The organism is Mycobacterium venezuelense, assembly GCF_054919535.1.
Genome location: NZ_JBONDW010000001.1, coordinates 1 through 115343, shown reverse-complemented (window position 1 = coordinate 115343; position 115343 = coordinate 1). Strand labels below are relative to the sequence as shown.

93 protein-coding genes, 1 tRNA gene and 4 pseudogenes (1 of these 98 running past the window's edge) are annotated in these 115343 nt (G+C 64.9%); 54 read left to right on the top strand and 44 right to left on the bottom strand.

The annotated features are described in order from the left end of the window. The 3 genes in view from ACRCUN_RS00490 to ACRCUN_RS00480 are tightly spaced (at most 39 nt apart) and all read right to left on the bottom strand, a layout consistent with a single transcriptional unit that may run on beyond the window. Positions 1-1469: the 5' portion of an aconitate hydratase gene (locus ACRCUN_RS00490; RefSeq protein WP_462139703.1), read on the bottom strand. The gene continues 478 nt to the left of window position 1, outside the view; 1469 of the gene's 1947 nt are visible here — the first part of the coding sequence; it begins with the start codon at positions 1467-1469; the stop codon falls past the left edge of the window. A gap of 39 nt (positions 1470-1508) precedes the next feature. Next, the gene (locus tag ACRCUN_RS00485) at positions 1509-2333 is read right to left on the bottom strand and encodes an alpha/beta fold hydrolase (RefSeq protein ID WP_462139702.1); all 825 of its coding nucleotides are present in this window, start codon (positions 2331-2333) and stop codon (positions 1509-1511) included. A gap of 23 nt (positions 2334-2356) precedes the next feature. Further along, the gene (locus ACRCUN_RS00480) at positions 2357-3181 is read right to left on the bottom strand and encodes an SDR family oxidoreductase (protein ID WP_462139701.1); all 825 of its coding nucleotides are present in this window, start codon (positions 3179-3181) and stop codon (positions 2357-2359) included. 70 nt (positions 3182-3251) lie between these two features. Here ACRCUN_RS00480 and ACRCUN_RS00475 point away from each other — a divergent pair, with 70 nt between their 5' ends. After that, the gene (locus ACRCUN_RS00475) at positions 3252-3941 is read left to right on the top strand and encodes a demethylmenaquinone methyltransferase (RefSeq protein WP_462139700.1); all 690 of its coding nucleotides are present in this window, start codon (positions 3252-3254) and stop codon (positions 3939-3941) included. Between the two features lie 68 nt (positions 3942-4009). On the opposite strand, the gene ACRCUN_RS00470 is transcribed toward ACRCUN_RS00475, so the two are convergent. The 11 genes from ACRCUN_RS00470 to ACRCUN_RS00420 all read right to left on the bottom strand — a co-directional run bounded on the left by ACRCUN_RS00470 (position 4010) and on the right by ACRCUN_RS00420 (position 14832). Beyond that, complete coding sequence (locus ACRCUN_RS00470; protein WP_462140096.1) at positions 4010-4690, bottom strand: oxygenase MpaB family protein; 681 nt, start codon at positions 4688-4690, stop codon at positions 4010-4012. Positions 4691-4725: 35 nt separating this feature from the next. Further along, a complete protein-coding gene (locus ACRCUN_RS00465; protein WP_462139699.1) occupies positions 4726-5631 on the bottom strand; it encodes an oxygenase MpaB family protein in 906 nt (301 codons plus the stop codon). Between the two features lie 15 nt (positions 5632-5646). Further along, entirely contained in the window at positions 5647-6258 is a 612-nt protein-coding gene (locus ACRCUN_RS00460) for an Rv1363c family protein (RefSeq protein ID WP_462139698.1), read from the bottom strand. Then, positions 6255-7478 carry an MlaD family protein gene (locus tag ACRCUN_RS00455; RefSeq protein ID WP_462139697.1) on the bottom strand — a complete coding sequence of 408 codons (1224 nt, stop codon included), beginning with the start codon at positions 7476-7478 and terminating at the stop codon, positions 6255-6257. The genes ACRCUN_RS00460 and ACRCUN_RS00455 overlap by 4 nt, the downstream gene beginning before the upstream one ends. After that, the gene (locus tag ACRCUN_RS00450) at positions 7475-8533 is read right to left on the bottom strand and encodes an MCE family protein (protein ID WP_462139696.1); all 1059 of its coding nucleotides are present in this window, start codon (positions 8531-8533) and stop codon (positions 7475-7477) included. The genes ACRCUN_RS00455 and ACRCUN_RS00450 overlap by 4 nt, the downstream gene beginning before the upstream one ends. A gap of 5 nt (positions 8534-8538) precedes the next feature. Beyond that, complete coding sequence (locus ACRCUN_RS00445) at positions 8539-9642, bottom strand: MCE family protein (protein WP_462139695.1); 1104 nt, start codon at positions 9640-9642, stop codon at positions 8539-8541. Further along, on the bottom strand, positions 9639-10694 hold the full coding sequence (locus tag ACRCUN_RS00440; RefSeq protein WP_462139694.1) for an MCE family protein: 1056 nt from the start codon (positions 10692-10694) through the stop codon (positions 9639-9641). The genes ACRCUN_RS00445 and ACRCUN_RS00440 overlap by 4 nt, the downstream gene beginning before the upstream one ends. Continuing rightward, positions 10694-11740, bottom strand: a complete 1047-nt coding sequence (locus tag ACRCUN_RS00435; RefSeq protein ID WP_462139693.1) for an MCE family protein — start codon at positions 11738-11740, stop codon at positions 10694-10696. The genes ACRCUN_RS00440 and ACRCUN_RS00435 overlap by 1 nt, the downstream gene beginning before the upstream one ends. 61 nt (positions 11741-11801) lie before the next feature. Further along, a complete protein-coding gene (locus ACRCUN_RS00430) occupies positions 11802-13166 on the bottom strand; it encodes an MCE family protein (RefSeq protein WP_462139692.1) in 1365 nt (454 codons plus the stop codon). After that, entirely contained in the window at positions 13166-14023 is an 858-nt protein-coding gene (locus ACRCUN_RS00425; RefSeq protein ID WP_462139691.1) for an MlaE family ABC transporter permease, read from the bottom strand. Before ACRCUN_RS00425 ends, ACRCUN_RS00430 begins: the two co-directional genes overlap by 1 nt. Continuing rightward, a complete protein-coding gene (locus ACRCUN_RS00420) occupies positions 14020-14832 on the bottom strand; it encodes an MlaE family ABC transporter permease (protein WP_462139690.1) in 813 nt (270 codons plus the stop codon). Before ACRCUN_RS00420 ends, ACRCUN_RS00425 begins: the two co-directional genes overlap by 4 nt. 265 nt (positions 14833-15097) lie before the next feature. On the opposite strand from ACRCUN_RS00420, the gene ACRCUN_RS00415 reads away from it, so the two are divergent. Continuing rightward, positions 15098-16330, top strand: coding sequence for a TetR/AcrR family transcriptional regulator (locus ACRCUN_RS00415; RefSeq protein WP_462139689.1), 1233 nt, complete (start codon positions 15098-15100; stop codon positions 16328-16330). A gap of 81 nt (positions 16331-16411) precedes the next feature. After that, on the top strand, positions 16412-17404 hold the full coding sequence (locus tag ACRCUN_RS00410; protein ID WP_462139688.1) for a CobW family GTP-binding protein: 993 nt from the start codon (positions 16412-16414) through the stop codon (positions 17402-17404). Here the strand turns inward: ACRCUN_RS00410 and ACRCUN_RS00405 are convergent. Together ACRCUN_RS00405 and ACRCUN_RS00400 are read right to left on the bottom strand one after the other, a co-directional pair. Beyond that, entirely contained in the window at positions 17392-17589 is a 198-nt protein-coding gene (locus tag ACRCUN_RS00405) for an RNA polymerase sigma factor sigma-70 region 4 domain-containing protein (RefSeq protein WP_462139687.1), read from the bottom strand. The two genes, ACRCUN_RS00410 and ACRCUN_RS00405, sit on opposite strands and share 13 nt — an antisense overlap. A 123-nt stretch (positions 17590-17712) precedes the next feature. Continuing rightward, on the bottom strand, positions 17713-19626 hold the full coding sequence (locus ACRCUN_RS00400) for a DUF1214 domain-containing protein (RefSeq protein WP_462139686.1): 1914 nt from the start codon (positions 19624-19626) through the stop codon (positions 17713-17715). A gap of 61 nt (positions 19627-19687) precedes the next feature. Here ACRCUN_RS00400 and ACRCUN_RS00395 point away from each other — a divergent pair, with 61 nt between their 5' ends. Continuing rightward, positions 19688-20173, top strand: a complete 486-nt coding sequence (locus tag ACRCUN_RS00395; RefSeq protein WP_462139685.1) for a TspO/MBR family protein — start codon at positions 19688-19690, stop codon at positions 20171-20173. Positions 20174-20194: 21 nt separating this feature from the next. Here ACRCUN_RS00395 and menJ read toward each other — a convergent pair whose 3' ends face one another. Next, positions 20195-21424, bottom strand: a complete 1230-nt coding sequence (gene menJ / locus ACRCUN_RS00390) for a menaquinone reductase MenJ (protein ID WP_462140095.1) — start codon at positions 21422-21424, stop codon at positions 20195-20197. Between the two features lie 12 nt (positions 21425-21436). Between menJ and grcC1 the strand changes: the two genes are divergently transcribed. The 3 genes from grcC1 to ACRCUN_RS00375 all read left to right on the top strand — a co-directional run bounded on the left by grcC1 (position 21437) and on the right by ACRCUN_RS00375 (position 24241). Continuing rightward, positions 21437-22444 carry a nonaprenyl/(2E,6E)-farnesyl/geranylgeranyl diphosphat synthase gene (grcC1, locus tag ACRCUN_RS00385; RefSeq protein ID WP_462139684.1) on the top strand — a complete coding sequence of 336 codons (1008 nt, stop codon included), beginning with the start codon at positions 21437-21439 and terminating at the stop codon, positions 22442-22444. A gap of 73 nt (positions 22445-22517) precedes the next feature. Next, entirely contained in the window at positions 22518-23387 is an 870-nt protein-coding gene (htpX, locus tag ACRCUN_RS00380) for a zinc metalloprotease HtpX (RefSeq protein ID WP_462139683.1), read from the top strand. A gap of 203 nt (positions 23388-23590) precedes the next feature. After that, positions 23591-24241, top strand: coding sequence for a DUF1326 domain-containing protein (locus ACRCUN_RS00375; RefSeq protein WP_462139682.1), 651 nt, complete (start codon positions 23591-23593; stop codon positions 24239-24241). Positions 24242-24347: 106 nt separating this feature from the next. Here the strand turns inward: ACRCUN_RS00375 and ACRCUN_RS00370 are convergent, their stop codons facing one another. Continuing rightward, on the bottom strand, positions 24348-26522 hold the full coding sequence (locus ACRCUN_RS00370; RefSeq protein ID WP_462139681.1) for a SulP family inorganic anion transporter: 2175 nt from the start codon (positions 26520-26522) through the stop codon (positions 24348-24350). Positions 26523-27002: 480 nt separating this feature from the next. Between ACRCUN_RS00370 and ACRCUN_RS00365 the strand changes: the two genes are divergently transcribed. From ACRCUN_RS00365 to ACRCUN_RS00350, 4 genes are all read left to right on the top strand, one after another. Then, positions 27003-27785 (top strand): response regulator transcription factor, encoded by a 783-nt coding sequence (locus tag ACRCUN_RS00365; RefSeq protein WP_462139680.1) that lies wholly within the window; start codon positions 27003-27005, stop codon positions 27783-27785. Then, complete coding sequence (locus ACRCUN_RS00360) at positions 27782-29275, top strand: sensor histidine kinase (protein WP_462139679.1); 1494 nt, start codon at positions 27782-27784, stop codon at positions 29273-29275. The genes ACRCUN_RS00365 and ACRCUN_RS00360 overlap by 4 nt, the downstream gene beginning before the upstream one ends. Before the next feature lie 129 nt (positions 29276-29404). Further along, positions 29405-29704 carry a hypothetical protein gene (locus ACRCUN_RS00355; protein WP_462139678.1) on the top strand — a complete coding sequence of 100 codons (300 nt, stop codon included), beginning with the start codon at positions 29405-29407 and terminating at the stop codon, positions 29702-29704. Between the two features lie 113 nt (positions 29705-29817). Then, complete coding sequence (locus ACRCUN_RS00350; protein WP_275082218.1) at positions 29818-30288, top strand: hypothetical protein; 471 nt, start codon at positions 29818-29820, stop codon at positions 30286-30288. Position 30289: 1 nt separating this feature from the next. Here the strand turns inward: ACRCUN_RS00350 and ACRCUN_RS00345 are convergent, their stop codons facing one another. Together ACRCUN_RS00345 and ACRCUN_RS00340 are read right to left on the bottom strand one after the other, a co-directional pair. Beyond that, complete coding sequence (locus tag ACRCUN_RS00345; protein ID WP_462139677.1) at positions 30290-31723, bottom strand: APC family permease; 1434 nt, start codon at positions 31721-31723, stop codon at positions 30290-30292. Between the two features lie 18 nt (positions 31724-31741). Continuing rightward, positions 31742-32887, bottom strand: a complete 1146-nt coding sequence (locus ACRCUN_RS00340) for a Zn-dependent alcohol dehydrogenase (RefSeq protein ID WP_462139676.1) — start codon at positions 32885-32887, stop codon at positions 31742-31744. A gap of 117 nt (positions 32888-33004) precedes the next feature. Here ACRCUN_RS00340 and ACRCUN_RS00335 point away from each other — a divergent pair, with 117 nt between their 5' ends. Further along, positions 33005-33598, top strand: a complete 594-nt coding sequence (locus ACRCUN_RS00335; RefSeq protein WP_234791052.1) for a helix-turn-helix domain-containing protein — start codon at positions 33005-33007, stop codon at positions 33596-33598. A 3-nt stretch (positions 33599-33601) separates the two neighbouring features. On the opposite strand, the gene ACRCUN_RS00330 is transcribed toward ACRCUN_RS00335, so the two are convergent. Continuing rightward, positions 33602-34627, bottom strand: coding sequence for an NAD(P)H-dependent glycerol-3-phosphate dehydrogenase (locus tag ACRCUN_RS00330; RefSeq protein ID WP_067859015.1), 1026 nt, complete (start codon positions 34625-34627; stop codon positions 33602-33604). Between the two features lie 54 nt (positions 34628-34681). Beyond that, complete coding sequence (locus ACRCUN_RS00325) at positions 34682-35893, bottom strand: MFS transporter (protein WP_462139675.1); 1212 nt, start codon at positions 35891-35893, stop codon at positions 34682-34684. Between the two features lie 99 nt (positions 35894-35992). Between ACRCUN_RS00325 and ACRCUN_RS00320 the strand changes: the two genes are divergently transcribed. The 13 genes and pseudogenes from ACRCUN_RS00320 to ACRCUN_RS00260 form a co-directional block, all read left to right on the top strand. After that, positions 35993-36328, top strand: coding sequence for an ArsR/SmtB family transcription factor (locus ACRCUN_RS00320; protein WP_462139674.1), 336 nt, complete (start codon positions 35993-35995; stop codon positions 36326-36328). Positions 36329-36740: 412 nt separating this feature from the next. Beyond that, positions 36741-37610: an MlaE family ABC transporter permease gene (locus ACRCUN_RS00315; protein WP_462139673.1), complete on the top strand. Its 870-nt coding sequence runs from the start codon at positions 36741-36743 to the stop codon at positions 37608-37610. Position 37611: 1 nt separating this feature from the next. Further along, positions 37612-38469, top strand: coding sequence for an ABC transporter permease (locus ACRCUN_RS00310; RefSeq protein ID WP_462139672.1), 858 nt, complete (start codon positions 37612-37614; stop codon positions 38467-38469). 9 nt (positions 38470-38478) lie between these two features. Beyond that, complete coding sequence (locus tag ACRCUN_RS00305; RefSeq protein WP_462139671.1) at positions 38479-40071, top strand: MlaD family protein; 1593 nt, start codon at positions 38479-38481, stop codon at positions 40069-40071. Further along, complete coding sequence (locus tag ACRCUN_RS00300) at positions 40068-41123, top strand: MCE family protein (protein WP_462139670.1); 1056 nt, start codon at positions 40068-40070, stop codon at positions 41121-41123. The genes ACRCUN_RS00305 and ACRCUN_RS00300 overlap by 4 nt, the downstream gene beginning before the upstream one ends. Then, entirely contained in the window at positions 41116-42162 is a 1047-nt protein-coding gene (locus tag ACRCUN_RS00295; RefSeq protein ID WP_462139669.1) for an MCE family protein, read from the top strand. The genes ACRCUN_RS00300 and ACRCUN_RS00295 overlap by 8 nt, the downstream gene beginning before the upstream one ends. After that, a complete protein-coding gene (locus tag ACRCUN_RS00290; protein ID WP_462139668.1) occupies positions 42159-43277 on the top strand; it encodes an MCE family protein in 1119 nt (372 codons plus the stop codon). The genes ACRCUN_RS00295 and ACRCUN_RS00290 overlap by 4 nt, the downstream gene beginning before the upstream one ends. A gap of 14 nt (positions 43278-43291) precedes the next feature. Further along, positions 43292-44557, top strand: coding sequence for an MCE family protein (locus ACRCUN_RS00285; protein WP_462139667.1), 1266 nt, complete (start codon positions 43292-43294; stop codon positions 44555-44557). After that, a complete protein-coding gene (locus tag ACRCUN_RS00280; RefSeq protein WP_462139666.1) occupies positions 44554-45804 on the top strand; it encodes an MlaD family protein in 1251 nt (416 codons plus the stop codon). The genes ACRCUN_RS00285 and ACRCUN_RS00280 overlap by 4 nt, the downstream gene beginning before the upstream one ends. A gap of 8 nt (positions 45805-45812) precedes the next feature. Beyond that, complete coding sequence (locus ACRCUN_RS00275; protein WP_462139665.1) at positions 45813-46496, top strand: Rv1363c family protein; 684 nt, start codon at positions 45813-45815, stop codon at positions 46494-46496. Between the two features lie 2 nt (positions 46497-46498). Beyond that, positions 46499-47293, top strand: coding sequence for a mannan-binding protein (locus tag ACRCUN_RS00270; RefSeq protein ID WP_462139664.1), 795 nt, complete (start codon positions 46499-46501; stop codon positions 47291-47293). A gap of 157 nt (positions 47294-47450) precedes the next feature. Then, a complete protein-coding gene (locus tag ACRCUN_RS00265) occupies positions 47451-47783 on the top strand; it encodes a type II toxin-antitoxin system Phd/YefM family antitoxin (RefSeq protein WP_462140125.1) in 333 nt (110 codons plus the stop codon). Position 47784: 1 nt separating this feature from the next. Continuing rightward, positions 47785-48045, top strand: a pseudogene (locus ACRCUN_RS00260) (hypothetical protein); the annotation flags it as partial. Between the two features lie 105 nt (positions 48046-48150). Here the strand turns inward: ACRCUN_RS00260 and ACRCUN_RS00255 are convergent. Next, positions 48151-48642, bottom strand: a complete 492-nt coding sequence (locus ACRCUN_RS00255) for a YajQ family cyclic di-GMP-binding protein (RefSeq protein ID WP_462139663.1) — start codon at positions 48640-48642, stop codon at positions 48151-48153. A gap of 109 nt (positions 48643-48751) precedes the next feature. Here ACRCUN_RS00255 and ACRCUN_RS00250 point away from each other — a divergent pair. The 4 genes from ACRCUN_RS00250 to ACRCUN_RS00235 all read left to right on the top strand — a co-directional run bounded on the left by ACRCUN_RS00250 (position 48752) and on the right by ACRCUN_RS00235 (position 55256). Continuing rightward, positions 48752-48834 (top strand) — tRNA-Tyr (locus ACRCUN_RS00250). A gap of 112 nt (positions 48835-48946) precedes the next feature. Continuing rightward, complete coding sequence (locus tag ACRCUN_RS00245) at positions 48947-51163, top strand: 6-phosphofructokinase (protein ID WP_462139662.1); 2217 nt, start codon at positions 48947-48949, stop codon at positions 51161-51163. Positions 51164-51232: 69 nt separating this feature from the next. Beyond that, a complete protein-coding gene (locus ACRCUN_RS00240) occupies positions 51233-53944 on the top strand; it encodes a cation-translocating P-type ATPase (protein ID WP_462140094.1) in 2712 nt (903 codons plus the stop codon). 13 nt (positions 53945-53957) lie between these two features. Next, on the top strand, positions 53958-55256 hold the full coding sequence (locus ACRCUN_RS00235; protein WP_462139661.1) for an acyltransferase family protein: 1299 nt from the start codon (positions 53958-53960) through the stop codon (positions 55254-55256). On the opposite strand, the gene ACRCUN_RS00230 is transcribed toward ACRCUN_RS00235, so the two are convergent. The 3 genes from ACRCUN_RS00230 to ACRCUN_RS00220 all read right to left on the bottom strand — a co-directional run bounded on the left by ACRCUN_RS00230 (position 55244) and on the right by ACRCUN_RS00220 (position 59231). Beyond that, positions 55244-56338: an acyltransferase family protein gene (locus ACRCUN_RS00230; protein WP_462139660.1), complete on the bottom strand. Its 1095-nt coding sequence runs from the start codon at positions 56336-56338 to the stop codon at positions 55244-55246. The two genes, ACRCUN_RS00235 and ACRCUN_RS00230, sit on opposite strands and share 13 nt — an antisense overlap. A 71-nt stretch (positions 56339-56409) precedes the next feature. Beyond that, entirely contained in the window at positions 56410-57372 is a 963-nt protein-coding gene (locus ACRCUN_RS00225) for an L-lactate dehydrogenase (RefSeq protein ID WP_462139659.1), read from the bottom strand. Positions 57373-57437: 65 nt separating this feature from the next. After that, positions 57438-59231: an SLC13 family permease gene (locus tag ACRCUN_RS00220; RefSeq protein ID WP_462139658.1), complete on the bottom strand. Its 1794-nt coding sequence runs from the start codon at positions 59229-59231 to the stop codon at positions 57438-57440. 163 nt (positions 59232-59394) lie between these two features. Here ACRCUN_RS00220 and ACRCUN_RS00215 point away from each other — a divergent pair, with 163 nt between their 5' ends. Next, positions 59395-61737 carry a glycoside hydrolase family 65 protein gene (locus ACRCUN_RS00215; RefSeq protein WP_462139657.1) on the top strand — a complete coding sequence of 781 codons (2343 nt, stop codon included), beginning with the start codon at positions 59395-59397 and terminating at the stop codon, positions 61735-61737. A gap of 31 nt (positions 61738-61768) precedes the next feature. On the opposite strand, the pseudogene ACRCUN_RS00210 reads toward ACRCUN_RS00215, so the two are convergent. Continuing rightward, positions 61769-61888: pseudogene (locus ACRCUN_RS00210) on the bottom strand (hypothetical protein); the annotation flags it as partial. A gap of 289 nt (positions 61889-62177) precedes the next feature. Here ACRCUN_RS00210 and ACRCUN_RS00205 point away from each other — a divergent pair. Together ACRCUN_RS00205 and ACRCUN_RS00200 are read left to right on the top strand one after the other, a co-directional pair. Continuing rightward, a complete protein-coding gene (locus tag ACRCUN_RS00205; RefSeq protein WP_462139656.1) occupies positions 62178-62345 on the top strand; it encodes a hypothetical protein in 168 nt (55 codons plus the stop codon). A gap of 245 nt (positions 62346-62590) precedes the next feature. Next, positions 62591-63403: a cutinase family protein gene (locus tag ACRCUN_RS00200; RefSeq protein ID WP_462139655.1), complete on the top strand. Its 813-nt coding sequence runs from the start codon at positions 62591-62593 to the stop codon at positions 63401-63403. A gap of 21 nt (positions 63404-63424) precedes the next feature. Here the strand turns inward: ACRCUN_RS00200 and ACRCUN_RS00195 are convergent, their stop codons facing one another. Next, complete coding sequence (locus ACRCUN_RS00195) at positions 63425-65191, bottom strand: DUF7159 family protein (protein WP_462139654.1); 1767 nt, start codon at positions 65189-65191, stop codon at positions 63425-63427. A gap of 145 nt (positions 65192-65336) precedes the next feature. Between ACRCUN_RS00195 and ACRCUN_RS00190 the strand changes: the two genes are divergently transcribed. After that, positions 65337-66992, top strand: coding sequence for a DUF7937 domain-containing protein (locus tag ACRCUN_RS00190; protein WP_462139653.1), 1656 nt, complete (start codon positions 65337-65339; stop codon positions 66990-66992). Positions 66993-67119: 127 nt separating this feature from the next. Beyond that, positions 67120-67947, top strand: a pseudogene (locus ACRCUN_RS00185) (serine/threonine-protein kinase); the annotation flags it as partial. A gap of 1046 nt (positions 67948-68993) precedes the next feature. Here the strand turns inward: ACRCUN_RS00185 and ACRCUN_RS00180 are convergent. After that, positions 68994-69218 carry a hypothetical protein gene (locus ACRCUN_RS00180; protein ID WP_462140124.1) on the bottom strand — a complete coding sequence of 75 codons (225 nt, stop codon included), beginning with the start codon at positions 69216-69218 and terminating at the stop codon, positions 68994-68996. 479 nt (positions 69219-69697) lie between these two features. Here ACRCUN_RS00180 and ACRCUN_RS00175 point away from each other — a divergent pair, with 479 nt between their 5' ends. Then, entirely contained in the window at positions 69698-71392 is a 1695-nt protein-coding gene (locus ACRCUN_RS00175; protein WP_462139652.1) for a TROVE domain-containing protein, read from the top strand. A 51-nt stretch (positions 71393-71443) separates the two neighbouring features. Here ACRCUN_RS00175 and ACRCUN_RS00170 read toward each other — a convergent pair whose 3' ends face one another. Genes ACRCUN_RS00170 through ACRCUN_RS00160 form a run of 3 tightly spaced genes read right to left on the bottom strand, consistent with a single transcriptional unit; the run spans position 71444 to position 73601 of the window. Further along, positions 71444-71977 (bottom strand): Rv0361 family membrane protein, encoded by a 534-nt coding sequence (locus ACRCUN_RS00170; protein ID WP_462139651.1) that lies wholly within the window; start codon positions 71975-71977, stop codon positions 71444-71446. Positions 71978-71987: 10 nt separating this feature from the next. Next, positions 71988-72695 (bottom strand): hypothetical protein, encoded by a 708-nt coding sequence (locus ACRCUN_RS00165; RefSeq protein WP_462139650.1) that lies wholly within the window; start codon positions 72693-72695, stop codon positions 71988-71990. Between the two features lie 24 nt (positions 72696-72719). Next, positions 72720-73601: a hypothetical protein gene (locus ACRCUN_RS00160; protein WP_462139649.1), complete on the bottom strand. Its 882-nt coding sequence runs from the start codon at positions 73599-73601 to the stop codon at positions 72720-72722. 212 nt (positions 73602-73813) lie between these two features. Here ACRCUN_RS00160 and ACRCUN_RS00155 point away from each other — a divergent pair, with 212 nt between their 5' ends. Next, a complete protein-coding gene (locus tag ACRCUN_RS00155; RefSeq protein WP_462139648.1) occupies positions 73814-75016 on the top strand; it encodes a DUF7159 family protein in 1203 nt (400 codons plus the stop codon). 94 nt (positions 75017-75110) lie between these two features. Here ACRCUN_RS00155 and ACRCUN_RS00150 read toward each other — a convergent pair whose 3' ends face one another. Next, positions 75111-77072, bottom strand: a complete 1962-nt coding sequence (locus tag ACRCUN_RS00150) for an SNF2-related protein (protein ID WP_462139647.1) — start codon at positions 77070-77072, stop codon at positions 75111-75113. An 80-nt stretch (positions 77073-77152) separates the two neighbouring features. Then, positions 77153-77791 carry a TetR/AcrR family transcriptional regulator gene (locus ACRCUN_RS00145; RefSeq protein WP_462139646.1) on the bottom strand — a complete coding sequence of 213 codons (639 nt, stop codon included), beginning with the start codon at positions 77789-77791 and terminating at the stop codon, positions 77153-77155. A gap of 71 nt (positions 77792-77862) precedes the next feature. On the opposite strand from ACRCUN_RS00145, the gene ACRCUN_RS00140 reads away from it, so the two are divergent. Both ACRCUN_RS00140 and ACRCUN_RS00135 read left to right on the top strand, forming a co-directional pair. After that, positions 77863-78303, top strand: a complete 441-nt coding sequence (locus tag ACRCUN_RS00140; RefSeq protein WP_462139645.1) for a nitroreductase/quinone reductase family protein — start codon at positions 77863-77865, stop codon at positions 78301-78303. Then, positions 78300-78734 (top strand): DUF4345 domain-containing protein, encoded by a 435-nt coding sequence (locus tag ACRCUN_RS00135; RefSeq protein WP_462139644.1) that lies wholly within the window; start codon positions 78300-78302, stop codon positions 78732-78734. Before ACRCUN_RS00140 ends, ACRCUN_RS00135 begins: the two co-directional genes overlap by 4 nt. On the opposite strand, the gene ACRCUN_RS00130 is transcribed toward ACRCUN_RS00135, so the two are convergent. Then, positions 78675-81050, bottom strand: a complete 2376-nt coding sequence (locus tag ACRCUN_RS00130) for a lysylphosphatidylglycerol synthase transmembrane domain-containing protein (protein ID WP_462139643.1) — start codon at positions 81048-81050, stop codon at positions 78675-78677. The two genes, ACRCUN_RS00135 and ACRCUN_RS00130, sit on opposite strands and share 60 nt — an antisense overlap. Before the next feature lie 247 nt (positions 81051-81297). On the opposite strand from ACRCUN_RS00130, the gene stpK7 reads away from it, so the two are divergent. Further along, the gene (stpK7, locus tag ACRCUN_RS00125) at positions 81298-83097 is read left to right on the top strand and encodes a serine/threonine protein kinase StpK7 (RefSeq protein ID WP_462139642.1); all 1800 of its coding nucleotides are present in this window, start codon (positions 81298-81300) and stop codon (positions 83095-83097) included. Here stpK7 and ACRCUN_RS00120 read toward each other — a convergent pair whose 3' ends face one another. Further along, positions 83098-83766 carry a sensor domain-containing protein gene (locus tag ACRCUN_RS00120; RefSeq protein WP_462139641.1) on the bottom strand — a complete coding sequence of 223 codons (669 nt, stop codon included), beginning with the start codon at positions 83764-83766 and terminating at the stop codon, positions 83098-83100. A 215-nt stretch (positions 83767-83981) separates the two neighbouring features. Here ACRCUN_RS00120 and ACRCUN_RS00115 point away from each other — a divergent pair, with 215 nt between their 5' ends. Continuing rightward, positions 83982-84188 (top strand): hypothetical protein, encoded by a 207-nt coding sequence (locus ACRCUN_RS00115; RefSeq protein WP_462139640.1) that lies wholly within the window; start codon positions 83982-83984, stop codon positions 84186-84188. Between the two features lie 157 nt (positions 84189-84345). Here the strand turns inward: ACRCUN_RS00115 and ACRCUN_RS00110 are convergent, their stop codons facing one another. Beyond that, the gene (locus tag ACRCUN_RS00110) at positions 84346-85191 is read right to left on the bottom strand and encodes an NYN domain-containing protein (protein WP_462139639.1); all 846 of its coding nucleotides are present in this window, start codon (positions 85189-85191) and stop codon (positions 84346-84348) included. A gap of 119 nt (positions 85192-85310) precedes the next feature. Here ACRCUN_RS00110 and ACRCUN_RS00105 point away from each other — a divergent pair, with 119 nt between their 5' ends. After that, positions 85311-86435: a fatty acid desaturase family protein gene (locus ACRCUN_RS00105; RefSeq protein WP_462139638.1), complete on the top strand. Its 1125-nt coding sequence runs from the start codon at positions 85311-85313 to the stop codon at positions 86433-86435. Here the strand turns inward: ACRCUN_RS00105 and ACRCUN_RS00100 are convergent. After that, positions 86353-86778, bottom strand: a complete 426-nt coding sequence (locus tag ACRCUN_RS00100; RefSeq protein ID WP_462139637.1) for a DUF6194 family protein — start codon at positions 86776-86778, stop codon at positions 86353-86355. The genes ACRCUN_RS00105 and ACRCUN_RS00100 overlap by 83 nt on opposite strands. A 62-nt stretch (positions 86779-86840) precedes the next feature. Between ACRCUN_RS00100 and ACRCUN_RS00095 the strand changes: the two genes are divergently transcribed. After that, positions 86841-87578 carry a MerR family transcriptional regulator gene (locus ACRCUN_RS00095; protein ID WP_462139636.1) on the top strand — a complete coding sequence of 246 codons (738 nt, stop codon included), beginning with the start codon at positions 86841-86843 and terminating at the stop codon, positions 87576-87578. Between the two features lie 57 nt (positions 87579-87635). Then, a complete protein-coding gene (locus ACRCUN_RS00090; RefSeq protein ID WP_462139635.1) occupies positions 87636-88886 on the top strand; it encodes a KasA/KasB family beta-ketoacyl-ACP synthase in 1251 nt (416 codons plus the stop codon). Here the strand turns inward: ACRCUN_RS00090 and ACRCUN_RS00085 are convergent. The 3 genes from ACRCUN_RS00085 to ACRCUN_RS00075 all read right to left on the bottom strand — a co-directional run bounded on the left by ACRCUN_RS00085 (position 88880) and on the right by ACRCUN_RS00075 (position 91688). Beyond that, on the bottom strand, positions 88880-89764 hold the full coding sequence (locus tag ACRCUN_RS00085; protein ID WP_462139634.1) for a cyclopropane mycolic acid synthase family methyltransferase: 885 nt from the start codon (positions 89762-89764) through the stop codon (positions 88880-88882). The genes ACRCUN_RS00090 and ACRCUN_RS00085 overlap by 7 nt on opposite strands. Positions 89765-89785: 21 nt before the next feature. Then, entirely contained in the window at positions 89786-90667 is an 882-nt protein-coding gene (locus ACRCUN_RS00080) for a cyclopropane mycolic acid synthase family methyltransferase (RefSeq protein ID WP_462140093.1), read from the bottom strand. A gap of 220 nt (positions 90668-90887) precedes the next feature. Continuing rightward, positions 90888-91688, bottom strand: a complete 801-nt coding sequence (locus ACRCUN_RS00075) for a HEAT repeat domain-containing protein (protein WP_462139633.1) — start codon at positions 91686-91688, stop codon at positions 90888-90890. A gap of 270 nt (positions 91689-91958) precedes the next feature. Here ACRCUN_RS00075 and ACRCUN_RS00070 point away from each other — a divergent pair, with 270 nt between their 5' ends. Continuing rightward, positions 91959-93464: an alkaline phosphatase D family protein gene (locus tag ACRCUN_RS00070; protein ID WP_462139632.1), complete on the top strand. Its 1506-nt coding sequence runs from the start codon at positions 91959-91961 to the stop codon at positions 93462-93464. A 55-nt stretch (positions 93465-93519) separates the two neighbouring features. Then, the gene (locus ACRCUN_RS00065) at positions 93520-94536 is read left to right on the top strand and encodes a PQQ-dependent sugar dehydrogenase (RefSeq protein ID WP_462140092.1); all 1017 of its coding nucleotides are present in this window, start codon (positions 93520-93522) and stop codon (positions 94534-94536) included. A gap of 11 nt (positions 94537-94547) precedes the next feature. On the opposite strand, the gene ACRCUN_RS00060 is transcribed toward ACRCUN_RS00065, so the two are convergent. From ACRCUN_RS00060 to ACRCUN_RS00050, 3 genes are all read right to left on the bottom strand, one after another. Beyond that, the gene (locus ACRCUN_RS00060; RefSeq protein WP_462139631.1) at positions 94548-94910 is read right to left on the bottom strand and encodes a DUF6086 family protein; all 363 of its coding nucleotides are present in this window, start codon (positions 94908-94910) and stop codon (positions 94548-94550) included. Beyond that, positions 94904-95440 carry a hypothetical protein gene (locus ACRCUN_RS00055; protein WP_462139630.1) on the bottom strand — a complete coding sequence of 179 codons (537 nt, stop codon included), beginning with the start codon at positions 95438-95440 and terminating at the stop codon, positions 94904-94906. Before ACRCUN_RS00055 ends, ACRCUN_RS00060 begins: the two co-directional genes overlap by 7 nt. 662 nt (positions 95441-96102) lie before the next feature. Then, positions 96103-96531, bottom strand: a complete 429-nt coding sequence (locus tag ACRCUN_RS00050) for an Ltp family lipoprotein (RefSeq protein WP_462139629.1) — start codon at positions 96529-96531, stop codon at positions 96103-96105. A gap of 117 nt (positions 96532-96648) precedes the next feature. Here ACRCUN_RS00050 and ACRCUN_RS00045 point away from each other — a divergent pair. From ACRCUN_RS00045 to ACRCUN_RS00005, 9 genes and pseudogenes are all read left to right on the top strand, one after another. Then, positions 96649-97136 (top strand): annotated as a pseudogene (locus ACRCUN_RS00045) (Mut7-C RNAse domain-containing protein); the annotation flags it as partial. Positions 97137-97268: 132 nt separating this feature from the next. After that, entirely contained in the window at positions 97269-97583 is a 315-nt protein-coding gene (locus ACRCUN_RS00040) for a hypothetical protein (protein ID WP_462139628.1), read from the top strand. Between the two features lie 1112 nt (positions 97584-98695). Continuing rightward, positions 98696-103870: a PDDEXK-like endonuclease domain-containing protein gene (locus tag ACRCUN_RS00035; RefSeq protein WP_462139627.1), complete on the top strand. Its 5175-nt coding sequence runs from the start codon at positions 98696-98698 to the stop codon at positions 103868-103870. A gap of 260 nt (positions 103871-104130) precedes the next feature. After that, positions 104131-107196, top strand: coding sequence for a BPTD_3080 family restriction endonuclease (locus ACRCUN_RS00030; RefSeq protein ID WP_462139626.1), 3066 nt, complete (start codon positions 104131-104133; stop codon positions 107194-107196). Then, a complete protein-coding gene (locus tag ACRCUN_RS00025; protein WP_462139625.1) occupies positions 107186-109891 on the top strand; it encodes a site-specific DNA-methyltransferase in 2706 nt (901 codons plus the stop codon). Before ACRCUN_RS00030 ends, ACRCUN_RS00025 begins: the two co-directional genes overlap by 11 nt. A gap of 3 nt (positions 109892-109894) precedes the next feature. Further along, positions 109895-111043, top strand: coding sequence for a YaaC family protein (locus ACRCUN_RS00020; protein WP_462139624.1), 1149 nt, complete (start codon positions 109895-109897; stop codon positions 111041-111043). Between the two features lie 6 nt (positions 111044-111049). After that, positions 111050-113854, top strand: a complete 2805-nt coding sequence (locus ACRCUN_RS00015; RefSeq protein WP_462139623.1) for an ATP-dependent helicase — start codon at positions 111050-111052, stop codon at positions 113852-113854. Positions 113855-114360: 506 nt separating this feature from the next. Continuing rightward, a complete protein-coding gene (locus ACRCUN_RS00010) occupies positions 114361-115116 on the top strand; it encodes a DUF8548 family protein (protein WP_462139622.1) in 756 nt (251 codons plus the stop codon). Next, positions 115113-115343 (top strand): DUF6361 family protein (locus tag ACRCUN_RS00005; RefSeq protein ID WP_462139621.1); only part of this gene is annotated, 231 nt, incomplete at its 3' end. The genes ACRCUN_RS00010 and ACRCUN_RS00005, both read left to right, overlap by 4 nt.

Here is a 115343-nt window from a genome sequence, read left to right as displayed (position 1 = left end):
GAGATCTCGTCCGTCGAGATGTTGTCGCCCACCTTGAGCAGAACGGGCGCCTCGATGTCGTCGGGCAGTGGGGTGAGATCGGGCAGGCTGGAGATGTTGGGGCCCTTGACCACTTCGACCTCGCGGGCCTGCTCGGGTTCGGGCGGGGCGACCAGCATGGCGGTGTTGACGCTGTGATGGGACGGCAGATTCAGTGTGGGGTAGGGGATGCCTTCGTCACGCGCCCATTGCCGCGGATCGGTGATGACGCCCGTGATCGCCGAAGCCGCAGCGGTTTCCGGCGAACATAGCCACACGGAATCCTCTTTGGTTCCCGACCGGCCGGGGAAGTTGCGCGGCATCGTTCGTAACGAGTTGCGTCCCGTCGCCGGGGCCTGGCCCATGCCGATGCAACCCATGCATCCGGCTTGGTGAATCCGCGCGCCGTTGATCACCAACTCGGTCGTCGCACCCATCTGCGTGAGATCGGTGAGGATCTCGCGCGAGGTCGGGTTCACGTCGAAGCTGACTTCGGACGCGGTCTGATGGCCGCGCACCATCGCGGCCGCGATCGCGAAGTCGCGCAACCCTGGATTGGCACTGGAACCGATGACCACCTGCGACACGGGCTCGCCGGCCACCTCGGACACCGGCACGACGTTGCCCGGCGACGACGGCTTGGCGATCAGCGGTTCGAGTTGCGACAGGTCGATGACCTCGTCGATGTCGTAGTCGGCACCGCCGTCGGCGAGCAGCTCGGTCCAGTCGTCGCCGCGGTCCTCGGCGGCGAGGAACTCACGCACCGCCTCGTCGCTCGGGAACACCGTTGTGGTGGCGCCGAGTTCGGCGCCCATGTTCGCGATGACGTGGCGGTCCATGGCCGACAGCCCGGCGAGCCCCGGCCCGTAGTACTCCAGGATCCGGTTGACGCCGCCCTTGACGTCGTGGCGTCGCAACATTTCGAGGATGACGTCTTTGGCCGAACACCATTCCGGCAGTCGCCCTTCCAGCCGGACGCCCCACACCTCGGGCATCCGCAGGTGCAGCGGCTCGCCGGCGATGGCCAAGGCCACTTCCAGCCCGCCGACGCCGATCGCGAGCATGCCAAGCGATCCGGCTGCCGGGGTGTGGGAGTCCGAACCCACCATGGTCTTGCCCGGCACGCCGAATCGCTGCATATGCGTCGGATGCGAAACCCCGTTGCCCGGCTTGGAGAACCACAGGCCGAAGTGCTGCGCGGCGGTGCGCAGATACTCGTGGTCCTCGGCATTCTTCTCATCGGTCTGCAACAAGTTGTGGTCGACGTACTGCACACTCACGTCGGTGCGCGCCCGGTCCAGGCCGAGCGCCTCCAGTTCCTGCATCACCAGCGTGCCGGTCGCGTCCTGCGTCAGCGTCTGATCGATGTGGATCGCGATCTCTTCACCGGGAGTCATCGTCCCGGTGACCAGATGGGAACCGATCAACTTCTGTGTGACGCTCTGCGGCATCTACACAGCGTTCCCCGCCACCGGCGGGCCGAAACCGCGTCAGGAGCGCAGCCACTCCAGGAGGTCGGCGTTGATGACGTCGGCCTGCGTGGTGGGCATACCGTGCGGGAAGCCCGAATACGTCTTGAGTGTCGAGTTCGGCAGTAGCTTCGCCGACAGTGGTCCCGAGTCCGCGTACGGCACAATCTGGTCGTCATCGCCGTGCATCACCAACGACGGAATCGTGATCTTCTTGAGGTCCTCGGTGAAGTCGGTCTGCGAGAACGCCACGATGCCGTCGTAGTGAGCCTTCGCGCCGCCCATCATCCCCTGGCGCCACCAGTTTTGGATGATCGCCTCCGACGGTTCGACGCCGTCGCGGTTGAATCCGTAGAACGGGCCGGACGGCAGGTTCCGGTAGAACTCGGAGCGGTTGGCCGCCAGTTGCGCCTGCAGATCGTCGAACACCGACTTCGGCAGGCCACCCGGATTGCTGTCGGTCTGGACCATCAACGGGGGCACCGAGCTGATGAGGACCGCGTGGGCGGCGCGGTCCAAGCCGTGGCGGGCCAGGTAGCGCACGAGCTCGCCGCCGCCGGTGGAGTGCCCGACGTGGATGACGTCGTGCAGGTCGAGGTGATCGATCACCGCGGCGAGGTCGTCGGCGTAGTGATCCATGTCGTGACCTTCGGCCACCTGCTCCGAACGGCCGTGGCCGCGCCGGTCGTGGGCGACGACGCGGTAGCCGTGATGCAGGAAGAACAGCATCTGGGTGTCCCAGTCGTCAGCCGACAACGGCCAGCCGTGACTGAACACGATGGGCTGGCCCGAACCCCAATCCTTGAAGAAGATCTCGACGTCGTCAGAGGTGGTGATCGTGGGCATGTGGCCAACCTACGCCGCCCGGCCTACCCCTGCGCCTCAATCGAAACCGGTTGCCATTCCTCCCAGGTCTTCAGCCGGCTCTCGTAATCGGCCTTGGCGAGCTGCAGTGGCAGTTCGCCGAAGAACACCCGCAGCGGCGGATTCGCGGCGTCGACGATCTTGAGCACCGCGGCAGCCGATGCTTTCGGATCACCGGACTTCGCCGTGCGCTGGGCCCTGGCCCGCTGCGCGGCCTCGCGGGCCTCGTCGTACGCCTGCAGTGGCGTGGCGTGCTTGGCCGACGATCCGGCCCAGTCGGTGTCGAACCCGCCCGGCTCGATCAGCGTCACGTGGATACCGAACGGCGCGACCTCCTGGGCCAGCGATTGCGAGAACCCCTCAAGCGCCCACTTCGACGCGTGGTACATGCCCACGAGCGGGAATGCGGTGATCCCACCGATCGACGACACCTGGATGATGTGCCCGCTGCCCTGCGCGCGCAGATACGGCAGCGCGGCCTGGGTGATCCACAATGCACCGAACACGTTCGTCTCGATCTGGTCGCGGGCCTCGGCCTCCGACAACTCCTCGATGAAGCCGAATTGGCCGTAGCCGGCGTTGTTGACCACGACGTCCAGGCGGCCGAAGTGGTCGTGGGCCTGCTTGACCGCGGCGAAGTCGGCTTCGCGGTCGTTCACGTCGAGCCGCAGTGCAAGCAGCGTGTCGCCGTACTTGTCGGCCAGGTCAGCGAGGGTGGACGTGTCGCGCGCGGTCGCGGCGACCTTGTCGCCCCGTTCGAGGGCCGCGAGCGCCCACTCCCGGCCGAAGCCGCGTGACGCACCAGTGATGAACCAGACTTTTGCACTCATGTCGGGCTACAGCGGGCCGGCGGCTGTCCCCATTCCCGGATTACGGAAGTTCACAGGTAGCGTCGGCGACGTGAGTCGAGCCAGCCTGGAGAAGAACCCCCACGAAGTCGCGTCGATGTTCGACGCCGTGGCGCGGCGCTACGACCTGACCAACACCGTGCTCTCGCTCGGACAGGACCGGTTCTGGCGCCGCGAGACCCGCTCGGCGCTGCGTATCGGGCCTGGTGACAAGGTGCTCGACCTCGCGGCAGGCACGGCCGTTTCGACCGTCGAACTCGCGACGTCGGGGGCGTGGTGCGTGGCCGCGGACTTCTCGGTCGGCATGCTGGCCGCGGGGGCAGGCCGGCCCGTGCCCAAGGTGGGTGCCGACGCGACACGCCTGCCGTTCGCCGACGGGGTGTTCGATGCCGTCACCATCAGCTTCGGGTTGCGCAACGTGGTCGACCACGTGGCGGGCCTGCGGGAGATGGCCCGCGTGACGCGGCCCGGTGGGCGCCTGGTGGTGTGTGAGTTCTCCACGCCGACCAATCGGATGTTCGCGACGCTCTACAAGGAGTACCTGATGCAGGCGCTGCCGCGGATGGCGAGCGCGGTCTCGAGCAACCCCGACGCCTACGTGTATCTCGCCGAGTCGATCCGCGCCTGGCCGACGCAGACCGAACTCGCGCGCCAGATCGGCGATGCCGGGTGGTCTCAGGTCCGCTGGCGCAACTTGACGGGTGGCATCGTCGCGCTGCATGCGGCGACGAAACCGTCGTAATTGCCGGCGCCAGGGGCGGTGTGTCCTCGCCGAACCCCGGCCCGCGTGTGAAGCGCCATGGCGACAAATCAGCCGCGCGTATGCCTTGTGACGCGGGTAAGGCCAACGAACATCCGCAGTGCCCGCCGGTCCGCCGGCGATGCCGCCACGCCCGTCAACTCCAGGGCCCGGGGATGCTGCATCGCACGGATCGCGCGGGTGGGCACGATGCGTACCCACCAATCGGTGGGCCGGAAGATCTGCTCGCGAAACAGTTCGAAATGCTCGCCCGCCGACAGCTGGCTGTGGCACTGCTCTTCGAAATACGCGCGGAAGTCGGGCCAGTTCGCCGGCATCGGCCGCGTCGAGATCCCGTAACGCCGGTACCACGCGCAGCACTGCTGGTAGAGCTCCTCGTGTTCGGTCGCGTCCAGCGGCCGTACGAACGTGTTGATCATCGTGACAAGGGTTTCCACGTACGTCGCGTGCTGGAAGTGGAACACGTCGGGGTTGAGCGCGTGGTACTTGCGGCCGGCGTGATCGCGGCCCTTGACGTGTTCGTGCGCGAACCGGATGTGTGGCCGCATGTCGGTATCGACGTAGGCGATCCTGATCGCCTGGGACACGGTTCGCTTCTTGTGCAACCAGATTCGCTCGTGCATCAGCGCATGTTCGGCGATGCCCGCCGCGATCGTCGGGTGCAGCAGTTGCAGGCACACCGCACGGGGAAGCATGAACAGATAGCGGCGGTCATCGAGGTAGCGCCACAGCAGCGTGTCGGGGCCGAGCCCGTCCGCGGGCCGGCTCAGATGATCGCCTTCTTGCGCCGGATGCGCCTGCGCAGGTCCTTCATCAGCACCGCGTAGTTGCCGTTGCGCAACGACTTCGGGATGAACCGGTTGACGAACGACACGAACAGGAACAGGTGCTCGAATCTCCTGCGGTCGGTGTCGGTCCATTCGAGTTCCATGACGTCGCGGAACACCGGCGCCAGGAATCCGATCGTCAGGAACCGCAGCAGCGGGGCGAGCATCTTGCGCATCGGCCAGTTGATCATCCGCAGCTCCACCAGCACCATGAGATAGTCGCGGACGAACGGGGTCATCTGGACGCGTTCGCAGGCAGTGTTCCAGTAGGCGTCGAAGTCGGCGCGGGTGGCCGGCCATTGCTCCTCCAGGACCTGCAGCGTTGTGCCGATCGGCATCGCGCTCTGGTAGAACGTCTCGGCCTGCTCGTCGGTCATCTTCCCGTACAGCAGCTGGTGAGTGTCCTCATAGAAGATGAACAGGCATGCCGCCACCCATAATTGGAGCTCGCGGTTGAACGCGTTGTACCGCACGGGGCTGTCCTCAGTGGAGCGCACCTGCCGGTGTGCGGTGTTCACCGCCTCGCGAAACGCCGCGCGTTCCTCGTCGGTGCCGAGAATCGCGACGGCCAGGTATTGCGCGGTGGTGCGCAGTCTCTTCCACGGGTGGTGTACGAGACTGCCGGATTCGACGCGGCTTTCGGCAACCCCATAGCCGACCTCCGGCCAGCTCATCTGCATGATGACGTTGGCCGCGGCGCCTGCGGCCGACCAGAAGTCCAACGCGTCGGTCAGGTCGACCTTCTTGTTCTTGTTCCACCGCGGCACCTGCTGCGTGATGGTGATCCTGGTCTCGGCGGTGGTCAACCGTGGCGGCGCGGCCAGGTCGACGTATGTCATTGGCATGGCGGTCCTTTCGAGTCAGACGGTTTGCACGTCGTTGACGATCCAGCGGTCGCCACTGCGCAGGAGGCTGACCACCATCCGGTACTTCTGCTCACTGCCCTGCGGCGCAGTGACATTCGTGACGTGCTGATCGACGAACGCGACGACGGTTGCGGTGTCCCCGTCGAGGCGGTCGACCACGACGTGATCGGCTGTCGCCGTCGCGACGCCCTTGCTGGTGACCACGATGTCGCGCAGCGCCTTGACCATCTCGTCGTACTTGCTGGCGAACTCCGGTGTGGAGTTCGCGACGATGTACTCGCGATTCGCGTCGAGCTTCTGATAGTCGAAACCTGCCATCGCGACGAGGTAGTCGTGCGAGGTGGCCACGGCCGCGGCGCGTAGCGCCTCGGTCTGGCGGTGGTGATACTCACCGACCGACAGCACAACAAGCGTTGCCACGCCGGCCACCGCGACCAGGCCGACGACCGCTGCGATGAGCCGGCGGGGGATTCGGCGCCGCGGAGCGTCCTCGTCATCGGGCGTTTCGGATACCGGATCACCTTCCAGCACTTCGTCTTCGGGCACGGGCCGCTCCAAGGTCAGTACCGCGTCACTGCGGACGTCGTCGTCATCGGGATTGTTCACTGGGGGCCGCCTTTCAGAATGCTGCGCCACTTGTAGACGAGTTGGGCGAGGGTGGGGATCTTCACCGGGTCGTTGACCACCTCGGGGCCGATCGGGTAACCGGGGGTCTGCGAGTTCTGCAGGCCGAGGTCGTTGGGCCGCGGGGCGTTGATCGCGCCCCGCATGAGCATGTCGGGCCCGGGCGGGCAATACATCACCAGATTGGGTGCGGAGGGGCTCACATCGCCAATGGCGCGTCGGTCCACGTCGTAGTTGCATACCGGTCCCTGTGTCGCGATCAACGAGAAGTCGGCGCGAGTCTGTCCCGTCGCGTCCTTCTTGACGATTGAGGTCAGGTCCTGCAGTCCCTTCGGGATCGCCGACAGACCCGCCTGCAGCGACTCGCTACGGTCCCCGATGATGGGAGTGACGGTCGCCAGGTTGGCCAGCGTGGCACCGAACGTGCCCTGGTAGGTGTCGAGGACACGTTGCAGCGAAGCCAACTGCGCCGGTGAGCGATCGGCCAGGTACAGGAAAACCGGCCCGCTGCCGTCGAGTTGGGTTGCCAGCCGTGAGCTGGCGGCCATGCCGCGCACGAACGTGTCGCTCTGCCCGGCCATCGTGGTGACCAGTTCGGCGGTGCCGTCGATCAGCTGCTGCAGCTGTCCGGCCTGGTTCCTGACCCGCCGCGAGATGTCGGCTCCGTTGTCGATGAGGGTGGCCATGCTGGGCCCCAAGCCCTCGAACGCATTCGACAATTCCGTGCCGACCTGCTGGACCGCTTGAGCATCAATACCTTTGACGAGCTGTGCGGTGTCTTGCATGATGCGGTCCATCTGCACCGGCTGCCGGTCGGCGGGCGCGGCGATCCGGTCACCAGAGCTCAGGTACGGCCCGGCGTCGGTCTGCGGCAGAATGTCCACGCTCTGAATTCCGGCTGCGGTGCCCATGCCGACGGTGAGGATGCTGTCGCGTGGTATGCGGGTATCGGGGTCGATGGACAGGCGCACGAGCGCGGTGCCGTCCGGGTCCAACCACACGTCGTCGACCGTGCCGACCTGCACGCCGCGGACGGTGACGCTGGTTCCCGGCGTCAGGCCAAGGGCGTCGGTCATCGTCGCGGTCAGCGTCATCGGTGTCCGGAACCCCTGTGGGCCCGCCACGAAACGGATGCCGAACGGCACCACGATCGCCGCGATCACGGCGAAGATCGCCAGCTGGACCAGCACGAGCCGTTTCAATTCAGGCCTCCCGACAGGAATCCGTCGAGTGCCACCTCGCCGGTGATGGGCGTGCCGTTGACGATCAGCCCGCCCGTCAGGAGCTTGTCGATCGTTCCGGGGATGTCCAGGGCGCCATCGAACATCAGGTAGTCGCCTTTGACCGACTGGCCGAACTTGTCCATGAAGGAGTTCATGGTGGACAGCGTTGCGCCAAGCCGGTCGTTGAACGTCCCCAGCATGCTCACGACCGTGCCGGCGTCGGTCACCATGGCGTTCAGGTCGGCGGAGGACAGGACGTTGTTGGCGGTGGCGGCCAGCGCGGTGGTCGAGGCGAACAGCGTCTCAAGCTTGGCGCGCTGCACGTCGAGCATCGCCACCACTTTCGGTACCGCATCGAGATAGCCGGTGACCGAGTGTTGTTCGCGATCGAACTGGTCGGTGATGTTGGCGGCCAGACTGATCGCCTGGTCGAACTCACCTTGGTGTTCAGCGGCTTTCGCGGTCAACAGCGACATCGAGTCGATGAGCCCGCGCACCTTGTCGGCGCGCCCGCCGAACGCCTTGTCGAGTTCGGCGACGATCGTGGCCAACTGGTCGACTCCGCTGCGGCTCAGTAGGGCGCCGAATGTCGCGAGCGCGCTTTCGATCTGCGGTCCCAACTCGGTCTGGCTGGGCGGGATCACATCGCCGTCCCGCAGCGCCCGTTGCGGGGGGTGTGCGGGCGCGGTGAGCCGGACGAACGGATTACCCAGTGCCGAAGGGAGTTCGACGCTGGCCATGGTATTCGCGCTCAAGCCGCTCGCATCTCGCAGGCTCAGGTGCACCGACGCGCCGGAGGCGGCCAGCGTCATCCCGCTGACCCGGCCGACGACTTTCTGGCCGTTGCGCACATCGGCACCGATCGTGATGCCGTCGGCGGTGGGCAGCACCACGGTGACGTCCATCGTGTCCCCTGGCGCCGAGCGGCCGACCGGAAGATCCTGAATCCCGATGTCGCTCAACGCCCATACCGATACAGCTGCGATCGCGACCGCGGCGCACGCGGTGGTGCCTCTCAGTGTTGGTCTGCGCATGGACGCTACCTCGGGTACTTCGGGTTCGGGGGCGGGGTGTTGCCGGTGACGGCCGTGACGATGCCGAGTGGATCGGAGCGGCTGATCGGGTACGAGATCGGATTGGTGATGCCTGCCCCAACGCACATCGGCAGCATGTGCCGGTCACAGAAGTTCTGTGCCGCGGCGAACTGGGTCAGCACGGTCGACACGTTGAGCCGGATTCGTCCGCGCCGGTCGGGGCCGATGGTGTTGGACAGGTTCTGCATCATCAACGGCACCAGGTCCATGAACTCCGCGAGTTGCGGCTGCTTGGCGGTCAACACGTCGCCGACGGCATTGAGGTTGGCGGCGATCGTGCCGAGGTCGTCGCCGTGCTCGGCCACGAACGTATCCACCTGGTCGAGAACGACTTTCAGGTCGGCCATCGGCTGGGTGATGTCGACATTCGCGTCAGCCCAGCTTCCGCCGACCTGGCCGAGCTCGGTGACCATCTGGTTGAGCGACACCTGACGCTGATTGAACGCGGCCATCAGGGTCGTGAGGTCGTCGACCACGGCGCCGATGTCTTCGGCGCGGGCCCCGAGCACCCCGGTGGCCGAACTGAGATTGCGGATCGCCTCGTTGAACTGCCTTCCCTGATCGCGCCACTGCTCAGCGCCACGGGACAGCACGTGGCCGATGTCGCCCTGCTCGGGCCCGATCGCCGATGTGAGCGTGCTGATGCTGCCAAGCATGCTGTCGAAGGTGATGGGTGCGTGGCTGTGCTCGACGGGTATGACGTGCCCGTCGGCCAGCGTGGGTCCCGATCCGTTGTAGGCCGGGCCGAGTTCGACGCTGCGGTCGCTGATGAGCGCCGGGCTCAGTACGTACGCGTCGACTTCGGCAGGCAGCGTCACATCGTCGGGGAGTGTCATGGTGACGCGGACGGTGGTGCCCTGCGGCTTGACGTCGGTGACCCGCCCCACCGGTACGCCGAGCACAGTGACCTTGCTGCCGGCGTAGATGCCGTTGATGTAGCCGAAGTCGGCGTGCACCGTGCGCGCCCGGTCGGTGCGGCCGAACACGTACCAGCCGGCCGCCCCGATGCACAGGGCGACGATCAATCCTGCCGCGATGTTGCGTCTCACCGGCACTCCCGCTGAACGTTCAAGAAACACAACAAGTTGTCCGGCATCACCACTGACGGCGAGTTGACGTCGGCCCAGGTGCCGTTGCCGGTGGCGTTGGTCACCGCGCGGATCGCCGGCGGCATTTGCACGAGTGTCTGATCGATTTTGTCGGCGTTGGCTTTCAACGTGTTCGTGATCGCGGTGAGGCTCGTGATCAGTGCGCTGAAGTCCTCCTGCTTGGCGGTGTAGACGGCGGCGAGCTGATGCACGATCGCGCTGAGATTGTTGACGATGTCGGTCAGCGCCTGTCTGCGCGCGGCCAGCGCCGCAACGATGTACTGCGCGTTGGCCGCCGTGTCGGCCAACGAGTCGGTCTGCTGGATCAACATCTCCGACAACGAGCGCGAAATCCGCAGCATCTCGTCGACCTTGTCTCCGTTCTCGGCGAATGCCGAAGTGGCAGCGCTGATTCCGGTCAGAGTCTGGCCGAGCTCGGCGTTGTTACCAGGCATCGATTCGGTCAGCGTGCTCATCATCTCGGCCAGCGGCTGCTGCTCGACGCCCGCTGCGGAGTCGGCGGCCTTACGACCGACCTCGTCGAGACTGTAGGGCACCGTCGTGCGGGCCAGGGGGATGACATTCGAGTCCTGGCCGTTGATGCTCCCGGCCGGCATCACGTCCAGGAATCGCTTGCCCAGTACCGTGCGCAGGCGCACCGTCACGGTGGTGCGGTTGCCGAGTGGCTGCGCCTTGTCCAACCGGAATGCCACCCGAACGTGGTTTCCGGCCAAGGCCACCTGCTCGACCCGCCCGGCGGGGACCCCCGCGACATACACCGGGTCGCCGCTGGTCAGTCCGCTCGCATTGGCCATTTCTGCGATGTAGGAATCGGTTCGGACGTGATAGACGAAGCGCGGGACGCCGATCGAGATGAGCATGATCGCAACGAGCGTGACGGTCCCGATCAGGCCGAGAGCCAACGGTATCGACGGGTTGTGCTTGCGTTGATCCTTGACGAACAAGAAGATCACCGCGCCGACGAACAGGTCGATCAGTTTGACGAGGAACATTACAGACACACCTCGGAATGCCGGTTACCGAAGATGTTGGCTTCATGCCTGGCGATCTTGATGGTGAAGTTACACAGGTACAGGCTCACGAAACCGCCGTAGCTCGATGCGCGGTTGATGGCGTCACCGAATTGCGGGAGCTTGCCGACGAGCTCGCTGAACTCGTCGCTGTTGGGTTCCCAGGTCTGCAGCATGGCCTTGAGGTTTGTGATGGTGTCGCCGTAGGACGTCGTGGACTGGTTGACCGTGTTGGCCAGGGTCGCGAGCACGGCATTGCCCTGATCGATGAGCGTCCCGAGCTGCCCGTCGCCGGCGACCACCGCCGCACTGAGCCGGTTGAGGCCGGTCAGCATCTCTTCCATCTGCGGTTGGCGGGTGTGCATCGTGCGCATCAACGTCGACATGTTGTCGATGAGCCGCGCGAAGATGTCGGAGTTGTTGCTCAATGCCGCTGTCATCGCCGCGATTTGGGTCAACAACGTGGTCAGGGTCTGTGCCTGCCCACTGAACGTTTCGACGAAGCCACGCGTCAAGGTGTTCACCTGCTCGGGTGCCAGCGCGTCGAACAAAGGCTTGAACCCGTTGAGCAGTGCGGTCAGATCGACCGCCGGGGAAGTCTGCGCCAACGGGATGACGCTCCCGGCAGCCAGATGGGCCGGTGGGTCGTCGGTCGATACGGACATGATGCCGCCGCCAGGATCGGACAGTGCCACGTAGCGCGCACCCAGCATGTCGCCGTACCGCACCGCGGCCCGCACATCACTGGTCAACGTGTAGTCGGATTTCACCTCGATACCCACGTCGGCTCGGCTCGTGCCGTCAGCGTTCGCGGCGAAGCGGATGGAATCCACCCGCCCGATCCGGATGCCGTTCATGGTCACCGGATTTCCGACGTTGAGCCCTTCGACACTGGTGAACTCGGCGACATACGTCACCGTGCTGCCGCGCACGGGCACCGACAGCGTGTTTGCGACGAGCACCGCGCTGGCCACACCGGCCGTGCAGAACGCGCCGAGCTTGGCCCAAGCCCACGACCTCTTCCTCATGCGACGGCCTCGCAGACTCCGCCGCCGCATTCCCTGCCCATGATTCGCTCGCAAGCTTCGCTCATGCGATCCGCACCTCCGTACCACGCACCAGCGGCCCGAGCATCACCACGGTGGCGATGTTGGGCGCCGCGGTGGGCGCGCCCTGCGGCGGCACCAACTCGTCCTGCAGGACTGCAAGCGCATGCGCTTCCCCCTCGGCGTCGACGATCGCCGAGGCGGGCGCGGCTGCCGTCGGGATCGGTGCTGATGCGGGCAGTCCCGGACCGGGCGGCAGCGACGTGTGGGTCGGCAGGTGGGGTGCCGGCGCAGTGAAGGGCTCCACCGGCAAGTCGGCGGCAGGCAGTGCCAGCACGTCCGCGGGTGGGCTCGAAACCACGCCCGACGGTGCGGATTCCGCGCATCGGGAGCCTGACATCGTGCCGTAGACCGGACAATCGGCCGTGGAGTACGGCATCGGCCCCGCGAATGTGGCTACCGCGGTGATGTTGAACTTGCCGGTCGCGAACACCTGGCCGCCCGCCTCCCCGAAAGCCTGGGCCCCGGCCAGCGTGTCGACGAGGCCGAGTGGCTGTGCGGCCGTCGTCGCCAAGATCTTGCCCGCCGCGTCGACCACGGTGATCAAGTGCTCGCGGTGGTCGGACAGGAACGACGTGAGCACCGACCCGAGGCGCGCGAAACCATCCATCGCCGAGGCGAACTGCTGCTGATCGTTGACCATGCGGTTCGACACGGATGTCGCGGCCGACAACGTCGAGATGATGTCGGGCGTGGCGGTGTTCAGTGCGGCCATCACATCGCGGAACTGTGGTGTGGCGTCCAGAAATCGGGTGAGCGACGGTGTCAGCACCTGGGTTGCCGCGCTCAGATCGTCGATGGTCGAGCCGATTTCATCGCCGCGGTGGTTCAGGGACTGGCTGATCGCGGTCAGCGCGACCTGCATTCGTTCCGGCTTGATCTGGGAAAACAGCTCGACGATCTTGGTGAAGACGTCGTAGAGGGCCATGGCATCGGGGCTTTTGTCGACCGAAATCGTGTCGCCGCGTTCCAGACCGGCCGTCGACCGCTCGCCCTCGGAGTCGACGAGCTGCAGATAGATGTCACCGAAGAACGTGCGGGGAACGATCCGGGCCACGACCGACGACGGGATGATCGGCAGCGCGTCGGGTTGGATGGCCAGGCGCACCCGCGACATCTCGGTGCCCGATTCGATGTCGGCGATGCGGCCGACGTTGACCCCGTGATACCGAACGGGTGACTGGCTCGTGATCAAACCGGCCGATACCGGCACGCCGACGAAGATGTCGGCAGTTCGTTCGAGATTGCCCGAGGCACGTGCCACCAGCACCGCTGCGATCGCCACGGCGACAACGACGGCGGCCGCACCGCGTACCGCGAGCCAGCCGCGGGCGGTCTCGCCCCGCATCAGATGCCCATTCCGGGGATCTCGGGGACCAGACCCCACAACGCGAATGTCAGCAGCACGTCGAGGATTCCGACCGCGAGGATCGCGGTGCGCAGCGCCCGGCCTGCCGCCTGGCCGACTCCCGCCGGTCCGCCCGACGCGAAATAGCCGTAGGTGCAGTGCACGAGCGCCACGACGATCGCGAACACGATCGCCTTGATGCCGGAGTACAGCAGATCGCTCGGACCAAGGGCGAGGTGGAAGAAGTAGTCGTAGGTGCCCGGTGAGGCGCCGTTGAAGAACACCACAACGGTGCGGGTCGACAGGTAGCTGGCTAGCAAGCCGATCATGTAGATCGGGATGACACATACGACCGAGGCCAGCACCCGGGTGCCGACCAGATAAGGCACCGACCGCAACGCCATCGCGTCCAGTGCGTCGATCTCGTCGGAGATCCGCATCGCGCCGATCTGGGCGGTGAAACCCGTTCCGACCTTGGCCGCCAAGGCGATTGCCACCACAACCGGCGCGAGTTCGCGCGTGTTGGCGATCGCGGCCAGCATGCCTGACAACGTGTTCATGCCGACCAGGTCGAGGCCGCGCTGTGTCTCGACGCCGAGCATCATCGCCGCTGCCAGCGACATGGCGAACACGATGCCGATGGTTCCGCCGCCGGACAGCAGGGAACTGCTACCGAACGTGACCTCACCGATCTGGTTCAGCGTGTGCTTGCGGTAGCGCACCAGGGCATACGGCAAGGAGGTCAGCACCTTGACGTAAAAGCTCACGTGTTGGCCTACGACGGTGAGTGCGTGGTAGCCGGCAGTCGCGGGTGCCGAGATACGGTGCAGCGCAGCGCTTGTGGTGACGCTCGTCATCGATAGCTACCCACGGCCGGTACGACGACGGTGTAGAGCGCCGACATCGTGGTGTTGAGGATGAACACCAGGGCGAAAGCCAACACCACGGCCTCGTTGACCGAGTTCGCGACGCCGCCGGGACCGCCCTTGGTGTGCAGACCCTTGAAGGTGGCCACCAGTGTCGCGGTCAGGCCGAAGACGGCCGACTTGATGAGTGCCATAACGAAATCCGAAACCTGACCGTACTGGCTGAAGGTCGCCAGGAAGGTACCGGCCGGCAGCTCCTGCACGCTGATGTGGTACAGGTAGCAGGCCATCACGCCGCCGAACGTCACGATCGAGCAGAGCGCCAGAGCCACGATCACGGCCGCGACCAAGCGTGGCGCGACCAGGCGTTCGATCACGTCGAGGCCCATGACCTCCATCGCGTCGATCTCTTCCCGGATCGTGCGGGAACCCAGATCTGTGCAGATCGCGGAGCCGGCAACACCCGCCATCATCAAGGCGCACACCAGCGCAGCGGCCTGGCCCACGATGATGAACGCCACCACCGCGCCGGAATACCCGCCTGCGCCGATGCGGCCGGCCAGCTCGCCGACGGACACCGCGATGAACACCCCGATCGGCATCATGAGCAGCAGCGCGGGCCCGGTGCACACGCGACCGATGAAAAGGGTCTGCGCGACAACCTCATCCAGCACCAGGCGCCGACGCGCCACAGCCGTGAATACGCTCACGATGGCCTGCACTGCGAAGCCCAGGATGTAGCCGCCCTGGACCATGACATCGCGCACCGGCCCTTTGGCCGCCGGCAACTCGTACGTCATCGCACCCTTTCAGCCCATGGGGGTGCCCGACGTACTCAGTCGCTCGGCACGTGTACCCCCGGTCGCGTATGTGGAGCATGTCACAACCAGTTACGCCGACGCAAGAATTATGTGAATGACCATTCTGCGCCTATTCTGCTCTTGGGTCGGGCATCGGCATGCCGCTTCATCGCGGTAATAATGCCCGAAAACAGGGATGATCTGATATGCAAGCATGTGAGCTCGAGAACTATAAGCTAGTCCCGATTCTGCTTGGAGGGGTGTGGTGACCCAGGCGCGCGCCCGTCGTCCGAAAGACCGCAAGGAGCACATCGCCCGCGCGGCGGCGGACGCCTTCAGCGCCCTGGGGTACCACGGCGTGAGCATGGGCCTCATCGCCGCGCGCGTCGGCATATCCGCGGCCGCACTCTACCGCCATGCGCCGAGCAAGTACGACCTGTTCCGGACCGCGGTGTTGGGCCTGGGCCAGCAGCTCGTGGATGCGACCGCGTTCGTCGACGAGGAACCCTCCGACGCCGACCCGGCCGTCCAGCGGGATGCGCTTGTTGCCGCATTGATCGACACCGCGATCGCGAATCGCCGGAGCGGAGCGCTGTATCGCTGGGAGGGTCGCTATCTGCGCGGCGCGGACCAGTCGCGGCTCATGGATCAGATGAAAGTGGTGAACAGGCGGCTTCATGGGCCGTTGACCCGGCTGCGGCCCGAGTTGACTTCACGCGAACGCTGGACTGTTTCGTCGGCGACGCTCAGTGTGATCGGCAGTATCGCCGATCATCACGCCCAGCTGTCGGTCGGCGAAATGCGCGGTGTGCTCGCCGGTTTGGCGTCTGTCGTGCAGACTGCACCGCTGCCGCTCGCGCCGTCGGACGAGCCCGACGTGGTTGTGCAGACTCCGGCGGCCGGGGTGGGCAAATACGAAGCGCTGCTACGCGAATCGATGGTGCTGTTCAACGGACGCGGATATCGCGAAACCAGTATGGAGGACATCGCCGCGGCAGTCGGGATGCCGACGTCCGGAATCTACCGGTACTTTCCGGGCAAGGCAGACATCCTGGCGGCGATATTTCGCCGGGCCGCCGACCGGGTGTCCAGCGACTTGTCCAATACGCTGGGGGCGCACGCTGATTCGCAGGACGCGCTGATCGGGCTCGTCGGCGCCTATGTAAGCCGGTCGTTCGACAACCCGGAACTCGGCTACCTGTACTACACCGAGTGGGCGAATCTGCCGCCGGCCGATCAAGCCACCTTGCGTGCCATTCAGCGTTCCACCGTCGAGTCCTGGGCGGAGTTGGTCGTGGCAGTGCGGCCGGACTATCAGCTCGCCCACGCACGCTTCGCCGTCCACGCCGCACTCGCGCTCGCAGTCGACCTCGGCAGGCTCGTGGCCTACGACAACAGCGAGCACTCCCGCGCCTGTGTGTGCCGGATGATGGAGGTCACCCTGTTCGGCCGAGTTCCGGTTCGCCCGGTCTCGCAACACGCGGTGCGAACAGGCTGAATACCCGGGCGGTGGTGGGGGCGACCGGCCGGCCTGAACCCGCTTACTGAAAACAATTCCCAACAACTCTACGATGGCCGAGTGAAATCGGTACCTGTGTTGGCGATCGCGGGCTACCTCGGCGCCGGCAAGACGACGCTGCTCAACCACTTGTTGCGCAACAGCCGGGGCGTGCGGATCGGCGCTCTGGTGAACGACTTCGGCGCCGTCAACATCGACGCCATGCTCGTGGCCGGCCAGGTCGACGCGATGGCGGCGCTCTCCAACGGCTGCATCTGCTGTGCGGTGGAGGCCGAGGAGGCCGGTGAGATGCTCGGCAAGCTCGCCGCGGTCAAGCCGCGTCTGGATCTCATTGTCGTCGAAGCCAGCGGCCTGGCCGAGCCCGCCGCGCTCGCGCGCACGATCGCCACCGCCGATGACAAGCGCTATCACTACGCCGGGCTCGTGCTGGTGGTCGACGCCGTGGAATCCGCGCGAGCCGATCTGGGACACAGCGTGCGTGTCGCCGATCTCGTCGTACTCAACAAGGCCGACCAGGTGAGCACCGACGACCTCGCGGCCGTCCGGTCGAAAGTGGCCACGATAAGCCCGCGCGTGCCCGTAGTGCCGACCGAATTCGGCCGGCTGGACCCCGCCCTGTTGATCGACCCTTCTGAACGGCAACCGAAGGGAGGGCAGCTGAGTCTTGACGAAATGCTTTGGGAGGAACACGAACACGATGAACATGAGCATGCGGCATTTCAGAGCGTCGAGTTCATCTCGGATGCTCCGCTCGATCCACGCCGGTTCATGGCGTTCCTGCAGAACCGTCCCGCGGGTCTCTACCGGGCGAAAGGCTTCATCGACTTCGGCGACGCCGGATCGGGCCGCAAGTTCGTCATGCAGCTCGTCGGCTCGTCATTGCGCTTCGAAAAGCAGCGTTGGGGTAACGGCCGGCCGCACCGCACGGCGCTCGTACTCATCGGCACGGGCATGTCCGCCGATGCCATTCGCGACGCGCTACGCGAATGTATCAGTGTCCCAGGCGAAACCGACGATCGGGGAATTCTCGGAGTACTGCGTTACGTCGAGTGATCGCGAGCCCTGAATCGACTGTGCAGCGTCTGCTTTGACACGCCGAGAACTTGGCCGATCTCGCCCCAGGAAAGGCCCGCCTCGCGACCGGCGAGTACGGCGTTGTCGTACTGGTCCTGGGCTCGTAGAAACTCGGGCAACTCCGGATCGGTGGCCCACCAAGGAACCGGATTGTCTGTCCCCATGGCGTCTTCTTTCTCGAGCCGTCACATTTTTTGACGGTTTGTTCGGGAGTATGCCGTGGGAGAGGGACAACTCCTTGCGGCGGCAGCTCAGTCGGTCTGGCCTGCGTATTACACCCAGCCGTATTACACCCACCGCGTATCGAAGCCGGCCCGACGCTCCGCAAGCTGCTGCTCGCGCTCCTCGGGCGTCACGAACTCCACGTTCGGCAGGTCGTCGAGCTCGTCATGTGACACCACTTGCTGGCTGACGATCCGAGGCGCGTTGTCCGGGTCGCCGCCGAGATTCTGGAATCGAATGGAGATCAGACCCTGATTCAGGCCACCCGTCGAAACCCAGTTCGCTGCACCGGGATCGGTCGGAGAGATCACGACGGTGTAGGTGCCGTCCGGGTTCGCCGTCATCTGCTCGTTGTTGAGGCTGGCCGGCTGGTCCCAGTAGTTGCCGGTGATGGTCCAGTCGTTGTAGGTCGGGACGACGAAGTAGCCTGCGTCGCCCGGATCGATCGTCAGCACGAGGGCTTCGTGGTCGTCGAGCTGGAACTGGCCGTTGCTCTGCTTCTGATTCGCCAGGAACTCCGCGTTGCTGGCCGGCTCACTCATCACGTTGGGATCGCCGGCCGTCGCCAACTCCATGTACTTGGCCTGCTCGTTGACGCCCCGAACGATCAATATCAGCGCCGTCACTGTGCCACGCACCGCAGGCGGCATATTCGGCAGCGGTGGGACGGCCGACACCAGTGACGTCAACACCGGGCTTCGGTTCACCACCGAGCCGAGGAATGTGAACCCGCCCAGCTGCGCGAACAGGCTGTCGGGCGGACCGCCGACGCGTTCGATCTCCAGGCCCATCGGCTTCTCGGCGTTCCAGTCGCCCAACGTGTTTCGGGACGCGATGATTGTGGAGCCGGGGGTGAGCTGGAGGTGGTTCGGCCGGCCGTCGGCCGGCTCGGCGCTCACCGTGATCTCGAAGGTGCCGTCGTCGTTGATCTCGAACTCGTCGTCAACGGTCAGGAGTTGCGACGTCGTCCCGGCGGTGCCCTCCAGCACGCTGAAGCTCGTATCGGCAGGCATGTCGTCGCGGAAGTCCCCGTCGCCGTCGACGTCGTAGAACTGCCCCCTGATCACATACTCCGACGATGCGCTCACTCCGGTGAAGCGGTAAATGGTGTCGGGATTGTCGTACAGGATGCGGGTGCCGCCCGAACTCTGCCCGTTCCACGTGTGGGGTGGTGCTACCTGCGTGACGAACTTCGGATTCATCGGGTTGAGCAATTGCTGCTGAAACGCTGCGGCCAAGGCGAATTCGTCGACGGCGTTGTCCAGCGCGGCGAGGTTGTCGGCGTCGGGGCCGCCGGGGAATTGCTGATGGCCGGCGATCAGGAACCCGGCTTTCAGAACGACTTTCATGAGCCGCACCGGCAGGGTCTTCACGGTCTGTGCGGCGATCTGTTCGGCTTCCAACTGCTCCGGCGTCTTGAGCGGGCTGTCCTCGGTGGACACCGACACAGTCTGCGCCGCGACAGACGTTGTCGGAGCGGTCTTCACGGTGTTGGCGGTGGCGGCGTCATGGCCGATCTCGCGGCGTACGATCGCCGCCTTGATCCACTCGGCCGGTGTCGGTGGCGGCTCGACCGGATCCCGGTTTACCTCGGCCGAGGGATTCAGCGCAGACAGCGCTCTCGAAACCGGCCGCTCGGTGCGCCGGGGCTTGCGTGACGGACGGTCTGCAGATTCCGAATCGCTTGCCGACGACGTCTTTTCGTCGTCGGACGCCGCGTCCGTCGAGCTTTGCTTCGCGGAGCGCTTGATGGCTTCTCGGATGGAGTTCTTCTTCGGCTTTGCCGGCTTTGCCTTTTCGGCCGGGTTGACCGATGGCCCAGCCGATGTCTCCGACGACTCCGACGCGGTCGATTCCCCGGTATCGGCAGACGCGATACCCGGACTGTTGGCGACCGCGATCCCGATGCCCAGCGCGACGGCCAACCCGCCGACGCGGCCGATGAACTGACTGCCGGGGCGATACCGGTTCGGATTCACGAATTGACACGTTAGGCCGCGCACGGGTGTGCCGGGCGCGAATTCGGGTAACAAGTACTTCATGCGACCGAACACCCTCGTGAAGACCGCGTCCGCAGCACTGGCCACCGCGCTGGTCGGTGGACTGGCGAGCCGCCCAGCGGAGTCGTCGTGGTACGCGGCATTGCGCAAGCCGTCGTTTCAGCCGCCCCGGCAGGCGTTCCCGATCGTCTGGCCGATTCTCTACACCGACATCGCGGCGGTATCGGCCTCGACGCTGGACACCCTGCGCGCCGAGAACCGGAGTGACCAAGCGCGGGCGTACAAGGCCGCCCTTGGCGCCAATCTCGTCATGAACGCGGGCTGGTCGTGGATCTTCTTCTCGCAGCGACGGTTGGGCACGGCGGCGGTGGCCGCGGCAGCGCTCACGGTCAGCAGTGCCGACCTCACGCGCCGGGCGGTCCAGGCGCAAGGCCCGCGGGCGGCGGTACTTGCCCCGTATCCGCTGTGGTGTGCGTTCGCGACCGCGCTCTCGGCACGGATCTGGATGCTCAACCGCGGCCGGTAGCGCCTTCGCCTGTCGGCATCATCAGCTGAACGGCTTGCGCTGATCCAGCCGACGCGATGCGAGGCCGGCGGCCCGCCACACCCGGGCGATCGCGTCGGCGTCTTCGTCGGTGACCAGATTGCCCATCACCCGCACGGCGATCCGCATCAGCGCCGTCGACCGCATGGCCACCGGCCCGGTCAACGGCAGGAACCGCGGCAGCGTGAGGAGAAGTGCCAACCGCCGGGCCACCGAGAAACCGCGCGCGTAGTGCTCGGTCAGCAGGGCGGGCCAGGCTTGAGACAGATCGCCGGAACCCAGAAGCTCGGCGGCAAGCCGGCCGGTCTCCAGCCCGTAGTCGATGCCCTCGCCGTTGAGCGGGTTCACGCATGCCGCCGCATCGCCGATGAGCATCCAGTTCGGGCCGGCGACTCCGGACACCGCGCCGCCCATCGGCAGCAGTGCCGACAGCCCCGCCCGCGGCTCACCGGTGAAACCCCACTCCTCGCGGCGCAGGCCGGCGTAGTAGGACATCAAGGGTCGAAGCGCCGCGTCGGCCGGCCGCTTCGACGTGGCCAGCGCCCCGACGCCGATGTTCACCTCACCGTTGCCGAGCGGGAAGATCCAGCCGTAGCCGGGCAGGACCTTGCCCTCGGGGGAGCGCAATTCGAGGTGCGACGTGATCCACGGTTCGTTGGCGCGCGGGGTGGCGATGTAGCCGCGGATGGCCACGCCGTAGACGGTTTCCTTGTGCCACGTCCGGCCGAGCACACGGCCGAGGGTCGAGCGTGCCCCGTCGGCCACGATCAGTTCGGTGCAACGCACTGCGCGGCCGTCGTCGAGCAATACGGTGTCCACGCGACCTTGTGAATCATGATCTACATCAACGGCTTTGACACCCAATAGCATCTTGGCGCCGTCGTCGGCGGCAACCGAGCGGATTCGGTCGTCGAGTTCGGTGCGCGGTACCGCGCTGCCGGTCGACGGGAACGACGGGCCGGGCCACGGCACTTCGACGTCGGCGCCGAAGCCCGACATCCGCAGACCCCGGTGCCGGATGCGGGTGTCGAGCCACGGCCCCATCCCGAGCCGTTCGAGCTCGGCGACCGCGCGCGGGGTCAGGCCGTCACCGCAGGCCTTGTCGCGGGGGAACTGCGCGCCGTCGATTACAAGCACGTCGCGGCCGGCGCGCGCCGCCCACGCGGCGGCTGCCGAACCTGCTGGTCCGGCTCCTACGACGACCACATCCGCATTGGTGCTCACGCTTCCCAGTATGTTGGCAGGGTGAGGACACCAGCGACCGTGGTGGCAGGCGTTGACTTCGGCGATGCGGCATTTGCCGCCGATGTCCGCGACGGTGTTGCCCGGATCGAAGACATGATGTCGGAAGAACTGGGCAAAGCCGACGAGTTGATGGCAGAAGCCGTCCAGCATCTGTTCCAGGCCGGTGGCAAACGGTTCCGCCCGCTGTTCACGGTGCTGTCCGCCCAGCTGGGGCCGCAGCCCGATGCGTGGCAGGTCACCGTGGCCGGCTCGGTGATCGAGCTGGTGCATCTCGCGACGCTCTACCACGACGACGTGATGGACGAGGCGCAGGTGCGCCGCGGCGCACCGAGCGCCAACGCCCGGTGGGGCAACAACATCGCGATCCTCGCCGGTGACTATCTGTTCGCGACGGCGTCGCGGCTCGTGTCGCGCCTCGGACCGGACGCCGTGCGTGTGATTGCTGACACATTCGCACAGTTGGTCACCGGCCAGATGCGGGAGACCCGGGGCGCCGCCGACCACGTCGACTCGATCGACCACTACCTCAAGGTGGTCTACGAGAAGACGGCCTGCCTGATCGCGGCGTCGGGCCGCTTCGGTGCGACGTTCTCGGGCGCCGACGACGAGCAGATCGAGCGGCTCAGCCGGCTCGGCGGGATCGTCGGCACCGCCTTCCAGATCTCCGACGACATCATCGACATCGACAGCGACCCCGACGAGTCCGGCAAGGTTCCCGGCACTGACCTGCGGGAAGGCGTGCACACGCTGCCCGTGCTTTACGCGCTTCGGGAAACCGGGCCGGAGGCCGACCGGCTGCGTGAACTGTTGGCAGGACCGGTTGAGCGCGACGAGGATGTCGCCGAGGCGCTGAGCCTGTTGCGCGGCTCGCCGGGCATGGCGCGGGCCAAGGAGACCGTCGCCTCCTACGCGGCGCAGGCCCGCGAAGAACTGGCCAACCTGCCCGACGGCCCGGGCCGTCATGCACTTGCCTCCCTCGTGGACTACACGGTCAATCGGCACGGCTGACGCGGAACCCAGGAGGGGTTGCTGAGCGTTGAATCGGCGTCAACTTTCCTAGTTTGTGAAGCGAGGAACTCCGATGACCTGGAATCCGCACGCGAACAGGCTCAAGACATTCCTGCTGCTGGTGGGCATGTCGGCGCTGATTGTGTTCATCGGTGCGCTGTTCCAGAGCCGCGCGATCCTTGGCCTGGCGGTGCTGTTCGCCGTCGGCATGAACGTCTACGTCTACTTCAACAGCGACAAGCTGGCGCTCCGCGCCATGCATGCTCAGCCCATCACCGAGGTGCAGGCGCCCGAGATCTACCGCATCGTCCGCGAGTTGGCCACGACCGCGCATCAGCCGATGCCGCGGCTCTACATCTCCGACACCGCCAACCCGAACGCGTTCGCGACGGGCCGCAATCCGCGCAACGCCGCGGTGTGCTGTACGACCGGCATCCTGCAACTCCTCAATGAGCGCGAACTGCGTGCGGTGTTGGGCCATGAGCTTTCCCACGTCTACAACCGCGACATCCTCATTTCGTGCGTGGCAGGCGCGATGGCGTCGGTCATCACCGCCCTCGCCAACATCGCGATGTTCGCGAGCATGTTCGGCGGCAACCGCGAGGGCGGCAATCCTCTTGCGATGCTGCTGGTTTCGTTCCTCGGCCCGATCGCGGCCACGGTCGTCAAGCTCGCGGTGTCGCGGTCACGTGAGTACCAGGCCGACCAGTCCGGCGCCGAGCTCACCGGCGACCCCTTGGCGCTCGCGTCGGCGCTGCGCAAGATCTCCGGTGGGGTCGAGGCCGCGCCGTTGCCGCCGCAGCCCCAGCTTGCCGACCAGGCGCACCTGATGATCGCGAGCCCGTTCCGGGCCGGCGAGCGCATCGGCAAGCTGTTCTCGACCCACCCGCCGATCGCCGACCGCATCCGCCGGCTCGAGGACATGGCGGGCCGCGGCCTCTAACCCCGCTTCTTTCGCACCGCGAGCGTGCGCGTCTGCTGCCCGACACTCCGTGTTCGGGCAGCATTCCGCGCACGCTCGTCGTCGTTGAGCGTCGCTCGCTGACGGATAGATACCCCCTAGGGGTACTTGCGCGCTGCGTTCTGCCGATGTAGCGTCAGCTCCGTTGGATACCCCCCAGGGGTATAGTTCGAGAGGAGCGAGTGATGACGGTGACGACCACGACGGACTGGTCTCTGCGGGGCGAATGGTTCGATGTGTGCAGCTGCAAGTTGCCTTGCCCGTGCAGCTTTGCCCAGGAGCCCACGCATGGCGATTGCCTGTTCACGCTCGTCTGGAAGATCCACGAGGGCCACTACGGTGCAACGGATCTCAGCCATCTCGGCGTGGTCGCGCTCGGCGAGTTCAAGGGCAACATGTGGGTCGGCGACCCGGACGCCACGATGTCGCTGATGTTCTACATCGACGACAAGGCCGATGCCGACCAGCGCCACGCCCTCGAGCAGATTTTCACCGGGTACGAGGGTGGCTGGCCCGGCGAATTCGGCAGTCTCATCGGTGAATTACGGGGTATCGAGTACGCCCCGATCACGTTCGATGCGGCTGAGGATCTGGCGTATTGGCGGGCCGAGATCCCCGGCAAGGTCGACGTTCGTGTCGAGGCGCTGACCGGGCCGACCGCTGATCCGAACAAGCGGGTGACGACGGTCAACGCGCCGGGCGCGGAGGTGGGCCCGGGTCAGGTGGCGACGTGGGGCGTGGTCAAGAAGGACGAGGCTGTCGGTTTCGACTTCTCGCATGAATACCGCGGCGGGTCGAGCAAGCATTTCCCGTTCGACTGGCGGCCGCAGTCCTGACGGCACTGCGCGAGCGTGCGCGGACTGCTGCCCTGACACGGAGTGTCGGGCAGCAGACGCGCACGCTCGCGGTGCATAGGGTGCAAAGGGGTGCAAAGGGGACCGGCTACGCGGCGTCGGCGAGGGTTTCGACGAAGGTCGGGGTCACCCGCAGCACGCCCGCACTGGGGATGTCGTAGAACAGCCCGATCACGTTGACGCCACGGGCCAGCGGATGCTCGCGCAGGGTCTGCACCTGGACCGCGATGTTGACCATCGACAGCTGATCCACCAACCCGAACCCGGCCGCCGCGGCTGAGCGGGCCACCGGATGCCGCCCGTCGTCGAAGGCCTCCAGCGTCGGATTGCCTTCGGACAGCCAGGCTTTCAAATACTCGTCACTAGCACCGCGAGGTTGCATGTTGCCCAACAGCGCGTTCATCGCACCGCAGCTGGAGTGCCCGCACACCACGATCGAGCTCACGTGCAGCCGGTCCACCGCGAACGCGATCGCGGCCTCCATGGACGGATCGGTCTGGCCCGCCGGGATCATGTTCCCGACGTTGCGGACGGTGAACAGGTCGCCCGGACCGCTGCTGGTGATGACGTTGGGGACGATGCGGGAATCGGTGCACGTGATGAACAACGTCTCCGGCCGCTGGGCATGCGCGAGCTCTTTCATGTGCGGGCGCAACACCGGTGCGGTGCGGCGATGGTAGGCCGCCAGACCGTGCAGCACCGAGGCCGAATGATCGTGCTGCTGCCACGAACTCCACGGCACCACACCGGAACGCTTGTCGAACGGGGTGAAGCCGCGCATCGGCGGACCGGCCACCGCACTGGCCATCTCGACCGCGCCGACGTCGTGGATGTCGACCGTGCCGCCGGTCGCGACGTGCTGGCGCTGCCATTCCTCGATGGACTCGTGGGCGGCGTGGTCGATGAAGTCGACGGACAGTTCGACGGTGGCGTGGGCTCCCGCAGGAACGGTCGACAGTGCGCTCGTGAGCTTGGGCAGGGACAGGAACGTGCACGAGCCCTCGATCACGACGCGCCAGGTGTTCTCGCCGGTGGGTTCTGCGACGATCTTGGCGCGCACGACGCGCCACACGGTCAGCGCGACGGCGAGGGCGAGGCCGATAAGCACACCTTCGAGCAGATTGAGGAACACCACGCCAAGCACGGTCACCACGTACACCGCGAAATCGCCTGTGAGCCGGGCGGTTTCGATGTGTGCGCGTTTGACGAGCTGGCAGCCGATGACGATCAGCAGGCCGGCCAATGCCGCAGTCGGGATCAGCTGGGCCAGTCCGGCGAACGGCAGCGCGAACACCAGGACCCACACGCCGTGCATGATCGCCGAGGCCCGCGTGCGGGCGCCCACGGCTACGTTGGTCGAGCTGCGCACGATGACGCCGGTGACGGGCAGGCCGCCGATCGCACCCGAAACCATGTTCGCGGTGCCCTGGCCGAGCATCTCGCGGTCGAAGTTGGTGCGCGGCCCGTTGTGCATGCGGTCGACCGATACGGCCGACAGCAGGCTCTCGACGCTCGCGATCAGGGCGACCGTCAGCACGCCCGTGGCGAAGGCGCCCCAGTTACCGTCTGGCAGGCTCGGCAGGGCGATGGCGTCGATGAGCGAACCGTCGAGCTGGATGCGGGGGACATCGAACGGCATCAGCACGCTCAGTGCGGTCACGCCTGCGATGGCGACCAGCGGACCGGGCACCTTCTTGATCGGCTGGGGCACCCACCGCCAGCCGATCAGGATCGCGATGACGAGCACGCCCAGCAGCAGTCCCGCGCCGTGTGCGGAGGCCAGCTGACCCGGCAGCTCGGTCACGTTGGCCCAGGCCGAGCTATTGGAGCTGCCCCCCAGCAACACGTGTACCTGCTGCAGCGCGATCGTGATGCCGATGCCTGCGAGCATCGCGTGGACGACGACGGGCGAGATGGCCAGTGCCGCGCGCGCCACCCGGCTGAGCCCGAACAGCACCTGCAGCACGCCCGCGCACACCGTGATCGCGCACGTGACGGCCCAACCGAACTCGGAGACGAGGCCCGCGACGATCACGGTCAGACCGGCTGCCGGACCGCTGACCTGGAGCACGGAACCGCCAAGCGCGCCGGCGACGATGCCACCGACGATGGCGGCGATCAACCCGGCGAGTACCGGTGCGCCCGAGGCGACCGCGATGCCCAGCGAGAGGGGGAGCGCGACCAGGAACACCACGAGCGAGGCGGGCAGGTCGTACCGCAGCACCGCCTCGGCTCTGTCTTTTAATGGAATCGTTTGCTGCATCTCGTGCTCCCGTCCGGGGTGAGGTGGGCATCCGGGCAGGCGTCGTCGCGCGCCCGGTCACTGTGCTGACACCGTTGTCACTGATACGTGGGTGAAAGACGTTGCACGACAGCGCGACACAAGTCGACTTATGGTCCGCTGCGATTCGGCAACATCCAATTGCTATGGGCGAGGCTATTTATCAGTTTCTGAACCCGTCAAGGAAGGGTCGCGGACACATAGAGAACCCAAATCTTCTACCGAGCGCCGTAGGGTGCGAATTGGGGTGTTGTACAGGCAAAACTCACCGTGCCGAAATGTCGGTGGTTACCAGGAATTGACGGGTGCGTATGAAAAGCTGTGTATTGCAACAAAATTGGCTTGGCTCACGTAGTGATCTTGAAGGTGAGCCACGTCATAGTCGTTTGTGTTCAACGGGTTTACCTGAGAACTCGATATGAACTTCGTGACAGCCATCTATGCGCTCCGCACAATGGGATCATGACGATGATGTCGGTATCCCCTCGTGCTCAGCAACCGCGGCAGGCGATCCTCGGCCAGTTGCCGCGGATTCACCGCGCCGACGGTTCGCCGATCCGGGTGTTGCTGGTGGACGATGAGCCGGCGCTGACCAATCTCGTGAAGATGGCACTGCACTACGAGGGTTGGACCGTCGACGTCGCGCACAACGGTCAGGACGCGGTGGCGAAATTCGATGCGACCGAGCCCGATGTCGTGGTGCTCGACATCATGTTGCCCGATATCGACGGCCTGCAGATTCTGCAACGGGTGCGCGAGGCCGACGGCTATACGCCGACGCTGTTTCTCACCGCGCGCGATTCGGTGCTCGACCGCGTATCCGGACTTACAGCAGGCGCCGACGACTACATGACCAAGCCGTTCAGTCTCGAGGAACTTGTCGCCCGGTTGCGCGGTCTGCTGCGGAGGTCCAGCCACACCACGCCGCCTTCGGATGAGGTACTCAAGGTCGGCGACATGGTGCTCGACGGGGCCAGCCGTGAGGTGACGCGGGGCGGCGAACCCATCGGGCTGACCGTGACGGAGTTCGAGCTGTTGCGCTATCTCATGCGCAACCCGCGCCGGGCGCTGAGCCGTGCCGAGATTCTCGACCGGGTGTGGAACTACGGCTTCGGTGGCAAGTCGAGCATCGTCGACCTCTACATCTCGTATCTGCGCAAGAAGGTGGACGCCGGGCGCGAGCCGATGATCCACACCGTGCGCGGCGTGGGCTATATGCTGCGCCCCGCCGAAACCACGCAATGACCGGCCCCCGATGGTGGCCGCGCTCGCTGCGCAGGCAATTGGTGCTCGGGGTGACGTCGATCGTCACGGTGGTGCTGCTGGCGGTCGGCGTGCTGTCGGTGTACAGCCTGCACACCTACGTCTCGACCATGAGCGACACCGAGGTGTCCCGGTCGCTGGCCGCATTCAGCCACTCCTACGACAAACTCCGCGAGAAGGAGGAAAAGCACCAGATCACCAACGACGAAGAGGCGCTGACCGCATTCGTCGGCCAAGCCCCTGGCAACCTCATCGCGGTGCTGCACGACGGCGAGGTCGTGCAGTCGGCGATGTTCTCCGACGGCGAGCCGCACCCGGCGCCCGGTGCCGTCGTCAAAGCACTCGACGCGCAGTCGTGGGACCAGCATGAACCGCGCACGATCAAGCTGCCAGTCTTGGGTTCGTATCGGGTGTGCAGCCAGCCCGCCGGCGACGGGGACGTGCTGGTTTCGGGCGTTTCGCTGGACAGCGCCAACCTGATGATCGCCCGCAAGACCGTGACCGTCGCGGTGATCATCATCGTCGCGCTCATCGTGACAGCGATCGCGACCGTCGCTGTCGTGCGCATCGCGTTGCGGCCGTTGCGCCGGGTGGCGGCCACCGCGGCCAAGGTGGCGACGCTGCGGCTGGACGGCGACGACCACCGGATCACCGCACGCGTGCGCGACAAGGACACCGATCCGGACAACGAAGTCGGCATTGTTGGGGAGACGCTGAACCAGTTGCTGGTGAACGTCGACAGCGCGCTGGCCGAACTCGCCGCCTCCGACCGGCGCACCCGGCAGTTCCTCACCGACGCCAGCCACGAGCTGCGCACGCCGTTGGCCGCCATCCAGGGCTATGCCGAACTCACCCGGCAGGACAGCGCGAATCTCCCCCCGACCACCGAGTATGCGCTGGCGCGCATCGAGGCCGAGGCGCGCCGGATGACGGTTCTTGTCAGTGACCTGTTGTTGCTGTCGCGGCTCGGCGAAGGCCAGGACCTGGAGACCGACGACGTCGACCTCAGCGATCTCATCGTCGACGTAGTCAACGACGCCGCGGTGTCGGCACCCACGCACACCTGGCTCGCGCGCCTCCCCGACGATCCCGTCTCGGTACGCGGGGACCGGGTCCGCCTGCATCAGGTGGTGAGCAATCTGCTGACGAACGCCAGGATGCACACGCCGCCCGGGTCGACGGTGACCATCACGCTCACGGTCGACGGCGAACATGCCGAATTGACCGTGGCCGACGACGGTCCGGGTATCGACGCCGAATTGTTACCGAACTTGTTCGGGCGTTTTGTGCGAGCCGATAAATCGCGTTCGCGTGAATTGGGGAGCACCGGTCTCGGGCTCGCGATCGTCGCGTCGATTGTCGAAGCTCACAAAGGCAGTGTGACTGTGGTGTCGGCCGCCGACGAGACCGTGTTTACCGTGCGTATCCCCATGTCAACACGGTCATTGACGCCGCAGGTACCCGCTCTGTGAATTCTTTGAATTCGCCCTGTATTTGATTGGCGCATAACCGTATGTGTTCGATATGAATTGATGGAATTGCCTGAATTCCGCGCCTAGGCTGAAAGCGAGTTCAGTCGAATACGAAAGGGAATTCGCAGCATGAGAAAAACGGTTATCGCGTCCCTCACCGCCGGCCTGGCGCTCACCGGATTGGCACTCGCCGGCCCGGCCGCCGCGGCGCCGACGGGCCAGACCTCCGCGCAGCAGACGATCAAGGAGCTCGAAGCCGAGGGCTATCGCGTCATCCAGACGAAGGTCGGGAGCGGCTCGATCGACGACTGCACCGTGAGCGCGGTCCGACCGGGCCGCGACATCACCGAGTTGCGGGCGGCCCCGCGTGGCAACACCGAGGAAGTGGTCCGCTACACCACGGTCTACGTCGATCTGAAGTGTGGCTGAGCGTCGCGTAATTGACGCCCGAGCGGTTGGCCCCGCTGTTGGGGCCGGGTTAGGGTTGCGGCGTGCGGAGCAGAATGTTGATCGGCCTGGTAAGCGCCGCGGGGGCGGCTGTCATGAGCGTTCCCGGAGTAGCGGCGGCAGAGCCGGCACCACCGCCACCCCCGGTGGTGCCCAACGTCAATGCGTTCGCACCGGTGAAGACCTCGGAATACGCGGTCATGGACAACAACTGGTACGCCTTCGCCACACCTGAGGGCGTCACCTGTGTCCTGCAGCGGTCCGGTGGTTACGGCTGCAGCGGGCCCATCCCGGCCGCACCCAACGGGGCCAACCTGGTGAGCGGCGGGCCGGGTGTTCCCGGCTTCGCCAGTTCCCCGGCCCCGGTGTTCGCCGCGGCCGGGGCGGCCAAGCCGCTGCCGCCGAACAGCCGCATCAGCTATCAGACCGTGAGCTGTGGGACCGACGGTGTGATGACCGCCTGCATCGACGGTCGCAACCAGGCCGGGTTCGTGATCAGCCCGGCAGGCAGCTTCGTCATCGGCGAACAGCCGTCGGATTTCAAGCCCACGTTCCAGATCGGCTAGTTCAGCCGATCCCTTCCAGCGTCTCCACCTCACTGGTCCCGATCTTCGAAATCACGTGCGGTGAACGGCGACTCAGGATCCAGTACCACGCGAGCGCCGCGGCCACCGTCGCGATGAACAGCCACGGGATGACGTTGAGCGGGTAGGCCGGAACCGGATAGACGTTGGCGTAGAACACATATGCCATCGATGCGATGGCCACCGCGGCGGCAGGCCACACCAGCGGAACGCGGGCGTTGATGCTGCGCAGGAACTTCACGGCCGCAAGGGCCGCGGCGGCATAGGCCACCATGTAACCGTAGGTGCCGTAGGTGTCCACCCAGGTGACGACGTCCATCGGGTCGACGCCGTTGAGGTACATCACGATCGACACCGCGATGACGAACGGGCTCACCGTGAGCAGCGCGCGGTGCGGGGTCAGGTGCGTGGGGTGCGTGCGGCCGATCGCGGACGGCACCACACCCTCCTTGCCCATCACGTACAGGATGCGCCCGATGACGTTCATGGGTGCGACGACGACGGCGAAAAACGATGCGGCGATGCCGAAGTTGAGGATGGGATTGAACCACGTCGGCATACCGACCAGTGTCGCGATGTCGTCGAGGGGCTGTGCGGATTCGCCCAACGCGGGTCCGAGCGCGGCGACCTGGGTGTAGGCGGCGAAGATGTAGAGCACGCCGACGCCGGCCGCGCTCCACATGATCGCGCGCGGCACCGCGCGGTAGGGGTCCTTGGCCTCGCGGGCCAGGGCGTCGGAGCTCGAGAAGCCGACGAAGCCGAGAATCGCCAGCACCATACCGACCGCGATGCCCGACGGTTGGGCGCCGCTGAAGTCGAACTGCTCGGCGTCGAATGCGTCGGCCCCGAGGTGTACCAGCGTCACGACGAGCAACAGCGCGATGATGAAGATCGAGATCAGTTCCAGCACAAGGGAAACGCGTGCCGAGAGTCGGATACCGCGAATGGTGAACAGCGTCGCGAGGGCGCCGAGGACGATGGCCAGCACGATCTGGGCGACCAGTCCCTGCACCGGGATGCCGAGCTGGTTGAGCAGCGTCGCGGTGTAGGCCACCGACCCGCTGAGCGATCCGGCCGCGATGCCGAAGCAGCCGATCAGCAGGCTCACGCCGGTCAGGTAGGCGCCGAACGGCCCCAAAGTCGTTGCGGCATAGCTGTAGAGCGATCCGGCTGAGGACCGGCGTTTGGCGAACTGCGAGATGCAGTAGCCGACCGAGAGAATCACGACCGTCGCGAGCGCGAACGAGATCCAGGTGCCGTTGCTCGCGGTCGTGTAGATGGCGGCGGCGGTGAACGCGATGACGGCGCTCGGGGCGATGTTGGCGATGGCCTGAGCGGCGAGTTCGCCGCCGCCCATCACGCCGCGCCGCAGCCCGGCGTCACCGGTCGTGGTGCCGGTCTGAAGGTCTTCGGACACTGAGTCTCTCGATTCTGATCAGGCGGAGGGGATGAGGAGTTGACGCAGCGCGTGGCCGGCGGCGAGATCGTCGAGCGCGGCCGCGGCTTCTTCGAGCGGCCGGCGCCCGGAGATCATCGAGGAGAGGTCGAGGTTGCCCGCCATGACCTCGTCGACGAGCGCGGGGATGTCACGTTCGGGCACGGCGGATCCGTAGTTCGAGCCGAGGATTCGCTGATCGCCTTCGGCAAGGGCGAGCGGGTCGAACGTCGCGCGCTCGCCTGCAGGGGGCAGGCCGACGATGACCGCGGCGCCGCCGAGGCCGAGCGCGGCGATGGCCTGCTCGGTGGTCACGATCTTGCCGATCGCGTCGAACACATAGTCGAAGCCGTCGGCGACGACAGCGCGCAACGCGGCAACGACGTCGTCGGCGGTAGATGCGTCCACCACGTCGGTGGCGCCGAGTTTGCGTGCCAGGTCGAGCTTTTCGGCGACGACGTCGACCGCGACGATGTGCGCGGCGCCGGCCAGTCGCGCGCCCTGGACACATGCCAGCCCGACGCCGCCGCAGCCGATCACCGCGACGGTCGAACCGGGCTGAACTCCGGCGGTGTTGCGGACCGCGCCCACACCGGTGGCGATCGCGCAGCCGACGATCGCGATGTCCTCTAGCGGTGCGTCCTTGCGGACCTTGATCGCGCCGCTGCGGGGGACCACGACCTGCTCGGCATACGACGAGACACCCAGGTAGTGGTGGATGGGGCCGCGCTCGTTCGAGAGCCGTGTGGTGCCGTCGTACAGCGTGCCGCCCGCCGCCACGACCGAGGCGACCAGCGAGCACTGAGCCGGCCGGCCTGCCTTACATGCGCGGCACTCGCCACAGCCGGGGACCCAGCTCAGCACCACGTGGTCGCCCGGTTCGAGGTCGTCGACGCCCGCCCCTACCGCGGTGACCACGCCGGAGCCTTCGTGTCCGAGCACGACCGGTGCCGGGACATCCCAGGCGCGGGTGGTGACATGCAGATCGGAGTGACACACGCCGGCGGCGGCGACCTTGACGCGAACCTCGCCCGGGCCGGGGGCGGCGAGGTCGACCGTCTCGACCGTGATGGTGCCGTCGCCGTCGAAGACTGCGGCCCGAATCTGTGTCGTGTCCTGCGATTGGTCGGTTTGAGGTGCGGACACCGCCGTGCCTTTCTTTAATCGGGGGGCACCACCGCGTGTAGGGTTCAATGCCATAAAACGCTGCGACGTGTTTTACACCACTAAACGAATGGCCGTCAACACATGGGGAGGACTGCTGTGCCGGACAGCGCGGAGACGGGGATGGGCCGTGCCGGGGCCCGGCTGCGCGAGTTCCGTCGCGAGCGCGGGCTGAGCCTGACCGAGGTGGCCGCGCGGGCCGAGGTGACCAAGGGCTTTCTGAGCCTCGCCGAGCGCGGCATGACCAATGTGTCGGTGCCGGTACTGATGCGCATCTGCGACGCGCTGGAAATCGGCATCGGAGACCTGTTCGAGTACCCGTCGGCACCCGTCGTGCGCAGTGGTGCCGGCGCACCGCTCGAGATGGGCGGGGTCGATGTGCGCGAGGAGCTGCTGACTCCGAAGGCCGAGCGGCACGTGCAGGTGATGCACACCGTGATGCGCCCGGGCGGCGGTTCGGGCGGGGCGTATCGGCTCGATGCCGCAACGGTTTTCGTCTACGTGCTGCGGGGCCGTCTCAGCATCGCCGTCGACGGCGAGAACACCGTCCTCGACACCGGCGACTGCCTGACGTTCGATGCGACGCGGTTGCACGACTGGCACAACCCGACCGACGGCGAGGCCGAGGTGCTGTGGACCATCGCGCCGCCCGTCGGCGCCGAGGACTTCCGCGCCGCCGTGCGTGGCGACTGAGGCTCAGAACCCCGAGCTGTGCACCTCGTGACCGGTCTTCTCGGCCATGAGCCCCCGATACGCCTCCTCGACGGTGGAGCCGTGGTTGATCACCGCATCGACCTCACGGGCGATCGGCATGTTGAGCCCGAACTTGTCGGCGAACTCCATGATCACGCTCGCGGCCTTCACGCCTTCGGCGACCTGATTCATCGAGGCGATGATCTCGTCGATCTTCTTGCCTGCGCCGAGTTGCTCGCCGACGTGGCGGTTGCGGCTGCGCTGGCTCGTGCAGGTGACGATGAGATCGCCCATGCCTGCCAACCCGGCGAACGTGTCGCGGTGCCCGCCCGCCGCCTCGCCCATCTTGGCCATCTCGCGGACCGCACGGGCCATCACCATGGCGCGCGTGTTCTCGCCGATGCCCAGTGAGTAGCCCATGCCGACCGCGATGGCGTAGACGTTCTTCAGCGCACCAGCCATCTCGACGCCGGTCACATCATCGGTCGTGTATGTGCGAAAGCGTTTGGTGCGGAACAACTCTGCCAGCTTGGCCGCCAAATGCTGGTCGGGCATGGCGAGCACGGCCGCGGCGGCATAGCCCTCGGCGACCTCGCGCGCGATGTTCGGGCCGGCCAGAATTCCGGCCGGATGTCCAGGCAGCACCTCGTCGACGATCTCGCTCATCCGCATGTTGGTGCCCTGTTCGAGGCCTTTGACCAAAGACACGACCGGCACCCACGGGCGGAGTTCGCGGGCCAGCTCCATGAGCACACCGCGGAAGCCGTGCGACGGCACGCCCATCACGATCACGTCGGCGCAGTTGGCGGCCTCCGAGAAGTCGTTGGTTGCCTTGAGGTTTTCCGGCAGCGCCACCTCGTCGCCCAGATACCGGGAGTTGCGGTGATTGTCGTTGATGTCCTTGGCGGTCTCGGCCGAACGCACCCACTGCAGCGTCGGGCCGCGTCGCGCACAGATCGAGGCGACGGTGGTGCCCCAGGAGCCTCCACCGAGGACGACGACGTTCGGTTCGCGTTGCGCTGGTGCCATGGCGCTCAGCGTATTGCCGGGACGCGGCCCTTGACCGCAAGTTGCTGAACTGACTCAGCCGCGTTTGGCGGCGCGGATCGAGCGTGCGCCGATCGCGGCTGCGGTGAGGCAGGCCAGCGCCACCGCGGCGGCGAACCAGGGAAAGACCGTCGCGAGGTCCCACCTTGTCGCGGCCCAGCCCGCGAGCAGCGTGGGAGCGGCCATCGCGGTGTAGGCCAGCACGTAGAACGCCGACATCGTCTCGCCGCGTTGGTCGGCGGGTACGACGTGCGACAGGTGGCGTAACGAGCCGCCGAACCCCAGCCCGAAGGTTGCGCCGAGCAGCGCCGCGGCGACGAACACCAACGGCCAAGAGTGCATCAGCAGCACCGGAACCGTAAGCAGCAGCGTGATCGCCATACCTATGTCGCCCAAGATCGCGGCGCGGTAGGCCGGGATGCGCGTTGCGGCGAGCTGAACCAGCGCCGCGGAGAACGCGGTCACCCCGACCACGCCTCCGCCGAACAGCAGGTTGTCGATGTGGGTCTGGTGGGCGGCCAGCGAAGGATAGAGCGACAGCAGCACCCCGAGCACCGACCACGACGCCATCGCGCCGAGTGCGGCGAACCAGAAGTCGGACCGGATCTCTTGGGACACCGCGGGTTTGGAGATCCGGATCGGCCCCGACGACCGGGAGGTGTGCGTTTCGCGCAGGGCGATCACGCCGACTCCGACGATGACGCAGACGACGGCGACCACGGCGTACGGGGTGCGCAACGGATGCGGGGCGTACTGCGCCAGCATGGCCGAGCCGACGATCGCCACCGTCATCCCGATGTTGAACGCGACGCCGCTGAGCTGGCCGGAGCGCACGCCGAGGTGCGGGCGGAGGTCGAGGAGCGCGGCCGCGGCGACCACCACGATCGAGCCGACCGCGGCGCCGTGGATGGTCCGGGCGACCAGCAGCAGTGCCATGGTGTCGGCCACCAGGAACACTCCGAGTCCCACGATCATCGCGACGAGCGCGAAGAGCAGCACCGGCTTGCGGCCGACGACGTCGGAGATCCGGCCCGACACCAGGACGGCCGCAAGGGCCGCGATGGCGTAGACGGCGAACACGATCGTGGTGGCCAGCGGCGTCAGGTGCCAGGCCGACTCGTAGATGCCGTAGAGCGGTGCGGGCACACCCGATACCCCGAGTGCGACGCCGCTCAGGACAAGCAGCAACGGGTAGGCCCAGCGTTGCGTGTCATGGACGATCGAGCGGTCGACCGCGACGGGCGTCATCGCCACTCCTCATGGGGTAGGTTTGATGATGATCGAACTTCATCGAGCGTACGCCGGGTTTGATCATCATCAAACTTATTTTCCGGTGATGGAGGGCACATGGGAGAGGCGCCGGTAGCCGAGGCGGTCCGCCGCCCTGTCGCGTCGATTCACCAGGTGCTGTCCGCGTTGCAGGATCCGGTGCGGCTGGAAATGGTGCGACGCCTCCACAACGCAGGCGGGCCGGTCAAGTGCGCGGCCCTGTACGACGGCATCAACAAGTCGACGGCGACTCACCACTTCAACATCCTGCGCGACGCCGGACTCATCGTGCGCGAGCCCGTCGATGGGCACACTCACCAGCGGCTGCGGACCGCCGACGTCGATGCCGCGATTCCGGGCCTGCTGGATTCCGTTGTCGGACAGGCGAACCGGGAAGTGGACGAGGACAGCTGAGGGGTCCCGGCTCTTTCCTGACTTTTTCGCGAGTTTCCGCAACGCCAGTAAAGTTAACATGCATACTGACCATGAAGAACAGGTAGGCGCACCGCGGCGATCGGTGCGCCTCTCGTCGCTGCGCGCCCTGCGCGTAGTGGATCGTGTGCATATTCGTTCGAATATGTTGACTTATCCCGCTTTCCATCTGATTCGGCGGTTGTAATCCCGGCGTGGTTGCGGCGCCACTGGCGGCTGGCGTGGTCAAGTCGTACGCGGACCATCCGGCACTCGTCGAACTATGTGAATGAGAATTCGGCAAAACGTTGACGACGGCACAGAGACGGCTATACCGTGCCAACCACTGCGGTTACGACTCTGCGGGTGTCGAGAGGGAATCAACTGTGCCTACTCAATTTCGTGACGAGAGAGGATGACCGCGTCTCCTGAGCGCGTGTCTGACGAAGTCGGGCGGGAACGCGGGCTCGACGCCATCGAAGATTGGACCACCGGCTACGTCAGGCGCCATCCGATTGCGTCGCTCACCACGGTCGGTGACCAGTTCGTCCTCGGAGTGCGCACCCTGCAGTACTTGTTCACCGATCTGTTCACCGGCCGCTTTCAATGGCAGGAATTCATCAGGCAGGGCGCTTTCATGGCAGGCACGGCGGTGCTGCCGACGGTTCTGGTGGCACTGCCCATCGGCGTCACGCTGTCGATCCAGTTCGCACTGCTGGCCGGACAGGTCGGCGCCACCTCGCTCGCCGGCGCTGCCAGCGGCCTGGCCGTCATCCGGCAGGCCGCCTCGCTCACGGCCGCGATCCTGATGGCCGCCGCGGTCGGATCGGCGATCACCGCCGATCTGGGTTCGCGCACGATGCGCGAGGAAACCGACGCGATGGAGGTCATGGGCGTATCGGTCGTGCGACGTCTGGTGGTGCCGCGGTTCGCGGCGGCCGTCATGGTCGGCGTCGCACTCACCGGCGTGGTGTGCTTCGTCGGCTTCCTGGCCAGTTATCTGTTCAACGTCTACTTCCAGAACGGTGCGCCAGGCAGCTTCGTCGCCACCTTCTCGTCGTTCGCGACCACCGAGGACATGATCGTTGCGCTCGTCAAGGCGGTGATCTTCGGCGCGATCGTCGCCGTGGTGTCGTGCCAGAAGGGGCTGTCCACGGTCGGCGGGCCGACGGGTGTCGCGAACTCCGTCAACGCAGCCGTCGTCGAATCGATTCTGGTGCTGATGGTGGTCAACGTCGCGATCAGCCAGCTCTACATCATGCTGTTCCCGCGGGTGGGGCTGTGACATGACGGCCTCGACCTTCGTACCTCCGCTCTTGGCGCCGGTCGTCCGGCTCTACCGAAGTGCCTCCACGCCGGTCATCCGGCTCGGGCACATGCTGGTGTTTTTCGTCCAGGCAGTCGTGGCCGTGCCGATCGCACTGCGCCACTACCGCAAAGAGTTCGTTCGGCTGCTGTCCGATATCACTTGGGGGAACGGTTCTCTCGTCGTCGGCGGAGGCACCGCCGGGGTGGCGATCGTGCTTGGTGTCACCGTCGGCGCGCTCGTCGGTATAGAGGGCTACAACTTCTTGGACCTGCTCGGGCTCGGGCCCGCCACGGGCATCATCTCCTCACTGGTGAACACCCGTGAGCTCGCGCCGATCGCCGCGTCACTGGCGTTCGCGACGCAGGCGGGCTGCCGGTTCACCGCGCAGCTGGGCTCGATGCGCATCGCCGAGGAGATCGATGCGTTGAACGCCTTGGCAATTCGGCCCATTCCGTACCTGGTGACGACGCGGTTGATGGCCTCGGTGGTCGCGATCGTGCCGCTCTACGTCGCCTGCCTGGCGGTCAGCTACCTGACGAGCCAACTCGTGGTGTTCGCGATCAGCGGCGGTTCGACGGGTTCTTACCTGCACTACTTCACGATGATGTTGTCCGGCCAGGACATCCTCTACTCGTTGCTCAAGGCGATCGTCTTCGTGTGGATCGCGTCGACGATCCAGTGTTACTACGGCTTTTACGCGAGCGGCGGTCCCGTCGGGGTGGGCGTGGCCGCCGGTCACGCCATGAGGGCCAGCATCACCGTTGTGATCATGGTCAACATGCTGCTCACCATGGCGCTGTGGAGCGTCGATTCCGGGGCGAGGTTCGGGGGGTGAGAAGCCACATTGCCGAATTCCATTGAGCTGGACGGTCGCGGACCGTCGGACCGCCAACTGCTGGGCTGCGGCGTCGCGCTGCTGCTGGTGGTGTCGATCGTGACGGCGGCGCTGCTGGTCAAGTCGACCGGTCGGCTCGACCCGTACGTCAGAGTCGTCGCCAACCTCGTCAACGTCGGCGACGGACTGCCCCAGCGGTCCGACGTGAAGTACCACGGCGTGCTGGTCGGCATGGTGCAGGAAGTCACGCCTGCCGCGCACGGCAACCCCAACTACGTGCACATCGACCTCAATCCCGAGTACGCCAAGTCGATTCCGGGCACGGTGACCGCGCGCGTCGTGCCGAGCAATGTGTTCGCGGTGTCGTCGGTCCAGCTGGTCGATCAGGGCCCGGGCCCGGCCATCCAGTCCGGCGCGCATATTCCCGAGGACACCGAGTTGCCGACGGTGTTGTTCCAGACCACCATCAGCAAGCTGCGCGACATCCTGGCTGCGACCGGACGCGGCCGCGAGGACAAGACGGTCGGCATCCTGGCTGCCGTCAACGCCGCCACCGAGGATCGTCGCACCGAATTGTTGGCCAGCGGCGCTCAATTGAACCGGCTCATCGACGAAACCAACGCGATCGTGGCCGCCGAGCCCGGCGGGACGACGGTCTCAGCCCTCATCGACGCCACCCGAGGACTGCAGGCCACCGCGCCCGAACTGCTTGATTCGCTGCAACAGGCGGTCGAGCCGATGCGGGTCCTGGTCGAACAGCGGTCTCAGCTCGACACGCTGATCAGCGGTGGCATGCACACCATGGACACGACCCATACCGCGCTCAACAACCACACCGACCGGCTCGTCAAGATCACGTCCGAGATGACCCCGGTGCTCGGCAACCTGGCGCAGACGTCCCGCCACTGGGTGCCGGCCTTCGTCAAGCTGAATCAGCTGTCCGACAAGTTCTTCAACGAGGTGTGGATGCACGATCGCGACACCGGCAACATGCGGGTGAACCTGTCGTTCACGCCCAGCTACACCTACACCCGGGCCGACTGCCCACAGTACGGCGAGCTCAAGGGGCCGAGCTGCTACACCGCGCCGCTGGTGGGGACGCGACCGGCCATGCCCGAGGTACTGCTCCCGCAGAACTACCAGCCGCCCAAGGATCTCGCGCCGCCGCCGGGCACGGTGCTGGGAGAGAACGGAAACCTCATCGCCGTCGGCCCGCCGCTGATCAACCCGAACCCGAGCCTGGCCGACCCCAATCCGCCACTGCCGCCCGAGATGACGCCGCAGCCACCGGTTCCCGGGTCCGCGAACCCAGCGCTGATCCCGACCCCGCCGCCACCGGTGAACCAGTCCCCGGTCGCGCCCGTCGCGCCCAATCCGTGGAATCCGCCCCCGCCCGGGCCTGCGCCGCCCCCGGGGCCGCCGCTACTTCCCGCCGAGGCCGCACCAGCGTCGTTCGGCGGCAACGTCGGCCCGGTCGGCAGCGTGCAGGAACGCACCCAACTCAGCGTCATCACCGGCCAGCCCGCCACGGCCGCCACCCAGCTCCTGCTCGGCCCCGTGGCGCGGGGCATGACGGTGTCCATTTCTGAGGAGCCCCGATGAGATACCGCGGCGCACTGATCGGACTGTCGTTGTTCATGGTGGTGGCGGTCGCGTTGACGTGGCTGGTCTACGTCACGCTGCGCCGCGACGTGGCAGGCAAGACGGTGCCGTATGCAGCGATGTTCACCGATGTGTTCGGATTGCGTGAGGGCGACGATGTCCGGATGGCGGGTGTGCGAGTTGGCCGGGTGGAAAGCGTGGAACTGGACGGCAATCTGGCCAAGGTGTCGTTCGTCGTGCAAAGCGATCAGCAGGTGCTGGGCACCACCGTCGCCTCGGTCACCTACCAGAACATCGTCGGGCAGCGTTACCTGGGACTGTCGTTGGGCAAGCTCGGCGACCCGGGTCAACTGCCCGCGGGCAGCGTGATTCCCGTCGAGCGCACCGATCCGTCGTTCGATGTCGATACGCTCCTCAACGGTTACGAGCCGCTGTTCAGTGTGCTCGACCCGCACAACGCCGACAATCTGACCAAGGGCGTCATCCAGTCACTGCAGGGCGACGAGGGCTCGATCACCGCCCTTGTCGATCAGACCAGCAGGCTCACCGAGTCGTTTGCCGGGCAGGACGAACAACTGGGCGAGGTGATCACCGACTTGAACGTGGTGACGGCCAACCTCGCTCGCCACAATGACGACCTCGACCACATCATCGGGGAAGCCCAAACGGTGGTGTCCACATTCGACGCGCGCCGCCCGCAATTGGTGGACTCGATGGGCTCGATTGCGAAGGTGGTCCGCCAGCTGTCGACGATCTCCGACGAGGTGTACCCGTCGCTGAACGAACTGGTCATCCGCGAACCGGGGTTCGCCGCGCACATGGTGGGCCTCGAGCCGCAACTGGCGTTCACCGGCGCCAATCTTCCGTTGCTGCTCAAAGGTTTTGCGCGCATCACCAGTGAGGGCACGTACGCCAACGCCTACGCGTGTGACCTGAACATCCAGGGGTTCTTCCCCGGTCTCAACGACGTGGTGCCGATCATCGTCGACGCGGCAACGCCCGGCAACAAGGCCCAGTACACCCCGAAGTGCAGGAACATGGCCAATGGCTGATCAAACGCTGACGCCGCGGCGCAGGCGCCCGCCCTTGGAGAATCGCAACCGCACGTTGCTGGGAATCATTGCGGTAGCAGTGGTTTCGGTGCTCGTGGCGACACTTCTGTTGATCAAGGTCGCCAACATCGGCTATCGCGAGTACACCGCACACTTCCTCCAGGCCGCGGCCCTGCGGCCGGGTAACCCGATCACCGTCGCCGGAATCCCGGTCGGCGAGGTGATGAGCATGAAGCTCGCAGGCGATCACGTCGAAGCCGATCTCAAGGTCCGCAATGACGTGGCGCTGGGCGAGGACTCCCGTGCCTCCATCAAGATCACCACGATCCTGGGATCACGCTACCTGGCGCTGTATCCCGGAGGCGCGGGTTCATTGCCCGACAACACTTTTGACCTCACTCATACCGAGGTGCCCTACGACCTGCAGGAAGCTCTGGCCGACGTCACCAGAACATACGAACAGGTCGACACCGACAAATTCGCCCAGTCGCTGGCCATCCTGGGCGAGCAGTTGAAGACTCTGCCGCCGGTGGTGCCGCAGGCGCTGGAGAACACCCACACGCTGTCGACGATCATTGCGCAGCGCCGTGACCAATTGGGTGAGCTTCTCAAAACCACAGAGCTCATCAGCAATACGCTCCGCCGCCAGCAGTCGACGATCGGAAACCTGGTCAACCAAGGTAATTCGCTTCTCGGGGAGTTCGTCGCACGGCGTGCCACGTTCCACGCGATGATGGACGCGCTCACCAATCTCGTCCAAACGTTGAGCAACATCGTCATCGACGACCGCCCCGAGTTGGAGGAGCTGCTGCGCAATCTGCGTGAGCTGTCCGGCATGCTCGGCCAGCACGACGACCTGCTGCGCAGCATCCTGCAATCCGCCCCCATCGCACTGCGCGGCCTCGCCAATGCCACCGGCACTGGCAACGCCGTCGACTTCAACGCCACCAACGGCCTGCTGATCGACTCGTGGATGTGTGCGATCAGCGGTCGGGCCAAGCAATTCAACATGCTCCAGTACTTCAAGGACTGCAAATGAGAATCGGGAAGTCTCGGTTGGTGGTCCTGGGCATCGCGGCGCTCACCGCGGCTGCGGTCGCCGTCGTGGCGGTGGTGATCTACACCAAGGATCGGCTCAACACCATTTCGGTGACCGCGCAGTTCGACAGCGCGGCAGGGCTTTACGAAGGCAACACCGTTGCGGTGCTCGGGATGCCGGTGGGCAAGGTCACCAAAATCACCCCGAAGGGCAGCTACGTCGAAGTCGACTTCACGGTCGACAAAGACGTCAAGATCCCGGCCGACGCGCAGGCAGTCACCATCTCGAACTCGATTCTGACCGACCGGCAGATCGAGCTGACCCCGCCATATCGCGACGGCGACGTCTTACAGGACCACGCCACCATCGGCTTGCACCGTACCCAGACACCGGTCGAATTCGCGCGGGTGCTCGATGTTCTGGACAAACTGTCGGTCTCACTGCGTGGTGACGGCAAGGGCAATGGCCCGGTGGCCGACGTCGTCAACTCCAGCGCCGCGATCGCGGACGGGAACGGCCAGCGGATGAAGGATGCCCTCGGCGAGTTGTCGAACGCGCTGCGGTTGAGTGCCGACAAGGGCACGGTGACCAGAGACCAGCTCACCACGATCATCCGCAATCTGAGCTCGTTGTCGGAAGCAACCGAACGCAACGACGCGACGATGCGCGACTTCGGTTCGTCGGTGCGCGCGCTCAGCCAGATCCTGGCCGATGAGGATCTGGGCACCGGAACCACCGGCAAGAAGATCAACGACGTGCTGACCCAGACCGGCGAGGTTCTCGACACCCATCGGGATGCGATCAAGGACATCGTTGCCAACGGCGACATCGTTCTGAAGACCGCCGTCGATCACGAACGCGATCTCGCCGAGTTCCTCGACGTCGCGCCGATGACACTCGACAACCTGTACAACGTCGTCGACCAGAAGAACGGCTCGCTGCGGGTCAAAGTGCTGACCGACCGGGTGTTGTTCGACAACCAGTTCATCAAGGAGATCTGCAACGTCATGGGGCTGCGTCAATTGGGCTGCAGCACCGGAACTTTGCAGGACTTCGGGCCGGACTTCGGAATCTCCAACATGCTCGACGGGCTTGCGGCGATGGGGCAGAGGTGATGGGTAGAGATCGGATGCGACGGGCGCCCGTGGCGCTCGCATTGACTGCATGCCTCGTGGTCTCAGGGTGTGCCACCGAAGGTTTGGCGAGCCTGCCGCTGCCCGCACCGGGCGTCGGATCCGGCGGCTACCGGGTGACGGCCGTGTTCTCCAACGCGCTCAACTTGCCCGCCAACGCCAAGGTGAAACTGGCCGGCGCCGACGTCGGGCAGATGGAGTCGATGGTGGCGCGCAACTACACCGCGGTGACCACCCTGCGGATCATGGACGGGGTGCGGTTACCGCAGGGCAGCACCGCCGAATTGCGTTCTGCCACACCGTTGGGCGACGTCTTCGTCGCCATCAAGCCACCGAGTCCAGCAGACCCCGATGCGCCGTTGCTGAAGGACGGCGACACCATCCCGCTGGAATCGACCGCGGCCGCGGCCACTGTCGAATCGGTGCTGAGCTCGGCTGCGATTCTGGTGAACGGGGGTGCGGTGCGCAACTTCACCAACATCATCAACGGTTTGGGCAAGGCGACCGGCGACCAGGGCCAGGCGTTCGGCAACCTGATCCGCAAGACCAACCAGACCCTCGGCACGCTCAACGGCAGATCCGAACAGATCTCGACCGCCATCAGCGAGACCTCGGGGCTGGTCCAGCAGATCGAGGCCAAGAATCAGACGATCAGTGAGGTGATGGCGCAGGCGCGTCCGGCCACCGACACCCTGGCGACCCACACCACTCAGATCGCCGATCTGGTGGAACAGATCGGCGACGTCTCCGACCAACTGCGGAAATTCCCCTCGATCGCGGGTACCGACACGAGTGGCCGCAGCGTCATCGCCGATGCGAACACGGTCGCGGGTGCGTGGAATGACGTCGCGATGACCCCCGACGCCACGCTGTATGCGCTCAACCGGCTGATGCCACCGTTCGTCAAGGGCACGACGAGCAACGCGATCGCGGTGAACGCGAGCATCGATCGATTGATTCTCGGAAGCATCCCGGATATCGGTTTCGCTGGAGACCCGGGCCTGCACGGCCCCAAGTGGCACAACTGGCATCAGCTGGTGGGCGCGTTCCGGTACACACTGTTGCGCCTGCAGGAGAAGGTCGTCGGCAGGGGGCCAGGGGTTCCTCAGGTCCCGGTGATACCGAGCCCGACCGAACCGGGTCAACTCGAGGTCGTACCGCACGCCGGGGGACCGGCTCCGGCGGCTCCGCCACCGCCGGGGCCGGCCGCGGCGCCACCCGCCGAGGCGCCTGCGCCGCTGCCGGCCGAGGCACCGCGATGATCGGCACAGCAGCGGACCGACTCGTCGGCCTTGTCCGGTACGGCCATCGGCGCCGGGCGTGGTTGTCGGCGGCCGGCCTGATCATGGTCCTGGTGGTGGCGACCGGGTATCTGCTGTTCGGTGCGCTGCGGGTGAATCCGTTCGCGTCGCAGTACAAGCTCACCGTCCAACTGCCCGAGTCGGCCGGCCTGCTGCCCAACCAAGACGTGACGCTGCGCGGTGTGCCGATCGGGCGCGTGCAACAACTCGACATCACCCCGTCCGGCGTCAATGCTGTGGTCAACGTCAAATCCACCGTGAAGATCCCGGAGTCCAGCGGGGTCCGCGTTTCCGGTTTGTCGCCGGCCGGCGAGCAGTACATCGACTTCGTTCCGGATTCGGACCGGGGACCATTCCTCGCCGACGGCAGCGTCATCGCCCTCGGCAAGGCCACGGTGCCGGTCAGTCTCGCGGAGCTGCTCGCCAACGCCGACGGGGCGCTGGCCCAAACCGACACGGCCAAGCTCGAACTCATCAGGCGCGAGCTGAGTCTCAGCGACGCCGGTCCCCAGAAGCTCGCGGACATCATCGACGGCGGCACGTTCCTGCTGTCCACGATCGACTCGGTGCTACCGGAGACCAGCAGCCTGCTGCGCAGCAGCCGCTCGGTGTTCACCCTCGTCGCCGACAAGAACGCCGGAATCGACGTCGCGTCAGACAATCTCAGCGAGTCATTTGCGGGCATCAACAGAATGCGTGACGGCTACCGTCGGCTCACCAACCAGGCGCCGGGAACGTTGACGTCGGTCGACAACCTGTTCATCGACAACTCCGACACCATGGTGCAGCTGCTCGGCAACCTGACCACCACCTCGCGGCTGCTCTATCTCCGGGTGCCTGCGCTCAATGCGCTGTTCCCGAACTACCGTACGTCGCTGCTCGATGCGCTCGGCACGACGATGCACGACCACGGGCTGTGGGCGACCGGTGACATCTATCCCCGGTACTCCTGCGATTACGGAACACCGCGCCTCCCACCGTCTTCGGCCGACTACCCCGAACCGTTCATGTACACGTACTGCACCAATGACCATCCCGGGATCCTGGTCCGAGGTGCCAGGAACGCGCCGAGGCCGGCCGGCGACGACACCGCCGGACCGCCTCCTGGCGCCGATCTCGGCAGGCAGACCGATCCGACCCCGAAGGGCCGGTACTCGATTCCCACCCCGTACGGCGGCCCGACGCTGCCCATCGAGCCACCCCGCTGATCTAGGAGATGACGTTGTCTGTGACGACTGACAAAGACACCGACAAAGACGCCGAACTCGACGACAAAGAGGTCGAGGAGGCGACTGGCGACGCCGACGAGGCGTCCGAGGCCACGGACGACAAGGCCGGCACCGAGGACGCCGACACCGAAGCGGACGACGAAAAGGCCGACAGCGCCGAGGAATCCGGCGATGAGCAGTCGACTGATCGTCGGTCACTGCGCAGGGTGGTCATCGGAGCGGTTGCCGCTGTGCTTGTCGCCGCGTTGGCTGCCGCGGGCTACCTCGGCTGGCAGTTGTGGCAGCAACAGCAAGTCGAGCGTGCCGGAGAGGCCGCGCAGCAGGCCGCGGTCGCGTATGCGGCGGTACTCACGAGCATCGACACGGCCAAGGTCGACGAGAACTTCACCCAGGTGCTCGACGGCGCGACGGGCGAGTTCAAGGACATGTACTCGAAGTCCGCAACGGAGCTGCGCCAGTTGCTGATCGACAACAAGGCATCCGCACACGGCGTGGTGCTGGAGTCGGCCGTTCAGTCGGCCAGCAAGGACAAGGCCGTGGTGCTGCTGTTCGTCGACCAGTCGGTGTCGAACACGCACGTGCCCGATCCGCGCATCGACCGCAGCCGGATCAAGATGACGATGGAATATGTCGACGGCCGCTGGCGGGCAAGCAAAGTCGAGTTGCCGTAATCATGCGTCGCGCGATGGTGGGAGCGGTTGCGGTAGCGGTGGCACTCACGACCGCGCCGTCCGCGGCGGCGTCGGCCCCGAGTTTCTGCGACGAGTTGGGCGGCAACTGGGATGGTCAGTTCTGCAGCACGTCGGTGGTGTCGGACCGAAAAGCCGTCCGTAACATCAAGATGGCGCTGCCCGGCGATCTGGTGGACAACCCCGTCATCCGGGAGTATCTGACCAACCTGATGAACAACTGGCGCACCGCCGCGAAAAAGATGGTCCAGGACAGCTTCGGCGAGCAGCACTTCCAGGTGTTCCATCGCGGCGACGCGATGAGCGTCGTCTTCCACGAGATCTACTCGGGTACGTTCGGTACCGACGCGCTCGCACACCCGAACGCGCCCATCCTCAGCGACGCCTACCGCACCTTCACCTTTGCCGGCGGGCGTCAGGTGCAACTGGCCGACCTGTTCAAACCGGGAGTCGACCACCGGGTCGAGATCCCGCGCCTTGGCGCGCCGTTCATCGTCGCCGCCCTTGATGCCGCACCGCCGCCGCACCAGCCCGGCACCTATCCGTTCACGCCGGATCGTTGGACGCCCGACAAGGTGTATTCGGGCGGCTACAAGGCGTGGGCGCTGACCCCTGACGAGCTGATCCTCTACATGCCGGACTACCCGGTCGCGCGTGACAGCCCGATCGATTTCACGCCCGGCCGGATGCAGTGGTCGATGGACGGCGGCACGGTGCAGGCGCACATACCGCTCAGCGCGCTCAGCCCAGTCCTGAGGCCCGAGTTCGGCGGCGCCTGACCGCGTTGTCCGACGTGAATGGCGATTCACATGCTATTCTACGGAGCGTGCGTTGGGGGATGTTGCTCACCGGTTCTCACCAGGTCAACGGTGGTCTATTCGGTGAAATGATCGATAACTTAGTGCGTCCCGATCTGGTGGTTTAGCGAGTATCGACATGGTGTGCACCATCGGCATCGGGCAACTCCGCGGCGATACGCGCAACTACGTCGAACGTGTCGCCGCGGGCGAGACGTTCGAGGTGCTGCGCCGCGGGCGCCCCATCGCTCGATTGCAGGCCGCACACGGCTGCCACGACATACTCATCGCGGTGCCGCTCAACGAACTGCGGACTCGCGCCGCTCGAGTGTTCGACCGGGTCGCGGCGGGGGAGACCATCGCGGTCGAGTATCACGGCCGAACCGTCGCCGCGTTGCGGCCGTGCACCGGCGCGATCCGGGTCAAACCGTCGCGCATACACGCCGCCGCGCGCCAGACGCCGGTGGCCTAGGCGTCGCGTCGCGCATTCGACTCGGCCCCCCGACGAGGTGAAGATCCTGCCCGGAATCGTGCGGTATCTCGCGCCGACCGAGGAAGCGCCCCGCGAGTTGGAGCAACAGTTCACCGATCTCATCGCGCCGGAGCACTCACTGCGCCTGCAGAAGCGTGGCCTGTTCCGCACCGAGTACACCGCGACCACGCTGCGCGGCCATTACGGCCTGGCGCACCGGCCGGGCAGCTATACGCCGGCAGCGGCCGAAACGAGCGCCTGATCTGCTGAGCAGTCGACTAGCGTCGCATCGACTCTGCGCTGAGGGCGCAAAACATCGAGAACACCCCGCCCTCAACGCAGACTCAACGCGGCCGCGCCGCCGGCTCTACCGGTAGTTGACGAACTGCAACGCCACGTCGAGGTCTGATCCCTTCAGCAGCGCGATCACGGCCTGCAGATCGTCACGCTTCTTCGAGCTGACCCGGATCTCCTCGCCCTGAATCTGGGCTTTGACGCCCTTGGGGCCCTCGTCGCGGATGATCTTGGTGATCTTCTTGGCCTGCTCGCTGCTGATGCCCTGCTTGATGGTTCCGGTGACCTTGTAGGTCTTGCCGCTGGCCTGCGGGTCCTCCGCGTCGAACGCCTTCATCGAGATGTCACGACGCACCAACTTCTCCTTGAACACGTCGACCGCGGCCTTGACGCGCTCCTCGGTGCTGGAGGTGAGTTCGATCACCTCGTCGCCCTTCCACGCGATCGTCGTGTCGGTACGGCGGAAGTCGAACCGAGTGGACAGCTCCTTGGCGGCCTGGTTGAGCGCGTTGTCGACCTCCTGGCGGTCGACCTTGCTGACGACATCGAAGCTGGAATCCGCCATTGGATGCCTCTCCTCTCCTCGCTGTGGTGCTGCCGGTTTGTAACTTAGGTACATCCTCGTTGTACCCTGCTATTCGCACCAAACCGGGAACGGGGCGGAGCACCAACCCGGCAGGTTGCCCGAGTGGCCAATGGGAGCGGACTGTAAATCCGTCGGCTTACGCCTACGCAGGTTCGAATCCTGCACCTGCCACGCTGGAAAACCGCGGACCGACAGGTCCGCGGTTTTTTCCGTTTCAGGCCTTTCACAGCGCTGCTGTGAGGTCATCGGCCATGTAAGAGTGGGGAGGAGGGAGGCCGGTGATATGTCTGACGTCCAGTCCGCACCATCGAGTGTCGCTGTCCTGACGAGTGGCGGTGACGCCGCAGGCATGAACGCGGCCGTGCGCGCAGTCATCCGCACCGCCGCACACCACGGAATCGACGTGTATGCGGTCCACGAGGGATACCACGGCCTGGTCACCGGCGGCGACCTGATCCGGCGCATGGACCCGATCGAGGCCGACGGGATTCTGCACCTGGGCGGCACGGTCATTGGTACGGCCCGGTCGAACCAATTCAGAACTCGTGAGGGCCGACGGGCGGCCGCGCGCAACATGGTCGAGCACGGTATCGACGCGCTCGTGGTGATCGGCGGGGACGGCAGTCTCGCCGGGGCCAACCTGTTCCGTGAGGAGTGGTCCGGCCTGCTCGCCGAACTGGTTGACACCGGGGCGATCTCCTCGGATGCAGCGGACGCACACCCTTTCCTACGTCTGGTTGGTCTGGTCGGATCGATCGACAACGACATGTCCGGCACCGACATGACGATCGGCGCCGACACGGCATTGCACCGGATCGTCGATGCGTTGGACGCGCTGCACAGCACCGCGGCAAGCCACCAACGCACGTTCGTGGTGGAGGTGATGGGACGAAACTGCGGCTACCTCGCCCTCATGTCATCGTTGGCCACCGCGGCGAGTTGGGTTCTCATCCCGGAACAACCCCCGGCCGAGGATTGGCAGCAGCAGATGTGCCGGGACGTCAAAGCGGGCCGTGACATCGGCCGTCGGCACAGCGTCGTCGTGCTCGCCGAAGGCGCGCACGACCGCGACGGCAAGCGGATCACCGCTGACGAGGTCAGAACGCTGCTGGAGAACGAGCTGGGCGAGGACACCAGGGTCACCGTCCTCGGACACGTTCAGCGTGGCGGTGCGCCGAGTGCGTTCGACCGTTACTTCGCAACGGTGCTCGGCCACGTCGCGGTCGAACGGCTACTCGCCGACGAGCCGGGAGCACCGGCTCAAATGGTCGGCTTGCGAGGCGACCGGGTGGTCACCTCGCCGCTGATGGAATGCGTGGCGAAAACGCAGCAAGTCGCCGAACGCATCAGAACCCAGGACTACGAGGCAGCGATGGACCTGCGCGGCGGGAACTTCCGGCAGTCCTACGGGATTTTGCAGACCATCCAACAGGCCGCGCCACGAGCCGAGCCGAGCCGGCGACGCTTCCGGATCGCGGTTATGCACGGCGGCGGACCGGCACCGGGAATGAACACCGCGGTGCGTGCCGCGGTCCGACTCGGCCTGGACCGCGGCCACACCGTCCTAGCGGTCAAGAACGGGTTCCGCGGATTGCGCGACGGTGATATCTCGGAAACGGGTTGGATGGATGTCAGCAGCTGGGTGTCGGAGGGTGGTGCCGAGATCGGCACCAACCGCGACGTGCCAGGGGCCACGGCCATCGCCCAGATCGCCGAACAGGTCGCCGCCCACCAGATCGATGCACTGCTGATGGCAGGCGGATGGGCCGGCTACCAGGCGGCGTACGAGCTACACCGGCATCGGCACCAGTACGCCGCGCTCGACATCCCGATCGTATGCATGCCGGTGACCATCAACAACGACGTCCCGGCAACCGAATTGAGCATCGGCAGCGACACCGCGCTCAACAGCATCGTGGCCGACGTCGACAAGATCCGGCGGTCCGCTGTCGCGACGCGACGGGTCTTCGTCGTCGAGGTGATGGGTCACGACTGCGGGTACCTCGCGCTGCTCGGTGGGTTGGCGACCGGAGCCGAACGCATTTACCTGCCCGAGCACGGCATCACGCTGGACGGCCTCACCGCCGATGTCCACGCACTTGCCGACAGTTTCCGGGCAGGGAAGAGAGTCGGCCTGATCATTCGCAGTGAAGGCTCCGACCGCGTCTACACCACCGGATTCATCACCGCGTTGTTCCAGAAGGAAGGCGGGGAGTTGTTCGACGCCAGGGAGGAGGTCCTCGGTCATGTGCAGGAAGGCGGCAACCCATCGCCGTTCGACCGGGTACAGGCGACAATCCTGACCGCTCGTTGCGTGGAATTCCTCTCGGAGCAGCTTGAGTCAGGCAGCCGGGCCGGCGCCATGATCGGATTTCGGTCCGGAGAACTGCAATTCACCGACCTCGACGAATACCCGGCGCTTATCGAAGAAGACGTTCAGCGACCCGTGGAACAACGTTGGATGGAACACCGTAACCTCGCCGTCGTCATGCGTGGCTGAATTCGTTCGCAACAGCCAATAGCAATTGCGCTTGGTCGCGTCGCCGTACAGTATTCGAATATGGCGGAAATGACCGCCTCGGCAGAAGACGCGTTGGGTAGCGCGCTGGCGCATTCCCGCAGTGTCACCGAAGTGCTTGAGGTATTGGGCAGTTCGAGTGACGGTTTGGACACCGACAGCGCGCGTGACCGGCTGGCCACGTACGGCCCGAACAAACTTCCTGAAAAGCGGCCCCGGCCTGCGCTTCTCCGGTTCTTTGCGCACTTCAACAACGTGTTGATCTATATCCTGATCGCCGCCGGTGTGCTCAAGGCCATTCTCAACGAATGGGTGGATTGCGCCGTGATCATTTCCGTCGCGGTGATCAATGCGGCGGTGGGCTTTCTCCAGGAAGGACGGGCGCAGCGCGCGCTCGACAGTATCCGGGGAATGCTGTCGGTGAGCGCGCAGGTGCGCCGTGACGGTCACTGGCGACAGGTGGATGCGCAGACATTGGTACCGGGCGATGTCGTGCGCATCGCGTCGGGCGACCGGGTTCCGGCCGACATGCGCCTGCTGGAAATCGCCAACCTGCGTGTGGAGGAGTCGGCCCTGACGGGCGAGTCCCTGCCTGCCAAGAAAGACGTCGCGCAGGTCGGGCCGGACGCCGGTCTAGGAGACCGCATGTCGATGGTCTACTCGGGCACCATCGTGGCGGCGGGTTCCGGTACCGGCGTGGTGACGGCAACCGGCACGAGCACTGAGATCGGCCGCATCCAGTCGCTGATTGCCGAAGTGGAAACCATCGACACACCGCTGACGCGCAAACTGGCTCGCTTCGGCCGTCAACTGTCGGTGGGCATATTGGGTATGGCCGCGTTGATGCTGGTGATCGGCAAACTGCTGCATCAATTCTCAGTGAACGAACTGATAACGGCGGCAATAGGTTTCGCTGTGGCGGCAATACCCGAGGGATTGCCCGCCGTCGTCACCATCACCCTCGCCCTCGGCGTGCAGCAGATGGCGCGCCGCAGGGCGATCACCCGTAAGCTGCCCGCCGTCGAGGCGCTCGGTGCCGTCAGCGTCATCTGCTCGGACAAGACCGGCACGTTGACCCAGAACGAGATGACCGCTCGGACCGTGGTCACCGCGCGCCACCAGTTCGACGTCACCGGCACCGGCTACCGGCCGGAAGGTGGCATCGCGCTCGACGGCATGCCGATCACGCCCGCCGACCACCCCGACCTCGCGGCACTGCTGACGACGATGGCAGTGTGCAACGACGCACGGCTGCATGAAGCCGACGGGCAATGGCGGGTGGTCGGTGAGCCGACCGAGGGTGCGCTGCGCGCGCTGGCGATGAAGGGCGGCATCGACGACACGCACTGGCCCCGGCTAGGCGTCGTGCCGTTCGAGTCCGCCAACAAATTCATGGTGACGCTCAACGACACCCCCGGCGGTGAGCGCTATCTCTACGTCAAGGGTGCACCGGATCGGCTGCTCGACCGCTCTTCCACGCAGGCCGGTGGGGCCTGTTCAGAGCCGCTTGACCGGGCGGTCTGGGACGCGCGGATCGACGAATTGAGCGGACAGGGGCTGCGCGTACTCGCGGCCGCACGGCGATCCGCGATCGGCGCGCAGAGGGTCGACATCGACGACATCGACGACGAGCTGGAATTCCTCGGCATCGTCGGCATAGTCGACCCGCCCAGGCCCGAAGCCATCACGGCCATCGAGTCGTGCCAGCAGGCCGGAATCCAGGTCACGATGATCACCGGCGACCACGCCGGAACCGCGCGGGCCATCGCGCGCGAGATGGGCATCGTCAAAGCCGGCGACCATCCGCGCGTGGTCACGGGAGCCGAGCTGGAGGAGATGAGCCAGACCCGGCTGCGCCAGGTGGCCGACGACGTCGACGTCTACGCCCGCACCAGCCCCGAGCACAAGCTGCGCATCGTCAGCGCCCTGCAGGCGCAGGGCAAGGTGGTCGCCATGACCGGTGACGGGGTCAACGACGCGCCGGCGCTGACCCGGGCCGACATCGGCGTCGCGATGGGCATCAAGGGCACCGAGGCCACCAAGGAGGCCGCCGGAATCGTCCTGGCCGACGACAACTTCGCGACCATCGAGCGGGCGGTCGAAGAAGGCAGGCGCATCTACGACAACATCCGCAAGTCCGTGCTGTTCATGCTGCCCACCAACGGCGCTCAATCGCTGATCATCCTCGTCGCGATCCTGCTCGGGTTCGCGTTGCCCCTGCAACCAGTGCAGATCCTGTGGGTCAACATGGTCACCTCGGTCACGCTGTCGTTGGCGTTGGTCTTCGAGAAAGCCGAAGAGGGCCTCATGCAGCGCCCACCGCGCACCCCCAGCCAGGCGTTGGTGAACCGCGCTGACGTCGCCATGATCAGCCTGGTGTCGGTCTTGGTGGCCGGCGCCACCCTCGCCGAGTTCTTCGTGGCCCGTGCCGGCGAGTATCCGCTGGCGGTGGCGCAGACCGCCGCCGTCAACATGCTGGCCCTCGGTCAGCTGGCCTACCTGCTGAACTGCCGGTTCGTCACCTCATCGAGCTTGCGGCCCAAGGTGTTTCGCGGAAATCCGTGGGTGTGGCGGATGGCCGGCGCGATGATCGTGCTGCAACTCCTCTTCACCTACGCGCCATTCATGCACACGTGGTTCCACTCGGCGCCCATCACGATTCGCGGGTGGTCGGTCGCGATCGGATTGTCCATCGCGGTCTTCTTGATCATCGAGACGGCCAAGTGGGTGGGCCGCCGATTCATGCCAGCGGCGCTGCGGTAGGTAGGGGGGACACATGGCGGACCGCAACCTGTCAGTGGACTTCTATCGGGTGTCGGCGATAGGCCTTGTCGTCGTGGGACATTGGCTCGCGGCGTCCGCCACCTACCAGGACGGCGAATTCGGCATGCAGAACGTGCTGGAGGAGATGCCGTGGACCCAGTGGTTGACATTGGCTTTTCAGGTGATCCCGGCGTTCTTCTTGATGGCCGGATACGCGAGTGCAGTGTCGTGGACGCGACAGCAGGAAGCCGGCGCCGCGCCGGTGCAGAACTGGCTGCGCTATCGGCTGTCCCGGACGCTGGGGCCGACCGGGGCGTACGTGGCGATAGTGCTCGGCGTGGTGGTGGTACTGCTCGTCGTTGGGGTGGACCGGGCGAAGTTGTCGTTCGGCGGCTGGGCGGTCGCCTATCACCTGTGGTTCCTGGTCACCTTCGTGCTGTTGATCATGGCGACACCGGTGGCTGTGGCCGCGGACAGGCGGTGGGGGCTCGCCGTGCCCGCCGCGCTTGCCGTGACCGTGGGCCTGATCGATGTGGCCTACATCGGCGGCGACGTGCCCTATATCGGCTACGTGAATTACGTGCTGGCGTGGGGAGCGGTGTATCAGCTCGGAATTGCTTGGCGTAGCGGCAGATTGCCTGCGCACCGGCCTATGTTGCTGGCGGCGGTGGCAGCTGTCGTGCTGGCGGTGCTCCTCGCGTGGGGGCCGTACCCGGTCAGCATGATCGGGGTGCCGGGTGAGGACCTGCAGAACACCGCCCCGCCGTCGCTTGCGCTGGTCGCATTCGGTGCGGCTCAGGCCGGGCTGCTGATGGCAGCGGCACCCGTCGTCAATCGCGCACTTGACGCCGCGCGCCTGCAGCGCCCGCTGGCGGTCGCCAACAGTGCCGTGATGGGGCTGTATCTCTGGCATATGGTGCCGGTCGTCATCGTGGCGTTGATCGGCTATCCCACGGGCTTGCTGCCCCAGCCGCCGATGGGCTCGGGTGACTGGTGGCTCGTTCGACTCATCTGGGTCGCGGCGATATCGGTGGTGATGGTTGCGCTGATGGTGTTGCTGCGGTGCCTGAGAACATGGATTGCCGCACCGCTGCCGTCGTTCACCGTGCCTGCTCCCGGAGGGTCGGGGCTCGCAGCGCTGATTCTCGGGGCGTTGGTCACTGCGGCCGCAACACTGATGTTCACCATCGGCGGCTTCGCCCCCGACGGGCATTTCCCGTTGACCGCAACGTTGCTGTTCGTTGCGGGCGCGGTCCTCGTCGCGCTGACCCCGCGCGTTGAATCGCGCGCGAGTGAGCATCAAGGCGGCTGACGCAAACCGCGGAAGGCAAGGCGCGCACCGGCCAAGACCGCCAAGATGGCCGCGAGCACCAGGCCGGGGCCCACGATCCACACCGGCCTGCTGAGCCACCAGGCCGCCGTCGGCTCGCTGGACAATGTGAATCCGGCCCGCTCGTACAGCCACAAAAACACCACGAGTGCGGTCATGTGCCAGGTGAACACGGGCATGGTCACGCCGTTCGCAGCCACCACCGCACGCCACGGACCGCGTTGCTGCAGCCAGGCGTCGAGCCGGGGCCGGGCCAGCATCACCAGCCCGAGCTGGAACGTGGCCAGCGCCGCGATCGGGGCGGTGGTCGGGAACATGTTGCTGGTGTCCTCGCCCTGCACCGCGACCATCGAGCGCGAGTACGGCCCGAACGTCGTCAAGACGACCAGTCCGGCGAACCCCGCCGCAGCCACCGCGGCGCCCATCGCCCGCCCGCCCGCGGGCAGCGTGCCGTCCCGCCAGAAATAGCCCAGCTGGTGGCAGAACAACCACACACACGCCGAACCGACCAGCCCCGGAACCGGCCCACCCCAACCGGGCCCAAGCCGAAGCACGTCAGCGGTGAGGACCACCGCGGCCAACAGTGCCGGCACCCGCCAGCCCCAGGCCCGATGTAGGCGGGCCGTGATTGGCACGGCGGCGACGACCGCGGCGTAGACGCCGATGAACCACAGCGGGACAAACACCACGATGCCCCAATCGAGCACTCCGCGGCGGCCGGTGGCCTGCACGATCAGGTCGACGACCAGCCAGACCGCGAGGAAGGGCACCAGCGGTGTCAGCAGCCGGCGCATTCGCACGCCGACGAATCTCGCCGCACCTCCTCCATCGCGCCTGACGGCCTCCCAGCCCGCGAGGTTGGCGTAGCCGCCGACGATGAAGAACACGGGCATCACCTGCAATACCCACGTCAGGGCCCATTTGCCCGGTACGTAGCCGATGGGATTGGGCATCACGAGGGAGTAGTCGCCGTCCCAGTGGGTGATCGACAGCGACCAGTGCCACAGGACAACGACACAGATGCTCGCTGCGCGCAGGAGGTCGACCACCCGATCGCGGCTCACGGGTGTCGTATCGACCAGCGCGTCCAGGTTTGGCAGAGCGCTTCGTCGTTTGCCGATGCCTCTCCTCCTGACTACAGGCCCAATGAATTCTGCGCCTGTTTCAGGGTCGCCGCGGACGCCTGCAGGCTCAGCAGTTCGTTCACCGACAGCGGCACTTCGAGCACGCGCCCGGCCCCTGCGGCCGTCACCACGGTCGGCAATGACAGGCACACATCGTCGATCTCGTACGGGCCGCGCTGCACCGTTGACACTGGCAACACGCGGTGCTGGTCTCCCAGAACCGCCTCGACGATGCGAGCGGTCGACAATCCGATGGCCAGGCTGGTCGCGCCCTTGCCCGCGATCACCTCGTAGGCGGCGTTGACGACGCCCGCCGAGATCTCGTTGCGGGTGTCCTGGTCGAACACCACGGCACCGTCGATGCGGAAACTATCGGCAGGTACCCCGCCGATCGACACGCTCGACCACAGTGAGATCTGAGAGTCGCCGTGCTCGCCGATGATGAAACCATGCACGTTGGCGACGGCAAGGTCGGCGCGCTCGGCGATGAGGTACCGAAACCTGCTGGAATCCAACACAGTTCCGGAACCGAAGATCCGCCCGTCTTCGATGCCAACCGCGGTGACCGCCGCGTAGGTGACGACGTCGACCGGATTGGTGACGAAAACGATGACCGCGCCGGGCGACTGCTCGAGCAACTGTGGCGTCAACGATTGGGCCATCGCCACATTGGTGGTTGCCAAGTCCAAACGGGTTTGGCCCTCGTCCTGTTTGGCTCCGGCGGTGACGATGACGATCGCAGAGCCCGCAGTCACCGCGATGTCATCGGAACCGATGACCGGACAGTGGGGTACGAATTGGCTGCCATGGTTGAGGTCGAGCAGTTCGGCGCGGACTTTCTTGGCGTTGATGTCATAGAGAGCCAGCGATCCCGCGGACCCGCGGATCAGGCAGGCGTAGGCGATTGCCGTCCCGACGCTGCCCATCCCGACGATGCTGACTTTGTTCAGTGACTCCCTCGTTGCCCCCGTCATACCTCCATAGTCGACCCTGCAGCGCCGCAGGGGAGGAATCGGGCCAAAAAGCCGCAGAAAACCTGCTATCGAAGCGGCCAGAACACCGGGATCACGAGCATGGCGACCGCGAACCAGACGACCATGGTGACGATGCCGAGCCTCCAATAGTCGCCGAAGCGGTAGCCGCCGGGATTCATCACAATCATGTTCGCCGGTGTGGCAATCGGAGTCAGTAGCGAGGCCGCCCCCGCCAGCGCCACCAGCATCAACGTCGACTGCACCGAGATGCCGCTTTCGGTTGCGGCCGCCACCGCGATCGGTATCACCACCAGCACCGTGGCAACGTTGGAGATGAACTGCCCGAGCACTGCGGTGATGATGAACAGCACGCCGAGTAACAGATACGGGCTTCGGTCTCGGACCAGATCGACTATCGGCGCGGCGATCTCGTCTGCTGCCCCGCTCGTGGTGATCGCCGTCGACAACGGGATCAGCGCACCGATGAGAATGATGGTCTGCCACGGTATCGCGCGATACACCTGCTGCGTCCGCACGACTCGCAAGGCCACCATCGCGAGCGCGGCCAGCAACGCGGCCACCGCAGGCGGCATCAGGCCCGATACCAGTAAACCGACCATGACTGTGAGTACAGCTAGCGCCCGGGACGCCGACCGGTCCAGCGCAACCGTCTGGCGCCGAACGTCTTCGGTCGAATCGACGATGAGTATGCCGGAGGCACTCAATCGGTCGATCGCGGACCAACGGCCATGGACCAGGACCGTGTCGCCTTGCGCAAGCTCGATGACACGCGTGCCCACATCGGAATTCATCCGGTGCACCGAGACCACGGTTAACCCGTCCCAGTCGAATCCGGGAAACACTCTCTCGCCCAACCAGTCCGACCTCGGCGGAATCACCAGCTCGGCAAGTCCGCTTTCGCGGTCGATCAGTTTGCCGTCCCAGCGGCTCGCCACATTCTGGACCGAAAACCCCGTGGTGTCCGCGAACGCGGCCACGGCGGGCGCATCGCCCTCGACCACGAGGACGTCGCCGGGCTCCAGCCGGTGCCTGCCGTCAGCTGTTTTGCCGTTGCTGGTTTGGACAGCCACCACGGTCGGCCCGCCGTTGCGGACAACGTCGTGCGCCGACGCACCGGCGGCTGTCGAGCCCTCATCGACGGTCAGCCGGAACAGGCGGCGGTTCAGACCCCAATGCTCGACAATGCGCGGCAGATAGTCGCCGAAGTCGGTCGGCAGTGTCGTCGACTCCCGCTCGGGCAGAAGACGCCGCCCGAACAGCACCGCCACCGCGATCGTCACCAGTACCAGGGGAACACCGACGAGAGCGAACTCGAAGTAACCGAAACCGGATTCACCATTGTCACGCGAGGCGTCGTAGACCAGGACATTGACCGGACTGCCGCCGAGGGTGAGCAGCGCGCCCGCACTGCAACCGAACGCCAACGGAATCAATACCTTTGACGGCGATAGTCGAGCATGCCGAGCCACCGCGACGGTGACCGGGACCAGCGCCGCGGCCGCCCCATTCACCGTGATGACGGCGCTGATCACGGCACCGAGTCCCAGCACGGTGACCAACACCCGGGGATAAGTCCGTCCTGACAATCGCGCCAGCATCTGGCTGACCCACGCGGTCACCCCCGACGCCTCCAGACCTTCGCTGACCACGAAGAGCGACGCGATGAACACGATCACCGCGTCACCGAACCCGCTGAACAGTGTCCGTGTGTCGACCAGACCGGTGAAATACAGCAACAACGCGACGCCGATCGCCACCACCTCGACCGGGAGCCGATTCCAGATGAACAACACGACGGCAAGCCCGACGATCATCAGGCTCAAAGTTGCATCGGACATTGCGGTTCCCGGCCCCCGGTGACCTTGGTTGCGATCAGTTCGGCGTGCTGTGGCCGATTATCCCGGCGGTTCTGCGAACCCGCCGGATATTTCTCGAGTCGCCAGGCAGGTATCAACCACAGAACGGGCCATTCGGCAGCCCTCATTTGGCGATAATGGCGCCATGACGGACCATCCGGAATTTCAGATCGCCCCTTGGGAACTGAGGTGGTGCGGGTTTGATCTTGACGCGTTGCCGGACATCGAATCGATATTCGCCCTTTCGAACGGTCACGTCGGTTTGCGTGGCAACCTCGACGAGGGCGAGCCGGTCGGAACACCGGGTACGTACTTGAACGGTGTGTACGAACATCACGAATTGCCCTATGCCGAGGGCGGATATGGCTATCCGGAGGACGGTCAGACCATCGTCAATGTGACCGACGGCAAGACGATTCAACTGTTCGTCCAGGATGCGCCGATGGACATGCGCTATGGCAGGGTGATCGAACACGAACATGTCTTGGATTTCCGCACGGGAACACTGCGTCGCAACACGGTGTGGGCGTCGCAGACCGGACGGTGTGTGCGAATTCGATCCGAACGCTTTGTCTCGTTCACCCAACGTGCCGTTGCCGCAATCCGCTACGAGGTCGAACCGCTTGACTCCGGGTTGGACTTGGTGGTGCAGTCAGACCTGTTGGCCAATGAGGAGGTGGCCGCTCCTGGCAGCGATCCCCGGCTCGCGGCGGCACTGGATCATCCACTCGTCGCGGATTTCGCTGTGGCGAAGGAGAATTCCGCAGTGCTGGTCCACCAGACGAGAAACTCCGGCCTGCGGGTCGCGGCGGGCATGGATCACCAGATCGAGGACGGGTCGGGGACTGTCTGTGACATTCACGCCGAGCACGACTTGGCGCGGTTGACGATCGCCGCCGATCTCGCCAAGGGCGAGGTGCTGAGGCTGACGAAGTTCATCGCGTATGGATGGTCGAGCAGACGCTCGACGCCTGCGCTACGGGCACAGGTGGACGCCGCACTGGCACAGGCAAAGCAGTCCGGCTGGGACAGTCTGCTGGCCCGGCAACGCGACTACCTTGACGCGTTCTGGTCGCACGCCGACATTGAGATCGAAGGTGATCCCGAACTTCAACAGGCGATCCGTTTCGCACTCTTCCAGGTGCTTCAGGCCGGTGCCCGTGGCGAGAGTCGACCCATTTCGGCCAAGGGCCTGACCGGAACCGGGTACGGTGGCCACGCATTCTGGGACACCGAGATCTTCGTCTTGCCCGTGCTGACCCACACCATGCCGGAGGCCGCGGCCGCCGCCCTGCGGTGGCGGCATTCCACCTTGTCGAGAGCCAAGCGGCGGGCTCATGAACTCGGCCATGACGGGGCGATGTTCGCGTGGCGGACGATCAACGGTGACGAATGCTCTGGCTACTGGCCGGCTGGGACGGCGGCGGTTCATGTTTCGGCCGACATTGCTTATGCCACAGCGCAATACATCGCGATGACGGGCGATGAGCAATTCGAGGACGAATGTGGCCTGGAGCTGTTGGTGGAAACCGCTCGCCTGTGGGTCAGCCTCGGTCATCACGATTCGACCGGCAGTTTCCGTATCGACGGTGTCACCGGCCCCGACGAATACACCGCGCTCGTCGACAACAATCTGTTCACCAACTTGATGGCGCAGACCAATTTGACCGAGGCCGCCGACGCATGCGAGCGGCGTCCGGAGGTGGCTCACCGGCTCGGCGTGACGGCCGAAGAGGCCGCTAGGTGGCGCGCCGCAGCTTCGCGCATGGTGGTGCCGTACAACCCCGACTTGAGAGTGCATGAGCAGTCGGAGAGCTTTACCCGGCTGGCCCACTGGGACTTCGCCGCGATGACGCCCGCCGACTACCCACTGCTGTTGAACTACCCGTACTTCGAGCTGTATCGCACGCAGGTCGTCAAACAGGCCGACCTGACGCTGGCCATGCACCTGCGAGGTGACGCGTTCACCGCGGACGAGAAATCCCGCAATTTCGCCTACTACGAGGCGTTGACGGTCCGAGACTCATCGCTGTCTGCTTGCACGCAAGGCGTGCTGGCCGCCGAAGTCGGCCACCTGAAACTCGCCTACGACTATCTGGCCGAGACGGCCTTCATCGATCTGCACAACCTGCATGACAATGTGTCGAGCGGTCTACACATCGCCGCGCTGGCGGGCACCTGGACGGTCTGCGTTGCCGGTTTCGGCGGAATGCGGCATCGGGGAAGCGAACTGGCCTTCGCGCCGGCGCTTCCGGATGCGCTGAGCCGGCTGAAATTCAGGATCCTGTGGCGCGACAGTTGTCTGGAGGTGGACGTGACCGCTGATGAGACCACGTATCGCCACGAAGCGGGCGATCCGATACCGATCACCCATCACGGCCGATCGGTGACGCTCGACAGGGATCCCGTTACGTTGCCGAACCCGAGACCGGCTCCGGTGGGCAAGATCGAGTTCCCTGAGCACCGCGCGCCCTACCGCAGAGCCTGAGTTCTGCCCGCAGCGGTCAACGCAATCGCGGTCAGTGCGATTTCGCGCCGAGAATGCGCCAGCCGGTGTGGTGGCCGATGAAGTCACGGGCGGTGAACAACACGCCCACGATCACGACTGCGAGCACGAGCGCGACGAGCACCCAGCTGACACCGCATGGAAACCGTTCGTGAAGTCGAACACCAGGGCGGTGATCACGACGATACAAAGCAGAAGAACTGGACATCCACGGGCAATTAGTATGACTTTTAATACTACGAAAACCTAATTAACCCTGTGCGTTCTTCGTCACGTCGTGGTCCGCCCACGTCGCGCAGGCGCCTCGGGACCTCGGCGCAGTGCGCGTCGTCCGCCGCCGCCGTCGACGCCGGCATGCTCGATTCCGCGATGTGCGGCCCGGCAACGCCAATTCCCATACAGTCCACGGCCATCCGTCCGGCATGTCGCAGGACGTCGAAGACGCCATGAATAGTGTTGTGCTGCATGGCATCCGACTGCTCGTCGAAACCATGCCGCTCGACGGTGCGTTCGAGGGCTATCGGCGCATGATGGCCAATCGGGCGCGGTTTGGCGTGGTGTTGACGGTCGACCAGGGCGTAAACGGTTAGCAAAGGCCAGGCATGTCTGGTGTTACCCGGTGTCGTGTTGGAATGTGACCCACCGGCGACTCTGGCGAATGGCGCGCTCAGTCCTCAAACGCGTTGCAATATTGAGGGTTTTCTTTGGATATTGTGAAAACTCTATGCCTACACTTTCTCAAGGCGCGCTCAATGACGGGGTGTGTCAGCATGAGTCGGTGGGGAGACTGAAAATCGCAGGGGTGGTTGCCGTTGCGGCAGCGGCGACTTCCCTGATGCCAAACGCAATGATGCCGTCAGCGGATGCGGCGCCGTGCCCGGACGCCGAGGTGATCTTCGCGCGCGGCACCACGGAACTGCCGGGCGTGGGGCCCACCGGCGACGCGTTCGTCGAATCGTTGCGCTCGCAGGTCGGGGCGAAGTCGGTCAATGTCTACGCCGTCAATTACCCTGCGACAACCGATTTCCCCACCGCCGTTCAAGGAATCGCCGACGCCCGGGCGCGCATCGTCGCCACTGCCGCCAACTGCCCCGATACCAAGATGGTGCTCGGCGGGTTCTCGCAGGGTGCGGCGGTCATGGGATTCGTCACCGCAAGTGTTGTGCCCGACGGGGTTTCGCCGGTGGAGGTGCCCACACCGATGCCGCCCGAGGTGGCCGATCACGTTGCGGCCGTCGCGTTGTTCGGTAAGCCGTCCAACCGCTTCATGCGCGTTCTCAACGATCCGCCTGTCGTGGTCGGCCCGCACTACGAGGCGAAGGCCATCGACCTGTGCGTCCAGAACGACCTGGTGTGCGACCCGCAGGGCAGGAGCTTCGCCGCGCACAACCAGTACTCCGAGGCCGGTCTCGTGGCCGAGGGAGCGGCGTTCGTCGCACGGAAACTTCAGGCCAGCTGGGCGGAGAACCCGGCGGCCACACCGGCACCCGAAGCACCGCAGGCACCCGTGGCGACCACGCCCGCACCGCTGTCGGGGCCGGCAGCCACGCCTCCGCCCGCGCAACACATCGTCACGACGCCGCCCAGAGGCCCGTTGCCCGGTCCCGCGGCGCCAGTCGAACCGGAGCCGGTCGCGCCGCTCGCGTGATCGTCGGTACGAGACCGCGATCTACGGACTGAGGGGCACCGTGGTAACCGGCGAATCTCCGTAGTCGCCACCGCCGCCTGAGTCGCCGCCCGACGAGTCTTCACCGCCGCCCGACGAGCCGCCGCCCGACGGCACCTCCGGGTACACCGGCGAAGCGGGAACCTCGGGCGCCTGCTGAACCGGTTGTTCGACAGGTGGCGTGTAGACGGGCGGGGGCGGCGTATACGACGGCTCCTCGACCACAGGCGCCGAGGGCTCCGACGAGGGCGGGCTCTGCGGTGCCGTGGTCGTCGGCTCGACCGTGGTCGACGTCGTCGGCGGCGCGGTCGTCGAGGTCGGCGGCTTCGTCGTGGTCGGTGGTGTGGTCGGCGGTGTGGTGGTCGGTGGAGTCGTCGGCGGGGTGGTCGGCGTCGTCCAGGTCGGTGGCGTCGTCGGCGTCGTCGGCGTCACCCACGGCGGCGTCCACGGGGTCAGCGGCGGTAACACGATCACGGGAGGAACCGGTACCGGCACGGGAACCGGCGCCGGAGCCTGCACCGGTGGGGGAGCGGGTGCGGCGGGAGGCGCCGCAGGTGCCGGCGCTTGTACCCGCGGTGCCTGGTTGGCCGGACGGTCGCCCGTGCCCGAGCGCACGCTCGGTGCGGCGGGGGCGGCAGGCGGCGGCGTCAACACGGCAACGGGCAGCGCCACCGGATCCGGCTCGTGCGGAACGGGCGGGAGGTAGTTGCCAGGCACGGTGTTCGCCTGCGTCGCGGTCACGGGCTGCGCGCTGACGTCGGCGGCGGGCCGGACATTGGTCACGACCGTGACGGCCAGCGTGGCGAAACTGACCACGACGAACATCACGGCGCTGCCCATGAGGAGCATCCGCGGCGGTGGCGGTGCGATGGCGGTCGTGTACTCCGCCTCGTCGGCCTGCTCGGGGACGAACTCGTTGAGCGGGTCCATCGGCATCTCGTCGGGCCAGGGCTCGCTCTCGGTTTCCTGCGAGTACGCGAGGTCCGGACCCACCGCGCCCTCGGTGGCCGCTTCGCTTGCGGGGGCCATCTGGGTGGCGTCCGCTGCTGCTGCGGCGGCAGGGGCCATTTGTGTCGCTACGGCGGCCGGGGCGAGCTGTGTCGCGTCGACGGCGGGCGCCATCTGCGTGGCCGCGCCGGCGGGTGCGAAGCCGTCTGCCGCTTGAGCCGCGCCGCGCGCGATCGCATAACCGGCGTCGGCGGGAACCTCGACCGGCGCCGTCGAACGAAGCTCTGCCGCAACAGAATCAAGATCGAGTCGCTGCCCGACCAGCATGACGCGCATCGGTGCGTCGGTGGCCGGCACCTGCTGAAGTGCTGCCGCGCACGCGGCGGCTGCCCCTGCGGCGCCGACCGGGACGGTGGCCAGAATCGAGGTCGCCTCGTCGTTCTCGCCGACCATGGTCAGCGACGCGGTGTCGTCGTTGGAGAGCAGCAATGCCGCGTCGGCACCCGCGCTGCGGGCCAGGGCGGCGGCGGCCTCGGCCTCTGCCACCACCTCGATGTTCGGCACGCCCGCGCTCAGCACGGTCTGGCGTAGCGTGTCGGCTTCAGATGCGTCTGGCAGGCACAGGCGAGTCGCGGCGACCTGGTTGCCCGACTCGGTCACCTCGCGGAAAGTACCGATGATGGTTTCGGCCAGCTCGGACATCCCGTCGTCGGACAGGTCGAGCGCGTACTGGTCCAGAAGCTGGCCGCCGCTGGCAGGCGAACCGATCATCGCCAGGCGCGCCACCCGCCCGGTGACCGCTACCCCGAGGACTACGTCCACGGTTTCCACACTCCTTGCCTCACGCATGTTGTGCGCGCTCCGACAGTTCCGTCCAAGCTACCGCCGCCGCTGCTTGTGCGTCGGAGCAAAAATGAGCACGCTGGTTGAGACGTCTCGCGACATCACTCATGAGAGGAATCGGTACGTGACCGACCAGCGTTACGACGCGCCAGCCACGGTCCAGGTGGCGACGATGGCTGCGCCCGCCGTGGCGAAGTCGCCGCGTGTCGGCTACGTACCCACCCGGACGAACAGGGTGCGCGACGGCATCGCGGTCGCGCTGCTCGTCCTGGCGCTGCTGCTCCCGTGGAACCTGGAATTCGGTGTCGGCGTCCCGTCCAGTGATGGATCTCTCTTCGCTGTCTTGGCGGTCGTTACCCTGCTCGCGGTCGTCGCCGCGCTGGCGCCGCATCTCGGACCGTTCCGGCTCACGGCCGCCAACCCCGATGTCCGGCGTACCGGACGGGTCCGTCTCGTTCTGAGTGTCGCCTACCTCGTGGTGGTCATCGGTTTCGTCGGCTTCCATCTGGTGCAGACGGTCGGCGACGGCGGGACCGGAGCCGTCGCGCCCGGAGTCGGTCCCGGCATGCTGCTCGGCGTCGCGGGTGCATTGCTGGCAGCGCAGCCGCCCATCACGTCGATCACGATCGAGGACAACAAGTTTCGGCGCTGGTACGCCGTGGCCCGGGTGATCGGCTTCGTCTCGATCGCGCTCGCCACGTTGTCCGTTGCGTTCAACCTGTACTGGCGCCTGCGCTACCTGTTCGTGACGCAGGTGGACTTCGGCGGTCACGACATCGCGGTGATCGTCACGACGCTGCTCTACGGCGCAGAGGCCATGATCGCGCTCGTCATCGCGTCGCGTTGGCTCACCGAACGCACCGCGGCGGCTCGGCTCGCGACAACCGCGATCGGTATCTCCGGTGCCATCGCTGCCGCTCTGGTGTGGATTTTCGGCATCGGCCGCGACATCGACGCGTTCCACGGCTTCGCCCAGAACACCTCGACCGCGGCCGTCGGATACGAGGGGTATCTCGCGTGGGCGGCCGCCGCCGCGATCGTCGCGCCGACGACGCTGTACGCGGTCTTTCTGATCAAGCCGCCGACCATCGGCGCATACCGCGGGGCCGCGCAGAAGTGCCTCACACTCATCGCGTTCTGGTCGTTCGCGGCCGCGGCCCTGCGCGTCCTCGATTACCTGATCGCCTTGTCGCTCGACCTGCCCCGCGCGCTATACGACAGCGTCGCGATGACGGTGTTCAGCCTGATCACGGCCGTCATCGCACGGTGGCTGCATCGGCAGCTCAGCAACGGGGTGATGGCGACGAGCGTCACCGCGGCGTTCAGCGCGGTGTTGTTCGTGTTCACCGTCGCCGATGTGGCCATCGGCGTCGCGCTCGCGCCCCGATATGCCGCGCCGGCACCCGACGCGATCTACGGCAACAACCTCGCGCAGCAGATCACCAGCACCTTCGACGTCACCGTGTGCGCGCTCAGTCTCGTCGTGCTGGTCGTCATGCTGTTCACCGGTCCGCTCGCCGGCTACCTGGTCCGCCGTGGCGCCCGCCCCGCCAAGCCCGCGCCGGCGCCGCCCGCGGCGCCCGAGCCCACTGAGGACATCTCCGCGCCGCCGACCATCATGCGCCGGCCACAAGCTGCGGCCGTGCCGAGAATCGTTCGGCTCAAGGAAGATTCGACGACGGTGCTGCCCGCGCCGCCGACGACTGAGCTTCAGGTGCCCACACTGCGGATCCAACGCAGGCCCAGCTCTGGCCCGCTTGGGCCGTCGTCAGACGGTTAGCGGCGCGACCACCACCGGGTTCGGGTACGGCGCTCGATGCCAGAGCGCCGCTATCGGCCACACCTGTCCACCGTGGCAAATGAAGCAAACGTGACTTTGCGGGTCGTCGACCGTGGTAAACACGGGCATGCCGTTGTCGAGCGGTACGAAGATCGCCGGTTACACGATCGAGAGGACGCTCGGTTCAGGCGGGATGGGGGAGGTCTACCTCGCTCAGCATCCGAGGCTGCCACGGCACGACGCGCTCAAAGTCTTGCGTACGGGTATCTCGGCTGATCCTGACTACGTAGAGCGATTTAACCGCGAAGCTGACCTAGCAGCGAAGCTTTGGCATCAGCACATCGTTGGTATTCACGACCGAGGAAGGCACCGCGGGCGCCTCTGGATTTCGATGGATTTCGTTGATGGCACCGATGTCAGTCGGATGCTGCGAGATGACTACCCAGAGGGCATACCGATCGGGCAGGCACTCGACATCATCAAAGCCGTCGCCTCGGCGCTCGACTATGCGCACGGGCGAGGCCTGCTCCATCGCGATGTCAAGCCGGCCAACATTCTTGTGTCTGACGGCGACGACGGCGAAGGACGAGTTCTGCTTGGCGATTTCGGTGTCGCCCGAGACCTGGCCGACAACGCCGGAAACGGCTTGACCGCAACGAACATGACCGTTGGCACGGCGGCATACGCAGCGCCCGAACAGCTGATGGGTCTTACGGTCGACGGCAGAGCCGATCAGTATTCCTTGGCAGTCACGACCTATCACCTACTGACGGGGTCCCCGCTGTTCGCGAACTCCAACCCCGCCGTTGTTATCGGGCAGCACCTGAATGCGGTACCACCCGCGTTTGCAGACACCCGGCCCGACCTTGGCCCACTCGATCCAGTGTTGTCGCGTGCCCTCGCCAAAGACCCCGGCGATCGGTTCGCAACATGTATGGACTTTGCTCGGGAGCTGGAGCAGCAGCAGACCGCCACGGCAGCGGACGTCGCGGTGATTCGGAATGACGAGGACACCATGCTGCGCCCCGTGGCCCCTCAAACTGCCGAGACAGCTTCTGAGAATTCAGGTCCGCCGACCAGAGTGCCTCGGCGGAGACGATTCGCGCTGACTGCAGCAGTCGCGGCAGTGTTAGTTGCGGCTACCGCGGTGGCTGCCTTTGTGCTCCTGCCGTCTGATGAAGAGCCGCCCGCTGGTCCTTTCACGCTCGCCGGGACGCTTCAGTTGCCCAACCCTTTGGCCAAGACGACGGGTCTTCCAAGCGGTTTTATGTGTGCGGGCACGCGCGACTACGGCGATATTGCACCCAACGCGCCCATAACAGTCGAGGATGAGTCTGGGAAGTTGTTGGCTAAGGGCGCCATACAGAGCAGTAGCAAGGACGGTGCCGGGTGCCACCTCAGGTTCCGCGTCGACGAGGTGCCCAGCGGCGCCCGCTTTTATCGAGTACACGTCGGACAGCGCCCGGAGATGAGCTACACCGAGTCCGAAGCTAAGGCAGGTGTGGAGTTTCTGATCGGCGCTACAGATGCAGAACCGACAGCCGCTCCCGCACCACCGACGCTGAAACCGCCACCGCCGCCGTCAACGCGCACAGTGACGGTCACGCCAGCAGTTGATGGGATAAGCCTGCAGCGGCTCGAGTCCTTAGCCAGCAACGACCACCCCTATGTGACCTCGTTGCTTGCAGACCGGTGGGTACCTCAAATCAGTTCTAAGCGAGTCGGCATGGAGATCGATGGGGTCACTTGGGACAGCGCCAGAATCCTTGATCAACATATGCGCATGCGGGCTACTTATCCGTATGTCCGGTTACTTCGGTCCGGCGATTGGTCAACGTACGACGGACCGGGCTTCTGGGTAACCGTTGTGGGCCTTCATTCCGACAACCCTTACGAAGTCCTCACGTGGTGTACACAGAGTGGGTTCGACAGGGACAACTGCGCGGCGAAAGTGGTCAGCACCTGGCGACCGGTCGCCGGCAGCACGAAGTACAACTAACGTTACTGCTTACGCCCGACCACCAAGTACGCGGCAGGAATCACACCCGGCGTGCTCAACACCCCAAGCGCGCCGGCCCACAGCCACTTGGGTCCGTTGACCTGATCCGCTTTGCGGCCGGCGAGGTCGCGCAGTGCCCAGGCGCGCAGGCCGGCGTCTGCCGCGGCCATGCCGATGATCGCCGCTTTGGCGGTGGTGGACAGCTCGCTCCAGCGCTTCTTGGCCACTGCAGACTTCCTTTCGGTCAACGGGGATGTGCCCTATCTACGGTACCGACCGAGGCGCGCGTCGAGACTGCGCACACGGTCGCGGAGAGCGCGAGGTAGCAGCCCTGGGCGCAGTCTCACCACGTGGCCGCGAATAATCAATGGCGCGACCACGTTTGCCCGCGTACCGTTCTGCGGGCCTGGTGATGTGAGCCGGATGTTGATCGGTTACCACTTCTAATGGATAGGTCGCGGGTTCGACTCCCGCCCGCCCCTCCACGGGGCGGTAGCTCAGCTGGCAGAGCAGTAACGCCGGTCGATGACTCACACGCCCACATCATCTGGCGCACAACTTCATTGCCGCGGGCCGGCAGCCGATCGGTTATCCGGTGTAACTCAGGTTCGACTCCTGACGTGACAGTCTTGACTGTTGCGATTCCGGTCGGCGTTTCACACGCTCGCGGTCCCTGAAGACCCACGACAACGAAAGGAGTAGCCCCATGGACATTTTGAAGACGATCAGCCTGCGCCGGACGCCACAGGCGCTGGCCGCCAAGCCGGAGCAGGTGCTCAATGCCGCTGGTGGCTACACCTTTTCGGTCGACGACTGGTCGCGGGTACACCGCTTTCTGACGCTCGGTACCGACGGTGGGACGTACTACACCGCGGACCGCGAGCTGACGCGCGATAACGCCGATGTGGTGTTGCGTGCTGCGGATCGCGATCCGATCGGGCTCGTGAACCGCATCGTCGAGGTTTCTGACGCGGGCCGTGCGCCCAAGCAGAACCCGGCACTGTTCGCGTTGGCCATCGCCGCGTCGGCAGACGATGTCGACGGGCGGCGCGCGGCGCTGGCAGCACTGCCGCGGGTCGCGCGCACCGGCACCCACCTGTTCCTGTTCGCGAGTTACGTCGAGCAGTTCCGTGGTTGGGGTCCGACGCTGCGACGCGCGGTCGGCCAGTGGTACACCGAGCGGCCGGTCGACGCGCTGGCCTACCAGCTCGTCAAGTACCGGCAGCGCGGCGGGTGGAGCCACCGCGACATGTTGCGGCTGGCCAGCCCGGCAGGCGTGGTCGATCCGGCCCGGCGCATGGCGTTCAACTGGGCGGCGGGCAAGGGTCTCGGTGACTACACCGAGGCACCGGTCCGGCTGGCCGACGAGCAGCTGAAGGCGGGGCAGCGCACCGCTGTCCGGCCGGCTGTGCGTGCCGATGTCGTACCCGACGAGCTGGCGATCATCGCCGACTTCGAGGATGCGCAGGCGGCGTCGAGGGCGGCCGAGTGGGTCGAGATTGTCGGCCGCGGCCACGGTTTGTCGTGGGAGATGCTGCCCGACGCAGCGCTGGCCGAGCCGGCGGTGTGGGAGGCGCTCATCTCGCGCGGTATGCCGCAGACGGCGCTGATGCGTCAGCTTCCGCGGCTGACCCGGCTGGGGCTGCTGTCCGGTGCGGTCGGCGAGACCGTGGCCGGCCAGCTGGCCGACGCCGACCGCCTCAAGAAGGCGCGCGTGCATCCGGTGAATGTTCTTGTCGCACAGCGCACCTACGCCTCCGGCAAGGGCGCGCGCGGTCAGGCCACGTGGACGCCCGTCGCGCGTATCTCCGATGCGCTCGATGCCGCGTTCTACGCGGCCTACGGCGCGGTGCGGCCGGCGAACAAGCGCACGCTGCTGGCGCTCGACATCTCGGGCTCGATGAGCTCTCGCGTGTCGGGCCTGCCGGTGACGTGCCGTGAGGCGTCGGCGGCGCTCGCGATGGTGACTGCGGCGACCGAGCCGCAGCACCGGATCGTGGGGTTCACCGCCGGTGGCGGTGGATGGTCCAGCACGGCGATCACCGAGCTGGACATCAGCCCGCGTCGTCGTCTCGACGATGTGTGCGCGTACACCGCGGCGCTCCAGATGGGCGCCACGGACTGCGCGCAGCCGATGATCTGGGCGCGCAAGAATCGGGTGAAGGTGGATACGTTCCACATCTACACCGACAACGAGACCTGGTACGGAGACATCCATCCGCACCAGGCGCTGGAGCGGTACCGCCAGAAGATGGGTATCGACGCACGGCTCGTGGTTGTGTCAATGACCTCGACCCGCAACTCGATCGCCGATCCGGCCGATCCGCGTCAGCTCGACATCTCCGGGTTCGACTCGGCGGTGCCGACGCTGCTCGCCGATTTCTCGCGCGGCGACATCTAGCGGCGTGGGCCGGGGGTGAAGGTCTTTCGATCGTCATCCCCGGCTTTTGCGCTATTCCGGATTGCACAGTTTCCAGTTCTCGTCTTCACGCTTGAGTTTGAACGTCTTTGTGGGCGCCGGTGGGCGGGTCACCTCGACCGTGGCTTCGTCGCCGGTCACCGAGATCGATTCGATGTCGACCGGCCGGCGGCTGGCCGGTTCGATCGGCCCGCCGTTGTCGAGATCGCCCTCGAAGCCCTCGGTGAACTCGGCGGCTTCCGCCCGGCACATGAGGTTTGCCATCTTCTCGGTATCTGCGGTGTCGGATGCTTCGGCGAATTCGATCACCGCTGCCCGGATCTGGGCCAAGCGCTGTTCACTCTGGTGGTGCCGGAAGCCGACGAATCCGGCCACGCCGGCGATGATCACCGTCGCCCCCACCGCGGCCAGAATCCATTTGCGCCGTGAGCGTTTCGGTGGCTCGGGCTGCCACCCATACGGCGGGGGCGGCGGCGGTGGACCCCAGCCGGGTTGCTGCGGCGGCGGTGGACCCCAGCCGGCTGGAGGGGGCTGAGGGCCTGGCGGCCAAGGTCCGGGATAGCTCATTGTGCACCCCTCAGAGCGGTAGGTTCATGAACTCGTCGAGCGCTTCTCCGAAGGACTTGACCTCGAAGTCGGGTTCGAAATATGTGATGGCAAGGCCGTCCGGAAGATCCGGTGAGACGCACAGACTCGCGTCCGACCCGCCTTCGGTCACCAGGAGCAGTCGCTGCGTGCCGGGAAACTCGTAGTCGTCCTCTTCCCATTCCAAGATTTCATTGGTGTCGGGCGCACCCCACTTCGCGGCCAGGGTCGTCATGTGGCGGGGTGCGATCAAACCGCACGATTCGCCGTCCCATGTGGTGAAACCGGCGTGGGTGTGCTGCAGGAACGTACTCGCCGGTGGTGGCACGGACTCGAAATACGGTGGGGTGGCGGCGCCGAACGTCCGCGGGTCTTCGCCGACCCATACCGCGAGTTCGCCATCCTCGGTGCGCAGTACGTAATCCAGTGAGGGCGAATCCAGCCAATTGTGTTTGGCCACCCGTACATCGACCAGTTGGGTGCGCAGCGCCTCGGCGAACCGCGGGATGAGGTCGAGGAATTCTGCGTCCCAACGCTGAATCGCGATACGTTTGCGGTCCTCTGGATCGGCGGATTCCACTAATGGCCACCATGTTTCGGGCACCGCCGCCTGGGCCTGCGCGCCGGGCGCCAGAATGCTGATGGGCTCGGTGTCCCAGCTGGCTGCGGCGTTGAGTGCCGCCTCGTCGATACCGGCCATCTCAGGCGAAACCGTCCTTGTCGCTCATGGTTTGGGCAGTTGACTGTCGGCCAGGTGAGCGATCAGATCCGTCAGTTCCCGGCGCTTGCGGTCCTGAAGCGCGACTTGCTCCTTCTGCCAATCGGGATCGACGTCCTGCATGTCCGCTGCCGATTTCGAGTTCTTGTTCCTGGTGTTGACCTCCGACGGTAGCCACTGCAGGTTCGACGCCGCATTGAGGACTTCCCACATGTTCTCGGGGGTCAGTTCCAAGAACCGGGGCAGGTAGAGGATCTCCACCTTGGGAACGATGTGGTCGGCCGATACGGCGGGGCCACCGGTGGGCTTCGAGCCGACCGTGTATCCGGAGGGATGGGTGTCGCCGAGGCTGGGACGGCGCTCGCCTTGCAGCGGAACGTTGGGGTACGGCTTCAGTGGCGTGACCTGATTTTTGACGACGTCCCACACCGGGCGCAGCGGGTGGTCTTTCGGGATGGTGACCCGGCCGTCGCCCAGCTTGACCGGCGGCGTGGGTGAGGTCCATTTCGGACGGGCGGCGGCTGCCGCCTTGTCGAGATCGGTGAGGACCGTGGGCTTGAGGGCCTTCGGCGCGGGGCCGTTGTCGCGAAGCTTGCCGATGGCCAGTTGGCAGGCCTGCAAGCTGGCGACCAGAGCGTCTTTTTCGGCGTTGAGCTGATCGGCCTCGCGGTTGTACGGAATGACGATCTCGGGCGGCCCTGGGCCGCCCCCGCGCGCGTTGTGCTCGGCGATCTTGGCCTGGTTGGCATCCAGGGCGGCGGCCTGGGCAGGACATCCCTGTGCATCCGCGTGGGCCGGCGCCGGGTGAGCCAGGCCGGACATCAGCGCCATGAGTAGGACGAGGACCGCAAGGATTGCGGGGCAGCGTCGGTGTCTTGTGACCGTCATGTCTGTCTCCCAGCAATGGCGCTGAGCCGTCGGAATCGGACGTAGGAATCGATCGTAAGTCCGCTCTCGAGGCCGCTGATGCACCAAAATCGGCGGGCGAACGAGTGGGCCTGAGACCGGCCGAATCTTCGTGAAGCTGAGCCACAAGGGAGAGTAAGCGCCGTCACACCGGTAACCTCGAACATGAGTATCAGCCAGATCGGGGGATCGATATGGACCTCGTGCTCGGCCTCGCGATGACGTCGAGAGCCGTCCGGTGGGTGCTCGTCGACGGAACGACGGGCGAGGGCGATCCCGTCGACCGCGGTGCAATCACGATCGACGATGTCGAGACGTACGATCCCGCGGGTCTGCTGAAGGGTTTGGTCGAGGACACCGAAACCACCGGCAGCCGTCTTCACGCGATCGGTGTCACCTGGACCGCGGATGCCGCGCCGTTGGCCGGCCACGTATTGCAGTGCCTCGAAGACCGCGGGTTCGGAAATGTCGTGGCGGTCTCGGAGGTCGAAGCCGCAGGCATCCTGGCCAGCGGCATCGCCGAGATCGCCGGCTATGACGAGATCGCGGTGTGCATCGTCGAGTCTGATGCTGCCGTTGCGGCAACCGTCACGGCGGACGCGGTCTCGGCGGACCGGATCGAGCGGTCCCCGGCGGATACGACCGCGGCCGAGCTGATCGACAACATCAAGGCAGTGCTCGAAGAATCGACCGGCGGGCACACCGACGCGATCTTCGTGCTCGGCTCCGAGGGCGACGAGTCCATCGTCGCGGCGCTCACCGACATGGCCACCGTTCCCGTCATCTCCGCCGCCGAGGCCGACCTGGCGTATGCCAGGGGCGCGGGTCTTGCCGCCGCGCTCGCCGTGAATACCCCGGCCGATTCCACGCGGTCCAAGTGGGGCCTGCACCTGACGAAGGTCGGCGCGCTCACGTCGGTTCTGGCCGCCGCAGTCGTGACCTTCGTCGTCGCCACATCCGCCGCGGTCGGCATCAAGCTGAATCCCGGTGCGGTGGCTCCGTCGGCCGCCGAGGTGGCCAACGTCAGCGAACCGGCCCCCGCCGCGCGTCCGCAGCCGGCGCCGAAGGCCGTGCCCGAGCCGCGTCCCGCGCCGCCCGCCGCGAAGCCGTCGCCCGCCCCGCCCGCGGCAAAGCCACCTGCGCCTGAGCCCGCGGCACCGGCCCCGGCGCCCGCTCCGGTGGCCGAGGTCGACAACGCGCCCGCCTACTCGCCGCCGGAGTACGTGCCGCCCGCACCCGCACCCGACCCGGTTTACGTGCCTCCGCCTCCGCCTCCGGCATTCGTGCCGCCGCCTGCCCCGCCGCCAGTGACGTACCCGCAACCGCGGCTACGTGACCGCATCATCGAGCGCATTCCGATCATTAACCGCTTCCATGAGCCGAAGCCCTGGGGCTAGGCATCTGACTGTGCGCTCACGTACTCGACTGTGCGCTGAGGTCGCCGAAACGTCGCCCGTGTCGCCCTGACCGCACACTCGTGAAGGATGACCCTTAAGTCGTCAACCGAGCCTGCTCGGCACGCACCATCTCGTCCTGATGCGGCGGCGCCTGGTCGGGGCGCAGTGCCAGACGGCGTATCGGCTCGTCGATGCTGCCGCGCGCCAGCAGCCGATGAACACGAACGGTGGGGCGTTCGCTCATGCGCTGCGTGCGTCCGATCACCCGCTGCTCGGCTCGCGGGTCCCATTGCGGCTCGGCGATCACGAACACCACCGGTACCGTCAGCCGGCGCAGATCAAGCGGTCCCGCGTCGATGTGCGCCAGCAGCGTGGCGGGGCCGCGATCGACGGCGAACGCGTCGACGACGGCCTGGCGATCCGGCACCGTGTCGTCAAGAGGCCCGAACATATTGCCCGGCAAGGCCTTCCGGATGACGTCGAGCACGCCCGGAAAATGGGACAACACTACGACGCGCGCGCCGTCGATGTGTGCCTCGTTGGTGAGTTCGATCAGCCGGTCCAGCTTGGCTGCCGGCGCGGGTGCACCGGACGGCCACGCCGCCTGGCGGATAGCGGTGAAGTTACCGCTCGCCACCGCACGCCGGTAGCGTGCCCGGTCGCCGCCGGTGAGCCGGACCCATTCCTCGGTCGAAATGCGTTGTGGCAGCTCATCGATCACGTCGCGGAAGTCGCGGCGCAGATACACGCGGTCGACCGCCCGCCGAAATGCCACCGAGCCCTGCGCATTGATCGCGGACGTGACCTCGCCTGCGACGTCGGGCTGCAGAAAGTCGGCGAGGTGGCGGAATCCGTCGATCCGGTTGTGCATCGCGACGCCGGACAGGAAGAGGATCCGGTCGTCGGACGTCAGAACATTGCGCACGGCGCGAGTGCGGTCGGATTTCGGGTCACGTAGGAGATGGGCTTCGTCGACGATGACAAGGCCTGGTCGCTCGGGCAGCGTGATTCGGTGCAGCATGTCGAACGTGACGATGGCCAAGCCGCCCTTGTCTTTCCATTCGGCCAACCGGGCTTCGCGCTGACTGCCCCGGATCTCGATCGGGGTCAGTGTGGTGTGCTTCGACGTCTCGTCGGCCCAATGGATGCTTGCGCTGGCGGGGCAGATCACAAGCACATGGCGCATCTTGTCGGCGGCCGCCAGATGTGCGGCGAGCGCGAGGGCCTGAATCGTCTTGCCGAGTCCCAGCTCGTCACACAGCAACACGCGCTGACGGGCCACCGCGTATTGGGCGCCGAACAACTGGTAGTCGCGCAGCTCGGTGCGCAGCAGTGACCGGTCCAGGCCCGTTCGTTCGACCTGCGCAGCGACGCCCGCTCCGACGAAACCCTGTGCGGCATCCACGTCGGTTGTGCCGGACGCGAATTCGCCGAGTAGCCGGTCGACGGCGGCGGCGTCGCGCCGGTACGCGGTCCAGCTGTCGGCGGGTCGGCGGGCGTCCTCGATCCGATCGATGAGCTCGGCGACCTTGTTGACCAGTGGATCGGGCGCGATCGGTGGGGCGTCATCGCGTCGGCGCCGTCCGGATCCGTTCTGCATCCCGACGCGTGCCCGCAATCGGGGGAGCAGCCGGCGCAGTTGCTTGACGGGTGTGTCCGCGCGGATGAGGACGATCAGGTTGGTCAGAAGCGCGGTGTCCGCCTCGGATTCGCGGTCCAGCCGGGGCCGTGTGGTGGAGCGGATGTGGTCGGCCTTGGCCTGCGCCGCGGACTGAACCGCCCGGGCGGTCGCGATGTCGACACCGGGAACCTGGGTCAGGACGCGCGCCGCGACACCGTGGATGTCAGCGACCGTGCGGTACTGCGAGTTGATGAGTGCGCTGATGCGGGCGCCGCGCGGAAGGTAGGGGCGCAGGCTCTCGACAGGCGCGGATTGCAGCGCCTGGTCGACGACGACATCGGTGTTGGACCGGACGCTCGCGGAGATCTCCGCGCGGAGCTTGCCCACGTCGGCGAGCAGGCCGTCGGCTCGCCGCACGAGGTCTGCGCGGTCCATGACTGTCGATCATCTCATCCCGCGGTGATCGCCGGTGCCGCGAATTCTGCCGGGACGGGCTGCTCACGAACTGCTGCGTGTCAGTCTCGTGTTTGCGGGAGTCGATCAAGGACCGCGAGTACGAGCACATGCGTGGCGTCGATGAGCTGGGCTCGCGGCCGCTCGCGGTGCTCGAGCAGCCATTGCGTGGCGACTGTGGTGACCGCGCCGATGATGCCTTCGGCGATGATGTGCAGCTGCGCTTTGGGCAGTGGGCTCGCGCTGAACGCCTCGGCGGCCAGAGCTTCGACCGTGCTGGCGAATCGTGTGGTCTGCGCGGCATAGGCCGCGTCGATCCCGAGGCTGACGCCGAGGATCTCCAGCAGAGTGATGCGGGCGCGGCGCGGGTCGTCGTCGATGGCACTGAAATAGCCGGTCAGCGCGGCACGTAGCTGCTCATCGAGATTTTGTGGGGCGCCGGCGACCGCCGACACCATCGCGTCGTGGATGTCATCGGAGCACTTGTGAAAGCACGCCAGCAGCAGTGCCTCGCTGTCGGAAAACGATTCGTAGAAGTAGCGCTTGGACAGTCCGGCCCGCGCGCAGATGTGGTCGACCGTCGCGGCGCGGTACCCGACCGTGCCGAACACGTCGACCGCGGCGTCGATGAGTTTGGCGCGCCGTTGTTCGGCCCGCTGCAGCGGTGTCGCGCCCTTGTACGTCCGAGACGAGGTCTGCATCTCCAGATGTTGACACACGGCAGTTCCAGATAGAAACTGGGAACTATATCGTTCCTGAATGGGGGTTACGCATGAACGATCACCCGACTATCCCCGAGCCGGTCAATGTCGTGGTGCGGGCGTTGTTGCGCAGCCCGCTGCACTGGGCGATGAGTCGCAACACGATGCTGTTGGAAGTGACCGGCCGCAAGACCGGACGCGTGTATCGGGTTCCGGTCAGTTACTCGGTCGATGCGGATGAACTGGTGTGCTTCACCGATTCACCGTGGTGGAAGAACCTGCGCGATGGTGCCGCGGTGACGGCGTCGGTGCGCGGCAAATCCCGCAACGCCACGGCGCAGGTTGTGTACGGACGCCAGATCGCCGACCATCTCGCCCGGCACCTGCGGATCGTGCCGCGCGACGCGAGGTACCACGGTGTGCGGCTCGGCCCAGGCAAGAAGCCCAATGCTGCCGACCTCGAACGTGCCGCGGACCGAACCGCGATGATCCGCGTGAGGATCGACCGATGACCATCCGAATCCTCAAGGCGCTCGGCTGGGTGGTCGGCGTCGTGCTGGTGATGATCGGCGTCGGGCGCATGGTTTTTCCGATCGAGACCATCCCCGGCGGCGGCGCGGTCAACGCGTCTGTCGACACCGAAACCCGCACCGGCGGAGCGCTTTTGGTGGGCTTCGGAGCGGCATACATCTGGGCGGTGCGTCAGGCCGTCATACCATCGGGCGCGCTGCGCTTCCTCGCGTCGATCATGGCCCTGCTCGTCGTCGCACGGGTGATTTCGATGATCGACGCCGGCCCGCCCCACCCGGTCTTTATCGCTTTCACGATCGTCGAATTCATCGCTGCCTCACTGACTTACTGGTATTCGACGATGCGTGACGGCTCAGATCATGTCGTTCTTCGTGAGCCAGCGCATCACCGGCCAGCCGATGAACACCGGTAACCAGCACGTCAGCACGCGGTAGAGCAGCACCGCGGGCACCCCGATCGCGGCGGGCACGCCGAATGCCGCCAGGCCACCGATCAGCGCCGCTTCGACCGCGCCGACGCCGCCGGGGGTGGGCGCGGCAGAGGCAAGTGTGCCGCCGATCATCGTGACGACCGTGACGGTGACGAACGACGTGTTTCCGCCGAACGCCTCGACGCTGGCCCACAATGCCAGGGCCGCACCGAGAGTCGTGCCGGCTGCGCCGAGGACGATGAGCGCGAGCCGCTGCGGTTCGCGCGCGAGCTTCACCAGATCATCGGTGACTTCTTGAAGCCGGGGTCGTACCGCCGAGGCCAACCACCGGCGCAGATTGGGTACCGCCAGGAACACACCGGTGAGGCCCAGCGCGACGCCGGCGATCAGGTACAGCACCGTCGAGCTCGGGACGAAATGCGACAGGTCGGCCGAGGCGCCTGCCACGGTGCTGAAGAAGATCAGCAGCAGCACGTGCACGATCACCTGCACTGACTGCTGCAATGCCACCGCCGCGGTGGCGCGCGCAGTGCTCAACCCGCCCTTCTGCAGGAACCGGGTGCTCAGCGCAAGGCCGCCAACGCCGGCCGGGGTGGTGGTCGCGGCAAAAGTGTTGGCGATCTGCATGATTGACAGGTTGCGGAAGCTCACCAGCCGGTCGGCGCACGCCCACAGGGCGGCGGCCGCGCCCACATAGCGCAACGCCGACACCACCAGTCCGAGTAAGGCCCACCACCAGTTGGCGGTGAGCAACTCGGAGAAGAAGGTCGGTACCGCACTGATGAACGGATACGCGACATAGACCAGCGCCACCAGCAGGACCAGTTGGATCACCTGGTTGCGGGTGAACCGCGTGATCGTCTCAGCCTTGATCTGGTCGGCACCCGTCTGGCTCATCACCTCGTCGCGCGCGCGGGCGATGACCTCTTTGGCGTCGGCGACCGAATCCCGGACCGGTGCCGGCACGGCGGTTTTGGTGAGCCGGCGGGACGCGGTGAGCACGGCTTCGCGGCCGAACGCTTCGATGGCCGCGGTGACCGCCGATGGTGCGTCGTACAGCGCGGTCGTGGTGACGAGAAGCTGGGCGATGTCGGACTGCAACTGGGCGTCGGTCGCGCCGTACTCGGCGCTGCCGAAACCGCCGAACAGCACGGCGCCGTCGTCGACGGTGATTTCCTTGCTGCGCAGATCGCCGTGCGAGATCTGGTGATCGTGCAGCATGCGCAACGCGTTCCACACACGGCCGACAGTGGTCTCCGCGGTGCACTGGTCCAGCGGCGTCCCGCGTTTGTGGTTGTGGGCGTACAGCGTCCAGCCGCGGTCGAGCGCGGCGACCGACATCGTCGACGTGCTCGCCAGGCCGAGGTCGCCGATCGCGATCGCCATCAGGGCGCGGTGCTCGACGGCGCGGCGCATCGACGTCTGCAGAGGCGCGGTTTCGTTCGAGCGCAGCCGGAACTTGCGCCACAGCTGACGGACCGCGCCGCCGCTGCGCTGGTTGGGGCCGTACAGCTCGACCACGGCGGTCGCGTCGGGATCGTGCGATGCGGCGTCGAGCAGCAGGGGCCCGGCGCCGGCAGGCCGGACAACCGTGAACGCAGAGACCTGGAAACCGCGCCGCGCGAGTGCGCGCACCGCGCCGTCGAGTGGCACCTCAAGGGCCGGGGTGCCGACGACCCAGACCACCAGCGCACCGACGAACCAGCCCACCGAGAGGCCCAGCAGCGAACGGGCCGGCACGACGGCGCTGACGACGAGGTGGATGGGGACGAACGCGAGCAGCAACGTCCACCACCATCGGCGCAGACGTCGTGACAGCCAGGGCCCCGACACCGTCAGCACGGCTGCGAGCATGCCGATCCATCGCGGGTCGTCGAGGAACTGCGAGAACTGGGTGTCGAGCCGGTCATCGAGGTCGAAATGCCAGCGCGGTGCGGCGATGCCGTTGGCGGTGATCGACAGCGAGAGAATCGCGATGGCTCCGGCGGCCGCATAGGCACCGAGCAGTTTCCACTGGCGGCCCAGGATCAGGCTGACGAGGATTACGAACGGCAGCGCGACAATCGCGATGCCATAGGCGAGGTAGACGAGGTTGGACTGCGTGGGCGTGAGCACGCCGACGATCTCGGAGATCGAGCGCTCCAGGGCCACCCACTCGTAGCGCGTGATCAGCGAGCTCGTGATGACGGTCGCCAGGAACACGGTTGCCAGCGCCAGCCGCAGGATGTCGTTGGTGCGGCGGGTCAACGGTTGCAGCAATCTGCCGGTGACAGTGATGTCCCGTCCGTCGACGCGCATGTTCCCCCTTTCGCTGCTCGCCGACAAAGGTAGCCGGGCAGATGTGCTCATTCGGTCATTGGCCGCGATGTGGGCAGTTACGAAATCACATCGGTCCCTTCCGCCACAGCGTGTGCGAATTGGTTCTTACGGCGAACCAGCGAATTTTGCGAACAGTTGTGATCGAGACGTACACACATAAGAAAAGTGATGTAACTTCGATCGACACAATTGACGTGCCGAATAGGCCGCCCCCGAGGAGTTAACGGTGGACGCGACACCATTCGGGCACTATCAGCTGCAGAAGCTGATCGGCCGGGGCGGAATGGGCGAGGTCTATCAGGCCTACGACACCAGGACCGAACGCATCGTCGCGCTCAAGGTACTGCCACCGCACCTCGCACAGGACACCTCATTCCAGGATCGGTTCAAGCGCGAATCGCACGCCGCGGCCGGCGTCAACGATCCGCATGTGGTGCCGATCCACGGCTTCGGCGAAATCGACGGCCGGCTCTATCTCGACATGCGGCTCATCGAGGGCCGCAACCTCGGGGCGATGCTGACCAAGACCGACAAGCCGCTGGAACCGGCGTTCGCGGTCAAGATGGTCGAGCAGGTCGCGATGGCCCTCGACGCCGCGCATCACGCCGGTCTGATCCACCGCGACGTCAAACCGTCGAACATCCTCATCACCGACAACGACTTCGTCTACCTCATCGACTTCGGTCTGGCTCGCACGGCGGGTGAGGCAGGCATGACCACCGCGGGCAGCACGCTCGGGACCCTCGCGTACATGGCGCCCGAGCGGTTCGACGCAGGTAAGGTCGATCCGCGCTCCGATGTGTACGCGCTGGCGTGCGTGTTGTACGAATGTCTCACGGGCGCAAGGCCTTACCCCGCCGACAGCCTCGAACAGCAGATCGCCGGGCACATGGTGTCGCCGCCCCCGCGGCCGTCCGAGAAGGATCCACGGTTGGCGGCGTTCGACGACGTGATCGCCAAGGGCATGGCGAAGAAACCGTCCAAGCGGTATCAGTCCGCAGGCGAGTTGGCGGCCGCCGCGCGCGCCGCGCTTTCGGTGCCGGTGCGCACGACGGGCCGGTCGGGCCGGCATTCGGCACAACGGGTTCGGACCCGGGTGCCGCGACGCGTGGCCGCGATTGCGGGGGCGACGGTTCTGGTGGCGGCGTTACTGGCGGTCGGGGTCTGGCAGCTGCGCGACGGCGGCGGTCCCGGCCGCGATCCGAGCTTGGCCGATTCGGCGTCGACGACGGGGCCGGTGGAGGCGCCGACGGGTGCGGTGCCCGAGATCGCGGCGACCGTGCCCGCCGAGATCCGCGAGACCGGGCGCCTGGTGATCGGCGTGAACGTGCCGTACGCGCCCAACGAGTTCAAGAACTCCGACGGTGAGATCGTCGGCTTCGACGTCGACTTGATGAAAGCCGTCGCGCGCACGCTCGGGCTGGTGCCGGACTTCCGCGAGACCGGCTTCGAAGGCATTCTGCCGTCGGTGCAGGACGGCAATTTCAACGTCGGGATGTCATCGATCACCGACACCGCCGACCGCGAGGCCGTCGTGGACTTCGTGACGTACTTCCAGGCCGGCACGCTGTGGGCGCAGCAGACCGGCTCGGCCGTGGATCCCACCGCGGCGTGCGGACTGCGAGTTGGCGTGGCGTACAGCACGATTCAGGAAACCGAGGAGATCCCGGCGAAATCCGACGCGTGCGTGGCGGCCGGGCTGCCGCCGATCGAGAAGGCCGTGCACACCCATCAGGACGAGGTGACCGCGGCGCTGATCGCCGGGGAAGTCGATGCCATGACGGCCGATTCACCCGTGACCGGGTTCGCGATCAAACTCAGCGGCGGGGCGTTGCAGCCGGCAGGGGAGGTGTTCGACTCCGCGCCGTACGGGTGGCCGGTCGCGAAGGGCTCCGGGCTGGCCGAGTCGCTGCGACTGGCTTTGGAACACGTAATGGGCACGGGCGAGTACCGCACGATCGCGACCATGTGGGGCGTCGAGAAAGGCATGATCACCCAGCCGGTGATCAATGGGGCGTTCCGGTAGTCAGAGCGAGTTGCGGCCCGCGATGGTCTTGACGAGCTGCACGGCTTTGCCGTCGTCGAGGTCATAGCCCGTGAGCCGCACATCGACGACCATGTCGTCGACCGCCAGGATCGCGCGCCGGCTGCCGTAACCCGGGAGGTCAGGCGAGTCGTCGTGCGTCACGTCGATGCCGTCGACCACATCCGGGACAGCCAGCCGGAACACATCGGGCGTCTTGTCGCCGTCTTCGATGATGGTCAACGTGTCGTTCGCGCACTGCTGCCACACCGCGACCGTGCGAGTGACGACCGCCCGCGCCGCCGCCGGGCTGTCGAACTTGATGACGGCCTGGTCGACCTCCAGATTGCCTTCTTCATCGGCGAGCAGGGTCTCGCGGAATTGCCGGTAGTCGCTGTCGCGGTACACCCAATCCATGGCGTTGCCGATGACGACCACGCATTCCGGGCGGGACGCGCGCTCACCAGGGTCGAGTTTCGCGGGCACCCGCAGGGCCGTCTTGGGGCGCAGGGAGTCGGTGCCGAGGATGATGTTGACCTCGGACTCGCTCGCGAGCATGCTGCCCAGGACGTCGACTTCTGGGCCGCCGTCGGGCTCCTCGGCTTGGCGCGTGCAGCCGACCAGGATCAGCCCCGCAACCGCGAGCCCGGCGACGGCCTTCTTGACGGCCATGGCACCCCCTTCGAACTGTGGGCCAATCCTATTTCGCGGTAGGGGTCGGTCTCGACACGAGTTTTCTGGGTGCGTTCCCCCGATCGGGGGACACGCGGTTCGACCGGTGGATGGGCCGGTCGCCCGATACTGGCCGGACTCGTGGCGCGGCATTCTTATTTCAACGCCGGAACACACCGGACAAACGAAAAGCCTTATCCGACAAAGGAGTCGACATGACCATCACCCGCGCCGCCGGTTTCGCCCTCGCCTTCGCCGCCCCCGCGCTCATCTTCCTCGGCGCCGCCACGGCCAACGCCGAAACCTCGGCGACCACCACCGGCCCGGCGGTCACCCACCACGAGGCCTTCCCGAACCAGTCTCACGTGCCCCAGCCCGGTACCTCGGTGCATCACCATCACCAGCACAACCACGCCAAGTAGACGAGGGGAGAGCCAGGATGCCATCGCGCTCCGGGCTCTTTCCGTTTTCGGGAACTGTTTCCCGGTGAAGTCACAAGAGCCACACCAGCACCGCGAGGGCGGTGCGCACACGGTTGCGAAACGCGATATCGCCGGTGATAGCGCGTTCACGAAGGGACTATGCCGGGCTCCGCAGCTTGACCATCCGCGTCGTCGAACTCTCATCGAGCTCGACGATGTCGGAGCGGGACCGCAGGAAATCGCTGAACGACTTGAACCCCAACGACTTCTCGTTGAACGACGGGTCCATCCGCTTCATCTGCGCTTTGACCGCGGAGTTGTGCAGCCACTCGACGTCGTCTTTCTCCAGCCCGATCTGCAGCGCGCGGCGCAGTAGCGCGGTGGCCTCGTGTTGCGGATCGGGCTCGGATTTCCTGCGGGTGCGCTTGGGTTGTTTCGGTTCGGGCTCCGGGCTCGCGGTGGGAATGCCCGGCAGCGAGTCGTACACGACGAACTCGTCGCACGCGGCCGCCAGCGCGCGGCTCGACGCCCCCGCGACACCGATGCCCACCACATAACGACCCAGCCGTTTGCAGCGTTGGGCGAGCGGTATGTAGTCGGAGTCGCCTGCGACGATCACCACGTGCGTCAGGTCGGGGAGACGGAACATGTCCTCGACTGCGTCGACCGCGAGCCGGATATCGGCACCGTTCTTGCCGTACGCGGCCGCCGGGAACAACTGCACCAGGTCGACGGCCCGGCCCACCAACTGCTGGCGGTACCCGGCATTAACATCTGCTGACCAGTCGGCGTACGCGCGGGTGAGAACCAGCGTTCCGAACGACGATGCGAAGTCCAGGATGGCGGCGACGTCGACGGTCGACCGGTCCAATTTCTCCGGCTCGATCCCCTTGGCTTTGTCGCGCTGAAACGAATTGCGGCCGTTGACCTGGTCGTACCGCGAGATCACGATGTTGTCGAAGTCGAGGTAGACCGCGACGCGAGTGGGAGTGGGCTCGGTCATCCGATCAGTCTTGTCCATCGACCTCGCGTTGTGGCACCGATCCGCGTTGGCACCTACTCTGGGGGACTCAAGCCGAGGTGGCCCGACCTGCCGACGCACATCGACAGACCGGGAACCAGGTGGCAATCAGCGACATCGCGGCATACGCACAATTGAGTCCGACCGAGATCGAGGCGTTCGGCGCCGAACTCGACGCCATCCGCAGCGACATCGAGGAATCTCTCGGTGAGCGCGACGCGGCTTACATCCGGCGCACCATCCTGTTCCAGCGGACGCTCGACGTGGTGGCGCGGCTTGTCCTCGCCGGTACGAAGTCGAGAACCGGCTGGGTGGTGGGAACCGCCGCGCTGGCCTACGCGAAATCCGTTGAGAACATGGAGATCGGGCACAACGTCGGGCACGGCCAGTGGGATTGGATGAACGATCCCGAAATTCACTCCACCACCTGGGAATGGGACATGGTGGGCCCGTCCGCGCAGTGGCGCTACTCGCACAACTACCACCATCACGTGTTCAGCAATGTGCTCGGCGTGGACGACGATCTCGGCTTCGGCGTGCTGCGCATGACCCGCGATCAACCGTGGGAACCGCAGCATCTCGTGCAGCCGCTGCGAAACGTGTTGTTGGCGTTGGTGTTCGAGTGGGGCATCGCTCTGCACGACTTCTACTCCGCACGCGACCGGGCCGACACCGAGGAAGGCAAGGATGCGGCGGGGCGAACGCTGCGCGCAAAGATCGGCCGCCAACTCGCCAAGGACTACGTGATCCTTCCCGCGCTGAGCGGGCGGCGCTGGCGCCGGACGCTCGTCGCGAACCTGACCGCCAATCTGTTGCGCAATCTCTGGGCGTACGTGGTCATCTTCTGCGGGCATTTTCCCGACGGCGCCGAGAAGTTCACTCCCGAGACGTTGCAGCAGGAGACGAAGGCTGAGTGGTACTTGCGCCAGATGGTCGGCGCGGCCAACTTCAAAGCCGGTCCGATACTTGCGTTTTCAAGCGGCAACTTGTGCTACCAGATCGAGCACCACCTGTTTCCGGACCTGCCCAGCAACCGTCTGGCGCAGATCAGCGAACGTGTCAGCGCGTTGTGCGAGAAATACGGCGTGCCCTACACCAGTGGACCGCTGCCACGGCAATACCTGCAAACTGTGCGGATCATTTTCAAGCTCGCCCTGCCTGATTCCGGCTGGCGTGGCGTGCTTGCGCGCGCCGGTGTGCCGCGCGGAGCAGTTCGGCGGCCGTAGCGCTCGTGCGAGGTCCTGGGTTGACGATGGCGACCCAGCCTCGCCGGCCGTAGACGGGGTGGACGATGACGGTGTCGTCCCGGGGCTTCGCGTTCTCGGCTGACCCAGTGGCGATGTTCAGCCGGAACGCACCGGGCCGGTCGAGGTGGCACGTGTCGTCGTCCGGATAGTCCTTGGTGATGATCGTGGCGAACGGTTGCGTCTTGGGGACGACGCCGTCGGGCGCGTAGTAGAAGAAGACATCGCCCCACGCGATCTCCGGGTATCCGTCACCCGCGTGCGGTTGGAGGACCAGGACGCCGTCCATCGAGCTGATCAGGTCGATGAGTTCTTGGATCGTCATAGGTTCAAGCGTCACATTCATGTGCTTATGTGGACTTAGGCGTCGTTTTTCTGGAGCTTCAGGTGAAAAGTCTCAACTCACGTTTACGAACGGCCGACGTCGCGCGGCTGACCGGCTACTCGTTGCAGCAGATCCGCAATCTGGAGCGTGACGGTGTGCTGCCGGCGGCTCGGCGCACGGCGTCCGGGTATCGGGTGTACGGGGACGCGCACGTGCAGGCGGCCGGCGCGTATCGGGCGATTGCCGCGGCAGTCGGGCCGGTCGACGCCAAACGCATCCTTCGTACCGTTCACGATGAGCCGGCGGCCGCACTCGAGCTCGTGGACGAGGCACACGCGCAGTTGCACGGCGAGCGCCAGGATCTGCGCCTGGCTCAGCAGGCGGCTGCCGTGATCGCTGATGAGCCAATCGACGACGTTGTGGCTGCCGATTCGATGTCGATCTCAGAGCTGGCCGCCGCGTTGGGGATTCGCGTGTCGACGCTGCGGCACTGGGAGTTCGAACGACTCGTCTGCCCTGGCCGTGGCGCCCACGGCGCGCGAAGGTATGCGCCGAGCGATGTGCGCGACGCACGGATCGTCCATCAACTGCGGCGGGCGCGGTATCGCATCCCGCCGCTACGTGCACTGATGCCGCAGTTACGGGCTGGTCGGGAGTGGGATTCGGTCCGCGCCGCGTTGGTTTCGCGCGATGCCGATCTGGGTAGACGGTCACGCGAACTCCTGGCCGGTGCGGCCGCGTTGCACCGGCTGCTGTTCTCGGCTGACGAATCCGACCTAAGCCGGGCTGTGCAGTCTTAGAGTGGAACTGTCACCGCAACAGATCGGCTCATGAACGGAAAGACGAGAGCACACCTCATGGTTGCGAAGACCACCGGCGATGGACTGGCCGACGTCGTCGTCACCGCGGTCACCTCGACCACTTCGCTTGCGGCGCAAGCGGAGGAGACGTGGCAGCTGCTGCTCGAGGGGCGGAGCGGAATCCGCACCCTCGACAAGTCGTTCGTGACGGAGTACGAATCGCCGGTGCGGATCGGCGGCCAGCTCACCGAGAGCTTCGACCAGACGTTGAGCCGCGTTGAGCGGCGCAGGCTTTCGTATATGGAGCAGATGTCGACGGTGCTCGGCCGCCGACTCTGGGAGCGCGCCGGTTCTCCCGACATCGACACCACGCGGTTGCTTGTCTCGATCGGGTTGGCGCTGGGCACAACCGAGGAGATTGTCCTCCAATACGACACCTGGCAGGAGAAGGGCTTGCGCGCGGTGCCGCCGACCGCGATCCAGAAGTACATGCCGAACGCGCCGGCGGCCGCTGTCGGATTGGAGCGGAAGGCCAAGGCGGGCATCATCTCTCCGCTCATGGCCGACGCTTCGGGGGCGGCGGCCATCGCTCATGCGTGGCGCGAGATCATCCTCGGCGATGCCGACATTGCGATCTGCGGTGGCGTTGAGACCTGGATCGAGGCCGTGCCGGTCGCGGCGTTCCTGCAGATGGGCATGATGTCGACCTACAACGACGATCCGGCGGCCGCGTGCCGCCCGTTCGACAAGGACCGCGACGGCATGGTGTTCGGCGAAGGCGGTGCGCTGATGCTCATCGAAACCGAGGAGCACGCCAAGGCGCGCGGCGCCCGAATCCTGGCCCGGCTCATGGGCGTCGGCATCACGTCGGACTGTTATGACCTCGTCGAACCCGATCCAAAAGGGGAGCTGGCGAGCGACGCCATTGCCCGCGCCATCCAGCTCGCCGGACTCACACCTGCCGACATCGATTACGTCAACGCGCACGCCACCGGGACGCTCGCCGGCGACAAGGCCGAAGCCCGCGCGCTGCACACCGCGCTCGGCACCCACGCGCCCGCGGTGTACGCGCCCAAAGCGGCGTTGGGGCATTCGTTGGGCTCAGCCGGAGCGGTGGAGGCAGTGGTGACAGTGCAGTCGCTACGCGATCAGGTCATCCCCGCCACGCTCAACCTCAAGAACCGCGATCCCGAGATCGACCTCGACGTGGTCGCCGACGAGCCGCGCCGCGGCAACTACCGCTATGCGATCAGCAACTCGTTCGGATTTGGCGGGCACAACGTGGTGTTGGCCTTCGGCGCCTACTGATTTCGCTTGTTGAACGTGAACTGAGCGACTTCGGAGATGCCGCGCCGGAAGAAGTCCGCGCAGCCGGTGAGGTAGTGCATATAGCGGTCGAAGACCTCCTGCGACGTGGTGGCGATCGCCTCGTCGCGACGGGCCGTCAGGTTCTCCGCCCACGTGTCGAGCGTGCGGACGTAGTGCTCGTTCATCCGCTGCGTCTCGTCGGTGGAAAAGCCTGCTTTGTCCGAGAATTCGACCATGTCGACGTCGGACGGCAGCTGCCCGCCGGGGAAGATCTCTTTGCCGATGAACCGCATGAACTTCATGTCGGTCAATGTCACCGGGATGCCGTGCTCACGCCAGTAGTTGATGGGATGGGTGAAGATCGTCTCGATCACCATGCGCCCATCGGCGGGCATCACCCGGTGCGCCATGTCGAAGAACGCCGCATAGCGGGACTTTCCGAAGGCCTCGAACGCCTCGATGCTGACGATGCGGTCCACCGGATCGTCGAACTGCTCCCAGCCCTTGAGGTGCACCAGGTGTTGACGGTCGGAGCCCGTTTGTTCCAGAAGGCGTTGGCAGAAGGCGTATTGATTGTTGCTGAGCGTGAGGCCGATGACGTTGACGTCGTACTTCTCCATGGCGCGTTTCATCAGCGCGCCCCACCCACAGCCGACGTCGAGAAGCGTCATACCCGGCCGTAGACCCAGCTTGTCGAGGGCAAGATCGATCTTGGCCATCTGCGCTTCTTCGAGCGACATATCGTCGCGCTCGTAGAACGCACAGCTGTAGGTGCGCGACGGATCCTGGAACAGCCCGAAGAAGTCATCGGAGAGGTCGTAGTGGGCTTGGACATCCTCGAAATACGGCCGCATCTCGGCCGTCCCCCCGTTAGCCATATGCGGTGACCTCCCTCTGAGCTATACCGTCTTCTCGCAGGTGAACTGGCATACGTCGGTGTAGCCCTTGCGGAACAGGTCCGCACAGCCGGTCAGGTACTTCAAGTAGCGCTCGTAGACCTCTTCGGAAGTGATCGCGATCGCCTCGTCCTTCTTGGCCTCCAGGTTGGCGGCCCAGGTGTCGAGGGTCTTCACATAGTGCGGGCGCAGGCGCTGTTTGCGCGTGACGTGGAAGCCGGCGCCGACGGCGGAGTCCTCGACCATCTTGATCAGCGGGATCCGGCCACCCGGGTAGATCTCGGTGACGATGAACTTGAAGAACCGCATAAGCGACATCGTCGTCGGCAGCCCCATCTCGGCTACTTCTTCTTTGCTCGTCGAGACGATCGTGTGCAGCAGCATCACGCCGTCGTCGGGCATCAGCTCATAGGTCTTTTTGAAGTAATAGTCGTACTTTTCGAAGCCGAAATGTTCGAACGCGCCAATCGACACGATGCGGTCCACTGGGTCGCTGAACTCTTCCCACGGCTGGAGCCGAACTTCTTTGCTGCGCTTGCTGTCAGACTCCGCGAAACGCTGTTCGATGTGAGCGAGCTGATTGTGCGAAAGCGTCAGACCGATGACGTTGACGTCGTACTTTTCGACCGCGCGCATGATCGTCGAACCCCAGCCGCAACCGATGTCGAGCAAAGTCATGCCAGGTTGCAGGCCCAGCTTGCCCAGTGCCAGATCGACTTTCGCCATCTGGGCTTCTTCGAGCGTCATGTCGTCGCGCTCGAAGTAGGCACAGCTGTAGGTCTGCGTGGGGTCCTGCCACAGCCGGAAGAACTCGTTGGACAAGTCGTAATGGGAGCGGACCTCATCGGCCGTCGACCCGTGCCGTTCGCCGGGCCGGGCTCCGATGAACGTTGTCGCGGTTTTCGTTTCGCGTGAAGTATCAGTCAATTTCCGCCCCGTATGACGTTCGGTCGGCTAGCTGAACTGACGTACCGCTTCTTCATACGTCGTTTTCGGACACTACTCCTCGCACCCGTCGGCGGGTAGTGCACGCGCTGATTGGTTTGGCGTGGCTGTGGGGTCGTTGTGAAAACGCGGTTGATGCTTGCGTTTTCAAGGGCTCTGGCTAGGTGAGCCGCTCCATCGCTCGTCGCGCATATGTTCGGGTCGGCGGCCAACTGTTCTTCAGGTGCGGCTCGATCAGATGGCGCACTCCGGTGGCCTTCATCTTGATCAGCGCCGGGATCACGATGACGGCCCAATGGTCGAGGTATGGCAGCACGATGTCGCGTGACTGCGTGGTCTTGACCTTGCCGAAGTATGCGGTCAGGAAGAACTTGTCGCTGCTGTCATCGTCGAGTCCGTTGAACAACTCGACAATCTCCTCGAAATGTCGAGCCGTCGCGATGCGGGCCAGCACTTGCCCGGCCATGCCCGCCGACGCGGTGGAGCGCGGCGGCTGGCGCCGGACCTGTGCGGTCACCACGTCGATGGCGCGTTGGTTGCCACGGGCCGCCGAATCGTGGAGGCGGTAGATCAACCGGCAGCGCAGGACGTCGCGGTGGTGGGTCTCCGGCCCGGGGACTCTTTCTTCCAGGTGCTCGAGCCAGTCGATTGCGATGGGGATGGCTTTCGGCGCGGTGCGCTCGGGGATTTGATTGATTGTGTAGCAACGGAATCCGGCGTTTGCGAGGTCTTCCATCAGGCGCCGGTCGAATCCGTTCTCGCCGTGCTGGTATCTGGCCGGTACGTTGTCCATCCAGTCGTCGCCTTCGGGCAAACCTGGGTATGTCCTCGGAATGGGTTGTGGCTTTGGCAAATCCCTGCGGGCCTTGCGCGCGGCGGCTGCCGCGTCCTTGTCGACTGTGCCGGTGGATTCGATCTCGGATATGCCGCGGCGCAGGCGCGCGATTACGTCGTCATCCATGGCGTCGCCGGTGCACTCCGCGGGTCTCCTCAAGTCTTCTTCATCCTAGGTGGGGGTGCGGGGTGCTTCGTGCGGTGATTTCGGGTGTGGACGGTATTCACATTCGCCTCATCAATCACCTGCGTATCGGCTGGTCAGGCGGCACACGCTTTTGAAGCGCGATATCACGGGTGATACGTACACCAACTGTTCGCGTACTGGCATCGCGACAGGAGGGCTCAATACGGCTTCGCGTCACCGGCGCGCAACGTGTGGCGCAGACACTTCGCCGTGTCGCTGTCTCGTCGCACGGTACTCAGGGGTGCGGTGGCATTGGCGGCGTTGCCCGTCGCCGGCTTCACCGCCGATCGTCGGCTCCATTCCGGAGACCCCTTCACGCTCGGCGTCGCCTCAGGTGAGCCGACTTCCGATGGCGTCGTGATCTGGACGCGGCTGGCGCCCGACCCCCTCGCCGATGACGGGCTCGGCGGTATGCCGACACGGGCCGTTAACGTGGAATGGGAAGTGGCTGCCGACGAGCGGTTCACCCGCATCGAGCAACGCGGAATAGTACCGGCCGCACCGGAATACGCGCATAGCGTGCACGTTGAGCTGGCCGGCTTACTTCCCGGCCGTGACTACTTCTACCGATTTCGCGCGGCCGGGCACCTGTCACCGGCCGGGCGTACCCGCACCGCTCCCGAGGCGAGATCGCTTGCACCGCTGATGATGTGTGTCGCTTCGTGCTCGAACTACGAGCAGGGCTGGTTCACCGCTTATCGCAGGCTTGCCGAGGAACATCCCGATCTCGTTGTCCACCTCGGCGATTACCAGTACGAGTACGCCGCCCGCGACGGCGGTGTGCGACGCCACGTCGGGCCCGAGACCATGACGCTCGCGAACTACCGCCAGCGTCACGCGCAGTACAAGACCGATTCGGATCTGCAGGCTGCGCACGCGTCGGCGCCGTGGGTCGTGGTATTCGATGACCACGAGTTGGCCGACAACTGGGCCGGTGATGTGCCCGCCAAACCGCAAGCTCGGTTCATGGGCCGCCGAGCCGCGGCGCTGCGGGCGTACTACGAGAACATGCCGCTGCGTCGGTCGTCGTTGCCGCGCGGTGCCGGCATGCAGCTGTACCGGCGCGTGCACTGGGGCGCGCTCGCGACGTTCCACATGCTCGACACCCGTCAATACCGCACCGACCAGGCGTGTGGTGACAGGATCTCCGGCTGCGTGGACGGTCTGGATCCTGTTCGGTCGTTGACCGGTGATGCGCAGGAACGCTGGCTGCTCAACGGTTTTCAGCAATCCCGGGCACGCTGGGACGTGCTCGGGCAACAAGTCTTCTTCTCACAGGTGGATCTGACGCCTGGCCCCGGTCGTGGCGTCAACCCCGATGCCTGGGACGGCTATGCCGCCAACCGCGACCGCATCGTCGCGGGGCTCATCGACTCACCAGTGCGCAACGCCGTCGTCCTCACCGGCGACATCCATTCCCACTGGGCCGCCGAGGTGCGGGACCGGTCCGGGACGACGGTCGCGACCGAGCTCGTCACCACCTCGATCAGCTCCGGCGGCGACGGGTCAACCGATACGCGCGCCGCGGTGCGTGCGGAGAATCCGCACATCCGGTACTTCGCCGACCGGCGCGGCTACATCCGTGCGCGCATTTCCGCCGATGAGTTGCATGCTGATTTCCGGGAGTTGCCGTACGTGACACGGCCCGGCGCAGCGGTCCACACTGGGGCGTCGTTCGTGGTTCCCGATCGGGAGCGCGCATTGCACGCGCTGTGACGCGTCTCGGGGTCATACTGCCTGTGTGGCTGTCCGCAGATCATTGACGCGTGCGGTGGTCGCGGTTGCCTGCAGCGTGATGTTGGTGATCGCGTGGGGCAACGACGTCGAGTCACGCGGTGAGCCCGCTGGGGGACTCGTTGAGATCGCGACGAATCTTGATGTGCCGTGGGGTATCGCGTTTCTGCCCGACGGCAGTGCGTTGATTGCCGAGCGGGACAGTGCCGCGATCAAGCATCTGACGGCTGGTGTGGTTCGCGACGTTGGCTCCGTCGCCGGTGTGGCGGCGCGTGGCGAAGGCGGTCTGCTCGGGCTGGCCACCGCGGGTACGACCGCGTACGCCTATCTGACGACCGGTGAGGACAACCGGGTGGTGCAGATGCGCTTCGACGATGGGACGTTGAGTGCTCAATTGCCGATTCTCACCGGCATTCCCGCGGGTTCCCGTCACGACGGCGGGCGGATTGCGTTCGGCCCGGACGGCAAGCTGTATGTCGCGACCGGCGAAGTTGGCGATCCCCAGCTCGCACAAGATCGAGCATCGTTGGGCGGCAAGATACTTCGCATCAATCCCGATGGCTCGGTACCGTCGGACAATCCGGATCCAGCGTCACCCGTGTGGTCGTACGGGCATCGCAACATTCAGGGGTTGGCGTGGGACTCCGCCGGCCGACTGTGGGCCACTGAGTACGGCGCGAATCGCGTCGACGAGCTCAACTTGATCCGGCCGGGAGCCAACTACGGCTGGCCGACGGCCGGAGGACGCGCCGGCACTGAGGGTTTGGAAGACCCGGTGATCGAATGGGGCACCGATGAGGCGTCGCCGTCAGGGCTGGCTTACTTCGGTGGCTCACTGTGGGTCGCGGCGCTCCGCGGCGAGCGGCTATTTCAGATTCCCGTCGCCGGCGACGGTTCACTCGGTGCCCCGGTTCCGTTGTTCGTTGGACAGTACGGGCGGCTCCGCACGGTCGTTCCGGCGCCGGACGGGACGTTGTGGTTCTCGACGAGCAATCGCGATGGACGGGGGAGCGCGCGTGCGGGTGATGATCGGATTCTGCAGTTTCGGCCTTGAGCGCGTTGGTCCTATCGCGCCATCGAGAGTGCGCGCGCTTTCTCCAAGAACTCGCGTTCGTCTGGTGTAGCCGCGGACAGGGGACGATTGATGCGATCCAGAATGACCGCTGACGGCGCGAGCACTGACTCCAGCATTGCGCGTCCGACTTGGTGAGTGCTGCGGAAGTTCTCTTCAAACATCTTCTTGACCAACGCCTCGAAGATGTCGGCATCTATGTAGTAATAATTCGAAGCCATCGAACTCAGGCCGGTGGGAAGACCGAGGTGTTCTCCGATTTGAGTGATGAACCGGACGTACAAGTCACCCACGCGTAAGGCGGGACTCCAGACGGTGTCGTCACCGACGTCGAAAATGAAACTCACGATCACCATCGCTGTGAAGTTCTGCTGGGGTCAATGTAGTCAACTCTCACCACTTCTGCTTCTGAATTCCAGCATGCAACACCAGCACGTATCGCCCGTATGTCGTCGTCTACGTAGTCAGGAGGTGGGGAATCCTCGAGATGAGCGATCCTTAAGGTATAAATCACTGCTCGACGGGCCGTGAACGATAATGAAGCGCTCGGCGAGGCTGTCAGTTCAAGAGAAAGACCCGACTCTGTATTCTTGGGGATCACGCCGATAACAGTCCATGCTGTTCTCCCGCCGTGGCGTTCAACCTGCCTCCAGGAATACTGACTCACATTCGAGGCCACTAGGAGTGCGGTGCTAGCGCCCCCAATTCTCTCCGCGAGGCGCATTTCGAAGATTATGCCCAAAGTCGACCTGATTCCGTCATATCGGACTTCGAGGATTTGCGCCTCGAGTAGGTAATCCTCAGCGGTAAATGGGTTCACCGAAACGGTATTGTCGGCCGTCACTTGAGTGGCGTCGGTGAAGAATATTTCTTCCAGGGTGACCATAGATTTGATCCTCACTCAATGGACCGATCGATCGGCGCCTATTTGGGATCGTGTCCACCGAGAACTCGTCGGGCGCCCTCCGTTCCAGGGATCACCAAGACAGGGCGACGGGCATTGCAGGCGTCTGTTTATCGAAGCGGCGTGGCATTACCGCCAACCGTATCGCCTCGGGGTGGATCTGCGGCGCCGCGGGGATGCCGCCAGTCCGGCGACCCGTGCTCGTGGTCAGCAGGCCAACCAGCGCCTGCACGCCCGCTGGCGTCGCTTCGATGCCCGCAAGAAGCGTCCCGCGGAGGCCAATACTGCGGTGGCCGGAGAACTGGCCGTCTGGTGCTGGTCGCTGGCCTGCTCGACAGCTAAGGCACCCATCCCCAAGCTGTCCGAGCTCAATTCCGTGATGGCTTCAGGGCCTCGTGGTGACACACGACCACTCCGTGAGTAAACACATTGGCCCGCAACGTAATAACTATCCGCCCAGGCACGCGACCCACTCCGGCAGAGCAGTCGCATGCGCCACCCAATCTGCATCTCAGACTGGACCCTCGGGTCGAACTACAGCGACGCGCTCGCCGTCGAGAACTCAGCTTGGCAACGAAGCGGGCGCGACGACGACGGTCAGGGCGCCCGCTTCCCCTGCCACACTTGACAAGGTGATCTACATATCAGAGCCCGGCTGCGGTTACTCCGTATGCAGCCTGTGCTGGGGTGAAGCCGTCGTACGCGAGCTGGTCGAGGAGTGCGCCACGGGAGAAGGCTGAGAAGTTGAGGTATTGCTCTGCCGCCTTTGCCGCCTGCTCGTTCCAGTCAACATTGATGTGGTCGACGGCGAATGTTGCGTCGTCGGTGGAGAACTCATCGTATTCCAATTGTTGGATGAGCCCCTGGCGGGAGAAGGCGCTGAAGTCGAGGTATTGCTCTGCCGCGCGCACAGCGTTCTGTCGACTCACCGGGCTGAGGGGAAACGCGGGTTCAAAACTGAAGCCGCTTACCTGTTTATCCGGTTGGGTGGCGGCTTGTGCCCCGCCGGCGGCGACACCGCTGACCGCCACGAGCGCGGTCGCGAGGAGGACGGTGAGATGCTTCATATTCATGTCGGTTCCTTTGTCTGGTGCCCGGTACCCATGCCGGGCGAACAGGCGAACGTATAGGGAGCCACCGACAAGTCCGCGAGCGTTGCCGCCGGTGGTGTCAAGGGGAACGACGGCCTTATGACCGACTACGTGGAGGTCCGGGGATATGCCGAGCTCAACGACTTCTTGCGGTCGGATTCGCACGGTCAGACGGCGAGAGGTCCATTCCGACCGCATCAGACGGTCAAGGACGTTTTGGAAGCGATGGGCATTCCACATACCGAGGTCGATCTCATTCTGGTGAACGGGGATCCCTCGGACTTCGCCCATCGGCCGACGCGGGGACCGCATCGCTGCGTGGACCGCGCTTTGTCGTCGATGTCAACCTGGGGAGTCTCGCGCGGCTGCTGCGATTGCTCGGATTCGACGTGTGGTGGTCGCACGACGCTGACGACGCGACGTTGGCCGGTGTCAGTCGGGAGCAGCGTCGGATCCTGCTCACCCGAGACCGCAACCTGCTGAAGCGTCGCGCCATCACCCATGGCCTGTTCATCCGATCGGACCAACCAGAAGAGCAGACGCTGGAGGTGATCCGGCGCCTGGGCGTTCAACAACATTTGGCGCCGCAGGTCAAGCGGTTGTGTGAGCGACTCTGATCCTGGCCCGCATGTCAGGGCGGTGGCCGAAGATCTTGATATTCAAGACTTGTCGGTGCCTCGTGTGACGATGCGCGGTTCACTTCAGACCAGGAGGTTGTGATGAAAAGTGTGTTGGTGGCCGCGGTCGCGCTGGGCATGGCTGTCGCGCTGAGCCCGGTGGCGTCCGCGGAGTCGACATGGACGATGCCGAACCTGATCGGTAAGGATCTGCAGGGCGCGCAGGATGGGATCCAGTCGCTGACCGGCGGTGAGGTGTGGTTCAGCAGCTCCACCGATCTGACCGGGCAGGGCCGGGCGCAGATCAGCGACCGCAACTGGCAGGTGTGCAGTTCGACGCCGCCGCCCGGGGCGACATTCACCGTGAGCACCGAGATCGACTTCGGGGTGGTGCGGGTTTCGGAGGACTGTCCCTGACGGTGATTTCGCCGCCGGCCCGCCTGCGTGGCGGGCCGGCTCGGCCATTTGAGCTTGGGCGAAAGTGCACGGCTCGTCGGAGTCTCTATTTATCCTCACGGCATGGCCAGTGAGGGATCGGGTGACTCGTTTTTCGGAGCGTTGTCGAAGGCGCGGATTCCCATGGAAAACCACGAGTTCATCCGGAAATTCACTTCTGCCCTCGGCATTGCCGAGTTCCGCGCAGTCGAAACAGCTGACCGACCGTACGTCATTGCGACCAGACGCGACGGCCTTCGAGATCTCCACATCTTCTACGGATATACGAACGGGTTCGTTTCCGAAGATGAGATCGTCCGCGTCGCGGGCCGTGGTGTCGGGCGTGCACCCAGTTCGCGGAATGGGACGTGGTACGTGGAGCATCCGGTGACCCGGGTGCACCGAGGAAGCGAGCGGTCCCGCGATGTCCGACGCGCAGCGGGTTTTGTAGATGTGGAATGCAGTTATCGGTTAGCGGCGTCTGCGGGAGCTGCGACTAGCGGTCAGCGATCCACGCAACGTTCGCGGAGGATGTCAAGTGAGCCGGGGACTCCTCGCCCGGGAACGGGGTTCCATTTGCATGAGCGGGGTTCGGCTATCTCGACGATTATCTGTTCATAGCTCAGTCTGGTTGCGTTGAGTACCGCCGCGGAGGTGTACGCGGGCCGTTGTGGCGTGAGAGGGTGTCGTGAGCACAACTACCCATTAGTAGCTGAGGTGTGAAACTGCATCCGCCAGCAGAAGCTCATAGTTAACACTCAACCGACTAGCATCGTCTCTAGTAAATGGCCCATCCACCCGGATCTGCGCGCCCCTTGCGCGCTACTTCGTGGCGTTCAGATGCACTGGACTGTATGAGGTTACGACCGAAGCTGAGCTTAGGCGCCGATCCCGGACCGCTGTAAGTCGATATCAGTATGGCGGCGAAGAGCTGCGGAATTGGCGAACCCGAGGCGGTAAATTCTGTACGACGACCTGGGTGTGTGCTGAATTGTCGGACCCAGGGTCCATAATCATCCGTAATTTACGGAGGCGCCGGATAACATCTCGTGCGTTGCCCGTAATCGGGCATCTGTCATGAAGGAGTACGCGCTATGACCGCTGTGCAAGAAACCGACAACGAGCGTTTGGTGCGTCGCGCGGTCAACCTCTTCACTTTCCTTGGCCGGACCCAGCAGCTGCTTGTCAAGCCGGTGCGCACGGTTGACAAGTTTGAAGCCGCGATGTGGTTCGGCGACCTGCCAGACCATGAGGCAGTCCATTCGGCGCACCGGGTCGCCGAGCTCACGCCCGATGCGCCGCTACTCACCGTGGACCGGGTGGCCAAGCTGGACCCGCCGCCGCTGCCGCTTGAGCTGGTCGCCTGGGTCGACGGCGGTATCGACGACGCCGAGAAGGAGCCGACGCTTCACGAGGCGATCTTTCGTGTGGAACCGGTCCCAGCCGAGGAACACGGCGACGACGAGTCCGAAGTAGTAAACCGCCGGATCGAGCTTGGCGAGCATCCCGAGATTAGCGAGACCTTCGAAAACTGGCTGACCGATTGGCGGCTGTGGGCCGAGAGGGAACGTCGCGACGCCGTGGTGCGCGACATCTACAAGGACCTTTTCGCCGTCCACTTGAAAGCAACCGATCACAGCGAAGAGTTCGAGCTCATCCTCGGCGTGGGCTGTCTGACCTGGCGGCCCGAGGAACATGAGCAGGTGCAGCGCCACGTCGCGACCGCACCTGTGACAATCGCCTTCGACGAGAACTCCGGACGCCTGACCATCACCCAGGCGAGCGCGCCGGACGCGGTCACCATCGAGCTGGACATGCTCGACCCGGCCCTGATCTCCAGCCCAGCCAAGATGGACGAGATCAAGGCGCTGGCGGCCGAATACGACGGGCATCTGCTCGATCAGCCGGCGATCGGGGAGATCTGCCGCCGTCTGATCCACCGCCTCGACGCCGACGCCGAGTACGACGAAGAGGCCGTGCAGGCACCGTACGGCACGAGCCCCCGCGGAGCCTTCGCCCCGGCGATCATCCTGCGGCGGCGCACCAACCGCGGCATGGTGCAGATCTACGAGCAGATCGTCGCGCAGATTCAGAAAGCGGGTGAGGTACCGAAAGGCATCCTCCCGCTGATCGACCCCGATCGCCAACCCGAATCAGCCCCGATGCAAGACGTCCAAGGTGCCGTGGTCACCATCGATGACGAAGACTTCCTGCCACTGCCCGTCAACGACAAGCAGCGCCAGATCATCGAACGCGTCGACAGCCGCGCCCAAACCGTGGTGCAGGGCCCTCCCGGCACCGGAAAAACCCACACCGCAGCGGCTTTGGTGTCGCACTTGCTGGCCCAGGGCAAACGGGTGCTGATCACTGCGCAAACCGACCGCGCCCTCAAAGAGGTCCGCGCCAAGCTGCCCCGCGAGATTCAATCGCTGGCCGTCGCGGTCATCGGCCAGTCCCGCTCCGACATGGCCGACCTGCGCACCGCGGTCGACAACATCTCCCGACGCGCCGACGATTTCGACCCCGCCGAATCGCAGCGATCGATCGCGCGGCACCTGGCCAAGATCGACGACCTGCGCCGGCAGCGGGCTGAGCTCCGCAACCGCCTGCTCATAGTCCGACAGCAGGAGGTGGAACCGCGTACGGATGGCCCCGTCCAGGGCACCCTGGCTGCCATCGCCTACGACCATCTGCAGCGCGAGGCCGACTACGAGTGGATTCGAGCCTTCGAAGTCGACCCGACCGGTGCCGGGACATCAGTGTCCACCAACGAGATTCAGCGGTGGCGTGTCGTGCTGCTCGATGACAACGTGACCGCGAACGAACCGGAGGCCACGTCCACGCTGCCGGTCGCCGCCTCGTTGGCGACGCCGGAGGATTTTGCCAACCTGGTTGCCGGCGAACAGCAGGCCGCGGTGCGCAAGGACCAGTACGGCGAATTGATCGCCCACGAGTCGTTCGGATTCGTCCGATCCTTGACCACTGAACTGCGAGATCAGTTGCGCGCCCGGGTGTCCAATCTAGCGGAGCAGGCAAGCAACCTTGAGCGCCGTCACGAATCGTGGATGAACGACGCGCTGCATGATGTACGCAGCGGGCGCCAACAAGCCTGGTTGGCGCGGTCAGCGCAGGTGAAGTCCCTGGCCGCAACCGCTGCGGCGCTTACCCAGCAGATCGGGCCTACCACCTCGGTGGTGGTCTCTGGCGGGGACTTCGGCGTGCATCAGCAGGTTGCGAAATCCCTTTTCGCGCATATCGAGTCGGGCAACGTCATCAAGACTCGGCCGGACGGCTCGCCGAAGATCGGTGCCTTCACCTCCAAGACGGTGAAGCTTGCGGAACCGTTCTTTTCCGCGGTCAAGATCAATGACCTGCCCGCGACCACCAAGGAACAGTTGGCCATCTTTGTCGCTTGGGTCGACGCCAGCCGCGCCGTGTACGCGCTGGATCAGGCGTGGCCGGCCAACGTCGTGATTCCCGATGAAGACACCTTCGACGAGAAGATCCAGTGGCATGTCACCGAGGTGGCCCAGCTGGACAAGGTCCTGGCCCTGGGCGATCAGCTCGAGGTTGAGCGGCAGTGGTTCCAGGCCAACAACCTGCCGGTGCCGGACTGGAACAACCTCGAAGATATTCGCCGCTACGCCGACCTGGTGGAAGCCGCCGCCGCGGCCGACGACGCGGTGGCCGCAGCCACGCCGGTGGAACGGCTGCACGGCTATCTGCGCACCCAGGCGCAGCTGCCCACCCCACCGGCCATCACGCTCGAGCTCCTGAACGCGCTGTGTGACCGCGACGTCGACGCCTATGCCGCCGCACACGCGCGCTTGCACCACCTGTACGCCGTGGCGCAGGCGGTCGCCGATCGTGACCGAATCCGGCGCGAGCTGGATCGATCCGCCCCGGTGGTCGCCCGCGAGATCGCCGCCAATCCCTCAGCAGCGGAATGGGATTCCCGGCTGGGCACCTATGAGCAGGCGTGGCAGTGGGAGATGACCGGGCGCTGGATCCTGGCCCAGGACAGCGAGGACGCGAACGCGCTGAAGGTCAGCCTGAACGCGGTCGAAGACCAGATCCGCAACGAGGTCGAGCATTTGGCGGCCGAGCGGGCCTGGGGACATGCCGTTGCGCCCGACCGGCTCACCGGAGCGGCGCGGGCCAACCTCACCCAGTACGCGCAGTTGGTGTCGCGGCTCGGCAAGGGGACCGGCAAATATGCCGCCAAGCAGCGGGTCGCGATCGCCGAGGCGATGGACCGGTGCCGGCCGTCGGTGCCGGTGTGGATCATGCCGGTGTACCGCATCGCCGAGCAGGTGCGTGTCGAGCCCAACCTGTACGACGTCGTGATCGTCGACGAGGCGTCACAGGCAGGGCTGGAGGCGTCGTTCCTGCAGTACCTGGCGCCCAAGATGGTGGTGATCGGTGACGACAAGCAGGTGTCGCCGTCTGCGGTTGGCGTGGATCAACAGCAGCTGCGGGATCTGGCCAACATGTATCTCAGCGACGACCCATACCGGGAGTCGTGGCTTGACCCCAAGCGCAGCTACTTTGACGAGGCCAACATGCGGTTCGGCGGGCGGATCACCCTGACCGAGCACCGTCGTTGCGTGCCCGAGATCATCGGCTTCTCCAACCGCATCGCCTATGAGCCCGAAGGCATTCGGCTGGTCCCGGTGCGCCAGTTCGGTGCCGAGCGGCTCGACCCGATCAAAGTGGTGTACCTGGCCGAGGGGTACGAGGCGCCCAACAAGACCAACCCGGTCGAAGCCGAGGCGATTGTCGACCAGATCCGCAAGTGCTTGGCCGAACCGCAATACGACGGCGCCACCTTTGGGGTCATCTCGCTGCTGGGCAAGGAACAGGCCAAGCTGATCGAAAGCAAGCTGCTGGATGCGGTGCCGCCGGAGGAGTGGGCCGCCCGGGAGCTGCGCTGCGGCGACGCCTCGGACTTCCAGGGCTCCGAACGGGACGTCATGTTCCTGTCCATGGTCAAGGCGCCCGAGGAGGGCAAGCGCATGGGCGTGCTGACCCAGGCGCAGTACGTGCAGCGGTTCAACGTCGCCGCCTCGCGCGCGAAAGACCAGATGTGGGTTTACCATTCGATGCCGCGCGAGGCGTTGACCAACTCTGAGTGCGTGCGCTTCCAGCTGCTCGATTACTGCTACGGCACCGCCAGCCGGCTGCACAACGAGGGCGACGGTGCGGTGAGCACGGTGGTGCCCGAGGATGTGCGGGTACCTCCGTTCGACTCGCTGTTTGAGCAGCGCGTGTTCAACCGGCTCATCGACCGCGGATACACCGTGGTTCCGCAGATGGAAGCGATGGGCTACCGCATCGATATGGTGGTCACCGGGGCTACAGGTCGGCTCGCGATCGAATGCGACGGCGACTTCTGGCATGGCCCAGAGCAATACGAGGCGGATCTCGCCAGGCAGCGTGAACTGGAACGGTGTGGTTGGGAGTTCCATCGGATCCGTGAGTCGGTTTTCTACGCCGACATGCCTGGCACCTTGCAGGGGCTTTGGGGCACGCTCGATGAGCTCGATATTCGGACTGCAGACTGGATCGACTCGAGCGTCGACGAAGACGAGCCCGACGGCTCCGATGATGAGATCGATGACGATGAGCAGCACGACGACACAGGACTAGACGTAACTGTGCCTGTGGTGACGGACCGAGTTGACGTCGCATTCATCGCGGATGACGACGAGCTTGATGTCACTGACAACGAACGCGATAGGGGAGTGCTCGCGGCCTACACCGCGTTCAACGAAGCCCTGCCGCCGATCCAGGGCACGTCACTGCCAACGTTGGTGGCCAACGTTGTTCGCATCGTCGAAGTCGAAGGCCCCGTGCTCGGGCATCGTCTACACGATGCGTACCGGATTGCCTACGGCGGTCAGCGCGTCGGCAAAGAGATTGCACGGCAATTTAACCGGGCTATCCAAACCGCGGTGCGGCGGGGTCTGATCGTTGCCGACAACCCGCTCAACCAGCCTGGAGTCAAGCCCAAGACGTTCCGGCTGCCGACTCAACTCGAGGTCGTTCCGCGGCGACTTGGGCCACGCACGCTAGGCCTGGTGCCGCCTGCGGAGTTGGCCGCACACCTTGCCCAGTTCGCGGAAGTCTATGACTACTCCGAGGATGAGTTATTCCGCGAGGTCCTAGCTTTGTTGGGCCTGAAACGACTGACAGAGCCGGCAAGGGCAGTGCTGAATGAGGCGTTGGGGTTGGTGCCCGGGGCCGAGCGCACAGAGCTGGAAGGGTGAGCGGAAGTGTGTGCGTCTAACAGCCGTACCTCGAGTATCCAGGCAGCTAAACAGCGCGTTGTCCCGCACAGGCACTCTGCCGGATTGGACGAAAGCCGGCGCGGTCTGCGATACGAGTCGGTGACAGACCTGACTTGTCGAGGGAGCAGAAATGCTCGAATACGGCCGGTTGTTCGCGTTAGCCTGCCAGTCGTCAATAGGCGCGCGTTGGGAGAAGGTTACGAGATGGGTAGCACGGCTTGGGGTCGTTGGAGGGTGTCGTGACACACGCGATTGATAATCCAATCCTGAATTCGCCATACGAGCCACCGGACCGTTACTACGCGATCGGGCCGAGCGGTCCGACCGGTGAAATCAAGGAAGGCCGTCGTCCGAGCGAGTCGTTTATCCCGCTTGCTGCGACCAAGAAAGGGAAAGGCGCACAGCAGCAGGCATTCGACTTCGACGCGACGAAAGAGCGGCGCGAGAAGAACAGTCTGATCAACGACATTCGGCGCGACGTTGATAAATGGCGTCGTGACGGGCAGTACGCTGGTGTGACGCCAATTTCGCGAAAGCTTCTGCAGCACTGGGCCGACCCTTCGCGGGAGAATCGCATCATCTTTGCTCAGCGTGAGGCCGCCGAGACGGCGATCTTCTTGACGGAGGTTGCCGGGCGGCTATCGCCGTACGCAGACTGGCGGAAGCGGCTCGAACCCGAGAACGACGCGCACAACAACGGCTTGCCGCGGGCCGCTCTCAAGATGGCGACCGGTTCGGGAAAAACAATCGTGATGGGAATGCTCATTGCCTGGCAGACCTTAAATAAGCTGTACTACCCCCGTGACGCGCGGTTCACCAATCGGTTCCTGATAGTCGCGCCCGGCATCACGATCCGCGACCGTCTGAGGGTCCTGCTCCCGGAGGATTCGGAGAACTACTACGACCTGCGCGACCTGCTGCCGACCGATCTCAAGGGCGGCCTGGACAGCGCACGCATAGTCATCACGAACTACCACTCATTCCTTCTGAAGGACGCGAAGGAGATCAAGGGCATCGCCAAGAATACTCGGTTGCTGCTCAAAGGGGACCGAAAAGATGACCCGTTCAAGGAATCTCCGAAGGCTATGGTCAGCCGAGTGCTGCGGGATCTCGGCGCGGACAAGCAACAGATCATGGTGCTCAACGACGAAGCGCACCATTGCTATTTGGCCAAGCCGATCCAAGCCGGTGAGAAGCGCGATAAGGAACAGAACGAAGAAAACGAGCAGGCGGGCGTTTGGTTTTCGGGCCTCCGTGCCATCGCCAAACATGTAGGTATAAAGCAGATATGGGATTTGTCGGCGACCCCGTTTTATCTCTCCGGGAGTGGCTACAACGAGGGCTACATCTTCCCGTGGACGGTCAGCGATTTCTCGCTCATGGATGCTATCGAGTCTGGGATCGTCAAAGTTCCGCGTACACCGGTTGACGACGACGCCGAAGACGAACTCGTGACCTATCTGCGGTTGTGGGACCACGTCGGACAGCTCCTGCCGAAGCGGGCCGCGAAAGGCTCCGTTTCGGATTGGCTGCCGCCCAAGGAACTGGAAGGTGCTCTTCGCAGTCTGTACCGCAGCTACGAGCGGGCGTACGAGCATTGGGAAAAAGTGCTCAAGCCGTATGGTGAGACTCCTCCAGTCTTCATCGTTGTCTGCCCCAATACTGTGGTCAGCAAGCTCGTCTACGACTGGATCGCAGGCGAGACGGTCGTCGAGGGTGATGAGGTCGTAGCGCACAGGCCTGGAAACCTTCCGCTGTTTAGCAACGTACTTGACGGACAGCCAGTAGCCCGCCCATTCAGCATCCTTGTCGATTCCGCACAGCTCGAGTCGGGCGAGGCGCTCAAGGATGATTTCAAAAAGGCCGCCGGGCTGGAAATTGCCAAGTTTAAAGCGGAGTACCGTCAACGGAATCCGGGCGCAGACGTCGACAAGCTGACCGACGAAGACCTTCTCCGCGAAGTCATGAACACTGTCGGCAAAAAGGGCAAGCTTGGCGCCGATGTTCGCTGCGTCGTGAGTGTTTCGATGCTTACCGAAGGCTGGGACGCCAACACCGTCACCCATATCCTCGGGCTTCGTGCGTTCGGTAGCCAGCTGCTGTGCGAGCAGGTTGTTGGTCGGGGGTTGCGTCGGCGTAACTACGCAGCTAACGACGACGGATACTTCGAGCCCGAGTACGCCAACGTCTATGGAATCCCTTTCCAGTTCATCTCCAGCGACAAACCAGTCGTCGATCCTGCGCCGCCGAAGCCGTCGATCGAGGTGCGGGCACTAGAAGGCCGGGAGCATTTGCGGATCACGTTTCCGAAGCTCGATGGCTACCGAGTCGAGCTGCCCGACGAAGAGATTTGGCTTGACCTCGAGGCTGCGCCGGTATTCGAGATCGGCCCCAACACAGTCCCTACATGGGTCGAGATGGGTGGTGTCGTCGGACAGAAGGAGCTAGAGGAAGGAGATCCGACACAGTACCGACCGCAGCAGGTGGCATTCGCGCTTGCCAAACGCATCCTCGACGAGCGGTTCAACGCAGCAAACGACAAGCGCCCGTGGCTGTTTCCACGGCTGGTCACAATCTGCAGGGACTGGATCGACCAACGTGTAGTAATCAGGGGTGGTTACAACCTCGGTTATTTGATGACAATCACTGAGGCACGCGTCCTCGCGGCCGAACAGGTCTGGAACGCCATCATGAGACAGGTCGGAAACCGGCATGAGCGACTTCGTCCGATGATTAATCGTTTTGACCCCCAAGGGTCCACGGGTGAAGTCGACTTTGTCACCCGCAAGCGTGTAGTCACGGCCGAGAAGTCAGAGGTCTCGCATGTCACCCTCGACGGAAAAGATGGCAACACCTGGGAACAGCTACTCGCAAGCGAGTTGGAGCTGAACAAGAACGTCCATGCGTATGTGAAGAACGACCACCTCGGGTTCGCAATCCCGTACGTCCACAAGGGCCGCAGCCACTCGTACGTTCCGGACTTCTTGGTGCGGTTGATCAAGCAGGACGAATCTGATGTCGAACGGACGTTGATTATCGAGGTTTCTGGGAGTCAGAAGAGCGCGCACAGCCCAGGCGGACCAGAACAGAAGGCGACGACGGCCCGCGACTCGTGGTGCGTGGCGGTAAACAACCATGGCGGATATGGCCGCTGGGGCTATACCGAGATGACGGACCCCAACAAATTCAAAGTCCTTATCGCAGAAGCCATTCAGACTATGTATGGCGATGCGCCGATCATTGGCGACCCCGACCTTCTGGATTTCAACGAGACTGGTAGCGATAGGAGTGCTCGTGGCGCGTAAGACTCCCAATGGCCCGACTACGGTCGGCTCCATCACCCATGACGAGAAGCGGACCAACATTCCGACAGCGGACTCGATCGACTTTCACGACAGCGCTGTCTTGGAAGAGGTTCGTCAAGTGAGGTATTCCCGCGATGAATCGCTCGATCCACAACTGGTTTGGCGTGGCAAGTACCCCTCCGAGGAGCTTGTCAGTGACTTCGATAATGATCTGATCACCGACGCGCCGCCGATTTACATTCAGGAGAAGATCGATCCTCGGGTGATTATTGAAAACCTCCGACGGACTGCCGAATCGCCCGAAGGCGAGCCGGAGTTGACGCTGTTCGACTCGTTTGACGGGCTCGACGATCTTCAGCAAGTCGAGTTCTACGAGCACGATGCTAACTGGTCTAACCGGATGATCCTTGGCGACAGCCTTCAGGTGATGGCATCGCTCGCCGACCGAGAGAAGCTCCGTGGCAAGGTGCAGATGGTCTACATCGACCCGCCGTATGGCATCAAGTTCGGATCGAACTGGCAGGTCTCGACAAGGAAGCGCGACATCAAGGACGGCAAACTCCAAGACGCCGTTCGTGAGGCGGAGCAGGTCAAAGCGTTCCGTGACACGTGGGAACTTGGTATCCACTCCTATCTTTCTTACCTTCGTGATCGACTCGTTGCTGCGCGAGACCTGTTGACTGAGTCTGGATCGTGCTTTGTGCAGATCGGCGACGAGAACGTACATCTCGTACGCGCGTTGATGGATGAGGTCTTCGGCCCGGACAACTTCTTAGGCGCGATCAACTACTTCACGACGAGTGGGAGATCGTCAGACTTTCTTGATCTCGTGAGCGACTCCATTATCTGGTATGCGAAGGATCGAGAGAGCGCAAAGTACCGACCTCTGTGGAAACCTCGTGCAGAACGAACACTGCGGGAGCAGTACACGCGTCTACGCTTACCGGACGGGACGCATAGGACCTCGACGCCCGCCGAGCGCGCTGGCACGTCTGATTTGCCTGCTGGGGCTGAGTTCTATATGCCTGGTGATATGTCATCCTCCGGTGCGAACGACGACACCGGTCCTTATATCTTCGAGGGCAAGGCTTACGACATCGCACCTACAACGCACTGGAAGACCAATAAGGCGGGTCGAGACAGACTCACGTGGGCAGACCGCCTAGTCCCCGTGGGTGCCCGTCTCCGATATGTAAGACTTGCCTCCGACTTTCCGTGGGCGCCATACACGAACCTCTGGGACGACACCGTGATCAGCGGTTATTCCGATCCAAAGACGTATGTCGTTCAGACATCACCGAAGGTGATTGAGCGGTGCATGTTGATGTGCACGGACCCGGGCGATCTAGTCCTCGACCCCACCTGTGGCTCTGGGACGACTGCATTCGTAGCCGAGGGGTGGGGGCGTCGGTGGATCACTATTGACACATCACGCGTGGCGTTGGCTCTGGCGCGCCAACGTGTGATGGGTTCACGATATCGCTGGTTCCTACTTGCCGACAGCCTCGAAGGCTACAAGAAGGAACAGTCATTGACAGCTCACACGCTGCCAAGATCCGAGTTCGGCAATGACATTCGCCATGGGTTCGTTTACGACCGCGTCCAGCACATCACATTGAAGTCGATCGCGAACAATCCTGATATCCGCGAAGGTATGACTCGCGCACAGATCGACGCCGCGATTAAGAGACACGCCGACTTTAGGCTCCTCTACGACAGGCCCTTCGAGGATCCAAAGAAGGCTCGTGTCGCAGGTCCATTCACGGTCGAGTCGCTCAGCCCGCATCGCGCGGTGTCTTTCCGGGACTGCACGGAGCCGGCGTCCGAGGCGGATGCTGCTAACGATCCACGGTCCCCGACCTTTGAGCAGTCTATCCTCGAGAATCTTGCCAAAGCGGGTATTCAGAACGGAACTAGGTCGGAGCGAATCAAATTCGCGGCATTCGAGACTTACGCCGGTTCCTACGTTCAGGCGATCGGCGAGCAGATCGAGAGCGGTGCGCATGCCCGCCCCACCCAAGTTGGTATCGCGATCGGCCCGCAGTACGGAACCGTGAGCGCCGCGTACGTGAGGAACGCCGCCAAGGAGGCGATCCAGGCTGACAATATCGATCTGCTGTGCATTCTTGGATTTGCCTTCGACCCCAACGTCACCAATGTTACCGAGGAGGATGGAGTCACCGTCCAGGCTTCCGATGAGGGTTTTGCTCAGGTCGAGGGCGCACGTTTGCTTGGGAAGCTGCCGGTATTGATGGTTCGGATGAATTCAGACCTGCTCATGGGGGAAGAGCTCAAGAAGACTGGGGCTGGAAACCTTTTCACCGTATTCGGTGAGCCTGACATTGAAATTGCGAAGACTGCCGATGGTTATGTTGTCGACCTCAAAGGCGTCGACATTTATGACCCGACAACCGGAGAAGTGCGGAGCAACGACACCAGCCAGATTGCACTGTGGATGATCGACACCGACTACAACGGCGAATCGTTCTTCGTTCGTCACTGCTACTTCACTGGCGGTAATGACCCCTACAAACGGCTTAAAACTGCGCTCAAGGCGGACATCAACGAGGACGCGTGGGAATCGTTGTACCAGACAGTATCTCGCCCCTTTCCTGCGCCGTCTGCGGGCAACAAGATCGCCGTCAAAGTCATCAACGACTATGGCGATGAGGTAATGAAGGTCTTCGCGGTCTGAGCGATGGGACATTCGATGCCGCTGCCCTTTGGGCGCCCGCATGATGCACGCGACGGAACGTCCATCTCAGTTACCGGACGGCCCGTTGTGGCCGGCATCGGCTCCCATCCGCGATACCTATCACCGCGTGCCAGTTCGGCAGACCTATGGTCGTCGGTCGAGGCTGCCGCCACGGCCGACGGTCTGACGCGGCTAGGCAAGCTTCACGCTGCCACGCATAATCGCTCAGCCGGCCGGCGATTGGTTGCCTACGTCCATCAGGCGCGCCAGTACTACGACGTCATCGCAAGTCTGGACCCAGCCACGAAGCCTCTTCCGGCGTATTACTTTGCCTTGAACCTGACTAAGGCCTACTTGACTCTGGTTGCCCCCCCTGCGACGGCACCGGCGAAGGTGTCTCACGGGGCATCAGATTCCTCGACCCCTGGGCAGAGATATCGGTTCACGCAGGAGCACGCGAAAGTGTCCCAAAACGGGGTACTGCGGATGCTTGCTGCCAGGACTGGCCAGGGTTTCTGCTGGCCGAGTGGCGCGAGAATTCAGATCTCCCGCCTCGCAGCGTATCTCGTTGAGAGCGCTGATCTGTACAGCGATGCTTTCGGCACCAAACCAAAGTTGGTTCCAGTTGCTGCTACCGAGGTGCGTAGCGCCGGGGCAGCGAGATCCCGGATAGCTTGGCTGACGGTCGACATCTCGAGGATGGTGCTCGAAGAGCGCGGCTTAACTGCTCGTTCGATGCTAGGCCAGGCCGCCATCTTTGCTTCGCGGTTTCAATTGGTCCACGATAGCGCTAACGCTGACACATACACATTCGAATCCAATACCGCTATCTCCTACTCCCGTGTAGCGGACGTGCTGGTCCCGACACGACAGGAATTCGACCGGTCGCTTCTCCTTCGGGACCGTACCACCAAGGGTGGAATCGATCACGTAGTGCTGTCGTCGCACCCAGCGCTGCTCTCGCAGGAAGGCGTTACTTTCATCCTGCTGCACCATCTGAGCAACATGGTGCGCTACCGCCCGCAGCAGGTGGAAGCGCTTCGTGGCAGTTCGTATTGGTGGCTCTTCACCAGCTGGGTCGATCGGGCGTGTGAAAACTTCCTGCTCAGCATAGCCAGCCGCATGTCTCTCGATGAACATCTGATCCTCTGAGGCTTAATGACCACCTACACCACCGATCAGGCTGAGGCCATCGCGTGCCTTGACGAGCCGCTGCAGATCATTGCTTGCGCCGGGTCGGGGAAGACTCAGGTCATCTCCCAACGTGTCGCTGAGGTTCTGAAGCAGCCGGGCGTCGCTCCCCGCAATGTCATTGCGTTTACCTTTACAGAGAAGGCTGCGGCCGAGCTGAAGGAGCGTATTCATACAGTCCTAGAAGCCGAGGGGGTAAGTACACAGGGGATTGCCGCGATGTACGTCGGCACGATGCACGGCTATGCCCTGGACCTCGTGCAGCGCCTTGTACCGGAAACGTTCAAGTTCTCGGCCCTGACCGACATCACCAACCGCCTTTTCATCGACCGAAACAGTCGAAAATCTGGACTGACCGAGTGCCCGACGCTCTCGTCTGGAACACCGCACCTTCGTCGGTTCCTGCACTCGAAGTTGTATATGCAAGCAACGAGCGTCCTGAGAGAAGACACGGTCGATGAGGGCGAAGTTCCCGCTGGAGTACTCAAGGCGTATTGGGACTACATGACGCTGCTGTACGACCACTCGTACTTCGACTTCACCGAGATGATTAATCTCACAGTGCAACTCCTCGAAGGTGACCCCGAGGAGGACGCTGCCGCTGCCCTCGTCCAGCGGCATATTCGCGAGGACATCCGCTACGTCGTCGTTGACGAGTACCAAGATGTGAACCCATTGCAAGAGAGACTGATTCGCGGTCTTGTCCAGTTCAGCGCAAACCTCTGTGTTGTCGGGGACGACGACCAAACGATCTACCAGTGGCGAGGCAGCGAAGTTAGCAACATCCTCACCTTCGCGGACCGCTACGCCGGCGTCCGGCAGGTCACGCTCGACGACAACTTCCGATCCAGCGACGGAGTTGTCGAAGTCGGCCGTTCGGTGGCCGAACTCATCCCATATGGGGCGCGACTCCCCAAAGCAATGATTGCCTCTGGGCACCAGACATTCGACCGCGGCGACCTATTGGCGATTGACTTTGCCGACCCGGAGGCTGAGGCCGTCTGGATCTGCGATCGGGTTCAGACCATGCGCGGTGTCGCGTTCATCGATGGTCCCGGTCTCCCGCCGCGAGGCCTCTCTTGGTCCGACTGCGCTGTTCTCTTCCGGTCCGTCGCACGGGATGCTGGCCCTCTAGTCGATGAGCTACGACGTCGTGAAATCCCGTACGTCATCAAAGGATTGAACCGGCTGTTCGAAAGCCCAGAGATACAGGCGATTATCGGCGTTTTCAGCTATATGGTGGCCGAAATCGATGAGACCGCCTTGCGCGCGCTGTTTGACGATGCGTCGCTCGTGCCGACGGCTGGCGACTGGGCGGCGGCGATGACGGTTCTGGACGAGGGCCGCGATTTCGATCGCGGTGAGCGATGGGGTATCTACAACCTCCAGCGTCTCTACCTTGAGTTCCTTGAAGCGCTCACTCTCCGCGAGGACACGCTCCCCGGCGACCCAGCCCGTGCTGAACTCGTTTTTTACCAGCTTGGTAAATTCAGCCAGGCGATCTCTGACTTCGAAGCGATCTACTTCAACACCGACCCCGCCCAGAAGTACAAGGCGTTTGCCGACTGGCTGGAGTTCCAGGCGCCTGATTACTACGCCGACGTTGACGCCGATGTTGGTTACGCCGCGCCCGATGCAGTCGTAATCTCAACTGTTCACCAGGCCAAGGGGATGCAGTGGCCCGTGGTATTTGTCCCGTGCCTTCGTAACAATCGGTTCCCGGCGAAGCGGCAAGGTGGGCTGGGGCTTTTCCACGTCATCCCCGACACCGCGATAAGTAGCCCTGACCGCTACCGCGGAACTATTGAGGATGAGACGCGGCTGTTCTATGTCGCAGTAACGCGTGCACAGAAGTATCTGTTCATATCTTTCTCGCCGGTCGCATCGAATCGCTTGTACCGCAAGCGTTCCCCATTTTTTGACCATTGCGCGAGGCAACAATGGTTCCTCACCCGCGACCCCGGCGTCTCCGGAACGAAGCTTGAACCTCATCCAAAGCGCGAGCTGCCCAACGTCACACTGTCGTTCTCTGAGCTCAAGTACCTGTTCGAATGCCCGTATCAGTTCAAGCTTCGCTTCCTGTACGGCTTCAACCCGCCGCTGCACGAAGCGCTTGGATACGGAAAGGGTCTGCACGACGCCCTTGCTGAGGCGCATAAGCGTGCGATCAACGGTGATGTCGCGGGGCCCGACGAGGCGGTTGACCTCGTCGATCGACACCTCCACGCGCCATACGCGTACCCAGCGCTGAAGGACACGCTTCGCGCGGCCGCGATCAAGGCTGTCGAGCGCTACCTGAGGGAACATGAGAAGGATCTAGAACGCACGGTCCACAGCGAGAAGCAGGTCCAAGTTCACGTGGCGCCTGGAATCACCGTCGACGGCAGGATCGACCTCGTTCGCAAGCTCGACAGCAACGAACTCGCGATTGTCGACTTCAAGTCGACCGCTCGCGCCCAGGATGAGGACGTGACCCGCGACCAGCTCCATGTCTATGCGGTTGGCTACGAGGAATTAACGGGTGAGCGGGCGGATCTTGTCGAGGTTCTCAATCTCGATGAGCAGGGCAAGACGACTCGGGAGGTAGTTGACGACCCGTTACTCGTCGCCGTCCGCGGACGGATCAAAGACGCGGGAGATGCGCTTCGTGACAACAACCTTCCACGATTGCCTTTGTGGGATGACAAATGTTCAAAGTGCGATCTAGCTGAGTTGTGCCGCGAGATCCCGGCGAGCGAACGAAACGCCCGCCGGGTCGCGAGTGGGCGCTGAGCTGCCGAATGCTTCTCCCGATCGGTCGAGCAGACGAGCATTCGGTGGACTACCAAACGGGCCCCAATCGGACGGGTTAGACACCGACGGAAATAGATAGGAGCACAAATGGCAGTGCGGATCGGTCCTAATGACCCCCAGGCGCGTCGCGCCATGAGGGATGCCGAAAGGGATTGCAAAGCCGAATCCCAAGTAGACGACGACCTCCCCACCAGTCGCTTTCTGAGCCGCACTGAAGTGGCTGAATACCTCGGGTTGGCTGGCGTGAACTCCCTGTCTCGGATCAAGCTTCCTCCGCCGGATGCGCAAATCGGCTCTATTAAGGGTTGGCTGCCTTCCTCGATCGATCGGTGGAAACGTAATCGCCCAGGCCCGGGCTGGTGGAGTTCGAGGGCGTGACGCCGAAGTCAAGCGCCGGTTCGGTCGGAGACGGTAGGGGGCGAACATTGAACGCCTTCAGCGATCGCACGCTTGCGCGCAGCGTGGCCAGGTGTAAGGAGTGGGGCTTGGAAGATGTTGATCGGCTGTTGAGGGCGTGTGAGGTGCTGGGCAGCCCAGACCACTGGTTCAGGCCTGAGGGATATCACGACGGGCTGGCCCTCTGCATCATCGATTCGATCCAGTCGACCGGCTCCCACTACACGAGTGTTCGCAATGTCATCGGCCGCTACCGCCAACATCGGGGCGATGCAGCGACCACCGATGGGACGACGGAACTGCTCGCTACGTTCGATGCATGCGGCGGCGTTGACGGCTGGGCGTGCGTGATCGGCAACCACAAGCCGGCCTCGACCCGCAGGGGCGCCTCGTTGAAGGCTGCCATTATTCAACAGGTCGCGCGCAACCTTCATGATGACGGCCTCCGCACCACCGATGACCTGAGGGCCCGCGGCGCCCTGGAGCCCGGCAACGAGGCTCGACGACTGGCCACGAAAAAACTGTGGACCAGCGTCGAAGCGCAGTCGTCCGGCATTACCTGGAATTACGCGCTCATGCTCGCCGGGCTCCCGGGTGTCAAGGCAGACCGGATGGTTACCCGGTTTGTCAGTCGTGCACTCGACGGTGTGGAACTGTCACCGGAGGCCGCCGCGTCGGTTGTCCGTGAGGCGGCGCGGCAGATGGGCGTGCCTGCAACCGATCTCGATCACGCCATCTGGCGCAAAGAGTCGGGCCGGCGTGTGTCCGTCGATCCCGATGACGAGCAGCAGCCGGTCCTCGAAGAAGCCGACGACGCTGGGGACCGAGACCTCGACGCGCGATGACAGCCCTCATCGCATGGCTCGACGCGTCGAGCGAGGATCAGCGGCGGATGCGCGAAATCGTTAATCTGTTCAGCGAACGGGAGAGCCGCGATGAGCTTGGCATTGGCCAGGTCCGCGACGCACTGAGCGATTTGCTGTGGCCGGGCACCTCGACCCTGTTCACCCGTGCTCGGTACTTCCTGTTCATTCCATGGTGCTACCGCGCCGCCGCCGAGGTCTGCCGTGAC

Coding starts and splice junctions, on each gene's coding strand:
- ACRCUN_RS00130 (WP_462139643.1), bottom strand. CDS start 81,050: ATGCGCGTCGACGGACGGGACATCACTGTCACCGGCAGATTGCTGCAA.
- ACRCUN_RS00395 (WP_462139685.1), top strand. CDS start 19,688: ATGCGACCGAACACCCTCGTGAAGACCGCGTCCGCAGCACTGGCCACC.
- ACRCUN_RS00435 (WP_462139693.1), bottom strand. CDS start 11,740: ATGAGGAAGAGGTCGTGGGCTTGGGCCAAGCTCGGCGCGTTCTGCACG.
- ACRCUN_RS00265 (WP_462140125.1), top strand. CDS start 47,451: ATGGTGTGCACCATCGGCATCGGGCAACTCCGCGGCGATACGCGCAAC.
- ACRCUN_RS00015 (WP_462139623.1), top strand. CDS start 111,050: ATGACCACCTACACCACCGATCAGGCTGAGGCCATCGCGTGCCTTGAC.
- ACRCUN_RS00155 (WP_462139648.1), top strand. CDS start 73,814: ATGGACCTCGTGCTCGGCCTCGCGATGACGTCGAGAGCCGTCCGGTGG.
- ACRCUN_RS00020 (WP_462139624.1), top strand. CDS start 109,895: ATGGGACATTCGATGCCGCTGCCCTTTGGGCGCCCGCATGATGCACGC.
- ACRCUN_RS00050 (WP_462139629.1), bottom strand. CDS start 96,531: ATGAATATGAAGCATCTCACCGTCCTCCTCGCGACCGCGCTCGTGGCG.
- ACRCUN_RS00270 (WP_462139664.1), top strand. CDS start 46,499: ATGCGTCGCGCGATGGTGGGAGCGGTTGCGGTAGCGGTGGCACTCACG.
- ACRCUN_RS00405 (WP_462139687.1), bottom strand. CDS start 17,589: ATGGGGACAGACAATCCGGTTCCTTGGTGGGCCACCGATCCGGAGTTG.
- ACRCUN_RS00235 (WP_462139661.1), top strand. CDS start 53,958: ATGGCGGACCGCAACCTGTCAGTGGACTTCTATCGGGTGTCGGCGATA.
- ACRCUN_RS00115 (WP_462139640.1), top strand. CDS start 83,982: ATGACCATCACCCGCGCCGCCGGTTTCGCCCTCGCCTTCGCCGCCCCC.
- ACRCUN_RS00425 (WP_462139691.1), bottom strand. CDS start 14,023: ATGACGAGCGTCACCACAAGCGCTGCGCTGCACCGTATCTCGGCACCC.
- ACRCUN_RS00135 (WP_462139644.1), top strand. CDS start 78,300: ATGACCATCCGAATCCTCAAGGCGCTCGGCTGGGTGGTCGGCGTCGTG.
- ACRCUN_RS00310 (WP_462139672.1), top strand. CDS start 37,612: ATGACGGCCTCGACCTTCGTACCTCCGCTCTTGGCGCCGGTCGTCCGG.
- ACRCUN_RS00255 (WP_462139663.1), bottom strand. CDS start 48,642: ATGGCGGATTCCAGCTTCGATGTCGTCAGCAAGGTCGACCGCCAGGAG.
- ACRCUN_RS00150 (WP_462139647.1), bottom strand. CDS start 77,072: ATGGACCGCGCAGACCTCGTGCGGCGAGCCGACGGCCTGCTCGCCGAC.
- htpX (WP_462139683.1), top strand. CDS start 22,518: ATGACCTGGAATCCGCACGCGAACAGGCTCAAGACATTCCTGCTGCTG.
- ACRCUN_RS00085 (WP_462139634.1), bottom strand. CDS start 89,764: ATGGCTAACGGGGGGACGGCCGAGATGCGGCCGTATTTCGAGGATGTC.
- ACRCUN_RS00440 (WP_462139694.1), bottom strand. CDS start 10,694: ATGTTCCTCGTCAAACTGATCGACCTGTTCGTCGGCGCGGTGATCTTC.
- ACRCUN_RS00110 (WP_462139639.1), bottom strand. CDS start 85,191: ATGACCGAGCCCACTCCCACTCGCGTCGCGGTCTACCTCGACTTCGAC.
- ACRCUN_RS00060 (WP_462139631.1), bottom strand. CDS start 94,910: ATGGTGATCGTGAGTTTCATTTTCGACGTCGGTGACGACACCGTCTGG.
- ACRCUN_RS00355 (WP_462139678.1), top strand. CDS start 29,405: ATGAGAAAAACGGTTATCGCGTCCCTCACCGCCGGCCTGGCGCTCACC.
- ACRCUN_RS00485 (WP_462139702.1), bottom strand. CDS start 2,333: ATGCCCACGATCACCACCTCTGACGACGTCGAGATCTTCTTCAAGGAT.
- ACRCUN_RS00145 (WP_462139646.1), bottom strand. CDS start 77,791: ATGCAGACCTCGTCTCGGACGTACAAGGGCGCGACACCGCTGCAGCGG.
- ACRCUN_RS00075 (WP_462139633.1), bottom strand. CDS start 91,688: ATGGATGACGACGTAATCGCGCGCCTGCGCCGCGGCATATCCGAGATC.
- ACRCUN_RS00330 (WP_067859015.1), bottom strand. CDS start 34,627: ATGGCACCAGCGCAACGCGAACCGAACGTCGTCGTCCTCGGTGGAGGC.
- ACRCUN_RS00420 (WP_462139690.1), bottom strand. CDS start 14,832: ATGACGTACGAGTTGCCGGCGGCCAAAGGGCCGGTGCGCGATGTCATG.
- ACRCUN_RS00375 (WP_462139682.1), top strand. CDS start 23,591: ATGACGGTGACGACCACGACGGACTGGTCTCTGCGGGGCGAATGGTTC.
- ACRCUN_RS00240 (WP_462140094.1), top strand. CDS start 51,233: ATGACCGCCTCGGCAGAAGACGCGTTGGGTAGCGCGCTGGCGCATTCC.
- ACRCUN_RS00140 (WP_462139645.1), top strand. CDS start 77,863: ATGAACGATCACCCGACTATCCCCGAGCCGGTCAATGTCGTGGTGCGG.
- ACRCUN_RS00295 (WP_462139669.1), top strand. CDS start 41,116: ATGGCTGATCAAACGCTGACGCCGCGGCGCAGGCGCCCGCCCTTGGAG.
- ACRCUN_RS00215 (WP_462139657.1), top strand. CDS start 59,395: ATGACGGACCATCCGGAATTTCAGATCGCCCCTTGGGAACTGAGGTGG.
- ACRCUN_RS00290 (WP_462139668.1), top strand. CDS start 42,159: ATGAGAATCGGGAAGTCTCGGTTGGTGGTCCTGGGCATCGCGGCGCTC.
- ACRCUN_RS00300 (WP_462139670.1), top strand. CDS start 40,068: ATGAGATACCGCGGCGCACTGATCGGACTGTCGTTGTTCATGGTGGTG.
- ACRCUN_RS00170 (WP_462139651.1), bottom strand. CDS start 71,977: ATGAGCTATCCCGGACCTTGGCCGCCAGGCCCTCAGCCCCCTCCAGCC.
- ACRCUN_RS00220 (WP_462139658.1), bottom strand. CDS start 59,231: ATGTCCGATGCAACTTTGAGCCTGATGATCGTCGGGCTTGCCGTCGTG.
- ACRCUN_RS00325 (WP_462139675.1), bottom strand. CDS start 35,893: ATGACGCCCGTCGCGGTCGACCGCTCGATCGTCCATGACACGCAACGC.
- ACRCUN_RS00280 (WP_462139666.1), top strand. CDS start 44,554: ATGATCGGCACAGCAGCGGACCGACTCGTCGGCCTTGTCCGGTACGGC.
- ACRCUN_RS00100 (WP_462139637.1), bottom strand. CDS start 86,778: ATGACGATCCAAGAACTCATCGACCTGATCAGCTCGATGGACGGCGTC.
- ACRCUN_RS00055 (WP_462139630.1), bottom strand. CDS start 95,440: ATGGTCACCCTGGAAGAAATATTCTTCACCGACGCCACTCAAGTGACG.
- ACRCUN_RS00275 (WP_462139665.1), top strand. CDS start 45,813: ATGACGTTGTCTGTGACGACTGACAAAGACACCGACAAAGACGCCGAA.
- ACRCUN_RS00315 (WP_462139673.1), top strand. CDS start 36,741: ATGACCGCGTCTCCTGAGCGCGTGTCTGACGAAGTCGGGCGGGAACGC.
- ACRCUN_RS00430 (WP_462139692.1), bottom strand. CDS start 13,166: ATGCGGGGCGAGACCGCCCGCGGCTGGCTCGCGGTACGCGGTGCGGCC.
- ACRCUN_RS00120 (WP_462139641.1), bottom strand. CDS start 83,766: ATGGCCGTCAAGAAGGCCGTCGCCGGGCTCGCGGTTGCGGGGCTGATC.
- ACRCUN_RS00370 (WP_462139681.1), bottom strand. CDS start 26,522: ATGCAGCAAACGATTCCATTAAAAGACAGAGCCGAGGCGGTGCTGCGG.
- ACRCUN_RS00200 (WP_462139655.1), top strand. CDS start 62,591: ATGCCAAACGCAATGATGCCGTCAGCGGATGCGGCGCCGTGCCCGGAC.
- ACRCUN_RS00035 (WP_462139627.1), top strand. CDS start 98,696: ATGACCGCTGTGCAAGAAACCGACAACGAGCGTTTGGTGCGTCGCGCG.
- ACRCUN_RS00160 (WP_462139649.1), bottom strand. CDS start 73,601: ATGACGGTCACAAGACACCGACGCTGCCCCGCAATCCTTGCGGTCCTC.
- ACRCUN_RS00360 (WP_462139679.1), top strand. CDS start 27,782: ATGACCGGCCCCCGATGGTGGCCGCGCTCGCTGCGCAGGCAATTGGTG.
- ACRCUN_RS00465 (WP_462139699.1), bottom strand. CDS start 5,631: ATGCCAATGACATACGTCGACCTGGCCGCGCCGCCACGGTTGACCACC.
- ACRCUN_RS00040 (WP_462139628.1), top strand. CDS start 97,269: ATGAAAAGTGTGTTGGTGGCCGCGGTCGCGCTGGGCATGGCTGTCGCG.
- ACRCUN_RS00225 (WP_462139659.1), bottom strand. CDS start 57,372: ATGACGGGGGCAACGAGGGAGTCACTGAACAAAGTCAGCATCGTCGGG.
- ACRCUN_RS00450 (WP_462139696.1), bottom strand. CDS start 8,533: ATGCGCAGACCAACACTGAGAGGCACCACCGCGTGCGCCGCGGTCGCG.
- ACRCUN_RS00480 (WP_462139701.1), bottom strand. CDS start 3,181: ATGAGTGCAAAAGTCTGGTTCATCACTGGTGCGTCACGCGGCTTCGGC.
- ACRCUN_RS00175 (WP_462139652.1), top strand. CDS start 69,698: ATGGACATTTTGAAGACGATCAGCCTGCGCCGGACGCCACAGGCGCTG.
- ACRCUN_RS00245 (WP_462139662.1), top strand. CDS start 48,947: ATGTCTGACGTCCAGTCCGCACCATCGAGTGTCGCTGTCCTGACGAGT.
- ACRCUN_RS00365 (WP_462139680.1), top strand. CDS start 27,003: ATGACGATGATGTCGGTATCCCCTCGTGCTCAGCAACCGCGGCAGGCG.
- ACRCUN_RS00165 (WP_462139650.1), bottom strand. CDS start 72,695: ATGGCCGGTATCGACGAGGCGGCACTCAACGCCGCAGCCAGCTGGGAC.
- ACRCUN_RS00205 (WP_462139656.1), top strand. CDS start 62,178: ATGTCGCAGGACGTCGAAGACGCCATGAATAGTGTTGTGCTGCATGGC.
- ACRCUN_RS00285 (WP_462139667.1), top strand. CDS start 43,292: ATGCGACGGGCGCCCGTGGCGCTCGCATTGACTGCATGCCTCGTGGTC.
- ACRCUN_RS00350 (WP_275082218.1), top strand. CDS start 29,818: ATGAGCGTTCCCGGAGTAGCGGCGGCAGAGCCGGCACCACCGCCACCC.
- ACRCUN_RS00320 (WP_462139674.1), top strand. CDS start 35,993: ATGGGAGAGGCGCCGGTAGCCGAGGCGGTCCGCCGCCCTGTCGCGTCG.
- ACRCUN_RS00090 (WP_462139635.1), top strand. CDS start 87,636: ATGGTTGCGAAGACCACCGGCGATGGACTGGCCGACGTCGTCGTCACC.